At 63.6% G+C, this 115,343-nt stretch carries 109 protein-coding genes and 1 pseudogene (2 of these 110 cut by a window edge); 67 read left to right on the top strand and 43 right to left on the bottom strand.

Annotation, left to right across the window (positions count from 1 at the left end):
* On the bottom strand, positions 1–1,236 hold the 5' portion of the coding sequence (locus tag H290_RS28660; RefSeq protein ID WP_020107656.1) for a class I SAM-dependent methyltransferase. Its footprint begins 387 nt before the window's first position; 1,236 of the gene's 1,623 nt are visible here — the first part of the coding sequence; the start codon lies at positions 1,234–1,236; the stop codon falls past the left edge of the window.
* Between the two features lie 303 nt (positions 1,237–1,539).
* Between H290_RS28660 and H290_RS0115105 the strand changes: the two genes are divergently transcribed.
* The 6 genes from H290_RS0115105 (at position 1,540) to H290_RS0115080 (ending at position 6,008) form a co-directional block, all read left to right on the top strand.
* Positions 1,540–1,842, top strand: a complete 303-nt coding sequence (locus H290_RS0115105; protein WP_020107655.1) for an urease subunit gamma — start codon at positions 1,540–1,542, stop codon at positions 1,840–1,842.
* 8 nt (positions 1,843–1,850) lie between these two features.
* Positions 1,851–2,180, top strand: a complete 330-nt coding sequence (locus H290_RS0115100) for an urease subunit beta (RefSeq protein ID WP_020107654.1) — start codon at positions 1,851–1,853, stop codon at positions 2,178–2,180.
* Complete coding sequence (locus H290_RS0115095) at positions 2,180–3,901, top strand: urease subunit alpha (protein WP_020107653.1); 1,722 nt, start codon at positions 2,180–2,182, stop codon at positions 3,899–3,901. The genes H290_RS0115100 and H290_RS0115095 overlap by 1 nt, the downstream gene beginning before the upstream one ends.
* Positions 3,901–4,563 (top strand): urease accessory protein UreF, encoded by a 663-nt coding sequence (locus tag H290_RS0115090; protein ID WP_051122059.1) that lies wholly within the window; start codon positions 3,901–3,903, stop codon positions 4,561–4,563. Before H290_RS0115095 ends, H290_RS0115090 begins: the two co-directional genes overlap by 1 nt.
* Positions 4,564–4,624: 61 nt before the next feature.
* A complete protein-coding gene (gene ureG, locus H290_RS0115085) occupies positions 4,625–5,302 on the top strand; it encodes an urease accessory protein UreG (RefSeq protein ID WP_020107651.1) in 678 nt (225 codons plus the stop codon).
* A gap of 7 nt (positions 5,303–5,309) precedes the next feature.
* Complete coding sequence (locus H290_RS0115080) at positions 5,310–6,008, top strand: urease accessory protein UreD (protein WP_020107650.1); 699 nt, start codon at positions 5,310–5,312, stop codon at positions 6,006–6,008.
* Between the two features lies 1 nt (position 6,009).
* On the opposite strand, the gene H290_RS0115075 is transcribed toward H290_RS0115080, so the two are convergent.
* Together H290_RS0115075 and H290_RS0115070 are read right to left on the bottom strand one after the other, a co-directional pair.
* On the bottom strand, positions 6,010–7,518 hold the full coding sequence (locus H290_RS0115075; protein ID WP_020107649.1) for an FAD-dependent oxidoreductase: 1,509 nt from the start codon (positions 7,516–7,518) through the stop codon (positions 6,010–6,012).
* 133 nt (positions 7,519–7,651) lie between these two features.
* Positions 7,652–8,329 carry a GNAT family N-acetyltransferase gene (locus H290_RS0115070; RefSeq protein WP_020107648.1) on the bottom strand — a complete coding sequence of 226 codons (678 nt, stop codon included), beginning with the start codon at positions 8,327–8,329 and terminating at the stop codon, positions 7,652–7,654.
* A gap of 119 nt (positions 8,330–8,448) precedes the next feature.
* Here H290_RS0115070 and H290_RS0115065 point away from each other — a divergent pair, with 119 nt between their 5' ends.
* The 9 genes from H290_RS0115065 to recD all read left to right on the top strand — a co-directional run bounded on the left by H290_RS0115065 (position 8,449) and on the right by recD (position 22,100).
* On the top strand, positions 8,449–9,708 hold the full coding sequence (locus tag H290_RS0115065) for an NAD(P)/FAD-dependent oxidoreductase (protein ID WP_036519089.1): 1,260 nt from the start codon (positions 8,449–8,451) through the stop codon (positions 9,706–9,708).
* A complete protein-coding gene (locus H290_RS0115060; protein ID WP_020107646.1) occupies positions 9,705–10,496 on the top strand; it encodes a DUF1365 domain-containing protein in 792 nt (263 codons plus the stop codon). Before H290_RS0115065 ends, H290_RS0115060 begins: the two co-directional genes overlap by 4 nt.
* The gene (locus tag H290_RS0115055) at positions 10,496–11,758 is read left to right on the top strand and encodes a cyclopropane-fatty-acyl-phospholipid synthase family protein (RefSeq protein ID WP_020107645.1); all 1,263 of its coding nucleotides are present in this window, start codon (positions 10,496–10,498) and stop codon (positions 11,756–11,758) included. The genes H290_RS0115060 and H290_RS0115055 overlap by 1 nt, the downstream gene beginning before the upstream one ends.
* Positions 11,759–11,763: 5 nt before the next feature.
* Positions 11,764–12,510 (top strand): SDR family oxidoreductase, encoded by a 747-nt coding sequence (locus H290_RS0115050; protein WP_036519158.1) that lies wholly within the window; start codon positions 11,764–11,766, stop codon positions 12,508–12,510.
* 99 nt (positions 12,511–12,609) lie between these two features.
* Positions 12,610–13,122, top strand: a complete 513-nt coding sequence (locus H290_RS0115045; protein WP_020107643.1) for a pyridoxamine 5'-phosphate oxidase family protein — start codon at positions 12,610–12,612, stop codon at positions 13,120–13,122.
* A gap of 18 nt (positions 13,123–13,140) precedes the next feature.
* Positions 13,141–13,578 (top strand): thioesterase family protein, encoded by a 438-nt coding sequence (locus H290_RS0115040; protein ID WP_020107642.1) that lies wholly within the window; start codon positions 13,141–13,143, stop codon positions 13,576–13,578.
* A 90-nt stretch (positions 13,579–13,668) separates the two neighbouring features.
* Positions 13,669–16,956 (top strand): exodeoxyribonuclease V subunit gamma, encoded by a 3,288-nt coding sequence (gene recC, locus H290_RS0115035; RefSeq protein WP_020107641.1) that lies wholly within the window; start codon positions 13,669–13,671, stop codon positions 16,954–16,956.
* Between the two features lie 3 nt (positions 16,957–16,959).
* Entirely contained in the window at positions 16,960–20,262 is a 3,303-nt protein-coding gene (locus H290_RS0115030) for a UvrD-helicase domain-containing protein (protein ID WP_020107640.1), read from the top strand.
* Positions 20,259–22,100, top strand: a complete 1,842-nt coding sequence (recD, locus tag H290_RS0115025; protein ID WP_020107639.1) for an exodeoxyribonuclease V subunit alpha — start codon at positions 20,259–20,261, stop codon at positions 22,098–22,100. The genes H290_RS0115030 and recD overlap by 4 nt, the downstream gene beginning before the upstream one ends.
* Here the strand turns inward: recD and H290_RS0115020 are convergent.
* On the bottom strand, positions 22,080–22,874 hold the full coding sequence (locus H290_RS0115020) for a PIG-L family deacetylase (protein ID WP_020107638.1): 795 nt from the start codon (positions 22,872–22,874) through the stop codon (positions 22,080–22,082). The genes recD and H290_RS0115020 overlap by 21 nt on opposite strands.
* Positions 22,875–22,996: 122 nt before the next feature.
* Here H290_RS0115020 and H290_RS0115015 point away from each other — a divergent pair, with 122 nt between their 5' ends.
* The 4 genes from H290_RS0115015 to H290_RS0115000 all read left to right on the top strand — a co-directional run bounded on the left by H290_RS0115015 (position 22,997) and on the right by H290_RS0115000 (position 25,694).
* The gene (locus tag H290_RS0115015; protein ID WP_020107637.1) at positions 22,997–23,254 is read left to right on the top strand and encodes a lipopolysaccharide assembly protein LapA domain-containing protein; all 258 of its coding nucleotides are present in this window, start codon (positions 22,997–22,999) and stop codon (positions 23,252–23,254) included.
* 69 nt (positions 23,255–23,323) lie between these two features.
* Positions 23,324–23,917, top strand: coding sequence for a sulfite oxidase-like oxidoreductase (locus H290_RS0115010; protein WP_020107636.1), 594 nt, complete (start codon positions 23,324–23,326; stop codon positions 23,915–23,917).
* Complete coding sequence (locus H290_RS0115005; protein ID WP_028463222.1) at positions 23,914–24,624, top strand: ferredoxin reductase; 711 nt, start codon at positions 23,914–23,916, stop codon at positions 24,622–24,624. The genes H290_RS0115010 and H290_RS0115005 overlap by 4 nt, the downstream gene beginning before the upstream one ends.
* Positions 24,621–25,694, top strand: a complete 1,074-nt coding sequence (locus H290_RS0115000; protein ID WP_020107634.1) for a low specificity L-threonine aldolase — start codon at positions 24,621–24,623, stop codon at positions 25,692–25,694. Before H290_RS0115005 ends, H290_RS0115000 begins: the two co-directional genes overlap by 4 nt.
* 7 nt (positions 25,695–25,701) lie before the next feature.
* On the opposite strand, the gene H290_RS0114995 is transcribed toward H290_RS0115000, so the two are convergent.
* The 4 genes from H290_RS0114995 to H290_RS0114980 are packed head-to-tail and all read right to left on the bottom strand — an operon-like array spanning position 25,702 to position 28,997.
* Complete coding sequence (locus tag H290_RS0114995) at positions 25,702–27,051, bottom strand: TIGR01777 family oxidoreductase (protein ID WP_020107633.1); 1,350 nt, start codon at positions 27,049–27,051, stop codon at positions 25,702–25,704.
* A 30-nt stretch (positions 27,052–27,081) separates the two neighbouring features.
* Positions 27,082–27,675 carry a TIGR03086 family metal-binding protein gene (locus tag H290_RS0114990; RefSeq protein ID WP_020107632.1) on the bottom strand — a complete coding sequence of 198 codons (594 nt, stop codon included), beginning with the start codon at positions 27,673–27,675 and terminating at the stop codon, positions 27,082–27,084.
* Complete coding sequence (locus H290_RS0114985; RefSeq protein WP_028463221.1) at positions 27,672–28,427, bottom strand: class I SAM-dependent methyltransferase; 756 nt, start codon at positions 28,425–28,427, stop codon at positions 27,672–27,674. Before H290_RS0114985 ends, H290_RS0114990 begins: the two co-directional genes overlap by 4 nt.
* Before the next feature lie 51 nt (positions 28,428–28,478).
* A complete protein-coding gene (locus H290_RS0114980) occupies positions 28,479–28,997 on the bottom strand; it encodes a VOC family protein (protein ID WP_020107630.1) in 519 nt (172 codons plus the stop codon).
* Between the two features lie 26 nt (positions 28,998–29,023).
* Between H290_RS0114980 and H290_RS28655 the strand changes: the two genes are divergently transcribed.
* Complete coding sequence (locus tag H290_RS28655) at positions 29,024–29,860, top strand: AraC family transcriptional regulator (RefSeq protein ID WP_020107629.1); 837 nt, start codon at positions 29,024–29,026, stop codon at positions 29,858–29,860.
* Between the two features lie 28 nt (positions 29,861–29,888).
* Here H290_RS28655 and H290_RS0114970 read toward each other — a convergent pair whose 3' ends face one another.
* Positions 29,889–30,269, bottom strand: coding sequence for a hypothetical protein (locus H290_RS0114970; RefSeq protein ID WP_020107628.1), 381 nt, complete (start codon positions 30,267–30,269; stop codon positions 29,889–29,891).
* A 156-nt stretch (positions 30,270–30,425) separates the two neighbouring features.
* On the opposite strand from H290_RS0114970, the gene H290_RS0114965 reads away from it, so the two are divergent.
* Together H290_RS0114965 and H290_RS28650 are read left to right on the top strand one after the other, a co-directional pair.
* Complete coding sequence (locus H290_RS0114965) at positions 30,426–32,087, top strand: FAD-binding dehydrogenase (protein WP_028463220.1); 1,662 nt, start codon at positions 30,426–30,428, stop codon at positions 32,085–32,087.
* A 93-nt stretch (positions 32,088–32,180) separates the two neighbouring features.
* Entirely contained in the window at positions 32,181–33,851 is a 1,671-nt protein-coding gene (locus H290_RS28650) for an HNH endonuclease signature motif containing protein (RefSeq protein ID WP_231373706.1), read from the top strand.
* Between the two features lie 197 nt (positions 33,852–34,048).
* On the opposite strand, the gene H290_RS0114955 is transcribed toward H290_RS28650, so the two are convergent.
* Entirely contained in the window at positions 34,049–34,228 is a 180-nt protein-coding gene (locus tag H290_RS0114955) for a hypothetical protein (protein ID WP_020107625.1), read from the bottom strand.
* Between the two features lie 157 nt (positions 34,229–34,385).
* Here H290_RS0114955 and H290_RS0114950 point away from each other — a divergent pair, with 157 nt between their 5' ends.
* The 4 genes from H290_RS0114950 to H290_RS0114935 are packed head-to-tail and all read left to right on the top strand — an operon-like array spanning position 34,386 to position 38,000.
* Complete coding sequence (locus H290_RS0114950; protein ID WP_028463219.1) at positions 34,386–34,844, top strand: cupin domain-containing protein; 459 nt, start codon at positions 34,386–34,388, stop codon at positions 34,842–34,844.
* 44 nt (positions 34,845–34,888) lie between these two features.
* A complete protein-coding gene (locus tag H290_RS0114945) occupies positions 34,889–35,710 on the top strand; it encodes an SDR family oxidoreductase (RefSeq protein WP_020107623.1) in 822 nt (273 codons plus the stop codon).
* Between the two features lie 38 nt (positions 35,711–35,748).
* Positions 35,749–36,972 (top strand): acyl-CoA dehydrogenase family protein, encoded by a 1,224-nt coding sequence (locus tag H290_RS0114940; protein ID WP_020107622.1) that lies wholly within the window; start codon positions 35,749–35,751, stop codon positions 36,970–36,972.
* Positions 36,969–38,000 carry a phosphotransferase family protein gene (locus H290_RS0114935; RefSeq protein WP_020107621.1) on the top strand — a complete coding sequence of 344 codons (1,032 nt, stop codon included), beginning with the start codon at positions 36,969–36,971 and terminating at the stop codon, positions 37,998–38,000. Before H290_RS0114940 ends, H290_RS0114935 begins: the two co-directional genes overlap by 4 nt.
* A 22-nt stretch (positions 38,001–38,022) precedes the next feature.
* Here the strand turns inward: H290_RS0114935 and H290_RS0114930 are convergent, their stop codons facing one another.
* The gene (locus H290_RS0114930) at positions 38,023–38,697 is read right to left on the bottom strand and encodes a winged helix-turn-helix transcriptional regulator (RefSeq protein ID WP_020107620.1); all 675 of its coding nucleotides are present in this window, start codon (positions 38,695–38,697) and stop codon (positions 38,023–38,025) included.
* A gap of 171 nt (positions 38,698–38,868) precedes the next feature.
* Between H290_RS0114930 and H290_RS0114925 the strand changes: the two genes are divergently transcribed.
* The gene (locus H290_RS0114925) at positions 38,869–39,690 is read left to right on the top strand and encodes a class I SAM-dependent methyltransferase (RefSeq protein WP_020107619.1); all 822 of its coding nucleotides are present in this window, start codon (positions 38,869–38,871) and stop codon (positions 39,688–39,690) included.
* A 122-nt stretch (positions 39,691–39,812) separates the two neighbouring features.
* Entirely contained in the window at positions 39,813–43,253 is a 3,441-nt protein-coding gene (locus H290_RS0114920) for a serine/threonine-protein kinase (protein WP_020107618.1), read from the top strand.
* Positions 43,254–43,280: 27 nt separating this feature from the next.
* Here the strand turns inward: H290_RS0114920 and H290_RS0114915 are convergent, their stop codons facing one another.
* Positions 43,281–43,880, bottom strand: coding sequence for a QsdR family transcriptional regulator (locus H290_RS0114915; RefSeq protein ID WP_020107617.1), 600 nt, complete (start codon positions 43,878–43,880; stop codon positions 43,281–43,283).
* A 63-nt stretch (positions 43,881–43,943) separates the two neighbouring features.
* Between H290_RS0114915 and H290_RS0114910 the strand changes: the two genes are divergently transcribed.
* Both H290_RS0114910 and H290_RS0114905 read left to right on the top strand, forming a co-directional pair.
* A complete protein-coding gene (locus tag H290_RS0114910; RefSeq protein WP_020107616.1) occupies positions 43,944–45,176 on the top strand; it encodes an acyl-CoA dehydrogenase family protein in 1,233 nt (410 codons plus the stop codon).
* On the top strand, positions 45,176–46,324 hold the full coding sequence (locus H290_RS0114905; protein WP_020107615.1) for an acyl-CoA dehydrogenase family protein: 1,149 nt from the start codon (positions 45,176–45,178) through the stop codon (positions 46,322–46,324). Before H290_RS0114910 ends, H290_RS0114905 begins: the two co-directional genes overlap by 1 nt.
* A gap of 13 nt (positions 46,325–46,337) precedes the next feature.
* Here the strand turns inward: H290_RS0114905 and H290_RS0114900 are convergent, their stop codons facing one another.
* Complete coding sequence (locus H290_RS0114900; RefSeq protein WP_028463218.1) at positions 46,338–46,622, bottom strand: 4a-hydroxytetrahydrobiopterin dehydratase; 285 nt, start codon at positions 46,620–46,622, stop codon at positions 46,338–46,340.
* 87 nt (positions 46,623–46,709) lie between these two features.
* On the opposite strand from H290_RS0114900, the gene H290_RS0114895 reads away from it, so the two are divergent.
* The 5 genes from H290_RS0114895 to H290_RS0114875 all read left to right on the top strand — a co-directional run bounded on the left by H290_RS0114895 (position 46,710) and on the right by H290_RS0114875 (position 54,098).
* Positions 46,710–47,234: a hypothetical protein gene (locus H290_RS0114895; protein ID WP_020107613.1), complete on the top strand. Its 525-nt coding sequence runs from the start codon at positions 46,710–46,712 to the stop codon at positions 47,232–47,234.
* A 134-nt stretch (positions 47,235–47,368) separates the two neighbouring features.
* Entirely contained in the window at positions 47,369–48,976 is a 1,608-nt protein-coding gene (locus tag H290_RS0114890) for an MFS transporter (RefSeq protein ID WP_020107612.1), read from the top strand.
* A gap of 321 nt (positions 48,977–49,297) precedes the next feature.
* Positions 49,298–50,212 (top strand): alpha/beta fold hydrolase, encoded by a 915-nt coding sequence (locus H290_RS0114885; protein WP_020107611.1) that lies wholly within the window; start codon positions 49,298–49,300, stop codon positions 50,210–50,212.
* Positions 50,213–50,391: 179 nt separating this feature from the next.
* Positions 50,392–52,125: an ABC transporter ATP-binding protein gene (locus H290_RS0114880; protein ID WP_020107610.1), complete on the top strand. Its 1,734-nt coding sequence runs from the start codon at positions 50,392–50,394 to the stop codon at positions 52,123–52,125.
* Positions 52,122–54,098: an ABC transporter ATP-binding protein gene (locus H290_RS0114875; RefSeq protein WP_020107609.1), complete on the top strand. Its 1,977-nt coding sequence runs from the start codon at positions 52,122–52,124 to the stop codon at positions 54,096–54,098. The genes H290_RS0114880 and H290_RS0114875 overlap by 4 nt, the downstream gene beginning before the upstream one ends.
* A 19-nt stretch (positions 54,099–54,117) precedes the next feature.
* On the opposite strand, the gene H290_RS0114870 is transcribed toward H290_RS0114875, so the two are convergent.
* The 3 genes from H290_RS0114870 to H290_RS0114860 form a co-directional block, all read right to left on the bottom strand.
* Positions 54,118–54,552 (bottom strand): VOC family protein, encoded by a 435-nt coding sequence (locus H290_RS0114870; RefSeq protein ID WP_020107608.1) that lies wholly within the window; start codon positions 54,550–54,552, stop codon positions 54,118–54,120.
* Positions 54,553–54,633: 81 nt separating this feature from the next.
* The gene (locus tag H290_RS0114865; RefSeq protein WP_020107607.1) at positions 54,634–55,035 is read right to left on the bottom strand and encodes a nuclear transport factor 2 family protein; all 402 of its coding nucleotides are present in this window, start codon (positions 55,033–55,035) and stop codon (positions 54,634–54,636) included.
* 114 nt (positions 55,036–55,149) lie between these two features.
* Entirely contained in the window at positions 55,150–56,175 is a 1,026-nt protein-coding gene (locus H290_RS0114860; protein WP_020107606.1) for an LLM class flavin-dependent oxidoreductase, read from the bottom strand.
* 183 nt (positions 56,176–56,358) lie between these two features.
* Between H290_RS0114860 and H290_RS0114855 the strand changes: the two genes are divergently transcribed.
* From H290_RS0114855 to H290_RS0114840, 4 genes are all read left to right on the top strand, one after another.
* Entirely contained in the window at positions 56,359–57,477 is a 1,119-nt protein-coding gene (locus tag H290_RS0114855) for a phosphotransferase family protein (protein WP_036519080.1), read from the top strand.
* Positions 57,474–58,589 (top strand): hypothetical protein, encoded by a 1,116-nt coding sequence (locus H290_RS0114850; protein WP_020107604.1) that lies wholly within the window; start codon positions 57,474–57,476, stop codon positions 58,587–58,589. Before H290_RS0114855 ends, H290_RS0114850 begins: the two co-directional genes overlap by 4 nt.
* Positions 58,590–58,663: 74 nt before the next feature.
* Positions 58,664–59,143 (top strand): nitroreductase family deazaflavin-dependent oxidoreductase, encoded by a 480-nt coding sequence (locus tag H290_RS0114845; RefSeq protein WP_036519144.1) that lies wholly within the window; start codon positions 58,664–58,666, stop codon positions 59,141–59,143.
* 21 nt (positions 59,144–59,164) lie between these two features.
* Positions 59,165–60,013: a hypothetical protein gene (locus tag H290_RS0114840; RefSeq protein WP_020107602.1), complete on the top strand. Its 849-nt coding sequence runs from the start codon at positions 59,165–59,167 to the stop codon at positions 60,011–60,013.
* A 69-nt stretch (positions 60,014–60,082) separates the two neighbouring features.
* Here the strand turns inward: H290_RS0114840 and H290_RS0114835 are convergent, their stop codons facing one another.
* The gene (locus H290_RS0114835; RefSeq protein ID WP_020107601.1) at positions 60,083–60,472 is read right to left on the bottom strand and encodes a DUF732 domain-containing protein; all 390 of its coding nucleotides are present in this window, start codon (positions 60,470–60,472) and stop codon (positions 60,083–60,085) included.
* A gap of 43 nt (positions 60,473–60,515) precedes the next feature.
* Positions 60,516–61,913, bottom strand: coding sequence for a hypothetical protein (locus H290_RS0114830; RefSeq protein ID WP_020107600.1), 1,398 nt, complete (start codon positions 61,911–61,913; stop codon positions 60,516–60,518).
* A gap of 168 nt (positions 61,914–62,081) precedes the next feature.
* Here H290_RS0114830 and H290_RS0114825 point away from each other — a divergent pair, with 168 nt between their 5' ends.
* Positions 62,082–62,513: a DUF309 domain-containing protein gene (locus H290_RS0114825; RefSeq protein WP_028463215.1), complete on the top strand. Its 432-nt coding sequence runs from the start codon at positions 62,082–62,084 to the stop codon at positions 62,511–62,513.
* Positions 62,514–62,549: 36 nt separating this feature from the next.
* On the opposite strand, the gene H290_RS0114820 is transcribed toward H290_RS0114825, so the two are convergent.
* Positions 62,550–64,091, bottom strand: a complete 1,542-nt coding sequence (locus H290_RS0114820; RefSeq protein WP_020107598.1) for an NAD(P)/FAD-dependent oxidoreductase — start codon at positions 64,089–64,091, stop codon at positions 62,550–62,552.
* A gap of 60 nt (positions 64,092–64,151) precedes the next feature.
* Between H290_RS0114820 and H290_RS0114815 the strand changes: the two genes are divergently transcribed.
* Positions 64,152–65,201 (top strand): AraC family transcriptional regulator, encoded by a 1,050-nt coding sequence (locus H290_RS0114815; protein ID WP_020107597.1) that lies wholly within the window; start codon positions 64,152–64,154, stop codon positions 65,199–65,201.
* On the opposite strand, the gene H290_RS0114810 is transcribed toward H290_RS0114815, so the two are convergent.
* Positions 65,161–65,976, bottom strand: a complete 816-nt coding sequence (locus H290_RS0114810) for a HugZ family protein (protein ID WP_020107596.1) — start codon at positions 65,974–65,976, stop codon at positions 65,161–65,163. The genes H290_RS0114815 and H290_RS0114810 overlap by 41 nt on opposite strands.
* A 68-nt stretch (positions 65,977–66,044) precedes the next feature.
* Between H290_RS0114810 and H290_RS0114805 the strand changes: the two genes are divergently transcribed.
* On the top strand, positions 66,045–66,743 hold the full coding sequence (locus H290_RS0114805; RefSeq protein ID WP_051122055.1) for a glyoxalase/bleomycin resistance/dioxygenase family protein: 699 nt from the start codon (positions 66,045–66,047) through the stop codon (positions 66,741–66,743).
* A gap of 86 nt (positions 66,744–66,829) precedes the next feature.
* Here H290_RS0114805 and H290_RS0114800 read toward each other — a convergent pair whose 3' ends face one another.
* Together H290_RS0114800 and H290_RS0114795 are read right to left on the bottom strand one after the other, a co-directional pair.
* On the bottom strand, positions 66,830–67,975 hold the full coding sequence (locus H290_RS0114800) for a thiolase family protein (RefSeq protein ID WP_020107594.1): 1,146 nt from the start codon (positions 67,973–67,975) through the stop codon (positions 66,830–66,832).
* 15 nt (positions 67,976–67,990) lie between these two features.
* Complete coding sequence (locus H290_RS0114795) at positions 67,991–68,422, bottom strand: Zn-ribbon domain-containing OB-fold protein (protein ID WP_028463213.1); 432 nt, start codon at positions 68,420–68,422, stop codon at positions 67,991–67,993.
* A 279-nt stretch (positions 68,423–68,701) separates the two neighbouring features.
* Here H290_RS0114795 and H290_RS0114790 point away from each other — a divergent pair, with 279 nt between their 5' ends.
* Entirely contained in the window at positions 68,702–69,601 is a 900-nt protein-coding gene (locus H290_RS0114790) for a tyrosine-protein phosphatase (protein WP_028463212.1), read from the top strand.
* 62 nt (positions 69,602–69,663) lie between these two features.
* On the opposite strand, the gene H290_RS0114785 is transcribed toward H290_RS0114790, so the two are convergent.
* Together H290_RS0114785 and H290_RS0114780 are read right to left on the bottom strand one after the other, a co-directional pair.
* On the bottom strand, positions 69,664–71,667 hold the full coding sequence (locus H290_RS0114785) for an SDR family oxidoreductase (RefSeq protein WP_020107591.1): 2,004 nt from the start codon (positions 71,665–71,667) through the stop codon (positions 69,664–69,666).
* An 86-nt stretch (positions 71,668–71,753) separates the two neighbouring features.
* Positions 71,754–72,737, bottom strand: a complete 984-nt coding sequence (locus H290_RS0114780; protein ID WP_020107590.1) for an ABC transporter substrate-binding protein — start codon at positions 72,735–72,737, stop codon at positions 71,754–71,756.
* 146 nt (positions 72,738–72,883) lie between these two features.
* Between H290_RS0114780 and H290_RS0114775 the strand changes: the two genes are divergently transcribed.
* The 3 genes from H290_RS0114775 (at position 72,884) to H290_RS0114760 (ending at position 76,032) form a co-directional block, all read left to right on the top strand.
* A complete protein-coding gene (locus H290_RS0114775; protein ID WP_028463211.1) occupies positions 72,884–73,765 on the top strand; it encodes a DUF1295 domain-containing protein in 882 nt (293 codons plus the stop codon).
* Positions 73,762–74,877, top strand: coding sequence for an FAD-dependent oxidoreductase (locus H290_RS0114770; protein WP_028463210.1), 1,116 nt, complete (start codon positions 73,762–73,764; stop codon positions 74,875–74,877). The genes H290_RS0114775 and H290_RS0114770 overlap by 4 nt, the downstream gene beginning before the upstream one ends.
* A gap of 492 nt (positions 74,878–75,369) precedes the next feature.
* Positions 75,370–76,032: a nitroreductase family protein gene (locus H290_RS0114760; RefSeq protein WP_020107587.1), complete on the top strand. Its 663-nt coding sequence runs from the start codon at positions 75,370–75,372 to the stop codon at positions 76,030–76,032.
* Between the two features lie 9 nt (positions 76,033–76,041).
* Here H290_RS0114760 and H290_RS0114755 read toward each other — a convergent pair whose 3' ends face one another.
* The 4 genes from H290_RS0114755 to H290_RS0114740 form a co-directional block, all read right to left on the bottom strand.
* On the bottom strand, positions 76,042–77,232 hold the full coding sequence (locus H290_RS0114755) for a metallophosphoesterase (protein WP_020107586.1): 1,191 nt from the start codon (positions 77,230–77,232) through the stop codon (positions 76,042–76,044).
* Positions 77,233–77,366: 134 nt separating this feature from the next.
* On the bottom strand, positions 77,367–78,638 hold the full coding sequence (locus H290_RS0114750; protein ID WP_028463209.1) for an amidohydrolase family protein: 1,272 nt from the start codon (positions 78,636–78,638) through the stop codon (positions 77,367–77,369).
* Positions 78,639–78,785: 147 nt separating this feature from the next.
* The gene (locus tag H290_RS0114745) at positions 78,786–79,604 is read right to left on the bottom strand and encodes a mycofactocin-coupled SDR family oxidoreductase (protein WP_020107584.1); all 819 of its coding nucleotides are present in this window, start codon (positions 79,602–79,604) and stop codon (positions 78,786–78,788) included.
* Between the two features lie 102 nt (positions 79,605–79,706).
* Positions 79,707–80,387: a TetR/AcrR family transcriptional regulator gene (locus H290_RS0114740; RefSeq protein ID WP_231373705.1), complete on the bottom strand. Its 681-nt coding sequence runs from the start codon at positions 80,385–80,387 to the stop codon at positions 79,707–79,709.
* A gap of 145 nt (positions 80,388–80,532) precedes the next feature.
* On the opposite strand from H290_RS0114740, the gene H290_RS0114735 reads away from it, so the two are divergent.
* Positions 80,533–81,756 carry an oxygenase MpaB family protein gene (locus tag H290_RS0114735; protein ID WP_020107582.1) on the top strand — a complete coding sequence of 408 codons (1,224 nt, stop codon included), beginning with the start codon at positions 80,533–80,535 and terminating at the stop codon, positions 81,754–81,756.
* Positions 81,757–81,850: 94 nt separating this feature from the next.
* Complete coding sequence (locus tag H290_RS0114730; RefSeq protein ID WP_020107581.1) at positions 81,851–82,288, top strand: VOC family protein; 438 nt, start codon at positions 81,851–81,853, stop codon at positions 82,286–82,288.
* An 11-nt stretch (positions 82,289–82,299) separates the two neighbouring features.
* On the opposite strand, the gene H290_RS0114725 is transcribed toward H290_RS0114730, so the two are convergent.
* The 6 genes and pseudogenes from H290_RS0114725 to H290_RS0114700 form a co-directional block, all read right to left on the bottom strand.
* A complete protein-coding gene (locus H290_RS0114725; RefSeq protein ID WP_020107580.1) occupies positions 82,300–82,986 on the bottom strand; it encodes a (2Fe-2S)-binding protein in 687 nt (228 codons plus the stop codon).
* 98 nt (positions 82,987–83,084) lie between these two features.
* The gene (katG, locus tag H290_RS28645; protein WP_020107579.1) at positions 83,085–85,271 is read right to left on the bottom strand and encodes a catalase/peroxidase HPI; all 2,187 of its coding nucleotides are present in this window, start codon (positions 85,269–85,271) and stop codon (positions 83,085–83,087) included.
* Positions 85,261–85,754 (bottom strand): annotated as a pseudogene (locus tag H290_RS0114715) (Fur family transcriptional regulator). The gene katG and the pseudogene H290_RS0114715 overlap by 11 nt, the downstream one beginning before the upstream one ends.
* Positions 85,755–85,860: 106 nt before the next feature.
* On the bottom strand, positions 85,861–86,139 hold the full coding sequence (locus H290_RS0114710) for a hypothetical protein (protein ID WP_028463207.1): 279 nt from the start codon (positions 86,137–86,139) through the stop codon (positions 85,861–85,863).
* A 29-nt stretch (positions 86,140–86,168) separates the two neighbouring features.
* Complete coding sequence (locus tag H290_RS0114705) at positions 86,169–86,672, bottom strand: flavodoxin domain-containing protein (RefSeq protein ID WP_020107576.1); 504 nt, start codon at positions 86,670–86,672, stop codon at positions 86,169–86,171.
* A gap of 103 nt (positions 86,673–86,775) precedes the next feature.
* Positions 86,776–87,492, bottom strand: coding sequence for a haloacid dehalogenase type II (locus H290_RS0114700; protein WP_020107575.1), 717 nt, complete (start codon positions 87,490–87,492; stop codon positions 86,776–86,778).
* A gap of 112 nt (positions 87,493–87,604) precedes the next feature.
* On the opposite strand from H290_RS0114700, the gene H290_RS0114695 reads away from it, so the two are divergent.
* Genes H290_RS0114695 through H290_RS0114685 form a run of 3 tightly spaced genes read left to right on the top strand, consistent with a single transcriptional unit; the run spans position 87,605 to position 89,583 of the window.
* Positions 87,605–88,006 carry a hypothetical protein gene (locus tag H290_RS0114695; RefSeq protein ID WP_020107574.1) on the top strand — a complete coding sequence of 134 codons (402 nt, stop codon included), beginning with the start codon at positions 87,605–87,607 and terminating at the stop codon, positions 88,004–88,006.
* A gap of 36 nt (positions 88,007–88,042) precedes the next feature.
* A complete protein-coding gene (locus H290_RS0114690; RefSeq protein WP_028463206.1) occupies positions 88,043–89,248 on the top strand; it encodes a S9 family peptidase in 1,206 nt (401 codons plus the stop codon).
* A gap of 41 nt (positions 89,249–89,289) precedes the next feature.
* A complete protein-coding gene (locus H290_RS0114685; protein ID WP_020107572.1) occupies positions 89,290–89,583 on the top strand; it encodes a putative quinol monooxygenase in 294 nt (97 codons plus the stop codon).
* On the opposite strand, the gene H290_RS0114680 is transcribed toward H290_RS0114685, so the two are convergent.
* The 3 genes from H290_RS0114680 to H290_RS0114670 all read right to left on the bottom strand — a co-directional run bounded on the left by H290_RS0114680 (position 89,573) and on the right by H290_RS0114670 (position 93,797).
* Positions 89,573–91,237 (bottom strand): M4 family metallopeptidase, encoded by a 1,665-nt coding sequence (locus H290_RS0114680; RefSeq protein WP_020107571.1) that lies wholly within the window; start codon positions 91,235–91,237, stop codon positions 89,573–89,575. The two genes, H290_RS0114685 and H290_RS0114680, sit on opposite strands and share 11 nt — an antisense overlap.
* A gap of 104 nt (positions 91,238–91,341) precedes the next feature.
* A complete protein-coding gene (locus H290_RS0114675; RefSeq protein ID WP_028463205.1) occupies positions 91,342–92,430 on the bottom strand; it encodes an epoxide hydrolase family protein in 1,089 nt (362 codons plus the stop codon).
* 137 nt (positions 92,431–92,567) lie between these two features.
* Positions 92,568–93,797: a serine/threonine-protein kinase gene (locus H290_RS0114670; RefSeq protein ID WP_020107569.1), complete on the bottom strand. Its 1,230-nt coding sequence runs from the start codon at positions 93,795–93,797 to the stop codon at positions 92,568–92,570.
* Positions 93,798–93,932: 135 nt separating this feature from the next.
* Here H290_RS0114670 and H290_RS0114665 point away from each other — a divergent pair, with 135 nt between their 5' ends.
* From H290_RS0114665 to H290_RS0114650, 4 genes are all read left to right on the top strand, one after another.
* Complete coding sequence (locus tag H290_RS0114665) at positions 93,933–94,556, top strand: dihydrofolate reductase family protein (RefSeq protein WP_020107568.1); 624 nt, start codon at positions 93,933–93,935, stop codon at positions 94,554–94,556.
* A gap of 134 nt (positions 94,557–94,690) precedes the next feature.
* Positions 94,691–95,932 (top strand): low temperature requirement protein A, encoded by a 1,242-nt coding sequence (locus H290_RS0114660; RefSeq protein WP_020107567.1) that lies wholly within the window; start codon positions 94,691–94,693, stop codon positions 95,930–95,932.
* Between the two features lie 89 nt (positions 95,933–96,021).
* Complete coding sequence (locus H290_RS0114655; RefSeq protein WP_020107566.1) at positions 96,022–96,216, top strand: hypothetical protein; 195 nt, start codon at positions 96,022–96,024, stop codon at positions 96,214–96,216.
* Between the two features lie 82 nt (positions 96,217–96,298).
* Positions 96,299–96,751, top strand: a complete 453-nt coding sequence (locus H290_RS0114650) for a DoxX family membrane protein (RefSeq protein WP_020107565.1) — start codon at positions 96,299–96,301, stop codon at positions 96,749–96,751.
* A 42-nt stretch (positions 96,752–96,793) separates the two neighbouring features.
* Here the strand turns inward: H290_RS0114650 and H290_RS0114645 are convergent, their stop codons facing one another.
* Complete coding sequence (locus tag H290_RS0114645; protein ID WP_036519074.1) at positions 96,794–97,717, bottom strand: SDR family NAD(P)-dependent oxidoreductase; 924 nt, start codon at positions 97,715–97,717, stop codon at positions 96,794–96,796.
* A 136-nt stretch (positions 97,718–97,853) separates the two neighbouring features.
* Between H290_RS0114645 and H290_RS0114640 the strand changes: the two genes are divergently transcribed.
* A complete protein-coding gene (locus H290_RS0114640; protein ID WP_155976856.1) occupies positions 97,854–98,699 on the top strand; it encodes a helix-turn-helix transcriptional regulator in 846 nt (281 codons plus the stop codon).
* A gap of 177 nt (positions 98,700–98,876) precedes the next feature.
* On the top strand, positions 98,877–100,481 hold the full coding sequence (gene fadD5 / locus H290_RS0114635) for a fatty-acid--CoA ligase FadD5 (protein ID WP_020107562.1): 1,605 nt from the start codon (positions 98,877–98,879) through the stop codon (positions 100,479–100,481).
* A gap of 298 nt (positions 100,482–100,779) precedes the next feature.
* On the opposite strand, the gene H290_RS0114625 is transcribed toward fadD5, so the two are convergent.
* Positions 100,780–101,397: a TetR-like C-terminal domain-containing protein gene (locus tag H290_RS0114625; RefSeq protein WP_028463202.1), complete on the bottom strand. Its 618-nt coding sequence runs from the start codon at positions 101,395–101,397 to the stop codon at positions 100,780–100,782.
* A gap of 50 nt (positions 101,398–101,447) precedes the next feature.
* Here H290_RS0114625 and H290_RS0114620 point away from each other — a divergent pair, with 50 nt between their 5' ends.
* From H290_RS0114620 to H290_RS0114610, 3 genes are read left to right on the top strand one after another with little or no spacing between them, the layout of a single operon-like run.
* Positions 101,448–102,563 carry a hypothetical protein gene (locus H290_RS0114620; protein WP_020107559.1) on the top strand — a complete coding sequence of 372 codons (1,116 nt, stop codon included), beginning with the start codon at positions 101,448–101,450 and terminating at the stop codon, positions 102,561–102,563.
* Positions 102,564–102,575: 12 nt separating this feature from the next.
* On the top strand, positions 102,576–103,580 hold the full coding sequence (locus tag H290_RS0114615) for a TIGR03617 family F420-dependent LLM class oxidoreductase (protein WP_020107558.1): 1,005 nt from the start codon (positions 102,576–102,578) through the stop codon (positions 103,578–103,580).
* Positions 103,571–105,946 carry a PEP/pyruvate-binding domain-containing protein gene (locus tag H290_RS0114610; protein WP_020107557.1) on the top strand — a complete coding sequence of 792 codons (2,376 nt, stop codon included), beginning with the start codon at positions 103,571–103,573 and terminating at the stop codon, positions 105,944–105,946. The genes H290_RS0114615 and H290_RS0114610 overlap by 10 nt, the downstream gene beginning before the upstream one ends.
* Before the next feature lie 83 nt (positions 105,947–106,029).
* Here H290_RS0114610 and H290_RS0114605 read toward each other — a convergent pair whose 3' ends face one another.
* Complete coding sequence (locus H290_RS0114605) at positions 106,030–107,208, bottom strand: helix-turn-helix transcriptional regulator (RefSeq protein ID WP_020107556.1); 1,179 nt, start codon at positions 107,206–107,208, stop codon at positions 106,030–106,032.
* A gap of 86 nt (positions 107,209–107,294) precedes the next feature.
* Here H290_RS0114605 and H290_RS0114600 point away from each other — a divergent pair, with 86 nt between their 5' ends.
* From H290_RS0114600 to H290_RS0114590, 3 genes are all read left to right on the top strand, one after another.
* On the top strand, positions 107,295–108,299 hold the full coding sequence (locus H290_RS0114600) for a methyltransferase (RefSeq protein WP_020107555.1): 1,005 nt from the start codon (positions 107,295–107,297) through the stop codon (positions 108,297–108,299).
* 90 nt (positions 108,300–108,389) lie between these two features.
* Positions 108,390–108,551 carry a hypothetical protein gene (locus tag H290_RS31460; RefSeq protein ID WP_020107554.1) on the top strand — a complete coding sequence of 54 codons (162 nt, stop codon included), beginning with the start codon at positions 108,390–108,392 and terminating at the stop codon, positions 108,549–108,551.
* 141 nt (positions 108,552–108,692) lie between these two features.
* Entirely contained in the window at positions 108,693–109,580 is an 888-nt protein-coding gene (locus tag H290_RS0114590) for a DUF5996 family protein (RefSeq protein ID WP_020107553.1), read from the top strand.
* 124 nt (positions 109,581–109,704) lie between these two features.
* Here H290_RS0114590 and H290_RS0114585 read toward each other — a convergent pair whose 3' ends face one another.
* Both H290_RS0114585 and H290_RS0114580 read right to left on the bottom strand, forming a co-directional pair.
* Positions 109,705–110,502 (bottom strand): SDR family oxidoreductase, encoded by a 798-nt coding sequence (locus tag H290_RS0114585; protein ID WP_020107552.1) that lies wholly within the window; start codon positions 110,500–110,502, stop codon positions 109,705–109,707.
* Positions 110,499–111,413, bottom strand: a complete 915-nt coding sequence (locus H290_RS0114580; protein WP_028463201.1) for an alpha/beta hydrolase — start codon at positions 111,411–111,413, stop codon at positions 110,499–110,501. Before H290_RS0114580 ends, H290_RS0114585 begins: the two co-directional genes overlap by 4 nt.
* Positions 111,414–111,509: 96 nt before the next feature.
* Here H290_RS0114580 and H290_RS0114575 point away from each other — a divergent pair, with 96 nt between their 5' ends.
* The 4 genes from H290_RS0114575 to H290_RS0114565 all read left to right on the top strand — a co-directional run bounded on the left by H290_RS0114575 (position 111,510) and on the right by H290_RS0114565 (position 114,423).
* The gene (locus H290_RS0114575) at positions 111,510–112,061 is read left to right on the top strand and encodes a TetR/AcrR family transcriptional regulator (protein ID WP_020107550.1); all 552 of its coding nucleotides are present in this window, start codon (positions 111,510–111,512) and stop codon (positions 112,059–112,061) included.
* Between the two features lie 213 nt (positions 112,062–112,274).
* Positions 112,275–112,532: a tyrosine-type recombinase/integrase gene (locus tag H290_RS30680; protein WP_369758824.1), complete on the top strand. Its 258-nt coding sequence runs from the start codon at positions 112,275–112,277 to the stop codon at positions 112,530–112,532.
* 404 nt (positions 112,533–112,936) lie between these two features.
* Entirely contained in the window at positions 112,937–113,584 is a 648-nt protein-coding gene (locus H290_RS0114570) for a TetR/AcrR family transcriptional regulator (RefSeq protein ID WP_028463200.1), read from the top strand.
* 131 nt (positions 113,585–113,715) lie between these two features.
* Positions 113,716–114,423, top strand: a complete 708-nt coding sequence (locus tag H290_RS0114565) for a hypothetical protein (RefSeq protein WP_020107548.1) — start codon at positions 113,716–113,718, stop codon at positions 114,421–114,423.
* Positions 114,424–115,308: 885 nt separating this feature from the next.
* On the opposite strand, the gene H290_RS0114555 is transcribed toward H290_RS0114565, so the two are convergent.
* Positions 115,309–115,343, bottom strand: partial view of a DUF6319 family protein gene (locus H290_RS0114555; protein WP_020107546.1) — the 3' end only. It continues 673 nt past the right edge of the window; 35 of the gene's 708 nt are visible here — the last part of the coding sequence; its start codon lies beyond the right edge, outside the window — the gene reads right to left on this strand; the stop codon is at positions 115,309–115,311.

Below are 115,343 nucleotides of genomic sequence, written 5' to 3'. Positions count from 1 at the left end.
CAGCCCGCGAATGATCAACGCCTCCAGCAGTTCATCGATCTTCGACTCCTGGTCAACGGCGGCAACGACCCCGGTCGTGCCCAGCCTCGTCTGCACCGCATCCAGCAACTCATGCCTTGACAGCGTCCACGGCCAGCGTGCGCTGAGCGCGTCGACGGCAGCCTTGACGCCTGGATCCCTCGTGATCAGCGGTCGCCCGGTTTCACCGTATTCCTGGGCCGAGTCATCGAGTCGGGTTTCCCCGCCGGTCGGCGGCAGCCATGCAGCGAAATGTAAACGGCCGAAACGTGTTCGGTCCAGTTTGTAGCTGATCTGCGGTCCGCGTTCGCCGTGTACCAGCAGCGACTGGCGAAACGTGCGATTGACCACGAAATCGAGGTACTGCTCCACCAGTATCTGGCTGTGTCCGCATTCCTCGAGTAACGGAACAGATACCTTCTCGCCGTAGTTGACTGCAAACATGGTCTGGGGTGCGGCGTCCGCCAGGTAGGCCAGTCGATGAGGCTCGGCCCGTTTCCCGAACTCGAGGAAGTAGCACGGCGAGTTGAACGTCGCCAATTGCTCGTGTAGCACGTAGTAATCCCTGACGTGCGTGCGTTCCGCCCGGTAATCCGCCAGTGCCCTGGCCAACACACTGTCGACCGGGGCGACCTCCTCCAGAAAGTCGATCATGCCGCGCGCATAGCCCAATTTCTCCTGCGGGGTACCCCTGCCGCCCCCGCGTAGCAACATGGCGTCCCGCACGATCTCCTTCGCCTTCCATCCGGGGTAGACGTTGTAGCTGATGTACGCCACACCCTTTGGTGCCAGCAACGTGTGGAAGGCGGCCAGGATGGCCTCCTGCACGTTCTCCGGCACCCAGCTGTAGACACCGTGGCAGATGACGTAATCGAACTGACCCAGCGCGGGCAGGTCCATTGCGGCGATATCGCCCTGCAGCAACTCGAGGTTGTGCAGGCCCAGCCGTTGGATGTTGCTGCGCCCCTGCTCGATCTGAATCTGCGACAGGTCGATGCCCACTACCCGCGCGAGGGGATGGGACGCGGCGAATGGGATCAGGTTGCCTCCGGCAGCGCATCCGATCTCGAGCACGCGCGCGCTCGAGACGTCATGTGCGTCCAGCCCGAAGATATGGGCGATCGCCGCGATATGCCCTGGAGCCGTCTGCGGAAACGCATGCGATTCGTAGGGCACCTTGTCGTAGTCGGCGCGCAAGCCGTCAACCGCTTCGTCCATTGCTCTTCTCGGAGTTCGCCGATCTCGGTGTTCGCAGGGTGGCGATGATCAAGCCCTTTCCGCCGGTCGGGAGTCAAGTCTGTTCGCCCGCTGTCGCCGGGGCCAGATTATCAACCGCAGCCTTCCTCGACGGTAGTGTCGCCGATCTCGGCAACACCTACCGAAGCCAGTGCGGCGGGACGACCACACAGCGGGTCGCCGCGCCGCGTGGAAGATGCACAGTTCGACGCGCCGCCCTTTGGGCTGCGTGGCAGTATGAATCGGACCGCTACTGTCCGTCGGCTGTGCCATCGAGGAGGAACCGTGCGTCTGTCGCCGCATGAACAAGAGCGACTGATGATCTCGTACGCGGCCGAATTGGCCCGCCGGCGACAGGGCCGCGGGCTGTTGCTCAATCATCCCGAGTCGGTTGCGATCATCACCGACCACATCCTCGAAGGTGCTCGCGATGGTCGGTCGGTCGCCGAGTTGATGTCGTCGGGCCGTGAGGTCCTGACGCGGGCCGAGGTCATGGACGGTGTTCCCGAGATGCTGCATGACGTGCAGGTGGAGGCCACGTTCCCGGACGGCACCAAACTCGTGACCGTGCACAATCCGATCTCCTGACAGGACCGATGATGGCTGAGCACAAACCGATACCAGGTGAAATACTCTGCGCCCCAGGCGAGATCATCCTCAACGAGGGTGCTGACGTGATCGAGGTGGTGGTTGTCAACAGTGGCGACCGGCCAGTGCAGGTCGGCAGTCACGTGCACTTCGTCCAATCCAATGCCGCCCTCGACTTCGATCGGGACATCGCGTTCGGTCGCCGGCTGAACATCCCCGCCGGGACCGCGGTGCGCTTTGAGCCCGGACTGTCGGCAACTGTCGAACTCGTTCCGATCGCCGGTACCCGCGAGGTGTACGGGATCTCGTCGAACCCGCCAGGAAGGCTGGACGCCTGATGGCATCACTGAGTCGTGAGCGTTACGCGTCGCTGTACGGCCCTACGGTAGGTGACCGGATCCGGCTGGCCGACACCAACCTGTTGATCGAGGTCACCGAGGATCGCGCGGGTGGTCCGGGGCGTGCGGGCGAAGAAGCTGTCTTCGGCGGTGGCAAGGTCATCCGGGAGTCGATGGGGCAGGGGCGCGCGACGCGTGCCGACGGCGCACCCGACACCGTCATCACCGGTGTCGTGATCCTGGATCACTGGGGAATCATCAAGGCGGACCTCGGTATTCGTGATGGCCGGATCGTCGCCCTCGGCAAGGCCGGCAACCCCGACACGATGGACGGCGTCCATCCCGACCTCGTGATCGGTCCGTCGACCGAGATCATCGCCGGCAACGGCAAGATCGTCACCGCCGGCGGTATCGACTGCCACGTCCACTTCATCTGTCCGCAGATCATGGATGAGGCACTAGGCAATGGCATCACCACGTTGATCGGTGGTGGCACCGGACCGGCCGAGGGCAGCAAGGCGACGACTGTCACGCCGGGTGCCTGGCATCTGGCGTCGATGTTGTCGGCGACCGATCACTGGCCACTGAACATCGTCCTGCTCGGCAAGGGCAACACGGTGAGCCTCGAGTCGATGCGCGAGCAATTGCGCGCCGGCGCTTCGGGTTTCAAGCTCCACGAGGACTGGGGCAGTACCCCGGCAGCAATCGATGCCTGCTTGCGGATCGCGGACGAATCGGGTGTCCAGGTGGCGCTGCACTCCGACACCCTCAATGAAGCGGGATTTGTTGAGCAAACTCTCGAGGCGATCGCGGGGCGCGGCATCCACGCCTACCACACCGAAGGGGCCGGCGGCGGCCACGCACCGGACATCATCACGGTCGCGTCCTACCCGAATGTCCTGCCCAGTTCCACCAATCCGACCCGGCCGCACACCGTCAACACCCTCGACGAGCACCTCGACATGTTGATGGTCTGCCATCACCTGAATCCGAGTGTCCCCGAAGATCTTGCGTTCGCGGAGAGCCGGATCCGTCCGTCGACCATTGCTGCAGAGGACCTGCTCCACGACCTGGGTGCGATCTCGATGATCGGTTCCGATGCCCAGGCGATGGGCCGAATCGGCGAGGTCGTCCTGCGGACGTGGCAGACCGCGCACGTCATGAAGGCGCGGCGTGGGTCTTTGGCGGGGGACGGCGCCGCGGACAATCAGCGGGCACAGCGTTATGTGGCCAAGTACACGATCTGTCCGGCCATCGCTCATGGACTCGACGACGAGATCGGTTCGATCGAGGTCGGAAAGCTCGCCGATCTGGTTCTCTGGGAGCCGGCGTTCTTCGGGGTCCGGCCGCATGCGGTGATCAAGGGCGGCGCGATCGCGTGGGCACAGATGGGCGATGCCAACGCATCGATCCCGACGCCGCAACCGGTGCTGCCCCGGGCCATGTTCGGTGCGGCCCCCAAGGTCGCGGCGGCCACATCGTTGAGTTTTGTTGCGCCACAGGCGATCGAGGACGGACTGCCGGAGCGCCTCGGCCTGGACCGGCGCCTGGTACCGGTGAAGAATGTCCGGCACATCGGCAAGGCCGACATGCCGGGCAACAGTGCGCAACCCGACATCCGCGTAGACCCCGACACGTTCACCGTCACCATCGACGGTGAGGTCTGGGATCAGCAGCCCGCCACGTCGTTGCCGATGGCGCAGCGATACTTCATGTTCTGATGTCTGCATCCGAGAGTTATTCGGCGTCAAGGCATCTGGGGATGCTGTTGACGCTGGCCGATTCACGACTGCCGGTGGGCGGACACGTTCACTCGGGAGGCCTCGAGGAGGCGATCAGTTCGGGGTCGGTCCGCGACCTCGACGCTCTGCGTGACTTCCTCGTACGCCGGGTCAGCACGGCGGGGCTGGTGGCGGCGTCGATCACGGCAGCCGTGGTCGCCGGAACCATCGACGTTGCCGAAGCGGAGGTCGAGGCCGACGCGCGGACACCGTCGGCCGCCGCCCGGCGTGCCTCCCGGGCGCAGGGACGCGGCATGCTGCGTCTGGGCAAAAAGATTTGGCCACAGCAGGATTGGGCCGTCCATCCGGCGCGTCCTCATCTGCCGGTGGTCACCGGTTCGGTGGCGCGCGCGGCCGGATTGAACCCCCACGAGAGTGCGATGGTGCTCATCTACACAACCATGACCGGCTCCGCGACCGCCGGTCAGCGGCTGCTTGCCCTCGATCCCGGCGATGTTGCCTTGCTGGGTGTGCAGCTGACCGATCTGTGCGAGCAGACGGCCGCCGAGGCCGCGCAGGGGTTGGCCGACCTGTCTGATCCACTCCTTGATGTACTGGCTCAAAGGCATGAGTTGCGGCCGATGCCGCTGTTCGCATCATGACCACCGACCGATTCTGTGCGCCGGAACCGTTGGCACACAGCCCGAACGAAGGAGACAGCTCTTGCCACCGCATCTGATCGACGGAGCGCCGCACACCCACGATCACGCCCGGCCGAAACGGGATCGCGCTCCGGGCGAGGCGCTGCGCATCGGCATCGGCGGTCCGGTCGGTTCCGGTAAGACGGCACTGGTCGCAGCCCTGTGCCGGCAACTGCGCGACGAGTTGTCGCTGGCCGTGCTGACCAACGACATCTACACGACCGAAGACGCCGACTTCTTGCGCCGCAACGCGGTGCTGCCGGATGTGCGGATCACCGCGGTGCAGACCGGTGGTTGCCCGCACACCGCCATCCGCGACGACATCACCGCCAACCTCGACGCCATCGACGATCTCGTCGAGGCCAACCCGCCGCTGGATCTGATCCTCGTCGAATCCGGCGGTGACAACCTCACCGCGACCTTCTCGACCGGCCTGATCGATGCCCAGATCTTTGTGGTCGATGTTGCCGGTGGCGACAAGGTGCCGCGGAAGGGTGGTCCGGGTGTGACGTTCTCGGATCTGCTGGTGGTCAACAAGACCGATCTCGCGCCGATGGTCGGTGCCGATCTGCAGGTCATGCGCGATGACGCCGAGCGCGTGCGCGAAGGTCGCCCGACGGTGCTGATCTCGCTGACCGATGACCCGGCCGCGACCGATGTACTGAGGTGGGTCCGGGAGCAGTTGGCCGCGACTGTCTGAACGGTCGATGCATACCGAGGTACATCTCGAGGCCGTCAAAGGCCGGTCGCCGCGCATCCGGGCAACCGGTGGCATGGCCGCCCGTCAGACCGGCATCGACGTGTTGCATCTGATCTCGACGGCTGCGACCCCGCTCGGCGGTGACACCGTCGACATCCACGTCGACGTCGGATGCGGGTCGACGCTGACGGTGTTCAGTGTGGCCGCCACGGTCGCATTACCGAGCCGCGGGGAGCCACGATCGCAGTTGAACTGGCATATCACCGTGGCCGATGGCGCGCACCTGGTGATCGATCCGCTACCGACGATTGTCGCGGCGCACGCCGTCCATCACAGCAACACGACGGTATCGGTTGCCGGATCGGGGACGGTGCGGATCTGTGAACGGGTGCAGATCGGCCGATTCGGTGAGGACGAGGGTGCGTGGTCCGGTCGATTGAACGCCGACATCGACGGTATCGCGGCGGTTCGGCATCAGGTTCGGCTCGGCAAACAGACGCACGATCGTCTGGGCGCACACGCGGTGCTCATCAGCGAGTTTTGCTATCCGGACGACCGTGACGATCTGGTGCATCCCACCGCGGCCGCCGCTCGTTTGCGGCCGGCGGCCGGGGGGAGTCTGACCACGGTGCTCGCCGACACGATGCCCCATGCGGAGCGCGTGGCCGGCGAGCTGCGCTTTGCCGGAGAACTGACCGGCGGCTGAGTCAGCTGGCCGCCGGTTTGGCGTCTTCCTCGGTCGTCTCCGGCACCTTCTTCTCCGCCCCGACCACGTTGTCTGTTGCCTTCACCGGATCAGACAGAACGGGCTTGCTGTTGGGTGGTCCGGCGGGGTCATCACTCTTGTTCTGAAGCTTTTCGAGCTGCGCCAGGCGGTCGAGTGCGTTGCGAGCCAGGGTCTGCTGCTCGGTGATGGTCAGCTGCGACCGACCCCTGGTCATGAAGGCAAACGACCAGTCGACGATGGTGTTCAGTCGGCTGCGGAACCCGACGATGTACACCAGGTGCAGGAGTAGCCAACCCAGCCAGGCGAAGAAACCCTCGGTCTCGAGGTTCTTCTTGAAGCCGGGAACCGGGACCGACATGACGGCACTGAACTTCGAGATCGTCGCCATCGATCCCTTGTCCCAGTAATGGAACGGTTCACGCTCTTCGGGGGTCTTGCCGGCAAGTCCGGCCTTGATGGCGTCGGCTGCATATTTGCCGCCCTGAATGGCGCCCTGCGCCATCCCGGGGACGTCTTCGACCGACATCATGTCGCCGATCACGAACACGTTCGGGTTGCCCGGGATCGACAGGTCCGGCTGGACCTTGACGCGGCCCGCACGGTCCAGTTCGACACCGCTCTGCTCGGCGAGCTGCTTGCCGAGTGGGCTGGCAGCGACACCGGCCGACCACACCTTGCACTGCGATTCGATGCGTCGGGTGGTGCCGTCTTTCTCTTTGACCAGCAAACCGTCGTAGTCGAGGTCGACCACCATCGCGTTGAGCTGGATTTCCACACCCATGCGCTCGAGGCGATGGGCGGCCTTGCTGCCCAGATTGGCGCCCATCGGCGGGAGGACGGCCGGCGCGGCATCGAGCAGGATCACCCGGGATTCAGTGGGATCGATGTTCCGGAAGGCACCCTTGAGTGTCTTGTTGCTCATCTCGGAGATCTGTCCGGCCAACTCGACACCGGTCGGCCCGGCTCCGATGACGACAAACGTCAGCAAACGGCTGCGCTCTTCGTGATCGTCCGACAACTCGGCCTGTTCGAAGGCGCCCAGAATGCGACCGCGCAGTTCGAGGGCGTCATCGATGGTCTTCATACCCGGTGCGAACTGGGAGAAATGATCGTTGCCGAAGTACGACTGGTCGGCACCGGCCGCGATGATCAGGCTGTCGAAGGGTGTCTCGGTGATGCGTTCGAGCAGACGCGAGGTGACGACCTTGTTCTCGAGGTCGATCTTTTCGACATTGCCCATCAGGACCTTCGCGTTGGCCTGTTTGCGCAGGATGACGCGGGTGGCCGGGGCGATCTCACCCTCGGAGATGATGCCGGTCGCGACCTGGTAGAGCATTGGCTGGAACAGATGGTGGGTGGTCCGGGCAATCAAGGTGACGTCGACATCGGCCTTCTTCAGGTGCTGAGTCGAGAACAGGCCACCGAAGCCGGATCCGATCACCACCACCTTGTGTCGGGTCGAAACTGCAGTCTCCTTGCTCATGACCATCTCCTGTCGGTTGGCGAATTGCGGCCGGGATCTCAAGGGAGTGGTGGGATCCGCACCCTGCCTACGGTAGTGGGTGTGGAGAGATCGGTCGCGCCAAGGTGCGCCCGACGGGGCGTCAGGTCGAGGCGGCGGGTCAGGCGATCAGGTGCCTGCTGGTGCGTGCGGCCCACGCCCATGGGAAAGTGGCTGATTCCCAATCGGTTCGGAGCATCTCGTACTCGACTTCGCCGCGTTCCGATCCCGCGATCGATGTGTCGGCGCAGTCATGCAGGCGGATCAGCCGCAGGCCACAGTTCTCCATCACCCGCCGTGACGCGGTGTTGACCGCCATCGTGCCGGCGAAGAGCCTGCGAACGCTGCGATCGTCGAACGCTTGCCGGACGAGGGCGCGTGCACCTTCAGTCGCCAGACCTCGACCCCACATGCTGCGGCACAGTCGGTAGCTGAGCTCGAACTCTGATTCGGACGAATGGCGTGGTGCGCGGACGGCAAACCATCCGATGAAGCTGCTGGCCGGCTCGGGGTGACCCACCGACCGGGCTGCGACCAGGTCGAGTCGGTCGAGCGCGACCCAGAGTCCTGCGCCGTTGCGATGTGTGGCCTCGGCGACAGCTCGCGGGATCGTCCATTGCTCGATGACCTCACGCGGCGTCGGAGTTCCGCCGGTGACATACCGCATCACGGCCGGATCGCTGTCGAGTTCTACAAGCTGGTCGGCGTCGCGGTGCGACACAGGCCGCAAGACCAGGCGGTCGGTCTCGATGATCAACAAATTCCCCGTTTCGAAAGCGCGCTTGCGGGCACCATACATTCTCGATGCCGTCGGCGGTACGCATTTGCTTGCGTGTCCTGCCGCGACCGCTTGAATGCGACAGGTCGCACACACCGAGCCCCTACACTGGCATACGTGTCCGTTCAGGTGGTACTCGTTTGACGTCGGTGGCCGTGGTCGGGTCCGGTGTGTCCGGACTCACCGCCGCGTATCTGCTCCGCGGCAACCATGAGGTGACGCTGTACGAGAGCGACGATCGACTCGGCGGTCATGCCCATACTCACACCCTCGGCTCCGGGCAAGCGTCGGTTCGTGTCGACTCAGGTTTCATCGTCCACAACCAGCGCACCTATCCGCTGCTTCGAAAGCTGTTCTCGGAGTTGGGGGTTGATGTGGTTCCCGCCGAGATGAGCATGAGCATCAATGATCGGCCGTCGGGTGTTCAGTACGCCGGCGGCCGGGGATTCGCGGGGATCTTCGCCCAGAAAAAAAGGATCCTCGATCGTCGCTTCGTAGGGATGTTGTTGGAGGTCAAACGATTTCATCGGGTCGCGGCCGCCCACCTCGCCGGGGCCGATGACAGCGACCTGCGCACGTATGGGGAGTTTCTGGCGCACCACGGCTTCTCTGATTACTTCATCCGGATGTTCGCGATCCCGCTGGTGTCCTGCGTGTGGTCGACCGGGGCGTCGGCATCGCTCGATTACCCCGCGCGCTACCTGTTTGCGTTCCTCGACAACCACGGGATGCTGGCCGTCAAGGGTTCGCCGCAGTGGTACACCGTGCGTGGCGGGTCCCGGACGTATGTCGAGCGCATCGGCACACTCCTCGACGACGTGGTGACCGGCGCGCCGGTCACTCGCATCCAACGCGACGATCACGGCGTGCGGATCAGTGCCGGGGGCCACCCTGACAGGTTTTTCGACCGCGTGGTCATCGCAACACACGCCGACCAGGCACTCGGGTTGTTGGCCGACCCGTCCGCGTCCGAGAAGCAGGTTCTCGGAGCCTTTGGCTATTCGGCCAACGAGACGATTCTGCACACCGACGCTTCGCTGATGCCCACCGCAACGCAGGCGGGTGCCAGTTGGAATTACCTCACCCCGGCGGTCGGCGCCGTCGACTCACCGCCGGTGGTGACCTACTGGATGAACCGCCTGCAAAGTCTGCCCGGCCCCACCCAGTACTACGTGACACTCAACGGCCGGGATCGGATCGATCCGGACTCGATCATCGCGACCATGGCGTATACCCATCCGGTGTACACGCCGGAAGCGGTTGCCGCGCAGAAACAACTGCCGGCGTTGTGCACTGGTCAGACGGCGTATGCGGGCGCCTATCACGGCTGGGGCTTCCATGAAGACGGTTGTCGGTCGGGGGTGGCGGCCGCGGCACATTTCGGGGCGGTCTGGACATGAGCGCCGCGGCGGATCTACCACCGACCCCGGCCATTGTGCCGGGGCGGGTCCGGCATCTGCGACGGACGCCGCTGCGACACGGATTCGATCATCGCGTCTACCAATGGCTGGTCGACCTCGACGACCCGCCTCGGTTGCCCAGAATGTTGCGTCCGTTTGCCCGGTTGTACGCCAAGGATCACCTGGGAGATCCGGGTCCGACGTCCGAGATGACCGATCCGCGAGCCCAACTGCTCCGAATCAAGAGCAATGTGGAGAATTTTCTGGCGGTGCGCGATGTCGACTTCGGCACTGAAAGGCGTGTGCTGATGCTGGCCAACGCGCGGGTGCTCGGATACGTCTTCGATCCGTTGACCGTGTTCTGGTGTTATTCGGGCGAGACGCTGCGCGCGGTGGTCGCCGAGGTGCACAACACCTACGGTGAACGCACGGCGTATCTGCTCGAACCCGAATCCCGGGCCGCGACCCTGCGGACGCAGGTGCCGAAGCATTTCTATGTGTCACCGTTCAACGACGTCTCCGGCGACTACGACATCTCCGTTCGTCTCGATTCTGAGCGCGTCGGTGTGTCGATCAGTCTGCTTCGCGCGGGTACCGCGGTGTTCACCGCAAGCTTCGATGGTCGCCCGGTCGCCTACACGCCGCGTCGGCTGACCCGCACTCTGATCACCAATCCGTTCATGCCACAACGTGTTTCCGTCCTCATCGCACTGCACGGTGTCTGGTTGTGGCTGCGCCGACTCCCTGTTCGCGCCCGGCCGGCGCATACCCCACCCGAAGGAGTTTGATGTCCGACCTGGCTGAACCTGTGCAGTTGCCGGAGATGGCGGAGCCGTTCTGCCTACGCCGCCCCATACTCGGTGGTGTCTGTTTCCTGGCGAGTTTTGCCCAGTTCTTCGTGAATCAGGCCGTCCGGCGTACGCCGGTACAGGTCAGTTATCCCGACGGAACCGTCCGCGGCGGTGGCGATGCGTCGAGCCCACGGCTGGAGGTCGTCCGGCCCAAGGCCCTGCACGAACGGATGGGTCACAATCCGAAGATCGGCCTCGGTGAGGCGTACATGGCGGGTGATTGGCGGGTGGCCGACGGCAGCGATCTGGGGGAGGCGCTGACGCCGTTCGCGGCGCGCCTGACGGCGTTGGTCCCCGAACCCTGGTGGAAGCTCCGGATCTTCGTGGACACCAGGATTCCGCACCGCCACAAGAACACCCCCGAGGGTTCGCGTCGCAACATCGGCGCCCACTACGACCTGAGCAACGACCTCTTTGCCACCTTCCTCGATCCCACGATGACGTACAGCTCGGCGATGTTCGACCCGCAACGGCCCGCTGCCGGTCAGGATCTCGAGCAGGCCCAGTACCGCAAACTCGACGCAATACTCGACCAGGCCGGGGTCACGGCCGGCAGCCGGGTTCTGGAGATCGGAACCGGTTGGGGAGCGTTGGCGATCCGGGCTGCCGGCCGCGGCGCGCACGTGACCACCGTGACGCTGTCGACCGAACAGCTCGAGATGGCCCAGGATCGTGTAGATGCCGCAGGGGTGGCGGACATGGTCGACATCCGGCTGCAGGACTATCGGGCCGTGACGGGACAATTCGATGCGATCGTGTCGGTCGAGATGATCGAGGCGGTGGGTGAGGAGTTCTGGCCGACCTACTTCAGCAAGATCGATTCGCTGCTCGCGCCCGGCGGCAAGGTCGCCATCCAGGCGATCCTAATGCCGCATCAGCGAATGTTGGCCACCCGCAAGTCATTCGGATGGATTCAGAAGTACATCTTCCCGGGTGGGCTGATCCCGTCGTTCGAGGCGATCGAGAACACAGTCGCTGCGCACACCTCGCTGCGTGTCACGCAGCGCCACGATTTCGGTCAGGACTACGCCGAGACGCTCCGGCGGTGGCGGGCATCGTTCACACAACACCGGCAGGCCGTGGAGCAGTTGGGTTTCGACGAGACCTTCATGCGGATGTGGGAGTTCTACCTGGCGTATTGCGAGGCCGGTTTCGCCTCGGACTACCTCCAGGTCAGCCAGATCCAGATGCAGAGGTGACCGGCATGACATCGAATCTGGCCGGCAAACGGGTATGGGTTGTCGGAGCGTCGAGTGGCATCGGCGCCGCCACGGCCCGGACACTGGTCGAACGTGGTGCCCACGTGGCCATCTCGGCGCGCCGCGACACCGAACTCCGGGAGGTGGCCGGCTCGGCGATGACCGTTGCGGTTGCCGATGTCGCCGACCGGGCATCGGTGGACTTCGCGGCGACACAGGTGCGTGAGGCACTCGGCGGCATCGACATGGTGATCATCAACGCCGGGTTCTGGGAGCAGATGGATGCCACCGAGTGGGACCGCGACCTGTTCGAACGCCACGTACAGGTGAATCTGCTCGGGATGAACAACTGCGTCGGAGCGGTTCTTCCGCAGATGGTGGCCGACGGTGCCGGAACGATTGTCGGTGTCGCGTCGGTGGCCGGGTATCGCGGACTCGGTGGGGCAGAGGCCTACGGCGCCACCAAAGCGGCCCAGATCAACATGCTCGAGGGTATGCGTGTTGCCCTGCGCCGGAAGGGTGTTCGCGTCGTGACCGTCTGCCCGGGTTTTGTGAAGACCGGCCTGACGGAGTCCAACACCTTTCCCATGCCGTTTCTCATCGAAGCCGGCGAGGCAGCCGAATCGATCTGTCGCGGGCTCGAACGCGGTCAGATGGAGATCGTGTTCCCGGTACCGATGGCCGCGTTGATGAAAGTTGCGCGGCTACTTCCAGTGCGTTTGTGGGCACTGCTGTTCGGTCGCGCGACCTAGTCGTGCCACCTGGTCGCGTCGACCTCGATTGGTCGCCGATTATTCTTCGGCTCGGCCGCGGTCGGTATGTCCAGGGACCCGCCGACGCGAGGAGACACGATGGCCATCCGACCGACCACACGATTCGATGAGCGGTTCAGTCGTCCCGGAGCATCGCCGGCCGACTGGGAGTCGACATCGGACTTCCTGCAGCGGGCGGAGCTGTACTGGGTGACAACGGTGCGCCGCGATGGCCGTCCGCACGGAACTCCACTGGTCGGGATCTGGGCCGGCGACCGCTTCTACTTCTGCAGCGGCCCGGATGAGCAGAAATCCCACAATCTGGCAGTCAACGATCAGGTGACCGTGACGACCGGCGTGAACACCTGGCAGCGCGGGTGCGACGTGGTGATCGAGGGCGGATGTGTCCGGGTCACCGACCCGTCCGAGCTGGTGGCCATCGCCGGCGCGTTCTTCGACAAGTACGGCGAGGAATGGGCGTTCAAGCCCTCTGAAGGTGGCTTCGGGACCGGCGACGATTTCGCGTTGGTGTTTCGCGTCGAACCGCACAAGGTGCTCGCTTTCGAGAAGAATCCGCACGGGCAGACCCGCTTCGACTTCAAAAGTCGCTGACCCACTACTGTCACAACGGTGAATGACACCCCCGGGCCCACTGAAGTCTCGTTGCAACTGCGCTTCGGCGATATGGACGTCAACCGCCACGTGAACAACGTGCAGTACGCCAGGCTCTTCGAAGAAGCCCGGGTGCGTTCGGTGTCCGGTTGGGTTCGTGACGGATACGACCAGGTGGCCATCCACCTCGCCCGTCAGGAGATCGAGTTCGTGACGCCGCTGTATTACACCCCCGAGCCGGTCACCGCCCGGGTCTGGGTGAGTCGGCTCGGTGGCTCATCCTTCGACTTCGGAAGCTCGCTCGCCGACCCCGACGGAAAGATCGTCGCGCTGTGCGAGACCACTGTGGTGGCAGTGGATTCCGAAACCGGCAAGATTCTGCCGATCTCAGAGGAGATGCGGGCCTTTCTGAAATCGAAGTCCGCGGATCCGGTTCCGCTACGCCGTCGGTCCTGACGTCCGTCTCGCGGTCGACCTTCGGTGGTGTCGGGCGTTGGTGTCGGGTGTTCGTGATAGACCGGGGTTGACAACCGGAAGGGGCCCTGCGTGCTGACATTGCACCGCGCCGAACGCACCAGCACGTTGGTCGGTGCGCTCGCCGAGATCTTGATGACCGCACCATCCGACCCGTTCGCCCGCGAACTCGTCGCGGTACCGGCGCAGGGTGTCGAGCGGTGGTTGACGCAGCAGTTGTCGACCCGCCTGGGCGCCACAGTTCCGGCCGCCGGCGACGGTATCGCCGCCAACATCCATTTCCCCCATCCCGCCGCGCTGGTCGATGACGTGATGGCCAGGGCCAGTGGTGTCGCGTCGGGTCAGTTCGACAACGATCCCTGGTCGACCGGCCGGATGCTGTGGACACTGTTGTCGGTCATCGACGATGCCGTCAACGATCCGGAGTGCGCGATCCTGGCCCGGCACCTGGGGCATTCCGCCGACAAAGGCGCTCGGGGTCCCGGGTTTCGGATCGGACGTCGATACGGAACCGCGGAGCATCTGACCGCACTGTTCCGGGGGTATGGAACCCATCGACCGCAGATGATCATCGACTGGTACGGCGGCACCGACACCGATGGTGCCGGTGAGGCACTCGATCCGGATCAGCGGTGGCAGGCCCATCTCTGGCGGCTGCTGCGTGAGCGCATCGACTCGCCGAGTCCGCCGGAACGGCTCGAACAGGTCTGCGCGACGCTCGTCGAACGGGCTGATGCGGTGGACCTGCCGGAGCGGTTGTCGCTGTTCGGCGTCACCCGGCTCAGTACCGAACAGCTGCGGGTATTCGCGGCGCTGGCCACGCATCGCGACATCAATCTCTTTCTGCCGCACGCCAGCCCGGTGATGTGGCAGAAGTTGCGCTCGGGGTCTGTGCCGATCCGGCGCGGCGATGTTCTCGTGCGCGACATCGAGCATCCGCTGCTCGCATCGTTGTCCCGTGAGGTGCGTGAGCTCCAGATCAATCTGTCGGCGGTCGCCGCCGACGATGTCCACCACGTCGACGATCGCGCGGGCGGTGGCACGCATCTCGAGCGTCTGCAGGATGCATTGCGCACCGACCGGATCGCCGAACCGGGCGGGCGCGCCGACGGCAGTGTGCAGGTTCATTCCTGTCACGGTGCCGCCCGTCAGGTCGAGGTGCTGCGCGAACTCGTCCTGCGACTGTTCCAGGATGACCCGACGCTTGATCCGCGCGACGTGATCGTCATGTGTCCCGATGTCGAAACCCACGCACCGCTCATCCGGGCGGCGTTCGGCCAGGTGAGCCCCTCACATCCCGGCCACGAACTTCGCGTTCGGCTGGCCGACCGGGCCTTGCGGCAGACCAACCCGCTGCTGGATGTGATGACCGATCTGCTGTTGCTGGCCGGCGGACGCGTCAAGGCCAGTGAAGTACTCGATCTCGCGGACACACCGCCGGTGCGGACCCGATTCGGATTCGGCGATGACGACCTCGAACGTTTGCGGCAGTGGACCGCCGAATCCGGGGCCCGCTGGGGCATCAACGACACGCAGCGAAAATCATTCGGGCTCGGTGGTTTTCGTCAGAACACATTCGATGCCGGCCTCGACAGGATCCTCTTGGGTGTCGCTGCCGACGAAACCGAACTCGGCTGGCTCGACACCGCTTTGCCACTCGATGATGTCGACAGCGCCGACGTCGAACTCGCCGGCAGATTCGCCGAGTTCATCAGTCGGCTCGACACCGCGCTGACGAGTCTGCGTGGACCGCGGCCGGCAACCCAGTGGGCCGAGAACCTGGCCACCGCACTCGATCTGCTCACCGCGGTGCGTCCGGCCGACGCCTGGCAACGCGGTCAGGCATTGCGTGAACTGGCGTCGGCCACCGAACACGGCGGCGACACGACCGTGCGGCTCGCCGACGTCCGGGCCATGTTGTCGCATCGGCTGGCCGGGCGTCCGACCAGGGCCAATTTTCGGACCGGCGAACTGACGGTCTGCACGATGGTCCCGATGCGGGCGGTCCCACACCGGGTCGTCATCCTCCTCGGCCTCGACGACGAAAGCTATCCGCGTGTCGGCGGTATCAACGGCGACGACATCCTGGCCCGCAATCCCTGTGTCGGAGAACGTGATATCCGCAGCGAGGATCGTCAGCTCCTGCTCGACGCGACGATGTCGGCTATCGACAAGCTCATCGTCCTGTACACCGGTACCGACCCGGTGACCGGACTGCGCAGGCCACCGGCGGTACCGGTGGGGGAACTGCTCGACACGGCCGACGCGATGCTGGCCGATGACGGGACCGTGCTCATCGCACATCCGTTGCACGGTTTCGACCCGGTGAACTTCGCGGCGCACGCGCCATTCAGCTTCGATCGCACTGCGCTCGCCGGGGCCCGGGCCACCCAGTCGGTGCAGGTGTCCGAACCCGGATTCCTGGCGAAGCCGTTGCCCGAGGCCACCGGTGATGTGGAGTTGCGGGATCTCATCGCCTTCGTCGAACATCCGATGCGGGCCTTTTGCCGCCAACGGCTGGGAATGTACCTGCCCGGCGACGACGAAGAACTCAACGATGTACTCAGTGCGGACATCGACGGGCTGGGCAAGTGGGCCATCGGCGATCGGATGTTGCAGGCCAGGCTCAGCGGGGTCGAGGCCGACGCCCTGCGCGGCGCCGAACTGCGGCGCGGCACACTGCCACCGTTCCTATTGGGCAGCAAGGTGTTCGGCGAGATCTCCGGACTGGTGGAGTCGCTGGTCACCGTGGCGGCACCGTTGTATGAAGCCCATCCGGAGGTGATCGACGTGACCATCGATCTCGGAGATGGCCGGCGGCTGACCGGGACGGTCCCGTCCGTGCATCGCGGGACCCTGGTCCGGACCATCTACTCCAGGCTCGCCGCCAAACACCGACTGGCGTCCTGGGTCGGCGTGCTGGCGCTGGCCGCATCCGGCGCCGATGTCACCTCGTCCGTCGTGGTGGGTCGGGGGTCGTATGGCCGCGTCCGCCGTTCGACACTGACCGCTCCGCCCAATCCGGTTGCGGTGCTGCGTCAGATCGTCGATCTCCGGGATCGTGGCCTGCGGTCACCGCTTCCTTTGCCCACGGCCGCCGCTGCCGAATATGCCGATCGCCGGCATCGTGGTGACGACACCGTCCTGGCACTGGACGCCGCCGACAAGAACTTCGGGAACCAGTTCGGCGGCGACGGCCAGGACGTCTACGTCAGATATCTGCACGAAGGTGACTTCTCAACGGTGGTCGCCGAGCGGGCGGCAGCCGAAGAACGCGACTGGGATGAGCACGGATCTCGTTTCGCGGCCTCCGCGATGCGGTTGTGGACACCCCTGCTGGACTCGGAACAGGTGCGCTGAGAGATGATCCAAAGCCCCATTGCGCCGGTCACTTTTGACATCACCGGTCCGTTGCCCCGCGGCACCACGGTGCTCGAGGCCAGTGCCGGTACCGGCAAGACCTATGCGATCGTCGGCCTGGCGGCCCGGTACGTCGCTGACGGCATTCCGCTGTCCGACCTGCTGCTGGTCACCTTCAGCCGCTTCGCCACGGCCGAACTTCGCGAACGAACGAGACTGCGGCTCACCGGACTGGCCACCGCGCTCACCGACCCGGTGGCCGCGAAGAAATCGCAAGACCCACTGGCCGCGATGCTCGCAACCGGTCCGGCAGACGAGGTGGACCTTCGGCGCAGCCGGCTGGCGAATGCGGTGTCCGACTTCGACGCTGCCACCATCGCCACCACCCACACATTCTGTAGCCGCATGCTCGACGGACTCGGTGTGGCCGGGGATTTCGAGAACGACATCACCTTGGTCGAGGACGTCAGCGACCTGATCACCGAGGTCACCGATGATCTGTACCTGCACCGTTTCAGCGGAAACGGTGCCGCGCCGTTCAGTCTTGCCGACGCACACTCGTTCTGCCGGCAGGCGGTCTTCCAACGTCAGGCGAAGCTTTCGCCTGACACGGATCCCGATACCGACGAATACCAGCGGATCGATTTCGCCACGACGGTGATGGGCGAGGTCGAACGCCGCAAGCGCCAGACCAACATTCGCGACTACGACGACCTGCAGATCCTGCTGCGCGACGCGCTCGGTGATCCTGAGCACGGAGAGCGGGCATGCCGCCGGGTACGGAGCCGATTCCAGGTGGTGCTGGTCGATGAGTTCCAGGACACCGATCCGGTGCAGTGGGACATCTTTCGGCTCGCATTTCACGGCCAGACCACCCTGGTCCTGGTCGGGGATCCCAAGCAGTCGATCTATGCCTTCCGGGGGGCCGAGGTGTTCAGCTACCTCGAAGCCGTGCGAGCCGCCGACAACCATCAGGCGCTGCCCACCAACTGGCGCAGCGATGCAGACCTGGTCGAGGCGCTCGACCGGGTGTACGGCGGTGCGGCGCTGGGCAGCCCGGAGATCGTGGTCCACGACGTCGGGGCGACACACACCGAGTCGAGAGTGCCTGGGCAGACCCCGCTGCGACTGCGGTACCTGAACCGCAGAGGTCACGGACCGTTGGGCAAGAGCGGGTTCCCGGCGCTGGATCGTCTGCGACGATCGGTCGCCGACGATGTTGCCGCCGACCTCACCCGGCTCCTGAACTCGCGGACGCCGTTGCGAGGCACCGGCGATGAACGTCCGGTGGCACCGGGAGATGTCGCGGTTCTGGTCCGGAATCACAAGCACCTGACCATGATTCAGGCGGCGTTGGACGCCAGGGGAGTGCCGTCTGTGCTCGCCGGTGGTACCAGTGTCTACAGCACGCAGGGCGCGCTCGACTGGTTGTGGCTGCTGCAGGCGATGGAACAGCCGAGCCGCAGCGCACGCATCCGTCTGGCCGCACTCACCCCGCTGCTCGGATGGACTGCCACCGAACTCGATTCCGGTGCCGACGGACTGACCGCGGATATCAGCGCGCTGATCCGTGAGCTCGTCGCCGTCTACCACGAGTCGGGGTTTGCGGCCGTGTACGAACATCTCTCCGGCGTCCGCGATGTGCCCGGTCGCGTGTTGTCCGTCATCGGCGGGGAGCGTCGCCTCACCGACCTGACGCATGTGGCCCAGCTCTGCAATCGTGCTGTCGTTGAGGAAGGTCTGGGGTTGACGGCACTGGTGCGGTGGCTCCAGCAATCCATCAACGACCCCGGTGCCGGCAACCAGGGGGAGCAGAGCCGTCGCCTCGACAGCGATGCGGCGGCCGTGCAGTTGCTCACGGTGCACCGGAGCAAGGGGCTCGAGTTCCCGATCGTCTATGTGCCCTACGGCTGGGATGGGGCGCAACACCCCTCACCGGATACCTTCCTGCTCCACGACGAGTCGGGTCGGCGACTGCTCGACATCGGCGGCCAGGACGCCCCCGGCTACCGCAACCGTCGGGAGGCCTCCGCCACCGAGGACAACGGTGAAGAACTGAGACTCTTGTACGTGGCGCTGACCCGCGCGGCGTCGGCAGTTGTCCTGTGGTGGGCGCCAGGGACATCGGCGCGGTCGTCGCCGCTGCACCGATTGCTCTTCAGCCGGGACCGGACCAACCCGGATCCGCGGCCGGTGGTGCCCGACGATGCCAAGGTGGGCCAACATCTGACGGCCTGGGGTGAGTCTGCGGGCGCTCATGTGCGAGTCGAGCCGGCCGACTACGGATCGGAGGGAGACGCGCCCTGGATTCCGCAGCGGTCTGCGGCCGGCGAGCTGGCAGTCGCGCACTTCACGCGCCGGATCGACCACACCTGGCGGCGTACGTCGTATTCGGCGCTGGTGGCCGGTACCCATCATGAGCCGGCGGTGACCAGCGAGCCGGAGTCGACGGACAAGACCGATGAACAGGTCGCCGAACCTCTCGATGCGCCGGTGGCCGACGGCACTGAGGAACTCGCGTATCCCTCGCTGATGAACACGCTGCCGTTCGGTGCGGCGTTCGGAACCCTGGTCCACGAAGTGCTCGAGGTCATCGACACCGATGCCGACGATCTGGCAGCCGAAGTGGCAACGCGCTGCCGGGAGGCGGTGGCGATGTGGATGGCAGATGCCGATCCCGCGGTACTGGCGACCGCATTGTTGGCAGTCCTGCAGACACCGCTCGGCCAGGAACCGGAAACGACACTGGGGCAAATCGCCACGCGGGATCGACTCGCCGAACTCGACTTCGAGTTCCCCCTCGGTGGCGACGAGGCCACCACGCTGCGCGAGATCAGCGATCTGATGGCCACTCATCTCGCAGCCGACGACTTGCTCGCCGGTTATCCGGAACACCTTCGCGGCGTGCAGGTGCCACCGCTGCGAGGATTCCTTGTCGGCAGCATCGATGCCGTCCTGCGGCTGCCCGGCAACCGGTTCGTCATCGTCGACTACAAGACGAACCGGACCGCGCGAGGAGATCTCAGCGCGCTCGACTACACGCCGGAGCGGATGGCGCGCGAGATGATCAATTCGCACTATCCGTTGCAGGCCCTGCTCTATTCGGTTGCACTGCACCGATATCTGCGATGGCGCTTGCCCGGCTACGATCCCGAGGTCAATCTCGCCGGCGCTCAATATCACTTCGTGCGCGGCATGATCGGCCCCGACACCCCGGCCGGATGTGGTGTATTCCAATGGCATCCGCCGGCATCCCTGATCACCTCGGTCTCTGAACTGATCTCCGGAAGGACAGCGGTGCTGTGACGATCGACTTCGACGCGCGGATCGCGGTCAATGCCCATCCCACACTGGTTCCGTTCAACGCGGCCGGTGTGCTGAGTGCGGCCGATGTGCATGTGGCGCAACGGCTGGCGGCCTTGAGCAGGTCGGACGTCGAACCGGATGTCCTGCTGGCCACCGCACTTGCGGTACGGGCCGTGCGGTTGGGTTCGGTCTGTGTCGAGATCGACAGGTTGTCCGAGGTCGCCTTAGATGAGGACGAGTTCGGCGTCGACCCCGATTCACTGCCGTGGCCGGCACCGGCTGACGTCGTCGCCGCGCTCGAGGTCAGTCCGTTGGTGACGGGATCAACGTCCGGACCTCTTCGCCCACTCCATCTCGCGAAGACCCCGGAAGGTCCGTTGCTGTACCTGCGGCGGTACTTCCTGCAGGAGCAGCGGATCCGGGAGCTCCTCGACGAACGTTCGCACAGCCATCCGGAGATAAATGCCGACCGACTGCTCAACGGTCTGCGCAGGCACTTCCCCGAGGCGGGGACCGACCGGCAACGTATCGCTGCCGCCTTGGCCAGTGCCGGCTGGACCACCGTCATCGCGGGCGGACCGGGCACCGGCAAAACCCATACGGTGGCGCGGGTATTGGCCTTGATGTTCGACGAGTACGGCCCCTCGCTGCGGGTGGCACTCGCTGCGCCCACCGGACGGGCCGCGGCCCAGTTGGAGGAGTCGGTGCGGTCGCAGGCCGGCGAACTCGGTATGCCCAGCGACCTCACCGCGACCACGTTGCACCGTCTGCTCGGCTGGAAACCGGGGAGCCGCAGTCGATTTGCCCACGACGCGGACAACCGGCTGCCCCACGAGCTCGTGGTCGTCGATGAGACGTCGATGGTTTCGCTCACCATGATGGCGCGGTTGCTCGACGCCTTGCGGCCGCAGACCCGGCTGGTCCTGGTGGGTGATCCCGATCAGCTGGCCTCGGTTGACGCCGGTGCGGTCCTGGCCGATCTGGTTCACCGACCGGTCACCGAACAGATCAATCCGATGCTCAAAACCTTGATCGAATCAGATCTGCTGGACGACCACGACGATCCCGACGCCCTCGACGAGCAGGAGCGCGCGCGGCTGGCCGGCGGAGTCATCAGACTGACCAAGGTGCGCCGATTCGGCGAACAGATCAAGCAATTGGCCGCGGCGGTGCGCGATGGTGACGCCGATTCGGTCATCGGATTGCTCGCGGCCGGACACAGCCAGTTCGAATTGGTGGATCCGAGCGACCTGGCCTCGGTCCGCGACGACATCGTCACCACGGCCGAACGGATGCGACGTGCAGGTGCCGACGGTGATGCGCAGACAGCCCTCGCCGGCCTCCACACACATCGGCTGCTGTGCGCGCACCGCCAGGGCACGTCCGGTGTCGAACACTGGTCGCGGCAGGCCATGGAATGGATCGGTACGACAGCCGGTGCCGACGACTGGTATCCGGGTCAGCCGTTGCTGGTCACGGCCAACGACTACGACGCCGGTATCTTCAACGGGGACACCGGGGTAGTGGTGAGCAGCGGCGGACGGTTGATGGTCGCGTTCAGACGTGGATCCGCGGTGAAGCTGCTGCATCCCTCGCAGCTCGTGGCCGCGGTCCCGGTGTACGCGATGACCATTCACCGCAGCCAGGGGTCGCAATACGAGTCGGTATCCGTGGTCATTCCACCCGATCGCTCCGCACTACTGACGCGGGAATTGCTGTACACGGCCATCACCCGAGCGAGTGGTCATGTCCGGCTGATCGGTACCGAGGAGTCCATCCGCGCCGGAGTCGAACGAAAAGTGTTGCGAGCCAGTGGACTACGGACGTCCGTCGACTGAATGAGGCGTCCCGGAAAAATCCAGGGCATCGAGGGGATCCGCGGCCAACGGCATGCGCAGGAACCATTCGTTGCGGATCACCTGGCGCCGGACCTTCTCGGGCAGTTCCTCCAGCATCGTCAACGCGCCGCCACGGTCCATCTCGGTGCGATGAGCCTGGAGCGCTTTCCATTTGATGTCGAGCCATGTCGACACATCGATGGTGGTGTCCACCATCTCGTCGGGTACTCCCGGCAATGGTCCGGCCGGGCGGGCGGCCTTGCGAATCGCCGGCCACAGCACACTGGTGGCCGAATGCGGCATCGTGGCGAGATAGAGCAGGCGGGTGCGCCAGGGCGGTCCCGCCTCCGGATACAACTGGGGGAACGCAGCCGCGCCGATCGCGGCAACGGTCACCCGATGTGCCCGAACGTGATCGGGATGCCCGTACACGCCGAGTGGGTCATACGTTGCGATGGTGTCGGGCCGGAATCGGCGGATATGGGCGACAACCTCTCCGACCACCTGGTCGAACGGGGCATCACAGAACGCCGGTTGCCCGGGTGCCGACTCGGGGAAGGGCCGGTCCGCGTAGCCGAGCAGTAGAGGCGGATCAGCCTTCAACAGCTTCAGCGAGGCCGCGACCTCGGAACCGCGAGAGGTGCCTTCCGCCCAGGTGCACGTGATGACCGCCGTGCGTCCGCCACGTTCTGCGCAGCGGGCCAGCACCCCGCCGGTCCACAGCGCCTCGTCGTCGGGGTGCGCATGAACACAGAGCAAACTGGGATGGGGCACGTGGCCCACCCTAACCCGGCGACCATTCGAAACAGCCTCGTTGGATTTGGTAGCGGCAATTTCCGAGACTTCTTGGTTCGGAGCAGTACCTTATAGTCCGGTTTCGCGACTATTGTCAATTCATGTCGAAAAGTGCAGGCACGTCGTCGTCCAATATCTTCGCGAAACGCTCGCCGGCCACCTGGGTGGCCGTGATCCTTGCTGTGGTCGCGGTGGTCTTCATCTTTCAGAACCGCGATTCGGCAGATATCAATCTGTTGTGGGTCGAGGTCAGTTCTCCATTGTGGTTCATTCTTCTGGTTGTTTTCGTAGTCGGCTGGATCGTCGGGATCCTGACGATGCGTGGCCGGACCAAGAGGAAAGAGTCGGTGGCCAAGTAGGCGACCGGACCGGTGCACGGGTGACCCTGCGCGCTGCGGCCGGTGGCTCCGCAGCGCACACTGACAGTCATGGCAATCATCAACAAGGGGTTCGGTTCCCGGCGCCGTCAGAAGGACGAGCGGATTCCGCCGGGACAGTATCTGACGCGCGACTTCCCGGTCCTGTCGGCGGGGCCGACGCCGCTGATAGACAACGCGGAGTGGACGTTCGAGATCGATTTCCTCAGTGGGGAACGCAAGAGTTGGTCCTGGGAGGAGTTCATGTTGCTCCCGCAGGAAGACATCACTGTTGACATCCATTGCGTGACGGCGTGGTCGAAGCTGGAGACCACATGGCGAGGTGTGTCGCTCGACGTGCTCCTCGGCGACGAGGTGGATCCCGACGGATTCCTGATGGCGCAATGCCATGGCGGGTATACCACCAACGTGCCGCTGGAGGACGTGCTCGACGGGAAGGCATGGATTGCGCACACCTATGACGACGAGCCGCTGGAACCCGAACACGGTGGACCCGCTCGACTGCTGATTCCGCACCTGTATTTTTGGAAGTCGGCCAAGTGGGTCAGTGGGCTCACCGAGATGGCCGAGGATGTTCCGGGATTCTGGGAGAGCAACGGCTATCACAATCATGGTGATCCCTGGAAAGAGGAACGGTATTGGTGAATGGTTGGCGGCCGGCGACGGTTGTCGCGGCGTCCATGGAGACGCCGACCGCCCGGACCCTGCGACTGCAGGTACCCGATCGCGGTCGGGTGCTACCGGGGCAGCACATCGATATCCGTCTGACCGCCGAGGACGGCTACCAGGCCGTGCGGTCCTATTCGGTGGCAGCAGCGTTCGGTGACGATCTCGTCGAGACGACAGTGCAAGAACTCCCCGACGGCGAGGTTTCGCCGTACCTCATCGGCGACCTGGCCGTCGGTGACCAATTGGAGGTGCGCGGACCGATCGGTCGTTGGTTCATCTGGAAGTCCGCGGACCCCGCACCGGTGCAATTGATCGCCGGAGGTTCGGGTGTGGTGCCGTTGATGTCGATGATCCGGGAGCGCGAGTCGGCCGCCACGAGGGTGCCTTTTCGCCTCCTGTACTCGCTGCGCAGCCCGGAAAACGGTTACTACCGAGACGAACTCGATCGGCTGTGCTCAGCCGGAAGCCTGAGGGTCGACTATGTCCACACCCGGAGCGCGCCGGATGGCCGGCGGCCGGGACGGCTGACCCAAGACGAATTGGCGTCGTTGGTGATCCCGGTCGAGCAGAAACCCGAGTTCAGGGTGTGTGGACCCACGGCGTTTGTGGAACAGTGTGCCCGGTGGCTCCTCGATCTGGGATACCCCGCGAACACGATCAGGACTGAAAGGTTTGGCGGATGACATCCCGACCGGATCCGGCACCGCAATTACACGATCCGCGGTGGCGGGCATTTGCTTCGGACAACTACGCCGGAATGCTCCCCGAGGTGGTCGCCGCGCTGGTCGCGGCCAACGGAGGTCACCAGCCCTCCTACGGTGATGATGTATATACCGAACAGTTGAGATCCGTCGTCCGGAGCGAGTTCGGTACGCGGGCCGATGTTTTCCCGGTCTTCAACGGGACGGCCGCCAACGTGGTGAGTCTGACGGCAATGTTGCCGCGATGGGGTGCGGCAATTGTGGCCGAGTCCGCGCACGTCCACAACGACGAGGGCGGTGCCCCGGAGCGGGTGAGTGGGATCAAGCTCCTCACCGTGCCGACGGTCGACGGAAAGTTGACGCCGGATTCAATTGCGACGCAGGCCTATGGTTTTGGTGATGTGCACCGCGCACAACCGTTGGCCGTCAGCTTGACGCAGTCGACCGAGCTGGGGACGTTGTATTCGGTGGACGAGATCGCGGCCGTCTGCGAGTACTCGCACCGGCACGGGATGCTGGTTCACGTCGACGGCGCGAGACTGTGGAATGCCGCTGAAGCGCTGGGGCTTTCACTCGGCGAGTTCACCACCGCCGCGGGTGTCGACGTGGTCAGTCTCGGTGGCACCAAGATAGGCGCGTTGGGTGCGGAGGCGGTGGTGGTCATCGATCCGGATGCGGTCAGCGGCACCGATTACATCCGCAAGCTCAGCATGCAGCTTTCCAGCAAGATGCGGTTCGTCTCGGCGCAGCTGCTCGCGCTGTTCGACGGCGATACGGCGTTGCAGGCCGCGGCGAATGCCAATGCGATGGCCGCCCGGCTGCGCGGACATCTGGAGGGGACACCCGGCCTCACCATCACCCAGCCCACGCAGGCCAACGCCGTGTTCGCCGTGCTCGATCCGGCGGTGGCGGAGCGGGTTCGGGCAGTGTGGAAGTTCTACACCTGGGACGAGTCCACCGGCGAGGTCCGGTGGATGTGTTCGTTCGACACCACGGCCGAGGATGTCGACGAGTTCGCCGCTGCGATCAAAGCCGAACTCACTGCCGGCTGAGGCAGGATCACGCGTGAACGGCGCTCGGGTCACCGCCGAGTTGGTGGCGTAGCACCTCATCGACCTCTGTCATCCGGAACCGGTGGCCCACTTCTTCGAGGCGTGCGGGTGCCACTCGCTGGTTGGCGAGGGCCAGCTCCCTGGCGCCCTGCGAACCGAGGATCATTTGTGGGCCCAGACGAGGGACCGGGATGACAGCCGGCCGGTGCACGGCGCCGGCCAGCGCCGCGGTGTACTCCTTGTTGCGCACCGCGCCCGGTGCCACCGCGTTGACCGGCCCGGACAGTCGATCATCGACGATTGCGCGGTAGTAGATGTCGATGAGGTCGTCGATGCCGATCCAGGACAGCCACTGGTTTCCGTCGCCGAGGCGTCCGCCCAGTCCCAGGGTGAACAGCGGTCGCAGCAGTTTGAGAGTTCCGCCGGCTGCGGCCTGCACGACACCGGTTCGCACGTTCACGACTCGGGCTGCCTCGACCGCCGGTGCTGTGGCGTCTTCCCAGTCGGACACCACGTCGGCGAGGAAACCGTCTCCGCGCGAGGAGCTTTCATCGAGAACCGCATCACCGCGGTCATAGCCGTAGAACCCGATGGCGGACGCACAGACAAAAGTGGGTGCGGGTGTGGTGGCGCCGGCAATGCGCGCGAGTGCCTCGGTGGGTGCGATCCGGCTGCCGGCGATCTCGGATTTGTGTTCGTCATTGAATCGCCCGGCGATCGAGGCCCCCGCGAGATGCACCACGGCATCCACCCCGGCCAAGAGGTCGTCGGCGGGATCGGCGGGGTTCCAGCGTCGTTCGTCGGGTCCGTCAGGGGCGCGCCTGACCAGTGAGATGACGCGGTGGCCGCCGGTGGTCAGCAACGACCGCAACGCGGTTCCGACAAGTCCCGACGCACCGGTCATCGCGATCGTGAGCGGCCTGCCTGCCAGTGGCAGGGCCCAGGCGTGGGTGGCGAGGTCATCGGCCAATTGCCGGTGCCGATAACGAAACATCGGGCGCAGCAGCGGTTCGGGCACCGGGGTGTCGACGGTGTCGGTGACCCGGGTGGTCTGTGGGTCGACCTCGGAGAATCCATGGTGATGGGTCCACGTCATGACGGTCCGCAACGGCCACGAATCGAGTTGATCGACAAACTGATTCGGCGGGTGGAATCGGGACGGCTGGTGTTTGGCCACCCACTTCAGGCCACATCCGAACGACAGCACGGCGGTGCCGTCCTCGAGGGAGTGGGCCTCCCGCACCAACGATGGTGGTGCCCACGGCGGGGAGAGGCGTGCGAAGGCCCCTGGCCTGCTGTGCCAGGCGAACACCTCGTCGATGGGTGCGGAGACCGTGCTCGTGTACGTGATGCCCATTGGCCCAGGCTACGCATGGACACGCACCGGCTACGGCGCTTCCCAGTGCGGGTCTCGGCCCAGTAGTCCGAGCAACCGGTCCTGGAGCGGTGCGTCGTCCGGCACTTCCACGATCGGCCCGAACACAATGATGCCTGGTCCGAAAGCCTCGGGGACACGCATGATGTCGGGCATCTCCTGTGCACCCGGCCATGCGGCTTCGACTTCGGCGGGGTCGATCTCGTGCTCGAACCCGAGGGCCCGGGCAAGGTCCCAGCCGTGCACCACCATGTCGGCGCTGGCCACCCCGTCGACGTGCTCGGCGAATGTGGAAGGACCCATGGGAGTCTGCACCGTGGTCGCGGCCACCGCGGTATCGGCGAGTGCTCGCTCGATGTCGGTGCGGGCGTGGTTGAACGCGCCGAGAGGGTCCGCGTCGACGGTGGGCGCCGGTGAGAGGGACCGGTCGAGCGGGGTGAACACCGCGGCCTGCATGTCCAGGACATGCTGCAACACGTCGGCGGCGGTCCATGCGGTGCACGGCGACGGCGAGGACCAGCGATCCGGCGGCGCGGCTGCGATCACCGCGGCAAACGTTGTGGCGCGGCGGTTGTACCGGTCGGCAATGGATTCAGGACCGCTCATCGGTCGACCTCCCTGGGTCGTAGGACGTACCCGGTGTAACCATAATCGGTTCCGTGGTCGCGCCGGATGTTTATCTCCTGACCGACAAGGTCCAGGTCTGCGGCAGCGTCGGGCCGCTCCTGCTGCAGTTCGGCAATCCGCAAGGCCAACGGAATGTAGTACTCGTCCCAGTCGGTGTCGGGCAAGAGATAGGTCGCAGCGATTGTCCAGCCGAGTTCCATTGCAGCGGAGACATTCTCGCCGGTGGTACGCATCTCCGGATAGCCCGAGTTCCAGAACTCCGCAGCGCGCGGCGCGGGGGTTCGGGTGAGCCAATCGGCCTCGGTGAGCACCAGGGCGCCGCCAGGTGCCAGGAGTCGTCGCCAGGAGATGAGAGCGTTGTCGAATCCGATGATGTACGCGGCACCTTCGGCCCACACCAGGTCAAAGGAGTGGTCGGGATAATCGAGGTCTTCCATGGAGGTGTTCGAGACCGTCACCCGGTTGCGTAGGCCGGCAGCTTTGGTTTTCGACACGAGCTCGTCCAGAAACGGCTGATGGGTGTCGATGGCGGTCACCTGCGCACCGAGGCCCGCCAGGACCATGGTGGCAGGCCCGGTGCCGGCGCCGATGTCAAGAATGCGCAATGGGTTGGCCAGGTGCGAGCGGGCGTGCGGCGCCGCGAGGTGAAACAGCAGTTCCGTTGTCGCGTCGGAACCGGGGGCCTCGCGCGGCAGGCTGTCGTGCGCTGCGAAGAACAGATCTTCGATCATGACGCGGATGCTGCCACCTTGCCCGGCGACCGGCAACGCGTTTTTGGGTCGTCAGCCCTGCTGGGCTGCCCACTCGGCCACGCGCGCGGCGCTTTCCTCGTCGGAAAGGTCCTCCACCCGGGTAATCACTGACCACCGGATGCCATAGGGGTCGCGGATCGATGCGAAACGGTCGCCCGAGGCGAACGTCTGCGGCGCTTCGCGCACCGTGGCACCCCGTTCGACTGCGCGGTCGAACGTCGCGTCGATATCGGGGACATAGAGCGCGAGGGAGTAGCAGTCGGCATCGGCGTCTTGTCGGGGGATCAGGCCATACTGGGGATTGGGGTCGCCCAACTGCAGACGCCCACTACCGAAATCGAGTTCGGCATGCGCCACGATCTGTGTGCCGTCCGGCCCCGGGAACTCGGTGGATTGGGTGAGAGTGGCAGAGAACGCATCCCGGTAGAACGCGATGGCATCGCGGGCAGGGGAGACGACGATGAACGGGGTCAGGGAGGTGAAGCCATGTGGCACACCGTGATGTGTGTACTTTCCGTGAGCTGCGGTTGTGGTGTTCATGGTTTCCATTCTGAACGCCGGCGAAGGGACCGGGCTTGAAGAAACACGACAAGATGGCCGAGTCGCCCACACCGCCGCGGGGGCAATTGAGTCCCGGGCGCGGTGTGCAACTGCACCGAATACCGTTGCCGTCCGGCGAATTACTGCGTCACGTCTGGATCGCGGTATGGGATCTCGACGCGCCGATCCTGCAGCCGGTACTCGAACATCCGGGCGGCAACGTTGTGATCGAATCCGATCGGGCCGCTTTGTATTGCGTGAGCCAGGGGATCAGTGAGCAGAAGTTGCAGGGCACTGGTTGGGCTGCCGCGGTGTTGTTGCGGCCGGCAGCGATCACGGTGATTACGGGCCGGTCGATGGCTCCCGGATCTCGGTCGGGGCCGGCATTGCCGATCGGAACGCCGCTGCCTGTCCCCGGTGACGGCGACCTCGTCCGCGACGTGCGTGCGGTTATGAACGCCGAAGACCACGCGCCGCAGGACAGATACCGGGCGGTGGCGGACCTCTACGAAGAGTGGGGACGGCAGTGGTCGGTTGACGAGGAGGGCATCCTGATCAATCGGGTGGTCGATCTCGTCGAGGATGACGACGGGCCTCGCCGGGTGAGCGACCTGGCCGCCGAGGTGGCCCTGTCCACGCGGGCCCTGCAGCGTGTGACGGTGCATCGGACCGGGCTCAGCCCGAAATGGCTGATCCAGCGACGGCGTCTGCAAGATGCGGCGTTGGCGCTGCGGCGAGGCGACACAACGATCGCCGATGTGGCCGCAGAACTGGGTTACTCCGATCAAGCGCATCTGGCACGCGAGTTCAAAGCCGTCATCGGGCTCACACCCAGTGACTACCTTCGTGACTCGGTTTCCGGCGGGCGCTGATCCGTTAGTCTCCGTTAGTCTCCGTTAGTCAGGAGCGACGTCCGAGGCCAAATATGCTGCGGACCATGGATTCGACAGACGACACCGGTGCCATCGCCCTTTCCGCGATCTCGACAATGGCTTCGACCCGGCCCATGATCTTCTCCATCCGTTCGACCAGGCTGTCCATCGTGGTCACCATGGTGTCCACCCGGGCCAACGTGGTGGAGAAGTCGGTCATGGCGGTGCCGAAGCTGTCGAGTGTGGTTTCGAACCCGGTCATCGCGCGATCGAAGTCCGTCAGCGCGGATCCGAGCCCCTCGATGACTGAATCCATTTGTCCCACAGTGCGATCAGCATTGAGGGCGGCCTGCGCCAGGGTGCGGAATCTTTGTCGGTCGGAGTCGTCTCCGGTGTCCTTGGTTGCCACGGCTCCAGTATCGCCCGCTGCGCCCTGATGTGGGTCTGGATGACGCAATGGAGTCGTCTTGCCGACGTTCGACGTCGCTTTCCCTATGCTCACAGGAGACGTGGATGAACAGGGATTGCAATCTCCAGATGACGCATGGCAGGCAGGGGTGTACGGGTGTCCGAGCAGTTTGACGTGATCGTCGTTGGTGCAGGTCTGGCAGGTCTGGTTGCAGCTCACGAGTTGGTCAAGGCCGGCAAACGGGTGGCCATCCTCGATCAGGAGAACGAGCAGAACCTCGGCGGCCAGGCATTCTGGTCGCTGGGTGGATTGTTCATGGTGAACTCGCCGGAACAGCGTCACCTCGGGATCAAGGACTCACTGGAACTCGCCATGGCCGACTGGCTCGGATCGGCCGGCTTCGATCGGGACCGGGAAGACCACTGGCCTCGTCAATGGGCCGAGGCCTACGTCAACTTTGCTGCCGGTGAGAAGCGTTCGTACCTCCACGAATTGGGTCTGAAGGTGATGCCCACCGTGGGTTGGGCCGAACGTGGATCCGGGTCGGCGAGTGGGCATGGGAACTCGGTGCCGAGGTTCCACATCACCTGGGGCACAGGTCCTGAGGTGGTCCGGGTGTTCCGGGAGCCAGTCCTCGCCGGCGCGGAGAAGGGCCTGGTCACCTTCAAATATCGGCACCAGGTGGACGGGATCATCGCTGAAGGTGGGCGAGCGGTAGGTGTCCGCGGAACGGTTCTGGTCCCGTCGACCGAGTCGCGCGGGGTCTCGTCGAGCCGAGAACGCGAATCAGACTTCGAGGTTCGGGCACAAGCGGTTGTTGTCACGTCGGGTGGCATCGGCGGCAATTTCGAGCTGGTGAAGAAGAATTGGCCCGTAGATCGGTTGGGTCCGGCGCCCGAGCACATGATCACCGGCGTTCCCGCACACGTTGACGGGCGGATGTTGCAGATCACAGAGGATGCCGGTGGCAGCGTGGTCAACCGGGACCGGATGTGGCACTACACGGAAGGCATCCAGAATTGGGATCCGATCTGGCCGAACCACGCGATCCGCATCATTCCCGGTCCGTCGTCACTGTGGCTCGATGCCACCGGCAAACGATTGCCGGTGCCGAACTTTCCCGGATTCGACTCGCTCGGCACGTTGGGGACGATCACGCGAGGTGGCCATGACTTCACCTGGTTCATCCTCACCCAGGCGATCATCGAGAAGGAGTTCGCGCTATCAGGGTCGGAGCAGAATCCCGACTTCACCGACAAAGATTTCAAGCTACTTCTGCAGCGGGTGAAGAAGGGCGCGACAGGTCCGGTCGAAGCATTCAAAGAACACGGCGCCGACTTCGTGGTTCGCGATAATCTGCGCGACCTCGTTGCAGGCATGAACGAGATCACCCCCGGACCACAGTTGGACTATGACCAGGTGGCCGCCGAAGTCCACGCCCGCGACAGTCAGATCGAGAACAACTACACCAAAGATCTGCAGATCATGGCGATCCGCAATGCGCGTAACTATCTCAGCGACAAACTGATTCGGGTGGCAGCACCGCATCGCCTCGAAGATCCCAAATATGGCCCGATGATCGCTGTTCGCCTTCACCTGGTGACGCGCAAGACCCTGGGTGGTCTGGAGACCAATCTCGACTCACAGGTGATCCGTCCGGATGGCAGTGTCTTCGACGGTCTCTACGCCGCAGGTGAGGTTGCCGGTTTCGGTGGCGGCGGTGTTCACGGATACAACGCACTCGAAGGCACCTTCCTGGGCGGCTGCATCTTCTCCGGTCGCGCGGCCGGCCGCGCTCTCGCGCGAGATCTGGGCTAGCAGCAAACTCATTTCCTATTGATGTCGTACCGCTCCTATAGTCTCGAATCTATGTTCGGTATGGGGGATGAATCCGCTGGTGGGGACGCAGAAATGGGTCCTGAAGAGCTGCGTGCGAATGAGCTGCTGCACGACTCCGAGCTCGCGCGAGCGCAGCAGGGTCAACTGGAGTGGAAGCGCTACACCGTAGCGGCGGAGTTGCATGCTTTGTTGGTGGAACCGTCGGCGGGGACCGAGGCCGAGATGCGGGCGATCGATCCGTTCGCCCAGTGCGCGGCGAGACTGTCTGCCTCACAGGAGATCACGCAGCACACTGCGGAGTTGCAGATCAATCGGGCGTTGGCGTTGCGGGATCGTTTGCCGGAGGTGAATGCACGTCTGAAGGCGGGGCGGGTGGCTGCCGAGTACATTCCGGACATCGTGTCGCGGACCGAATTGATCGACGGTTCGCCGCATCGAGCGGACATTGATCAGGCGATCGCCGACGCTCTCAGCCGCCGGGGGTCGTGGTCGAAGAACCGGATGCGGGACATGGTCGACGCGATCATCTTTCGCCGCGACCCCGACCTGGTGCGGCAGGCCCGCGAGGATGCGAAGAACCGGCGTGGGGTGTGGGGCTCGCACGCCGATCACGGCATGGCCGTCCTGGAGGGACAGTCCACCGCTGAAGAGATGACGATGATCATGGCGCGGCTGGAAAAGCTGGCCACGTCGACGTGCAAGGCTGATCCGCGGCGCAAAGCTGATCGGATGGCCGATGCGTTGTTTGCGACGGTGATGGGTCGCGAGTTCGGTTGCCAGTGCCCGGACGACCCCAAACACCCGTGCACCGCCGAGATCGTCACGGTCCCAGCGGATCAGGTGATCTCCGGTGTCGACGTGAAGATCGTGCTGCACGTGATTACTGACCAGGCGACGCTCGAAGGGGCCGCTGAAAATCCGGGGTTCCTCGACGGTCATGGGGTCATCTCCGCGGCCCATGTCCGTGACATCGCTGACCGCACCGAAACAGTGGTGCGGCCGATGGGCAACAAGACTGCTCAACCAGAACCAGAATCAAAACAACCCGAGCCCGAGTCCGAGCCGACTGAACCCGAACCCGCACAACCGAACCCTGAGGAACCGGGGTCGAAGCCTGGCAAGCCGACGGTGTACATGCGGTCGCCGGAGAACCCACCGGTCGGCGACTTCCCCGAGGGCGACAGCGACACCGTTACAGCACCGTTCGTGGTTCCACTGCCGGCCACCCAACCCGGTGACGAGTATCGGCCGTCAGTGGTTCTTGACAGTTACATCCGGATCCGGGATTGCTACTGCATGTGGCCGGGCTGTGACAAGAAGGCGTGGGGCGCTGACCTCGACCACACCCACGAATACAACCACCAGAATCCGGACGCGGGTGGCTGCACGCATCCCTCAGAGATGAAGACGCTCTGCCGTTTTCACCATTTGCTGAAGACTTACAGCGACTGGCTCGACGATCAGTATCCCGATCCCCGGACCGGGCGACCGCGGCTGATCTTCACCACTCCGGAAGGCCGTAGCTACGACGGGCCCGCCTGGACGGGTGATGATCTGTTCCCGACACTTCGGCTGATCGTCTTCGACAATCAACGCGGCTCACCCGGCCGGCCACCACCTACAGCACCGGACTCTCGACAGAAATCACGTACCGTTGTCAAACATGCACGCCGCCAACAAGAACGACTACACAACCGCAGACTCCGCGAAGAACAGGAAAGGAACGACCCTCCGCCGTACTGATTCCACATCTCCTGGTCGCTTCAGTAAGCCAACCGGCTCGGTAGAGGCAGATTTCGCTCGGCCGCGCAGGAACTGCAGTGGCCAGAGCTTGGCGCTGCGATTGCGGGCGATCATCGCCGGTATCGAAAACGCCAAGGTGATGGACGCGCTCACGAGCAGGATGACGCCGGCCGCATTCCTGCCGTCGAGGTCGAGGGTCAGATAGGCGCCTTCGCAGATGCGATCGGAGCGCCGATGAGCAGTGCGCGGCGATGGGATTGGAGCCCGAGCGCCAGGCTTTCGTTGGCGCTGAGCGGTCGGATCTCGGCCAATGATGTGCCCACCGCGTTGCGGGTGAACAACCCGAGCCGGATTGACGCGTGCGATGCGGCGGTCACAGCACTACTCGGCTCTTCGAAACATGTTGGCGGACAACAGTGGATCGAATTGTATGGCGCGGCGCGCGGAGATGTTCCCTTCAAACGGACTCCGAGCTGGCATGTCCGGCATATTTGAAGTCGGGTGAACTGGGCTGTTCACGAATACCCTGTGCTGATGATCAAACACATCCGGTCGGTAACAGCAGTGGTGGCGCTTTCTTGTGCGGCGCTGACAGTTCCTGCTGTCGCGCACGGAACACCAAGCGAGGGCATCTCGGCGGTGACATACGCGGATGTGGAGATCCCCGCAGACCTTTTGCCTTTCATCCCCGAGGGCATCCACGCGGTGGCCAAGCAAATCACCATCGCGCCCGGCGGAACCACCGGGTGGCACTATCACGATGGCCCAGTTGTGGGAATCGTGCAGGCCGGTACGCTGTCTCATCCCGGACCGGATTGCAAGCCGGTGATCTTCAATACCGGAGCCTTGATCAACGAACCCGCCGGCGACAACAACGTCCATCAAGGACAAAACCTCGGCAAGGTTCCCGTCATCCTCGATGTCGTCTATCTCGAGCCTCTGGGGAAGCCGCTCTTCGAAGATGCACCGGCCCCACACTGCGCCGCCAAGTAGCCGTTTTGAGCACGGTCGACGGCGGGACCTCTAGCATCGGTTGAGTGCAGATTTCAGGGAAAGTCGCCGTTGTCACCGGAGGTGGTGCCGGAATCGGTGCCGCCCTGGCCCGGGCGTTGGCCGCGGCCGATGTCAGTGTGCTGGTCGCCGATCTCAATGCCCCGGCAGCCGGCGCGGTGGCGGCGGAGATCGTCTCAACCCATCCCGGCCGGGCGATCGCGATGGGCGGTGACGTCTCCGACCCCGAGGTCCTCGAGGCGATGATCGCCCGGGCCGATGCCGACCTCGGACCTGTCGAGATCTTCTTCGCCAACGCCGGAACCACTGCGGGGATGGGGTTGGACACCTCAGACGCATTGTGGGAGGTGGCACTCGAAGTGAATGTCATGGCCCATGTCCGGGCCGCACGAATCCTGGTGCCGCGGTGGATCGAGAACGGTGGCGGCTACTTCGTGGCCACGGCATCGGCAGCAGGCTTGTTGACCCAGATCGGTTCGGCGCCGTATTCGGTGTCCAAGCACGCGGCGGTCGGGTTCGCCGAATGGTTGTCGGTGACGTACGGCGACCAGGGCATCGCAGTCAGTTGCCTGTGCCCGATGGGCGTGGAGACCGCGTTGCTGCGGGAGGGCTTCGATACGGACATCCCCGGTGCCTCGGTGGCTGCGCGGGCGGTCACCGAATCCGGTGCGGTGCTCAGTCCGGCGGACGTGGCGCAGCAGGTGCTGGCGGCGATGGAAGACGAGAGATTCCTGATTCTGCCGCATCCCGAGGTGCTGGACTTCTACCGTAACAAGGGCTCCGACTACGACCGGTGGATTGCCGGGATGCGTCGGTTTCAACGCCACCTGGTCGCAGACGGCGACTGACCGGAGCGACGGACAACAACGAATGTAGGTATCTGGCAATGGAATTTGGGTACTCCGACCGCTGCGCCGATTACCGTGGGCGCCTGCTGGACTTCATGGACAGCCACATCTATCCGGCCGAGGAGGTCTATGCCCAGCAGATGCGTGAATCCGGTGACCCGCATTTCGATCCGCCGATCATCGAAGAACTCAAAACCGAGGCGAAAGCACGTGGGTTGTGGAACCTCTTTCATCCCGACCCCCGCTTCGGACCGGGTCTGACCAACTCCGAGTACGCACCGCTGGCCGAGATCATGGGTCACAGTGCGGTGCTGGCGCCGGAGGCCTGTAATTGCTCGGCACCGGACACCGGGAACATGGAAGTGTTCAGCCTCTTCGGCACCGATGAGCACAAAGAAAAATGGCTGGCTCCACTGTTGGATGGCACGATCCGTTCGGCGTTCGCGATGACGGAACCCGGTGTGGCCAGTTCGGATGCCACCAACATCCAGCTGAGCATGGAACCCGACGGCGACCACTGGGTCCTCAACGGCCGCAAGTGGTGGACGTCCAACGCCCTGCATCCCAACTGCAAGGTGCTCATCGTGATGGGCAAGACCGACCCTTACGCCGCCGCGCACGCGCAGCAATCGATGATGGTGGTGCCGATCGATGCACCGGGTATCACCGTCCTGCGCAATCTCCCGGTCTTCGGCTATCACGACCGCGAAGGCCACGCCGAGGTCTTGTTCGAGAACGTCCGGGTCCCCGACAAGGATGTGCTGGCAGGCGCGGGCGCCGGGTTCATGATCGGACAGGCCCGGCTCGGACCCGGCCGGATCCACCACTGCATGCGTGCCATCGGTATGGCCGAGCGTGCTCTGGAGCTCATGTGTGCCCGAGCCTCCCTGCGCGTAGCTTTCGGGAAACCCCTTGCTGCACAGTCGAATATCCAGGATTGGATTGCCGAGGCCAGGATCGAGATCGAGATGGCGCGGTTGCTCACGCTGAAGGCGGCCTGGCTGATGGACACAGTCGGCAACAAGGCGGCTCGCACCGAGATCGCCGCGATCAAGGTGGCCGCACCGAACATGGCGCTGAAGATCGTCGATCGTGCGATTCAGGTCCATGGCGGTGGCGGAGTCTCCGACGACTTCCCCCTGGCCAGCATGTACGCCCACCTGAGGGCGCTGCGTTTGGCGGATGGTCCCGACGAGGTGCACAAACGGACGATCGCGCGTCAAGAACTCGGCCGGTACAAGAAGATCGGGGCACAGGCGTGAGTGATGTGGTCGGTCTCGACACCGATGCGGTGTCCCGGTGGCTCTCCGGTCTGGACATCGGTGCCGTCGGACCATTCACTTTCGACCGCGTCGGCAACGGTCAGTCGAATCTGACGTTCCGGGTGGGGGATGCCGCCGGCTCCCGCTGGATTCTGCGCCGACCACCGTTGGGCACGCTGCTCGCATCGGCTCATGACGTGCTGCGTGAACATCGCATCATGTCGGCGCTGCACGACACCGCGGTCCCGGTTCCGGAGATGATCGCCACGACCTCTGATCCCGAGATCACCGATGCGCCGCTGGTGCTGATGGGCTTCATCGACGGGGCCGTCATCGACAATCCGGCTGCGGTGGAGGGATTGTCGCTCGACCATCGTCGCCAGGTCGGACTGAGCCTGCCCCGTACCCTCGGTACCGTCCATGCGGTGGACCTCGACGCCACCGGTTTGTCCGATCTGGCCAGTCACAAGCCGTATTCCGCGCGGTTGCTGAAGCGCTGGAGTGCGCAGTGGGACCATTCGAAGACCCGAGAAATCGCTGAAATTGCCGACGTGGCAGAGGCTTTGGCAAAGCACGCTCCGGAGCAGACCGAGTTGACGCTGGTGCACGGCGACTATCACCTGAGCAACGTCATCACCTCGCCGCACGACGGTCACGTGATCGGCGTGGTCGACTGGGAACTGTGCACCCTGGGTGAACCGCTGGCCGATCTCGGCAATCTGCTCGCCTTCTGGCCGGAGTCCGGTGATCGCGTGACCGGGCATTTCACGGTGCCCCGCGCGCCGGGTTTTCCCAAACGGGCCGAACTGATCGACGCGTACGCCGAGGCGACCGGGCGCGATGTCTCGCAGATCGGGTACTGGCACACGATGGCGCTGTGGCGGCTGGCGATCATCGCCGAGGGAATCGTCCGGCGGTTGCTGAACGATCCCCGGAACGCGTCTCGAGACGGTGGACCGACCCGGCAGGTTGTCGACGACCTCGTCGAGCTCACCGTCCTGGTGGGGAAGGAGGCGTCGATTCTGTGACGGCCTCGATCGCGACCGCCGCTCAGACCGGTCGGGGGATCCGCGACATCTGGCCCTGACCAATCCACTCCGGGACCTCATTGCGGATGTCGCGGGGGGCGGTGATCTCGACGTCACCGCTCTTCAGCGCGGAGTCCCACGACCGGTCTCCGCGCCAGACCGCGATGAGGTCCCGAAGTGGCGCGTCCACGGTGGCGTCGATGTCGTACCCGGGGTCGTAGTCACAGACATCGACGTCGCCGCCCGAGACCACCAGCCACCAGCGGGACGCCTTGACCGGAACGCCGCTCAGGTGAAAGGCCACCACCGTGCGCGCCCGGGGCCACTGATCGACGGGGACGGTGCGGCGCATGTCCCACAGCAACAGGTGGGGATCGAGGTCGGCCTCGCCGAGTTCACCAATCCAGCGCATGCCCCACGAGTTGAGTGCCTCGACCACCGTCGACAGCTCTTTGCCGCTGGCTGTAAGTGTGTATTCGGTTCTGCCGCCGTCGATTTCACGAGTGATGATTCCGGCTCGCTCAAGTGTGCGCAACCGCTTGGAAAGCAGTGCCGGCGACATCTTCGGGACGCCGCGCCGCAGTTCGTTGAAATGACTACTGCCGGCCAACAGTTCACGCACCACCAGTAGCGTCCACCGCTCGTCGAGAACCTCCATGGCCTTGGCGACGGGGCAGAACTGACCGTATCCAGACATCGGGACTCCTTGCGTTGTCCCTTGCAAGTACACACCGACTCCGTTCGACACACCAGTACAGATACAGAACCGGTTCGGGTACAGATCTGGAACTGGAACACGCGGCGACGTGGTCGCAGGATCAAGGTGTCAGAAAATCGCACCCACTACGCCACCCGAAGGAGCTCGGCGATGACAACACACATAACAACCCCCGACGCGATCAAGGTCAAGCATCGCGCACTGTGGGCGTCCGGCGACTATCCCGCCGTGCACACACAAGTGATCGCGAATCTGGGGTCGACGCTGGTCGACGCGGTCGGGATCCGCGAGCACGAGCGGGTACTGGACGTCGCCGCCGGTTCGGGGAATGCAGCGATCCCGGCTGCCGAGGCCGGCGCCGAGGTGGTCGCAAGTGACCTGACACCCGAATTGTTCACGGCCGGGCGACAACTGGCCGCCGAACGCCAGGTGGAGCTGACCTGGCAGGAGGCCGATGTCGAGGCACTTCCGTTCGAAGACAACAGTTTTGACGTGGTGATCTCCTGTGTGGGTGTGATGTTCGCTCCCCATCACCAGGCGTCCGCCGACGAGATCGTCCGGGTCTGTCGCTCCGGTGGCCGCATCGGACTGATCAACTGGACACCACAGGGGTTCATCGGCCAGATGTTCGCCACGATGAAGCCCTACGCCCCGCCGCCGCCACCCGGCGCCCAGCCACCGCCGTTGTGGGGTGACGAGGACCATGTGCGAGGGCTCTTCGGTGACCGGATCGCCGAGGTGACCGCGGTCAGGCAGACACTGAAGGTGGACCGATTCGAGACGCCGGAGGAGTTCCGGGAGTTCTTCAAGGAAACCTACGGACCCACGATCGCGGTCTACAAGGCCAATGCCGAAAACCCGGATGCGACAGCGGCTCTGGACACCGGCTTGGCAGACCTCGCCCGCACCGCCCTCAACGACGACGGTGTGATGGAGTGGGAGTACCTGCTTGTCACCGCGGTGGTGCGGTGACGGTCAACCTCACGCCGAGATGGTGCCCGGAGCTGCCTCGATCGATTCGACTGGATCTGGTGACGTCCGCGATAGGCTGGAGGTGTACCTGATGTCCGTGCTCCAGTCGATCGAGGCAGCTCATGGCCGAGAACGATCCACAGATGACCCAGCGCCATGTCGTACTCGACATAGCGGGGGAGTTGGTCGGTGCGGGCTTCGGTGACCCTGATCTGATCGGTCAGGGCGGATTCGGAGCGGTCTATCGCTGTTCTCAGCCGGGGCTGGATCGGGTCGTCGCAGTAAAGGTGCTCGCCGATCATCTGGACAAAGGCAATCTCGAGCGGTTCGTGCGCGAGCAGCGCGCGATGGGCCGACTGTCCGGGCACCCCAACATCGTGGAAATCCTCGAGGTGGGGAGCACACCGGGAGGCCATCCGTTCATCGTCATGCCGTTTCACCCCCATGACTCGCTCGATGCGCGTATTCGCAAGCAAGGGGCCCTGAACTGGCCGGAGGTACTCCGCGTCGGTGTCAAGGTGGCCGGGGCCCTGGAGACGGCACACCGCTGCGGCACGCTCCATCGTGATGTGAAACCAGGAAACATCCTGCTCACCGAGTACGGCGAGCCGCAGCTGACCGACTTCGGTATCGCCCGCATCGTCGATGGTTTCGAGACCGGCTCCGACATCGTCACCGGATCTCCGGCGTTCACCGCTCCGGAGTTGCTGACCGGTGCAGATCCGTCGGTGGCCTCGGACATCTACGGCCTCGGTTCCACTTTGTTCTGCGCGCTGACCGGTCACGCGGCCTTCGAGCGGCGCAGTGGGGAGCAGGTGGTCGCCCATTTCCTGCGGATAGCTGCCGAACCACTTCCCGACTTGAAGCAGACCGGTATCCCGGGCCCGGTGGCCCGCGCAATCGAACGAGCGATGGCCCGCGAGCCCGAAGACCGCCCGGCCTCGGCCGCCGACTACGGCGAACTGTTGCGTGAGGCCCAGCGAGAGCTGAGCGTCGGGGTGGATGAGATGGCGCTGCCGTCGGCTTACTCCGAAGATCCGGTGGCGGTGGACATCGACCGGCGGGTGCGGGCAGGGATGACGACATCGCCACCGATACCGTCGACCAAGTTTCGTCCACCGCTGCGACCACGTGCGCAGGTTGCCCGGGTGCGCCTGATGGACATCCTGCGCGCCGGTAAGTGGCGACGACTGGTTCTGATCCACGCGCCCGCGGGGTACGGGAAAACCACGGTCGCCACCCAATGGGCAGAGGAACTGTTCAACACCGGTGTTCCGGTGGCGTGGCTGACGGTCGACGACGATGACAACGATCCCGATCGATTCCTGGCCAATGTCGTGGAGTCGTTGCGGCGGGCGAAGCCGGAGATCGTGGGTGATCTCGCCGAGGTCATCGATCAGCGCGGTGCGGAGGCCGAGCAGCATGTGCTGACCTCGTTGATCAACGAGATCCACGAGCGTGGTGAGCGGATCTCGGTGATCGTCGATGACTGGCAGCGGGTCACCGACCCGAGGTCGATCGGTGTGTTGGCGTTTTTGCTCGAGCACAGCTGCCATCACCTCCAGGTCATCATCACCAGCCGCACGGGATCGGGCCTGCCGATCAGCCGGATGCGGGTCAACGACGAACTCGTCGAACTCGACATCGCCGGGTTGTGTTTCGACGCCGACGAGGCGCGGTCGTTTCTGCTGGATGTGTCCGGACTGGACCTCCGCAACGATGAGGTGACGCAGCTCTGGAATTCGACGGACGGATGGGCGGCCGCACTGCAGCTGGCGACGTTGTCACTGCGTGGGTCGAACAAACCGTCGGATCTGATCGGTCACATCTCGGGCCGGCATCATGCGATCGGTGACTTTCTCACCGAGAATGTGTTGTCCACCCTGGAACCGGAGATGGTGAACTTTCTTCTCGCGGTGTCGGTACCGGAACGAATCTGCGCGGGGTTGGCCTCTGCCTTGAGTGAGCAGCCGCGTGGACAGGCACTCCTGGAGGACGTCGAGACGCGAGATCTGTTCCTGCAGAGGCTGGATGAGGACGGGGACTGGTTCCGGTTCCATCCGTTGTTCGGTGAGTTCCTGCGCCGGCGCCTCGAACGCGATCAACCCGATTCGATTCCGTCGTTGCACCGCAAGGCATCTGACTGGTTTGCCGATCACGCGATGGTGGCCGAGGCCGTCGAGCACGCGCTTGCCGCGGGCGACACCGAGCGTGCCGTGGCGCTGGTCGAGATCGATGGCCGAACGTTGATCGAGCAATCGCACATGATGACTTTGCTCGCGATAGTGGACAAGCTGCCGCCCGCCGCAGTCGTCGTGAGTCCGCGGGTTCAGTTGTTGCTCGGCTGGGCTCACATGCTGCACCATCGTCCCGACCTCGTCGACGCGGCACTTGCACGCGTGGACGCGGCGCTCGCGCTGATGCCCGACTCCGATCGCGCGACGATCGAGATCAGGCGCGAAGCGGCCGTGATCGCCGCCTGCAACGGGGCGATCTCGGATCGCTTCGACCGGCTCGATGACTTGATCGCTGATCCGGCATCGGAACCGGACAACTTGCCGCCTTTCGTGGCCTCCGCTCTGGGGAATGTCCGGACATTCAGCGCGACATGTCGTTTCGACTTCAACGAAGCGCACCGGTGGCAACAGTGGGCGGCTCCCTACCACCAACAGAACACCGGCCCCTTCGCGGTGATCTATGGCGACGCGCTCGATGGGATCGCCTATATGGAACAGCTCGATGTAGTCCGGGCGGAGCAGTGTTTTCGTCGCGCGTTCCAGACCGCCTCGGGTAACGGGGCGTCCACACAGTCGCAGGGGTCCCGCCTGGCGAGCGCGCTGCTGGCAGAGGTTCGGTACGAACGCGGAGACGCCGAGGAGGCCGGCGCACTGCTCGACGCGAGCTTCAAACTCGGCGCAGAAGAGGGCGTCGTCGACATGATCCAGGCGCGCTACGTGATCGGTGCGCGGGTGGCGTTGCTACGCGGTGAGAAGGATGCGGCAGCGGACCTTCTCGACCAGGCGGCGGAGATCGCGGAGCGGCTCGATGTGCCACGGTTGCGCGCGTCGGTCGAGGTTGAGCAGGTCACGCAGAATCTCCCGGCCCGGCGCGCGATCCGGATGCGTGTCGACCATGCCCACCGGGTCCGATCACCGGCCGGTTTGGCCGCCGTCGTGGCGCAGCTCGACGAGGAGATCGCGATTCGGTTGTTACTCAACGAGTCCGGCGATCGCGACACGACCGAAGACCGCGCCCTGGCGTGCACGTGGGCGCAGGAATGGGTCGACAGGATAGACGGAAACCGCAGGCAGAGGGCCGCTCTGCGGGCCGACCGTCTATGCGCCACCTGCCTGTCGGTGGCAGGTCGATCCGATGAGGCCGAGCGTTATGCCGTCGCAGTACTGGCGAGATGTGCCCGAGCCGGGATGATTCGATTTCCGCTCGACGGTGGTGAGGCGTTTCGCAGTCTGGTCCTGCAGATCAAATCGGATCTGGACGAAAGTCATCTGGCGGTCGTGGCCGGCGTGCCGTTGTCTTTCCTGCAGACAGTGCTTGCGCACTGAAAAACCCCCGTGCGCTGACTGCTCTGGCTACGCAGGTGTCGAGCAGGCGCCCGCGAGCAGCAGTGCGACCATGGCCGTGGCCTGCTCAGGCGCAGGAGGTTCACCGGTGATCATGTCGCTCCAGATGAATGATTCACCGACGCGAACGATCGCATATGCCAGTGCGCGGATGTCGACCTTCGGCCCGATCTCGGGAAAAGTATTGAGTCGCACCATATTCCACTCGATGAGCCGCCCCTGGACAACGCTGTACCGTGTGCTCAGCACGCGCAGCGCATATTCGGGATCGTCGGACACGAACTGTGAAAGTGGATGATAGCTCCGCACCGCGGCGGCCATCTCTCCGTAGTTGTGCACAAACTGTTCGATCGTGGCGGGGTAGCCCTCCCGGTCCTCGACCCGGCGCAACGCTTCGGCCACGATTCGCCACACGACCTCGCCGATGATCACCTCGCGGCCAGAGAACCACCGATAGATGGTGGCCCGACCGATTCCGAGTTCGCGGGACAGCGCTTGGACGTCCACCCGCCGGCCGTCGCGAAACCAGTCGTGGGCGAGATCGATGACGTCGTCTCGGGTTGGGCGCGAGGGCGTCTTGGATCGACCGTTGACGGCTCCCTGAGACATAAGTAGATTTTGTCTCTGGTGGCTTCGGTGGTCAACCGATGCGTCGAAACGCGGGGAGTACAGATGGACTTGGATTGGTCAGAAGCCGACGCGGCTTTCCGGGACGAGGTAGTCGCCTTCCTCGATGAGAAACTCACGCCGGACCTGCGACAGGCGGGCCGGCTCATGACAAGCGTCTACTCCGAGCACGAGGCGAGCATGGAGTGGCAGCGCATCCTGCACGAGCGTGGCTGGGCGGCTCCGGCCTGGGCCGTCGAGCACGGAGGTTGTGACTGGAGTCAGACGCAGCACTACATCTTCAGTCGGGAGTCCATCCTGGCGGGCGCACCGTCGTTGTCGCCCATGGGTATTCGGATGGTGTCGCACGCCATCGCCGCGTTCGGAACCCAGGAGCAGAAAGACTTCTTCCTGCCGCGCATCCTCACCGGTGAGGTGTTCTTCTGCCAGGGCTACTCCGAGCCGGAGGCGGGTTCGGATCTGGCTTCACTGACGATGGCCGCCGTCGACGAGGGCGACGACCTGGTCTGTACCGGCAGCAAGATCTGGACAACCCATGCGGCTGAGGCGAATTGGATGTTCTGCCTGGTTCGTACCTCGAAACACGCGAAGAAGCAGCAGGGGATCACCTTCCTGCTGATCGACATGACCACCCCGGGTATCGAGGTTCGGCCGCTGGTCATGACCTCGGGAGAGCAAGTGCAGAACCAGGTCTTCTTCGATGGTGTGCGCGTACCGAAATCGAACGTCATCGGCACGATCGACGACGGGTGGACCGTTGCGAAATATCTGTTGGTCTTCGAACGTGGTGGGGCAGCGGCAGCGCCCGCGCTGCAGGTGATGGCGGAGTCGGCAGGAAAAGCGGCAGCGGGCGTACCCGGGCCGGATGGCCGTCCGCTCATCGAGGATCCGCTGTTCTCGGCCAAGCTCGCCGAGGCGAAGATCCGGACGAAGGTACTCGAAATCCTCGAATACCGAACGTTGTCGGCGATGGCTTCGGGCAAGGATCCGGGCCCGGCGTCGTCGATGCTGAAGGTTCTCGCGACCGAACTCAGTCAAAAGCTCACCGAGATCACGCTCGAGGCCGCCGGCCCGCGCGGTCGGGTGTACCAGCCACATGCTGCGCGCCCCGGTGGTCCGATTGCGGAGTTCTCCGAACCCGCGGGCGGATATGTCAGCGGCGAACAGTGGCAGGCCGTCGCGCCACTGCGTTACTTCAACGATCGGGCCGGTTCGATCTACGCCGGCAGCAACGAAATTCAGCGAAACATTCTCGCCAAAGCAGCATTGGGGCTCTGATGGACTTCAGCCTGACAAAAGAGCAGGAACTACTTCGTGACGGCCTCGGCAAGTTCCTGGCCACGCGGTATGGACTGGAGACCAGCCGTGCCGCGGTGAAGACAGGGAAGGGCTGGCAGCCGGAGATCTGGGCCGGCTTCGCCGAAGAACTCGGGATTCTCGGCGCGACCTTGCCCGAAGCGGACGGCGGGCTCGGCGGTGGGCCGGTCGAGCTCATGATCGTCACCGAAGCTCTCGGATACGCGCTGGTGGTCGAGCCGTTTGTCGACACCGTCGTGATCGGCTCCGGGTTGCTCCGGCGGGCCGGTGGTGATCGGGCCCGGCAGATCGTCGAAAACATCGTCGCCGGCACGGCGATCACCGCATTTGCCGCCACCGAGCCGACCTCGGGTTATACATACAGCGACGTCTCCACCACAGCGCGTCGTGACGGCGACGAATGGGTGATCAACGGAACCAAGACAGTGGTGAGCAGTGCGCCGCTGGCCAACCATCTCCTGATCACTGCGCGCACGGCGGGCTCGCAGCGCGACACCGACGGCATCTCGCTCTTCGTTGTCGACGTCGAACCGGAGAACGTGCCGGCCGGCATCGAAAGCCACGCGTACCGCACGATCGACGATCGTCAGGCCGCGGACCTGACGTTCACCGACCTCCGGCTCCCCGCCGATGCGCTGCTCGGTACCGAAGGGGGTGCCTGGGCCTCGATCGACAAGGCAGTCGACGAGGCAACTGCTTCCGTGGCATCAGAAGCGGTCGGTCTGATGCGAAAGGTACTGGCGGACACCGTCGAATATGCCAAGCAGCGTCAGCAGTTCGGGCAGGCGATCGGCAGCTTCCAGGCATTGCAGCACCGGATGGTCGACATGTACATAGAGGTCGAGCAGTCGATAGCCGCGGTCTACCTCGCGGTGCTCAATCTCGAGGCAGACGCCGTGGAACGATCTTTGGCCGTCTCGGCAGCCAAGGCGACGATCGGACGCTCGGCACGGTTCATCGGGCAGAACGCGGTCCAGTTGCACGGTGGCATGGGTATGACCGAAGAACTCGCGATCGGTCACTATTTCAAGCGCCTCACCGCCATTGAGTACGAGTTCGGGCCGGCCGACCAGCACATCGCCCGCTACGCAGCGCTCACCGCGCGCTGAGAAGTCCTACGCGTCAGGGGGCGAGATCGTCGATCTGGTGGGCGAGCATGGTGTCCTTCCCGGTGATCCCGCCCTCTGAATGCGTGCTCAATGTGAATGTGACAGTGCGCCAACGAATATCGATGTCCGGATGATGTTGGGCGGCTTCGGCCGCCTCGGCGACATGATCGACCAATGTGATCGCTGCCGGAAAATCTGCGCATTCGACGGTGCGCGTCAGTGAATCGCCGTTACGCGACCAAAAGGTGAGGTCGGCAAGGGCCTTGGTGATATCGGGTTCGCTCAGTAGACCAGCCATCACCTGATGCTGCCAGTCGCCCGACACTCCGGCAATACCCACGCCGAACGGCTGATGTTCGTGGACCTGTGTGGATAGCCTCTTCCTATGACCGCTGAACACTTGGAAGCCGGCAACGCCGGATCTGACCGTATCGAATCCGAGCGCGTGATCCGCGCGTCCGCAGCAGATATCTTTGCCGTCCTGACCGATCCGCAGGGCCATGTGGCGATCGATGCGTCGGGCATGTTGATGGACGCCACCGGAGAGCGGGTCACTGCCGTCGGCGACACATTTGTGGTCCACATGGACCGGGAGGCGCTGGCCGATTTTCCGTTGGGGGAGTACGACGTGACGGTCACCATCGAAACCTTCATTCCCGATGTGGAGGTCTCGTGGACGATTCTCGGTCGTCTCCGACCGCAGATCGGTCACATCTACGGATACCGTCTCGAACCGGCTGCCGATGGCGCGACGAAGGTCACCTCGTTCTACGACTGGTCCGATATCCATCCGGAATGGCGCGAGAAAGACATCTTCCCGGTCATCCATACCAATTCGTTGGCCGGCACCCTGGGGATACTCGACCGCACGGTACGTCGGGGTTATCCGCGTCAGACGCCGCGCGTCTAGATCGGGTTCGCTCCACCTCACAACCATCGGTATCGAGGGTTGGGGAACATTTGTGTCCGTCCCTTAGTTGATTACTGCATGCAACTAACTTATGGTTGTGTGGCACAATCAACTAATTGTCAGGGGAGTCACGGATGGCAGTGTCCAACGAGTTGGCCGGCGCGACGGAAAAGCACGATCCACTGGCGATGACACACCAGCAGATCCTGAAGACGATGGTCGGACTGCTCGCGGGTCTCTTCACGGCTCTGCTGAGTACCACCATCGTCGCCACAGCACTACCGACGATCATCAGTGACCTCGAGGGTTCGCAGACGGCGTACGCGTGGGTGATCACGACGGCCCTGTTGGCCAATGCGGCTTCGACCCCTATCTGGGGCAAGCTCGCAGATATCTTCAACAAGAAGGCCCTCGTCCAGTCCGCACTGGTGATCTTCGTGGCCGGTTCGATCCTGGCCGGGCTGTCCCACAATGTGCCGATTCTCTTGGCGGCCCGTGTGATTCAGGGTGTCGGCATGGGTGGCCTGACTGCGCTCGTGGTGGCCATCATCGGCAGCATCGTCGCGCCCCGTGAACGGGGCCGCTACTCGGGATACATGGGTGCGGTGATGGCCGTGTCGATGTCCGGTGGACCGATCCTCGGTGGTGTCATCGTCGACAGCCCGCTGGGATGGCGCTGGTGCTTCTTCGTGTGCGTGCCGTTGGCAATCGTCGCGCTGTTCCTGCTGCAGAAGACGCTGCACATCACGACCGATCGCAAGGAACACGTCTCGATCGACTGGTTGGGTGCCACCCTGCTCACCGCGGGGATCTCGGTCCTGCTGATCTGGGTTTCGTTCGCAGGCAAGGCTGACTACTACGGGTGGGTCTCCAAGGAATCCGCGCTGTACGTCGCCGTTGGTGTCCTGCTCCTGGCGGCCACCGCGATGGTTGAGTCCAAGGTGAAGTCGCCGATCATTCCGCTCAAGATCGTTATGGAGCGGACCACTGGTCTGGCCATCATCGCGTCGGTCGCCGTGGGTCTGGGCCTTTTCGGTTCGACGACATTCCTGGGTCAGTACTTCCAGACCGCACGGGGCTTCTCACCGACCACCGCCGGTTTGCTGTCGATTCCGCTGGTCGTGGGCATGCTCATCGCATCGGTGGGTTCGGGTCAGCTGATCAGTCGATTCGGTAAGTGGAAGCCGTTCATGGTCACCGGAGCAACCCTGCTCATCATCGGTTTCCTCCTGCTGGGAACCATCGATCACGCCACCAATTTGTGGCTGGTCGGAGCCTTCACCCTGGTCGTCGGGCTCGGCACCGGAATGTTGCTGCAGAACCTGGTGCTGGTCGTCCAGAACACCGTGAGTGTTCACAACATCGGCGCGGCCTCGAGCAACGTCGCGTTCTTCCGGACCTTTGGTGGTGCAGTCGGAGTGTCGGTACTCAGTTCGGTGCTGGCCACGCGGGTCGCCGACCTGTCGACCTCAGGTCTGTCGAAGCTGGGTATTTCGGGCCAGAGCTCGGGGGGCAGCCTCGACCTCGCAGCGATGCCCGATCCGGTGCAGCATGTCGTGCGGGCCGCCTACGGTGACGCCACCAGCACGATCTTCCTGGTCGCGGCAGCGGTATCGGTGATCGCCTTGATCGCGGTGTCGTTCCTGCCGAACCGTCCGCTGCGCACGACCATCGACATCTCTGCCGACGAGGATCCGATGCGCGAAGGCGGCACATCGCTGCGGGATCTGGTCGACGCCTGATCCGTTGCCTTCGTCCGCAGACGAGCCGGTTTTACGAAGACGAGCCACGTACACGCGGCTCGTCTTCGTATTTCTGGCTCGTTCGGTGTTCAGAGTCACGTTTGTGGCCGATCTGGATCGGGCACACCAGCTCGCGAGGGAAAGTCGACGGGCTGGCGACGGGTATTGCGCTCATACTGGTGGTGACGGTGTCAGGTGCGGGGAACTGGAGAGAACTCGGCTCACACACGCGCCGCTGTCGACAAATGTCTGGAACCGTGTGGGGCGGTGATCAGCAGTCACGCGGTGACCACAAGCGGTAACCACAATAGGGGGCGGCACATGATCGAACTCCAACAGATCGACCTGCATGGCGAGCGTATTGCGTACGTGGATGAGGGGTCGGGGGACGTCCTGCTCCTGATTCACGGGATGGCCGGTAGTTCGACGACGTGGAAAGCGGTGCTGCCGAGCCTGGCCCGCACGCACCGGGTGATCGCGCCCGACCTGCCCGGCCACGGAGAATCCGGCAAGCCGCGCGGTGATTACTCGCTGGGTGCTTTTGCGGCGACCCTGCGGGATCTGCTGCGCGAACTCGGCATCGGCAAGGTCACGGTCGTTGGCCAGTCGCTCGGTGGTGGCGTTGCCATGCAATTCACCTACCAGCACCCCGAGTACTGCGAACGGTTGGTCCTTATCGGCAGCGGCGGGCTCGGCCCCGACGTCAACTGGATGCTGCGCCTGTTGGCAGCGCCCGGAGCCGAACTCGTGATGCCGATCATCGCGCCGAAACCGGTGTTGGTCGCCGGAAACAAGATCCGGTCGTGGCTGGCCTCTGCCGGCATCCAGGCGCCGCGGGCCGACGAGACGTGGCGGTCCTATTCGTCGCTCAATGACCGCGAAGCAAGGCAGGCGTTCTTACGGACCCTGCGCTCGGTGGTCGACCATCGCGGTCAGGCCGTCAGTGCGATGAACCGCCTGTACCTGAACTCTGAGATGCCCACGCTGCTGATCTGGGGTGAAGACGACAGAATCATCCCGGTTGCACATGGGTATGCCGCGCACGAAGCCATCCCCCGTAGCCGGCTCGAGGTCTTGCCCGGCGTCGGTCATTACCCGCATGCCGAGGCCCCGGCAAAGGTCGTCGACATCCTCATTGATTTCCTGGGGGTTGAACCGGCGCAGGCCCGACCACCAGTTGCCGTCACCAACTCGGGCGGAGCCGCCCGGGACCGGCAAGAACGTCGAGCGAGGTGACCAGCGGTGACCACCACCGCCGGGTTGCAGGCCACGACATCGGACGGTGAGGTGATCTCGCCACCCTGGGCGCGGTGACGGGTCGGGTAGCGCGTCGAAAAGCGGCAGAACGGGCACGGAGAAATATCCACGTGAAAACGATTCGGCAGGCTTGCTAACGTCAATCACGTGACTGTCCAATGCTGACTCGCCTACTGCGCACATACATGGGTGCCTATCGCCCCCAGCTGATCTGTGTGGTGCTGCTGCAACTGGTGGCGACTGCCGCGATGCTGTTCCTCCCGACGCTGAACGCAGACATCATCGACAACGGGGTGTCCAAGGGCGATACGTCCTACATCCTCCACGTCGGGGGATGGATGCTGGCGGTATCGCTGGTGCAGGTGTTGGCCTCGATTTCTGCGGCGTACTTCGGTGCCCGGGCGGCGCTCGGGGCCGGCCGCGACATCAGACACGACCTCCTGCATCGGGTGGACAGCTTCTCGGCCCGGGAGGTCGGAACCTTCGGTGCGCCATCGCTGATCACGCGGACGACCAACGACGTGCAACAGGTTCAGATGGTCGGCGTGATGGCCTGTTCGATCCTGGTGACCGCGCCGATCATGTGTGTCGGTGGGATCGTGTTGGGCATCGGGGTCGGCGGAACGCTGGCCTGGGTGCTGGTGGTCGCGGTGCCGCTCCTCGGCGTGAGCATGTCGTACATCATCTTCCGGATGGTGCCGGGCTACCGGGCCATGCAAACCCGCATCGATGCCGTCAACCGGATCCTGCGTGAGCAGATCACCGGCATCCGCGTCGTCCGCGCCTTTGTCCGGGAACCGCACGAGCGGCAACGATTCTCGCGGGCCAATCATGACCTCACAGACGCCTCGCTGTACGTCGGCCGACTGATGGCGTTGATGTTCCCGGCGGTCCTGCTGATCAGCAATGTGACCATCGTGTTCATCATCTGGTTCGGCGGCCACCTGATCGAGGACGGCAGCATTGAGATCGGTGCCCTGACCGCGATGATCTCCTACGTCATGCAGATTCTGATGGCCGTCATGATGGCGTCGTTCCTGGCCATGATGGCGCCGCGGGCCGCGGTCTGTGCCGAACGCATCTACGAGGTGCTCGAGACCGAATCGTCGGTTGTTCCGCCGACGAAGCCCGTGCCGATGCGCGCCGACGCCGGCTTGGTCGAATTGCGATCGGCTCGTTTCCAATACCCGGGCGCCGACGAACCGGTCCTCCGTGACATCACCTTCACCGCACGTCCGGGGACAACCACCGCCATCGTCGGTTCGACCGGCTCGGGCAAGACCACGCTGCTGTCGCTCATGCCGCGTCTCATCGATGTCACCGACGGTGCCGTCATCGTCGGAGGGACCGATATCCGGGACCTCGACCCGGCTGTCCTGCGCGCCGAGATGGGATTGGTCCCGCAGCGGCCGTATCTGTTCTCCGGGACCATCGCGACCAACCTGCAGTACGGCAAGGCCGATGCCACCGAAGAAGAGATGTGGGAAGCGTTGACCATCGCCCAGGCAGCAGACTTCGTCCGCGAGATGCCCGATCAACTCGACACCAAGGTCGCCCAGGGCGGAACCACGGTGTCGGGTGGTCAGCGGCAGCGCCTGGCGATCGCCCGCGCGCTGATCCGCAAACCCAAGATCTATCTGTTCGACGACTCGTTCTCGGCGCTCGATCTCAGTACCGACGCCCGGCTCCGGGCGGCGCTGCGTCCGGCAACCCGCGAGGCATGCGTTCTCATCGTGGCGCAGCGGATCACCACGATCGCCGACGCCGACCAGATCGTCGTCCTTGATTGTGGTGCCGTTGTCGGCATCGGCACCCACGACGAATTGCTCGAGACCTGCCCGACCTACGCGGAGATCGCGCAGTCGCAGCTGTCTGTGGAGAGTCGGGCATGACGCGGCCAGGTGCCGCCGGCGCCGGACCGATGATGGGTGCCGTCCCGGTTGAGAAGGCCCGGTCCTTCGGTCCGTCCGTCAAGCGGCTGCTGCGCATGCTGGTCGTACGGCGGCTGGCGGTGGGTGTGATGGCATTCTTCGCGGTCACGTCGGTGATCCTGACAGCCGTCGGACCATTGCTTCTCGGCCATGCCACCGACCTCATTTTTGCCGGGGTCATCGGCGATCGCCTGCCTGCGGGCGAGTCGAAGGAACAGGCGGTGGAAAGCCTTCGGGCACAAGGGGAGAACACGTTCGCCGACATGGTGTCGTCGATGGATGTCGTCCCGGGTACGGGTATCGACTTCGGTGACGTCGCCCGCGTCCTGGCCCTGGTGCTGGTCCTGTACGTCGTGTCCGCGGCCATGAGCTGGCTGATGAGCCGGATCCTCAACGTGCTCACGCAGCACACCGTGAGTGAGTTGCGTGCCGAGGTGGAAGCGAAGATCCACCGGCTCCCGCTCCGGTACTTCGACGGCAATCAACGCGGTGACCTGCTGAGCCGGGTCACCAACGACCTCGACAACGTCTCGCAGAGCTTGCAACAGACGATCGCTCAGGTGCTGAACTCCGTTCTGACGGTGATCGCGATCCTGGTGATGATGGTCTGGATCTCGCCGCTGCTGTCACTCATCGCGATCGTCACCGTTCCCTTGGCGGTCCTGGTCACTGCGACGGTGGCCAAGAGGTCGAAACCGCATTTCATGGCGCAGTGGTCCAACACCGGCCGCCTCAACGGTCAAGTGGAAGAGGCCTTCTCGGGCCACGAATTGATCAAGGCATTCGGACGGCAGGAAGACGTCGAGAGCCGATTCGACGAGCGCAACGAGAAGTTGTACAGCGCCAGCTGGAGAGCACAGTTCATCTCCGGCATCATCATGCCCGCCATCATGTTCCTCGGAAACCTCAACTACGTGGCGGTCGCCGTGGTGGGCGGGCTGCGCGTGGCGTCTGGATCGTTGAGCCTGGGTGATGTGCAGGCATTCATCCAGTACTCGCGGCAGTTCACCCAGCCGCTGACCCAGCTCGGGTCGATGGTCAACATGATGCAGAGTGGCGTGGCGTCGGCCGAGCGCATCTTCGACATCCTCGATGCCGAGGAACAGAGCCCGGATCCGGCGATGCCGGATACACCTGAGACGAGCAAGGGACTCATCACCTTCGACGACGTCTCGTTCCGCTACGTGCCCGATCAGCCACTGATCGAGAGCCTTTCGCTGGTGGCCAAACCCGGGCACATGGTGGCGATCGTCGGTCCGACCGGAGCCGGCAAAACCACCCTGGTGAACCTGATCATGCGCTTCTATGACGTCGATTCGGGCACCATCGAACTCGACGGTGTGGACACCTCACGCATGACCCGCGACGATCTGCGGGAGCGGACCGGCATGGTGCTCCAGGATTCGTGGCTGTTCGGCGGATCCATCCGCGACAACATCGCCTACGGTGATCCCGAGGCCGACGACGCGGCAATCATGGAGGCGGCCCGCGTCAGCCATGTCGATCACTTCGTGCGGGTTCTGCCCGATGGTTACGACACCGTCATCGACGAAGAAGGCGGCGGCGTCAGTGCCGGCGAGAAGCAGCTCATCACGATCGCCCGGGCGTTCCTGGCGAAACCGACCCTGCTCATCCTCGACGAGGCCACCAGTTCGGTCGACACCCGCACCGAACTCCTGATCCAGAAGGCGATGGCCGCGCTGCGGTCCGATCGCACGAGCTTTGTCATCGCCCACCGGTTGTCGACGGTTCGTGACGCGGACACAATCCTGGTGATGGAGCAGGGCCGCATCGTCGAACAGGGCTCACACGATGAACTCATCGTCGCCCGCGGTGCCTACTACCGCCTGTACAACAGCCAATTCATCGGACCCATGGACACCGAAGAGGACGAGGCAGGCGAGATCGAGACACCGGAGTTGTCGAAGCGCTGACCGGTCTGCCGGCCGCGGGCTATGGCTGGCCGAACTCGACGTCGCCCGTGTAGCCGATCATCCACTGGATGCCGTATTTGTCGGTGCACATGCCGAAGAGCTCGGCCCACTCCACCTTGTCCGGTGCCATGGTCACCTCGCCGCTCTCGGACAGGCCCCCGAACACCTGGCGCGCCTCGTCGGCGCTGTCGACCTCGACCGACACGGCGAAGTTGGTGCCCGCGGAGATCGTGCCCATCTGCTCGGGGACATCAGATCCCATGAGCACACTGTCACCCAGGGGTAGCGCGATATGCGCGACACCGTTCTGCTGTTCTGCGGTTAGGCCCATGTCGCCGGAGTCCAAGTCACTGAAGCGGACCAGCTGCAACTCACCCCCGAACACGGACTGGTAGAAGGTGAAAACCTCTTCGGTGTTGCCGTTGAAGTTGAGGTACGGATTGACTGATCTCATCGTGTGCTCCCTCGTTGCCGCCGCCGGTCGCGCACAACATTTTACTGCGCGGCCACGACAACAGAAGGCGATCTCGCGGTGCTAATCGATGTCGATGGCAAACGAGTGGTGTTCGTGTGTCACCGTCCAGTGGCCGTTGTCTTTGCGCAACCCGACGGTGAGGCGTAGTCGTCGATCCGGATTCACGGCAAAATCCTCGGCGGTACCGCAACGCAACAACATGTGGGCGAACGCGACATCTGTGCCGGCGGAGATGTCCATGTCCACGATGTCGAACGTCCCGCCGGAGGCCTGCCACTCGAAGAACTGCGGCCATGACCGCCGGTACTCGTCGATTCCCCGGATGCCGTTGTGTGGCGGCGGGACATCGAACATCACGATGTCGGAGGAATGGTCGGCGAGAACTGTGTCCAGGTCGCCGGTCCGGACCGCTTTTGCCCAGCGGTTGATGAGGTCGCGGATTTCCCCGGTGTCATCGGACATGGTCTCGACTCCTGGCCGGCGGTCAAGACCGCCCTAGATGGTTTGATTTGTCGATGTTCTGACCATCTGGGCCCGGGGAATTCATCGGTGTGCTCGTTCGATACCGATGGACGTTCATCCAGTCGCGGGAGTCCAGCCCAGCTTGGGTCCGAGGTGCGTTGCCATGTCGGTGAGGATCTGCAGGTAGTCGGGATCGTCGAATGAGAACGGCAACGCAAAGGTTGCTTCCTGGGTGCGCTGGAATCCCGCGTGCGAGAACAGTTGGTCGGCGATCTCTTCCGAGGTGCCCACGATGTCAGGGGCGAAGAGCATCTTTCGCGGTCCCTGAGGGGACTGAGTCCGCGCGAAACGGGAGGCGGCATAGTCCCGGTACTTCCGAACCTGTTCAGGCGTCGCCGAATCGGTGGGAATGACCACCAGACCCTGTGACACACGGGCCTTTTCGGGATTCGGGTGGTGGGCCCGGTAGGCGGCGATGTGCTGCGCCTGAATTGTCGCGAAGTCCAGTGAGTCCGATCCTTCGGCGGTGACAACCGAACTGGTCAGGTAATTCAGCCCCTGCTGTCCGGCCCAGATCGCCGACGACAGCATGCCGCCGTACCAGATTCTGTCGATCAAACCGGGGGAGTGCGGTTGCACGATGCGCGAAAACTCCTCGATACCAACGGTTCCCTCAAAACTGCTGACCGGGACTCCCCGAACATTGTCCATGAGTCGGCGTACCCGATCTTTGCTGAAGTTCTCGATCGCGTGGGTCTCGGGATAGAGACTCGTTTTGAAGTCGTCGTAGCGCATCGGGGTGCCCACGGAGACACCGGGATTGAGTCGTCCACCGGAAAGGAGATCAACCGTGGCGAGGTCCTCTGCCAGTCGCAGCGGATTCTCGAGGCCGAGCGGGATGACTGCGGTGCCGAGATCGATACGGCTGGTGCGCTGGCTGGCGGCGGCCAGGACGGCAACCGGTGACGAGATCCCGAATTGGAGATGCCGGTGCCGCAGCCACACGCTGTCGTATCCCAGCTCTTCGCCCAGTTCGATGATCCGAAGGGTCGACTCGTGACCGTCGGCCGGACGCGCGGGATCGAATCGGCCGATGGTGAGGAAGCCGAGCTTGTGGAGTGGTTCGCCGGGAAGTGGCACCGTTATCGTCCTTCGAGTTGGGGTGTTGTGGTCTCAATGCCGGAAAGTGCAAAGTGCTTGTCTCGACGGGTCGTCTCTGTTTTAGTTACGTCACCAGTCGTATCGTAATCTGCGTCACACGTCAGGTGGGACGCACAAGCTTCCGAGGGGGTATCGGTGGCAGCTGACCAACCGCTTGCTGACATGAGACTGCAGCGTACGAGTAGGGATGCGGCGACACTTCCGGCCCGCCTCGCTTCCTGGTTGTCCACAGTCCTGCCCGGCGGCACAACGCCCACGGTAGCCGTGGACAGCGGGATCGACAGCAACGGGATGTCTTCGGAGACAATCGTGCTCACCGCCACCTGGGAACACAACGGTGAGACGACGTCGCGCCGGTTCGTGGCGCGGGTGACACCGGCCGACGAGGACGTACCCGTCTTTCCGCAATACCGGCTTGACCACCAATTCGAGGTCATGCGGCTGGTGCGTGAGCTGACGGAAATTCCGGTACCGCAGGTGCGCTGGATGGAACCCAGCGGCGACGTGCTCGGCACACCGTTCTTCCTGATGGACCACGTCGACGGCGTCGTGCCACCCGATGTGATGCCGTACACGTTCGGCGACAACTGGTTCCACGATGCCTCCGTTTCGGAGCAGCGAGCGGTCCAAGACGCGACCGTGGCCGTCATCGCCGAACTGCACTCGATCCCGGATGCGGTGACCACATTCGGATTTCTCGACGAGGGGAACGACGGCGATACCGCCTTGCGCCGCAACGTCAACTGGTGCCGATCGTGGTACGAGTACGCGGTCGGCGAGATCGGGCGATCGGCGTTGCTGGATCGGGCATTCGACTGGCTCGAAGAACACTGGCCCACCGATGCGGACGATGCGGAGCCGGTGCTGTTGTGGGGTGACGCGCGGTTGGGGAACACGCTATATCGCGACTTCCGGCCGGTGGCCGTGCTCGACTGGGAGATGACGGCCCTCGGGCCCCGTGAACTCGACATTGCCTGGATGATCTTTGCGCATCGCGTGTTTCAGCATATTGCCACGTCGCTGGGCCTTCCGGGGATGCCGGACACCCTGACCGAAAGCGATGTCGTCTCCACGTACACCGAGCTGACCGGGGTGGCGGTGGGCGACCTCGACTGGTTCTACACGTATGCCGCGGTCATCTGGGGGTGTGTGTTCATGCGTACGGGGGCTCGGCAGGTGCACTTCGGTGAGATCGAGATGCCGGACGAAGTGGATGGACTGTTCCATCATCGGGCACTCCTCGAACAACTCATCGGTGCGGGCAAAGGGGATGCGCAGTGATCGGACCGCTTGACGAATACCCTATTCACCAGGCGCCTCTACCCATCGGACATGTTGAATCGAGCGATCGAAACTTCTACGACCGCAGCTACTTTAATGCGCACGACCGCACCGGCGACATATTTGTGATCACCGGTGCGGGCTATTACCCGAATCTGGGCACCAAGGACGCATTTGTGTTAGTGCGTCGAGGGGATGTGCAGACCGCGGTTCATCTCGGCGATGCCATCGATTCCAACCGGCTCGATCAGCATGTCAACGGGTACCGGATCGAGGTGGTCGAGCCGTTGCGAACAGTGCGTCTGATCCTCGAGCCCACCGAGGGTATAGCCATGGACATGACCTGGCAGGGCTCGTTCGATGTCCTGCAGGAGCAACCGCATGTCATGCGAACCGGTAGTCGAATCACCCTGCAGGCACAGCGATTTGCCCAGGTCGGTACCTGGAGCGGCATGTTGTCGGTCGACGGCACCGACATCACTGTCGACCCGTCGACATGGGTGGGCACCCGTGATCGTTCGTGGGGTATCCGTCCGATAGGGGAGCCCGAACCGGCGGGACGGCCGGCCGATCCGCCATTCGAGGGCATGTGGTGGCTCTACGTGCCGATGCGTTTCGACGACTTCGCGATCATCTTGATCATTCAGGAAGACCCGACCGGGTTCCGCACCCTCAACGACTGCACGCGGGTCTGGGCCGACGGCCGGACCGAACAACTGGGCTGGCCGAAGGTGACCGTCCGTTATGCCTCCGGCACCCGGATCCCGACCGGCGCCACGATCGAATGCACTACGCCCGACGGACGTCCACTGGTGCTCGAGGTCGAGTCGCGACTCGCGGTCCCGATTCACGTCGGTGGTGGATACGGCGGTGACCCCGACTGGATTCACGGCACCTGGCATGGGGAGAAGTTCGTCGAACGGGTCAGCTACGACATCACCGACGACGCGGTTGCCGGCCGGATCATGTTCGGTGTGATCGACCACGTCGGACGAGCTGTCTGCACCGGTCCCGGAGCCGACGGTGTCGAGGGGTTCGGGCTGTTCGAACACGGTGCGCTGGGGCGTCACGACCCGTCGGGGTTCACCGATTGGCTGACGCTGGCCCCCTGATCTGCATGCTGCCCCAGCGAGCGGTGAACCGACGTTGATGCGTGGAAAAGCGCTGCAGTGGGTAGCCTGTGCCGGTGGGGATTCTGACGCCGCTGGCGGTAAAAATTGGCGCGGTCTCGTGGATGCCGAAAATGCTTCCGCTGATAGAGAAGTCGGACGTACAACTCCAGCGCCTCACCAAGGGGCGCGTGAGTGTGCTCGACATCGCGGGCCTGCCGAACATCGTCCTGCGGGTACCCGGACGGAAGACCGGAAACATCCGGTCGACACCGTTGCTCTGTGCGCTGAAGGATGACGGGTGGCTGATTGCCGGCTCGTACTTCGGCAATCCGAAGCTGCCCACCTGGGTGCTGAACCTCAGGGCCTGCGAGACCGCGCAGATCGTGCACCGTGGGAAGACGTTGAAGGTCAACTGGATTGAGATCACCGGAACCGAGCGTGATGAGGTCTGGAAGATCATGCTCGACATCTGGCCGAACTTCGCGATCTATGAGGAGCGGACCGATAGATTGATCCCCGTCTTCTTCCTGAGTAAGGTGACCGCCGACTCGTAGTCATCGGCAGGGGCGATCGCAGTGGACATCAATGAGGTGACCGACGAACTGTACGGCCTGGAGCCGGCAGATTTTGTGGAGATCCGCACAGCGCGGGCCAAAGAGGCCCGAGCCGACGGAGATCGCGCACTCGCCAACAAGATCGCGGCACTGCGACGCCCGACCACCGTCGCGTGGATGGTCAACATTCTGGCGCGCGAACGCGCCGAGGACATCAGCAATCTCCTCGAACTCGGCGAGGCGATGCGAGATGCTCAACGGCATCTGGCCGGTGACGATCTACGCGCCCTGACCACCCAGCGTCAACAGGTCGTTCGGGCGATGGCCAAACAGGCCGGTGCATTGGCCGCCGACCACGGATATCAGCCGAGCGAGACTGCGCTCCGCGAGGTCGGGCAGTCCTTGCACGCGGCACTGGCCGATCCCGAGATCGGCGAGTTGGTGCGGGCCGGGCGATTGCTCTCCGCCGTCAGCTACAGCGGGATGGGTCCGGCCGGACTCACGTTGGTCGGCGGAAGTGAACACAAGCGCACTCCCACTCGGGCGTCCCGTGAGGAGATATCGGAGGATGCGCTGATCGAGGCCCGCTCACAGCTCGTCGACGCCGAGGAAGCAGAGCGGGAGGCCGAAGCGATGGCTCGCTCAGCACACGACGACGCGAATCGGGCAACAGCAAATCTGAGCGACGCGTCCGCCCGGGTCGAAGATCTGCGGGTTCAACTCACGCAGGCAGAGCAGGAACTCCAGTTCGCTCGTCGCGCCGAGCAGGTCGCAACCGGCCAGGTGGCGACATCGGACCGGGAGTTGGAGCAGGTCCGCGCACGTGTGGAGAAGCTCCGCAAGCGGCTCGAGGCATTCGCCACCGACTGAGGGCGCAGCAGTGATCGCGGCTGCGCCCCCGTTTGCGTCGTTGGGCGGTCCAGATCTGGTGTTCGCTACTCAGTTGCCGGCGAGTTTGCCGACATTGGACGGGCAGTAGATCGGGACCGCGATGTTGATCAACGTCCGGGCCTTCGAGTCGCTGAGCCCGGTCGAGTCGGCGGTCGAGGTAACCGTGTCGTTCAGGCTCGTCCCGCCCGACAGCTCATCGCAGACCTTCTGTGCCGCGGCGATCTGCTCCTCGCGGGTCCCGAATGTCGCGTCCTGGGTTTCCAGTGTCTCGACATAGGTGTTGTCCTGGATGCTGCCGGCCGCGGTGGAGGCGTTGTCCAGCGCTCTTTCGGCGCTGGAGCGCACCGCGCTGGTGGCCTTGTCGATGTCCTCGCTGCTGCACGCCGCCGCGAACAGCAGACAGCTGACAAATGAAACCAGTGCGACAATCTTTTTCATACCGTCTCCATTCGTTGACGTGCCTGCCGGAAACGATATGCGATCAGCGGTCCTGCTCGTCCGCACCGGCCGAACTGGTGGCCGCGACTTGTCCGGACGTGTCGGGATCGGGCTCGGCCGGGGTGTATCCGATGGCCGGTCTGGCCAGCAGCTCGACCGCCAGCAATGCGAGTACCGCTATGAGAGCGGTCATCATGACCACCAGACCCGAGGGGTAATCCCAGAAGACCAGAACGATGATCGCGATCGCAATGATTCCGACACGCAGCGGCAGCCGGAACCGAGCCGCGTAGATCTCTGCCGGATGGGGGACGCGACCGCTCGCGTTGCCCCGCGCCGAGTTCATTCCCTTGCTGAATCCGCGGCGGATGGCCGCAGCCGACGCGGACGAGCCGGTGAGGTACCCGACCAGTGCGATCACTATGCCCAGGACCGCGACTGCGCGGAGGGCTGTGCGCAACGGCACGACGAGGGTGTCGATCAGTACGGCTGCCGCATCATTCGACATGACATCAGCGGGCACCGCGTCGAGATAAATCGATCGGCCGATGCTGATCGAAATGGCGAGCAGCGCCATCGCGATGGCGACACTGACGCCGAACAACGAGAACGCTCGTCGACGGGCTCCTCGGGGCGCGGCCCAGATTGCGGCGGCACCGACAAGCAAGACCAGGAACGGCAACACCGTGGCGGCCTTGTCCAATGCGGACACCGCGCGCTGCGCCTTGACCAGGTCGGGTGACCGGAAGATCACAAACGACTTGTTGATTTCCGGGATGTTCTTGGCGAAGGTGAAGCCGCGATCGGTCAGGGCTCCGCGGACGTTGTCGATGATCGGTTTCAGTTCGATGCTGACGGTGCCGTCGTTGTCGATCTTGAGTGCCTTGGCGTGATCACCGGTCAGGACAGCGACCAGATTCTCGTGGGCACGCCGGTTGGCCTCGACCCACAGCGTCTTGAACTGATCAGAGGCCAGCAACCGCTGCACGGTCGCATCGATGAACGACCGCGCCTGACCGGCGAGGACCGGTGCCAGGCCCGTCACAGCCGGCGGAACGTTGGGAGCGTTCTCGGTCAGCGCGGTCAGCGCGTCGCCGGTCACCTTTTCGATGTCGGCCTGTTTCATGATCTCGTCGGTGATCTGCGCGGCCAGCTCGTCGTGCAGCACCTTGCTCTCGGCCAGCGGCGTCACCGTTTCGACGTAGTGGTCGGTGTCGAGCACTTCCGCGCGGGCAAATCGGGCCAGTACTGCCGAGTACGTGAGCATTGCAACAAGCACCAAAAGCACTGTGGTGGCGGTCCAGCGCAGGACTCGGTGCTCTCCTCTGGCGGTGGTGCCGCCGGACTGTCCCGGTGGCGTGTCGGCGACTTGGCTGCGCAGCCAGAGAAGTTCTGCGCGCTCCGAATCGTCGAGAGGTTTTCCGACAGGGGATGGCTCCATGGTTTGGTCCTCATATCGTCGGTGGCTGCGAGACGGAACACGCGGATGAGTGGTCGTTCATCAACGCGGCCGACCATCACCGTAAACCGTTGATCGCACGCCGGTGTACGACACGATGGAAGTTCACCCCGAGAAGGTGAGGAAGATGGTGGGCGAGGTGAAGACCACATGAACGATCACCGTGACCGGGACCCAGACGGGCGTGCGCGGCAGTCGCGACCACGAGATGAACTCGGCCGACCGCTGCCCTATGGGTCCGTGGGTGTCGAGCCGGTCTCTGAAGAGCCCCTGCCGCCGGCCGAAACCATCGCCGCGGCCACCGCACTACTCGAACAGGGCCGGCCGTTCTCGGCACACGAGGTGTACGAGGTCCGGTGGAAGACGTGTCCGCAGGCCGAACGAGCATTGTGGCAGGGCCTCGCGCAGGTCTGTGTGGCGTTGACCCATCAGGCGCGCGGCAATCACCGAGGAGCGCGCAGGCTGCTCGAGCGGGCGATCCTGCAGTTGTCGGCGTATCGGGCAACAGCGGGACCGACGTACGGTCTCGACCTCGACGACGTGATCAGCGATGCGCGTGTGGAGATCCTCGGTGTGCGCTGATCCGGGATCAAGTCCAGTGGATTGTGCTGTACCGGACTACTTTTGCGCTGAGAGTGGAACCTGTTGTGGCCGTGCCACCGCTGATCGTGGTGTGCCCTCCAGCGTTTTGCTCAGATCTGCCCGCAGGGTGGTCGCGGAGTCGAGAAGGTAATTCTGGCGGACTTTCCACGGGCTGCGGTCGCCCTGGCGCGGGAAAGAATCGATCGACCGCTGGATGTAACCCGACGTCAGGTCGAGCAAGGGCTTCTCTTTGAGGGAAGGATCGCGTTTGGGGACCACTGCTGCGTAGTCGTTGCGGTCCATGAATTTCAGGACCTTGCACACCAGTCGCGACGTCAAGTCCGCTCGCAACGTCCACGAGGCATTCGTGTAGCCGATGCAGATGGCGAAGTTGGGGACTCCGGTGATCATCGCGCCCTGCCAGACGAACTGTTTCGACAGTTCGACCGGGTTGCCGTCGACCCGCAGCTCGAGACCACCGAATGCCAGAAGTTCCAGACCGGTGGCGGTGACGATCACATCGGCGGGCAACGTCCGTCCGGACTCGAGGACAATGCCTTCGGGGACAACCGAATCGATGTGGTCGGTGACGATCTCGGCGTCACCCTTCTTCATCACCCTGAAGAGGTCGGCATTGGGGATGGCGCACAGTCTCTGATCCCACGGGTCGTACGACGGGGTGAGATGCTCGGCCACCGTGGCCGCATCGCCCAGGATCTTGGTGCTCAGCTTGGTCAGTAATGCACGCGCAGCCTGTGGGCGGCGCTGGCAGAACTGATAGAAGCCGATGCCGAAGAGGATGTTCTTGGTGCGGATCAGTCGATGCGCCACGCGCGGCGGCAGGACCGACCGAAGTTTGTCGGCGATCTTGTCCCGGCTCGGAACCGCGCTGATCCAGGTGGGTGAGCGTTGCAGCATGGTTACGTGGGCAGCCGTCGGGGACATTGACGGGACAAGCGTCACCGCCGTCGCCCCGCTGCCGATGATGACCACCTGCTTGTCGGTGTAGTCGAGGTCTTCGGGCCAGAACTGCGGGTGCACAACGGTTCCGGCGAACGTGTCGAGACCGGCGATGTCGGGGGAGTAGCCCTTGTCGTAGTTGTAGTAACCCGCGCAGGAATACAGGAACCGGCAACGGAGGGTCTGCTCGGCGACGGCCCCCACGGCGTTCGTCTCGCGGGCCGTCAGTGTCCAGAGGGCGTCGGTCGTCGAGAAGTTCGCGGCAACGATCTTGGTGCGGTAGCGGATCTTGTCGTCGATGCCGAACTCGTCGGCGGTCTCCTGGATGTAGCGCAGGATCGATGGGCCGTCGGTGATGGACTTCTCGCCACGCCACGGGCGGAACTGATAGCCGAGTGTGAACATGTCGGAATCCGAGCGAACGCCCGGATAGCGGAACAGATCCCAGGTGCCGCCCATGACGTCCCGGGCTTCGAGGATTGCGTACGACAGTCCCGGGCATTCGGTCTGCAGACGGAACGCCGCACCGATTCCGGACAGCCCTGCACCCATGATCACCACGTCGAGATCGGCCTGTGGCGTGGTGCGCGCGGATTCGTCATTCACTGCGATCGACATGTATCCAGTCTCCGTACTACGTCGCTTCACTACTTGATTCTGTGCGACAACTATTTGATCATGGACGACATGTCCGTGATCCGATCGGCCGGCCTGCGAGGATTTCGGGCACTGGTTGCCGAGCTCGGCGGCGATGCGGAAGACATCGCGCGATCCGCGGGGCTACCGGCCGCTGCGCTCGACAGTGATGATCTGTTGGTCTCGGATCTTGCGATGGCCCACACCCTCGAACTCGCGGCGCAGCAGTTGACCTGTCCGGATCTGGGGTTGAGGCTCGCTGCGCGGCAGGATCTCGGGATGCTCGGGCCGCTTGCGCTGGCGATTGCGAACTCGTCGACGCTGGCCGACGCCCTCGAATGCACGTCGAGGTACCTGTTCGTACACGCCCAGTCGCTGAGCCTGGCGCTGGAGGCCGATCCGTACGAGGTGTCCGGCGTGGTGGCGTTGCGATACGGTCCCCGCGCCGGCCGGGATTCGGCGATCCAGGGCACCGACCTCGGGCTGGGTTTTCTCCATCGATCGATCGAACGACTCCTCGGTGGCAGCTACGGCCTCCGAACGGTGGAACTTCCGTATCAGCCCGAGGCATCCCTCGATCGCTACGAGGAATTCTTCGGAGTGCCGGTGCGGATCAACCGGCAATCGGCCATGCTCCGTGTCCCCAAGAGCATTGCGGTTCGGCCGCTTGCCGGGGCCGACAACAACCTCCGAATGCTGTCGCGGGCGTTTCTTGCCGAGCAGGCGTCCGAGGCCGGCGCTGCCACAGCGCCGCGGGTCCGGGCTGCAGTCCAGCAGGTGCTGGGCACCGCGCCACCCGAGATCGGTTCTGTGGCAAGGCTACTCGCCACCCATCCGCGCACGTTGCAACGCCGGCTCGCCGCCGAGGGAACGTCGTTCTCGGCGATTCTCGACTCGGTGCGTCGCGCAGAGGCGCGTCGATACCTCACGACGACCGACATGCCCATGGGTCAGCTGGCGGCCATGATCGGGCTCACCGAGCAGGCCACGTTCACCCGGTGTGCCCAGCGGTGGTGGGGGAGTACACCCACCGAGGTCCGGAAGGCCGGTGTCACGCAGGCGGGTCTGCCAGCGCCGACCTCGCCCGCTTAGCGAGTTCGACGGTGGCCATCCGCAGATCGGCGGCGGCGATGATCGGCGTGGCGTACCCGACTCGGGTGTACGCGATTCCGCGGGGTGTGACCACGCGAAGGTCGAGGCCATAGCGATCGGCGCCGGTGCACGTGGCCTCGGTGGTGTCGGGGAATCCGCCGAGTCCCTGGGCCATCTCTCTGAGTGAATCGGCGTGGTCGTTGTTGAGGTGCTCGACGGCGCGCCCGGCGCCGGGGGTCACCGGATCGGGGGTGGCGGCGAGATACGCCTCCGCCGTCGCCGAATCCATCCGCCCGTAGCCGCCCACCCATCGAACACGCTCGACTCGCAGGACCCACAGGGCAAAATCGCTGTAGTCGACGTAGTACTTCGCGGCCGGAACCGCGGCCAGGTGTGCCTCGCGTGCCGCGGCGAGTTCGTCGCCGGTCGGTCGCTCGACGTGTCCGGCGAGGGTGATCCGGGCGCTCGCGAGGGGATCGGACTGCGCGTTGGGGGCGACGATGGCGATACTGGCGCGCGGGTTGCCGGCCAGATTCCGGCCGTGCTCGGCCATGTTCGAGACGCACAGGACGGGTGCACCGGCGAGTAATCCGTAGGTGACGAACGAGGCCCAGGGGTCACCGTCGGCGGTCAGACTGGCCAGCGTTCCGGCATTCGTCGATGCCGCGATCGTCTGGGCCTCTTCGGCTGCCGAAGGTCGAGTCGAGTCGACGACCTCGGTGAGAGGTGCTGGAACAGAGGGTGCGTCACCGGGGTCGCCATGATCGAGGGTCATGGTGCGAATCCTACGTGCCCGACGACTGGCCGAATCAGGAGTTGTGCGATGGATGGTAGGAATGGTCGATGAGTTCAGGGCAGACGCGTCCCCCGGTGTCACCGGTGCTGGTTGTGGCAAGCGAAGACGTCGATGCGAGTCGTCGGGCGTACGAATTGCTTCTCGGGGTCGATGCCGGTGCGCCACTGACCGTGGACAACGCGACGATCGAATTGCGTGGCGGCACTTCAGAGAAGGCGCCGCATCGGGCATTGTTCGGCACCGAGGACTTTGCCGCGACCACCCGACTACTGCGTCGGCGCGGCCTGGCGCTCACAGAGACCTCCGCGGGACGCGCCGAGGCCGATGCCGAGCCGTCCGTCGGTGTCATCGAGGCCGGTGAGTCTGCCGTGGTGCCCGGTTCTGAACTGACGTCCGTCGACCACCTCGTGTTCAATTCCGCCGATCGCGATGGTGCGGTGGCGCTTTTTGGTGCAACACTCGGCATGGATTTTCGCCTGGAGCAATCGATTCATGACGGGATCCATCAGCTGTTCTTCCGGGCGCCGACCATGGTCGTGGAAGTGGTTGTCGGGCAGGGTGATCCGGGTTCGGTGACAACTCTGTGGGGTGTTGCGTGGAAGTCGGCCGACATCGACCGCACCCATCTTCGGCTTGTTGCCGCCGATGTTCCCGTCAGTGAGATGCGAACCGGTCGCAAAGCCGGTACTCGCGTCTTCTCGGTGCGCGACCATGCGCTGGGCCTACCGACGCTTGTCATCGACTGACCGTCCCGCACACGCTCCACAAATACAAAGACGCTCCACATACATGTGGAGCGTCTTCGTAGAGACGGAGCGTTTGCGGCAGTGGGTTACAGCGACAGGATCGACGCGGCGGCTGTTCCCGGTGCGCCGTACACCTGTGCGTAGCCGACGCGAGGGTTGCCGGGGACCTGACGGTCGCCCGCTTGTCCGCGGAGCTGCAGCACGAGCTCGTGCACCTGACGGATGCCGGAAGCACCGATCGGTTCACCGTTGGCGATCAGGCCGCCATCGGTGTTGACCGGCATCGAGCCGCCGATCTCGGTGGCGCCCTCGGCGATCAGCTTCTCCTGATCACCGTCGGCACAGAAGCCGTTTTCTGCCATGTGGATGACCTCGGCACCGGCGTCGGTGTCCTGCAGCTGCATGACGTCGACGTCTTCGGGTCCGATGCCCGCCATCTCATAGGCGGCCTTGGAGGCGTAGACGGTCGGTGACACATCTTCGTCGATCGCGGCCCACGTGGCGTGGACCTCGTAGGCACCGTAGGTCCGGGTGCGGATTGCGGTGGAGCGCAAGAACACCGGGGAGCCCGTGAAGCGATGGGCGATGTCGGCGCGGCACATGATGACTGCCGCGGCACCCTCGTCGGGCGCGCAGAACATGTAGTGCGTCAGCGGCCAGTTGAGCATCTGGGCGCCCAAGATCTCTTCTTCGCTGATCGGCTTGCGGCGGAAGGCCTTTGGATTCAGCCCACCGTTGCGGTAGTTCTTCGCCGCGACCTTGGCGAGGGTCTCGACAGAGATGCCGTGATCACGGATGTAGCGGCTGGCCTTGATGCCGAAGAACTGCGTGGTGACGAACTGGCCGTTCTCGGCGTACCAGGCGGGCAGGCCGAGCATCGCCGGATCGGCGGTGAAAGCGCCGCGCGGGTGCTTGTCGGTTCCGACCGCGATCCCGATGTCGTACTTGCCCGAGCGGATGCCGTCTGCGGTCTGCTCGATCGCGCTGGCCGAGGTGGCGCAGGCGTTGAACACGTTGGTGAACGGGATGCCGGTCAGACCGACCAGGCGGGTGACGGCGTCGGTGTTGTCGACCTCGTAGCTGCCGCCGATACCGAACTGGATGTCTTTCCACTGCGCGCCGGCGTCAGCCAGTGCGAGCTGGATGGCGTCGGCGGCCATCTCGATTGCTGACTTGGTGCCGAATCGACCAAATGGGTGCAGACCCACGCCGATGATCGCAACGTCGTTCATGTTCGGACTCCTCGCTCAGCTGTTCTCTGACACCGGCGTAAACGCCCAGGTGATGATCTCGGTGCCGTCTTCCTCGGTGTAAAACGGGATGAAGGTCAGTTCGACGTCCTTGATGGTCGCCAGCTTCTCCGGATCGGCTTCGGTGAGGCGCGCCTCGACGCGAACATCGTCACCGAGCTGGATCAGGCCGACACCAAAGGTTTCGAACGTCGCGGCGGTCTCGCCACCGGCGTAGGGAAGCTTCGGCACAAAACCCTGGGTGGTGAAGGCGATCAGGGTGCCGCGACGGGGAAGTAGAAGTTCCGACATATCAGGCCCGCTGCAGCGTGGGCAGCGGTCCTGCCGTGGCCACGTCGTCGCGCTGCAGGCATCACACCTGCTGCCGATGAGCTGCGCGTTCTCCGCAGGCCAGGTGGAAACGTCGGGCGCGAGCGCCTTCGTCGTCATGAGCCATCCTCCAAGTTCTGGTGCCCCACTCGAGTCCGGAGGGACCCGTGGCACACCATTCACAATAACCGGAAATGCCATTCTCGTCTACGAAAGGCCCGTAACCGCAGGCAACGCGGCACGGCGTGTCGCAGATCGAGGGAACTTCCCTAACTTTTCCCCCGTTCAAGGAACGCAATCGGAGAGCGGCATTCGATGTTTCTGGAATTTGTCATTTTTCCAGTTGCGGAATGTGTACGTTCCCCCAAGTACTTCCCCCGTCTAAGTAAGGAAATTCTGTTGTCTCGACATCTTTCCCGCTCCACCGGACTCGTGATCACCCTCGGAGTCGCGGGCTCACTCTTCTTCGGTTCAGCCGCCGCGGTTGCCGCCCCTCCTGTGGGCGGCCCCGGCCTGGGATCACAAGAATCACCGGTAGTAAAGCCGACGCCGGTCCTGAGCTCGGTCGACAATTTTCGGGACCTCGCCGGTCTCGACGCAGGCTATGTGGGCATCGGTAACAAGCACCTGAACCGGGGTGTGATCTATCGCTCGAATGCGTTGATTGCCAACGACTCCGATCTGGCGACTCTCGGCACACTCGGCATCACAAAGGTCTATGACCTGCGGACGGCAGGGGAGATCACCCCCGGCAAAGAAGATCGCCTGCCGGCCGGCGTAACCCGTACCTGGCTGCCGACTCTCGCAGGTGACATCGCGGGTCAGGTGAGTCAGCTGAAGACCCCTGCGGACTCGGTCGCTTTCATGGAGAACATGAATCGAACCTTCGTGACCGATGCCGAGGTGCGAAAGAGTTTCACGGCCCTGTTCAACGACATCGCGGCGACTTCGGGCGCCCAGGTTATCCACTGCACGGCGGGCAAGGACCGGACCGGGTGGGCCAGCGCCATCCTGCAGAGTCTGGTCGGCGTCTCGCCGCAAACGATCATGTCGGACTACTTGCTGACGAACCAATATTCGGCAGCGTCGATCGAACGCCAGCTCGCGGGGGTCGAGGCGGCACGCGGTCCTGAGGCACGCGCACTGTATTCGCCGCTTCTCCACGTGGAAGCGAGCTACCTGCAGGCGGGGCTGGACCAGTTGAAGGCCAGCTACGGTTCGGTGCAGAACTACCTGCTCAACGGACTCGGGCTCGATCCGCAGACGATCCGCACGCTGGTCGTCAAGCTCGTCGGCTGACCGCGGAACATCCAGGTTGCCGGGGTGGCCTCAACGGCTGCCCCGGCGTCCGGGCGGAACGTTTACCAGTGAACGCCGCCGAGTAGGCGGGCCAGCAGGAGCTGCTCGGATTCACTGCGACCCGATTCGCCCCCTCGGGCGGCAGCCGAATCGGGAAAGACCTGATAGGCCAGGTTCAGGATCCGGAACGCCAGCTTGGGGGTGACGGTGTGCGCGACCGCCCCGAGGTTCCCGATTTTGGTGTTGATCTCGTGCGGCCTGTCGACCAGGGCGGAGATGACCTTGTCTGCCGCCTGCCCCGGACTGATGGTGGGAAATCTGTCGTAAAGCTTGGTCGGCGCGATCATCGGGGTCCGCACCAGCGGCATGTGGATGCCGGTGAACGAGATTCCGTCGCCGAACAATTCCGACGAGACCACGTTGGACCAGGAATCGAGAGCGGCCTTCGATGCGACGTATGCGCTGAATCGCGGCGGGTTGGTCTGCACTCCGATGGACGAGACATTCACGATGTGGCCGCGGCCCTGTTCACGCATTTTCGGCAGCAACCCGATGACGAGCCGGATGGCACCGAAATAGTTGAGTTGCATGGTTCGTTCGAAGTCGTGGAAGCGGTCTTCCGACAACTTCAGGGACCGGCGGATGGATCGGCCGGCATTGTTGACCACAAAGTCGATCCGCTCGAAATCCAGACTCAGTTGTTTGGTGAGAGCGTCGATCGCGTCCAGATCCGACAGATCGCAACCATAGGCGTGCGCCGAACCGCCCTGGCTTTCGATGAGGTCCTTGGTGGCTTCCAATTTCTCGAGCCCGCGTGCGACGAGGATCGGGATGCCACCTGCCTTCGCGACCTTCACTGCGGTGACCAGTCCGATACCCGATGATGCTCCGGTGATCACCACGGTCTTACCTGCCAGGGCATCAACGGTGCGCCGATCGGAGGCGATCGAATTGTCGAGGAACTGCTCCCAGTAGTTCCACAGCGTTGCCGCGTACGAGTCGAGGTCGGGCACCGTGATCCCGGATCCCGCCAGCGCGCTCACGGTGCGGCCGGAGGTGTACACCGCAGGGAAAGAGACGTGGGCCAACACCTCTGGTGGGATCCCGAGTCTTCCGACGGTCTCGCGCAACGCGAGCTGGACGGCACCGTTCCGCAGGGCGGTTCCCAACAATTCGGCCGGTTGAAGTGCGCGGGGCAGTAGCCGGGTGGGGATTCGGTCGGTGACCGACCGATCGAGCGGCAGCGTGAATCGAGGCGCCTTGGCGGCAGCGGCAAAGCTGTTGACCATACGAACGGTGTTCTGTGGTTCGGGATTGACCAGGTGGAACGCTTGCCCGTCCAGGTCGGGGACGTGGGCGAGGTGATCCATCGCTCGAGCGACGTAGTCGACCGGCACGAGATTGGTATCTCCGAGGTCGACGGCGACCAGGGGAACGGCCGAGGCGAGCAGCTCACGCATCCGCTTGATCAACGGGAAGAAGTAATAGGGTCCGTCGATCTTGTCCATCTCGCCGGTCTCGGAATGTCCGACGACGATGGCCGGCCGATAGACGCGCCAGGGAATCGCCGACTCTTGGCGGACGATTCGTTCGGATTCGAACTTGGTGCGGTGGTAGGGGGACGGCAGGTCCTGGCCCTCGTCGAACATGGTCTCGTCGAAGATGCCGCGGTGGTCGCCCGATGCCGCGACCGACGAAACATGGTGGAAGCAGGAGACTTCGAGTGCGCCGGCCAACGACAGCGCGGACCGCGTGCCACCGACGTTGAGCTTTTCGTTACTCTCCGCCGACGCGGTCATGTCATAGATCGCGGCGAGGTGGAAGAAGTGGTTGATCGTGCCCCGGTGCTCATCGATCCAGGCGGCGTCGACACCCAGTTGATCTTCTTGGAGGTCACCGACCACCGGCACCACACGGTCGGTGTTCCAGAGCCGGATCTGTCTGTCGAGTTTGGTACGCGACCCGCTGCGTACCAGGACAAAGATCGTCCCGACACGGTTGTCGAGAAGTTGCCCGACAAGATGCCGTCCGATGAACCCGGTTGCGCCGGTGACGAAATAGGCCACGTGGCCAGCCTAGGTGCACAAACGCCACACGTCTCCGGGTTTCACATACGCGAATCCGGGACCTCCCCATCCGGTGGTCGGCCGGACTACTCGGCAAGCTGCGGCGCCAGGTTTGCGACCATATAGGGGATCGTCAGCACGGTCGGGACGGCCATGGCGGCGGCGACAACCTGGTCGACCCAGACGACGCCGCCGCGTTTGACGACGGAGAGGTTCATGAATGCGGCGTTCTGCCTGAGGCGGTCGTTCGAACCCTGCCAGTCGACCGCGACCACCTTGTCGAGCAAGTTCAGCAGGTCAAAATTCTCGGTCGAGATCTCACCGTAGAGATCATCGGTGATGGTGGCGGCGAGTTCTGCCGGGAATGTCATGCCCAGATCTGCCAGGATCTGACCCCGTTTGTCGGTGTCGCTGTAGATGTCCACGCCATCGCCTGTTCCGGCGGTGATCACGGCGCCCTTCTTGCCGACGATGCCGGGGTACTCGGTTTGGGCGTCAGTGAAGAACTTCTCAGTCTCATCGATAAGTTTCTTTGTCTCGGAGGGCATTCCGACGGCTTTGCCGGTCTGCATCGCGGCCGCCTGCCACGGCACCTGCCCATCGGGGTACTGCTCTTCGTGCAACACCACCGGCGCAATCTTGCTGAGGTTGTTGTATTGCTCCTCGGTCACCGCGGCGTTGACGGCGACGATGAGGTCTGGGTTTGTCGCCAGGATCTTGGGGATGTCGGCATTCAGATCGGAACTGGCTTTCGGCAGCACAACCGGAACGGTGTCGCCGATCAGTTCGTCGTTCCAGGGTTCGACAACACGCGTGGCCTCCGAACCGGTGAGCGGACTCATCGTGGTCGGCACGATGCCGAGCGCCAGAAGGGTGTCACCATCACCCGGTCCGACCGCCGCCACGCGAGTGGGTTCTTTCTCGATGGTGACCGGTCCGAAGTTCTGCTCGATGGTGACGGGCAACGCGCCATGCTCGGCAGTCATCGACGCCGACGAGTCTTTGTCCTCATCGAGTGAGGAGCATCCGGTCGCTCCGATGAGTGCGGCCACCGTTGCGATGACACGCATTGATACGGCTGATCGCCGGCTCTTCCAGTGCACTGATCCTCACCTCAAAGGCTTGGGCAGCCTGAGAATACCGCGCCTGACTGCGAAGCGGCCGAAGATGCCACTTTCGGCCGGGACGGACGCAGGCCGTGGCAGGATCGGAAACCGTGACCAGGAGCGCATCGTATGTCCGGGTTTGTGTGGCCTATGTGATCGCCCTGGTTGTGGCGGCATCGTGGCTCGGGTGGGGTCCGACGACCGATGTGCTGTGGCTCGACACGCTGATCGCCGACGTTCTGGGAACCCTGGTGATCTTCGGCTTCAGCCGTCGATACCGGAACTCGAGTTTCTATGACGCCTACTGGAGTGTGGCCCCGCCACTGATGTTGTTCTACTGGTGGTATGCCGGCGGCCTCGGGGCGGACGAGATTCAATGCTGGCTTGTTTCCGTTGTCGTGGTGGTCTGGGCGGTCCGCCTGACGGTGAACTGGGCGTGGTCATTCCCGGGCCTGCACCATGAGGACTGGCGGTACGGGATGCTCCGTGACCAGGCCGGCCGGTTTTCTTTTGTCGCCGATCTGGTTGCCATCCATCTGATTCCGACCGCTCAGGTGTTCCTCGGGATGATCCCCGTCTATGTGGCGGTGACCACCTCAGGCGACAACCTGCTGTGGCTCAGCGGGATTGCGTGCGCCCTGGGGCTGTCCGCGGTGCTCCTCGAATTGGTTGCCGACGGCCAGATGCGTCGATTTGTCAGTGATAGAAGCCCCGGTCAGACCATGGATCAAGGCCTGTGGAGCTGGTCGCGGCATCCGAACTACTTCGGAGAGTTCAGCTTTTGGTTCGCGCTCGCGCTGTTCGGAGTTGCCGCGTCGCCCGCCGATGTGTGGTGGCTGTTCGCCGGTGCGGCCACAATGCTCGCCATGTTCCTGGGTGCCAGTATCCCGATGATGGAGGAGCGGAGTCTGCAGCGTCGGCCCGGATACCAGGATGTGATCGATCGGGTGCCCCGATTTGCCCCACGGCCCCCACGCAAGGTGACCGTGTGAGCCGCAGACGAGTGGTCGTCGCCGGATTGGGTGACAGCGGTGTGCTCACCGCCATCCACCTCGCCCGGCACTGTGAGGTGGTGGGGATCTCGGTCAAGCCCGGCCTGGTCAGTGGCCAGGAACTGGGTTTGCGGATCAGTCGTCCGGATGCCTGGGCTCGTGACTATCGCGTCGACTTCGAGCGATTCCGCGGACTCGACCGGGTGCGGACCATCCACGGAACGCTGACCGGGCTCGACATCGGAGGGCAACGTGTCACCATCACCGATCCGGACGGATCGACGGCCATCGAGGACTACGACGCCCTGGTGATATCGACCGGTGTCACCAACGGATTCTGGCGGCGTCCGACGGTGCAGACCAGCGCCGACATCGACGACGAACTGCGGCAGGCACACGACATCGTCGCGCGCGCACGCTCTGTCATCGTTGTCGGGGGCGGTGCGGCAGCAGTCAGTAGCGCCGCGAATATCGCCGCCAGGTGGCCGCGCACCCGCGTCGACCTCTATTACCCCGGTGAACGTGCGCTGCCGCAACACCACCCGCGCACCTGGCGCCGTGTCGGGGACCGCCTGGACGATCTCGGGGTGAACCGGCATCCGGGGTATCGCGCGTTGTTACCCAACGGTTTTGAGTGTGACCGGATCACCGGGGGTGTGGTCCGGTGGACGACAGGTCAGATGCCGGCCGAAGCCGACGCCGTGGTGTGGGCGATCGGTCGGACGCGTCCGAACACCGACTGGTTGCCCGCCGAGATTCTCGACGGTGACGGATTCGTGCGGGTCGACAGCCGGCTGAGCGTTCCCGGCTGCCCCGGGGTGTTCGCCGTCGGTGACGTCGCCGCCACCGACCGGCTTCGCTCGTCGGCGCGCAACCGAGCCGACCGTCTGGTCGCGCACAATGTCCGGGCCCACCTCGACGGCCGTCGACTCAAGTCCTATCGGCCGAAGGACCATCGTTGGGGTTCGGTCCTCGGGCCACAGCCCGATGGTCTCGAGGTCTTCGCGCCGACGGGCTACGCGTTTCGATTCCCGGCGTGGTCCATCGACCGGGTGTTGCAACCCTGGATAGTCAGGCGCGGGATCTACCACGGAGTGCGCGACACACACTGATGGCGAAATCAGCCGACCCCGCAACATCGGTGAGGATGGTGCGGGGTCGGAAAACTGATGGTGGAGCAGCGACCTCGGTGCCCGGTCAGCGATCGATCAGGGCAATCCGGCGAGGATGAACCGAAGAATGTCCATCGCCCACACGTTCGTGTTCAAGAATGCGTCGATGGCGGCGTCGATTGGTGAATACAACTGAAAACCAGCTCCTCCCGGAATGTGACCGCAGCCCCCGGATGTTCGAGGGCTGCGGAACGACTTGTCGTTGGAGACATTACGCGACCGTAGATGATCGTGACGATCAGGTTGGGGTGATATTGCTTCCGACAGAACGTGCAGGACAGATGTCGGCTGCTTCACCGTATGAAGCATTGGTGGTGTGACCTCACGGAAGGCAACGTGAGAGAGTGTCGGAGATCAATGGTCGATTTGTCAGGGCTGTACGTCTCGCCGGGCGTGTCTGCGCGATTCGGTACGGAACGGTAGGGAGTTTGCATGGGTGAGACGACGACGGATGTCTGGGAAGCGATGTCGACCGCTCGCACGATCCGGAGATTCACCGACGAGCCGGTCGACGACGCCACGCTGGCGCGTTGCCTGCAAGCAGCCTCATGGGCGCCGTCGGGTGCCAATGCGCAGGCGTGGCGTTTTGTGGTGTTGCGTTCGCCGGAGCTGCGGGCGGTCGTGGCCAAGGCAGCCAAGCATGCGCTAGATGTGATCGAGCCGGTGTACGGGATGACGCGGCCGGCCGATGACGACAACGGTCGCCGGGCCCGGAACAACCGGGCGACGTACGAATTGCATGACCGGGCCGGGGAATTCACGTCGGTTCTCTTTGTGCAGGAGAAATTCACCACGGCCTCCGAGCTGTTGCTCGGTGGCTCGATCTTCCCGGCGATGCAGAACTTCCTGCTCGCTGCGCGGGCTCAGGGCCTCGGTGCGTGCCTGACCAGCTGGGCGTCCTACGAGGGCGAAGCGCTGTTCCGCGAGGCTGTTGGCGTACCGGCGGACTGGATCGTCGCCGGTCACGTGGTGGTGGGATGGCCGCGTGGTCATCACGGACCGGTCCGCCGAAAGCCGCTGAGCGGCATCGTGTCTCTGAACCACTGGGACGAAGATGCGGGTGCGCTTGCAGAGGGACCATATCCGGTGGGCTGACGGGCCGCGTCAGCCCGCGCGGTGCAGTTCGAGCATGGTGATCTCCGGAGGAGCGCCCACTCTGACCGGTGGTCCCCACGCGCCGGCACCGCGTGTCGTGTAGAGAACCGTGTTGCCGATCTTGTCGAGGCCCGACACCGAAGGTTGTTGCAGGCGAACAAGATAGTTGAACGGCCACATCTGGCCTCCGTGGGTGTGGCCCGAGACCTGCATGTCGATCCCGAGATCCGAGGCTTCGAATGCCTGACGCGGCTCGTGTGCCAGCAGCAACGCAAACGTGTTGGGGTCTCGACCGTCCAGGGCGGCGGGCAGGTCGGGTTCGTACGGCGCCGGAGACGAGTAGTCGTGGATTCCGACGATGTCGATGCTGTGCGCTCCTCGTTCGATCGATGCCCGCTCGTTGCGTAGTGTCCGAATGCCCAACCGATCCCACGTGTCGAGCCAGCGTCCGCCGTCGTCGGCATAGAACTCGTGGTTGCCGCTGACGCCGTACACACCCAACGGGGCCGACAGGTCCGCGAGTGGTTCGAGGTCGGAAGCGACCTGTGCGACGGTGCCGTCGATGAGGTCGCCGGCGATGAGGATCAGATCCGGCTTCTGTTCGTTCACCAGATCGACGACTCTTCGCGTGAATCCGACACCGCGAGCCGGACCGACATGCAGGTCGGACAGCAACGCGACCCGGAGTCCGTCGAACTCCGCGGGAAGGCGGGGAAGTGTCACCTGGGCGGTGACGACCTTCGGTTGAGCCGCGACGACGACGCCATAGGCCGTGGTGATCAACGCCCCGACAACAACCGCGGCGGTGGTGACCCGGACGACCATCAGACGGGTACGTCCGGTCGTCGGCCCGGCACCAGGATCTTCCGACCCGCCGGATCCAGTTGTTGATCGACGCCTGCGCAGAGCGCTGACCACCCGGGCGATCCCTGATCCGGCGGAGATCAGGAGCAGACCGAGAATCAGATAGAAGGCGACTCCCAGCCATACCCACCCGGCGTACCCGGGTGGCCGGACCCAGGAGGTGTCGAACTGGTCGCCACTCCCGATGCCGATGACGGTGAGCACCCACAGCACCACCAGGGTGCCATCGACTATCGGTCTCCACGGGTGCGGGAGAGCTGTCGCCCGGACGAGCCGACGATGAAACCAATAGGTCAACAGTGCGGTGGCAGCCGCGAAGATCAGCAGTCGTGTCATCGGCGCGGCCGGGGTGGGTGCTGGTGCCTGGTGAGCTCGTTCATGTCCAGATCAGGCTAGCGTTGCCGCAGATTCACTCCGTACACGTGTGGCCCACCGGATCAGATCCGATGGGCCACATGGTGAGGCGTTGTCTACGAGGTGTGCTCGAGCTCGTAGCGACGGCGGTATTCCTCTTTGGAGGTCACTGCGGTGTCGACGTCCGTGGCGCGTGCACGCAAAGCGCCCACGGTCGCCTGCTCACGCGAGATGTGCTTGAACGGGTCCCAGTCGAAGAACCGTGCCACGTTGCCGAAGGTGATCTTGTCGATCTCCTCGTCGGTGCAGTTCGCTTCGTCGAGTTCCTTCTTGAGCACCTCTGGCGAGTGGGGCCAGGTGGAGTCCGAGTGCGGGTAGTCGCACTCCCAGGCGATGGTGTCGATTCCGAGCCGGTCCCGATTGCTCAGTCCACTCGGTTCGGTGATGTAGCACGCCAGGAAGTTCTTGCGCCATACATCCGTTGCGGTCATACCCTTCGGCAGGAAGTCCGAGCCCAGCCATTCGGCCTGGTTGTCGAGATGGCGTTCGACACGGTCCAGCCACGGCGCAACCCAGCCGACTCCACCCTCGCTCATCGCGATCTTGAGATCCGGGAACCGCTGGAAGGCTCCGCTGAGCAGCATGTCGTTGGCTGCAATGGTCGAGATGAGTGGCGTCAGAACCATCATGTCGTCGAGGTTGAAGCCCTCGGGGCGCTTGAGCAGGCTGAAGCCGCCACCGATGTGCAGGCTCAGGACGATGTTGTGTTCCACGCACGCCTTGAACATCGGATCCCAGTATCCGGACTTGAAATCGGGATAGCCCGAGCCATAGGGGGTCTCGGGAATACTGATGGAACGGCAGCCCATCGCCGCGAGCCGATGGATCTCCTTGACCGACTCTTCGGGGTCGAAGAACGGGATGATACCGATCGGGATAAAGCGGCCGGGATGAGTGGTGGGGACCTCGCCGACCACCCAGTCGTTGAATGCCTTGCAGGCCGCGAGGGACAGCTTCTTGTCCGGCAAGCTGGCCAGGTGGGTGCCCGCGAAACCCGGGAACGTGGCGAAGAGTGTGGCCGCGAGGGTGCCGTTGGCATCCATGTCGCGCACTCGCATGCTCATGTCGTAGACGCCGGGCCGCATTTCCGCGTAGCCCGTGGGGTCCATGCCCCATTCCTTCTTCGGCCAGGAGACGACGGCGTTGAGGCCGGAGCTGCCGACCACCTGGTCCTGGAACAGCCAGGCCTGCACCTTGGGGTTGCGCGGATTGGCCGTCAGCTTCGGCGCATGTTCCATGAGACTCTTCGGAAAGTGCTTTTCAAAGATGTCGGCAGGTTCGACCACGTGATCGTCAATGCTGACCATCACCATGTCGTCAATATTCATCAGAGTCCTCTCGTACTGGGCAGCAGTGCCCCGGGGGCAGGCTTATGAGAACGATACTCTCATTCGCAGAGAACATGGATCTTTTCGGCTGAACCAAGTCCGATTTTCGATACGGATCAATCGTGGACGCAATCGCTGCAGTCGACTCTACTGTAAACCATTCGATAGTGTGATGGACTCGCCGGACTGGCAACGGCCGACGTCAGAAACCAGGTAGAGGACGGCGTTGGCCACGTCTTCGGGTTCCAGAAGGCCCGGTCGTGGACGACCTTGTGAGAACACGGATTCGGCGTCTTCCCAGGTGGGTTCGTCGAGGTCCGGGCGAATCATGCGGTACACGGATCGACTGTGGAGCATCTGCGTGTTCACCCCGGACGGGAGAACCGCGTTCACCGTGATGCCGTATTCCGCGACCTCATGCGCCACCGTCTTCACCAGTGCGACGACCCCGGCCTTGGCTGCGGCGTAATGGCCCGAGTTGACGGCTCCGGTGCCGGCGACTATCGACGAGGTGGCGACGATTCGGCCCGCCCGGCGATCGATCAGATGGGGCAGGGTTGCCCGAAATGTGTTGAAGACGCCGGTGAGGTTGATGTCGAGCATGGTCTGCCAGCGCTGTGTGGACATGGTTGCGATCGAGCCGACGGTGGCGATTCCGGCGTTGGCCACCACGATGTCGATGGGGCCGATCACGGTCATCGCCCGGTCGACAAGGTTTTGCAGTGCCGGCAGATCGCGTACGTCCGCGGTATCGGAAAGGCAACGCCGGTCGAGTGATTCGACCAGACGGACCGTTTCCCCGAGGTCGTCCGGGGTGGCCGCGGGGTAGTCGACCTCTTCCACCGGCGCGGCGATATCGCACATCACGATGTCCGCTCCCTCTCGGGCCAGGGTCACCGCATGCGCCCGCCCTTGCCCCCGTGCGGCTCCGGTGACGAAAGCGACCTTGCCTTCGAGTGCTCCCATGTCGATGTACCTTTCGCCGCCTGCGGTCAGGGTTCGGGTCGACTCAAAATCCCGATACGACCATGTAGACCGCAACGGTTTCCGGAACTCATCGCCGGCGGGTCAGCGCGGCGTGGCAGGCGGATCGAGCATCGGTACGAGAAATTGCCAGGCGAGCGCGGACAGTTCTTCGTCGCTGTCGAGGTCGACGACGTGGCTGGGGATGGCCAGAAACGACGCGGACACCCGCACCATCATCTCGGCGACCAGGTCGGTGTTCAGATTTGCCGAGACGTTGCCCACACGTTGTTCCAGGCGGAGTTGTGCGGCCAGGAACTGACGGACGGTGGCGAGCATCAGTCCGTCGTCGCCGACCATCGACCCGGCGATGAGGTTCGGTTCGGCCGACATGAGTCCGCCGATCATCGGATTGCCGCGGATCGCGCGCAGCGAGCTCACGAATCCGAGCACCACTCGGTCGGCGGCTGTTTCGGCTTGCTGGATGTCGATGAGGAATTGATCGAAGTATCGGCGGAATTCGCGGAGTATCACCTGTTCGACCAGTTCGTCCTTGGTGGCGAATCGTCGGTAGACGGTGATCCGGGACAGGCCCGCGCGGCGGGCCACGTCCTCCATCGACGACCGCTGGATCCCCATCCGGCAGAACTGTTCGTACGCCGCATCGAGCAAGCGGGTCCGGGTTCGATCGCCATTGTCCGCCTGCTCCAGCGCTTGATCGAAGGCGCGTTCGATCAAGGACTTGGGCTCAGGTGATCGGGGGCTATCGGTTGGCGCAGATGCCACAAGCCCTCCTCGTCTGGTGATCCGGTTCTCGTCATGATCATAATCCTGCTTGCACTCTTGTGATGCGCGACACACTCTGCTACGAATGATACAGAGAAACGATTGGTGTTTCATTGCAACTGAAATAGGGACGGGACAACCGAAAATGGACAAGCTGAACAGGCGCGCTGTGCTGAAGGCAGGTGGGGTTGTGGGGGCCGCCGGGGCAGTTGCGTTGGTCGCGCCCTCGACGCCGTGGACGTGGTCGCCGGCAGGTTCGGTACCCGGCGTCGGGGGCGGGGCCGATCCGCGCGGTGTGTGGGATGTGGAGGCGGATCCTGTTGTCGCGGGCCTTCTCGAACGTGGTGAGGTACCCAAAGTCAACGAGTTGTTGCGCAACTGGACAAAAAATGGTCAGCCATTGCCCCAGGGGTTGCCCACGGAGCTGCGTGACTTCATGGAGCAGGCCCGCCAACTACCGGACTGGGCTGATCAGCAAAAGCTCGCTGACGCAGTGAGATTCAACCAGAAGCGGGGCACATATCTCGGTGTCATCTATGGATTCGCCAGCGGAATGATGAGCACGGTCATCCCCCGGGAAGCCCGCGCGGTCTATTACTCCCAGGGCGGTGCGGACATGAAGGACCGCATCACCAAGACCGCCAAACTCGGCTACGACATCGGATCCCTCAACGCTTATCAACCCGACGGCGAAATGGTGGTCACGTGCGTGAAGACCCGATTGGCGCACGCGGCCGTGAGGTACTTGCTCCCCAGGTCTGCGCACTGGGTGAACTCGGCTCCGGAGGAGATCCCGATCAGCCAGGCTGACATCATGGTCACCTGGCACAGCCTGCCGACAACCGTCATGCGCAATTTCAAGCGGTGGAACGTGCCGATCGCGGCCGACGAATCCGCGGGCTTTCTGCATTCCTGGCAGTTGAGCGCCCACCTGCTCGGCGTGAGAGACGAGTACATCCCGGCCTCGTGGGCGACTGCCGAGTCGCAGGCGCAGCAGGTGCTCGACCCGATTCTCGCGCCGACTCCGGAGGGCATCAAACTCGCCGACATGCTGCTCGACCTCGGCATGAACCTGGATCTGACGCTGTTGAGCCGGCCCATTCTCGGCGCGTTGACGCGATTCATGCTCGGCGACAAGATCGGCGACTGGCTTCAAATGCCGACCGAACCGGTCTGGACGCCTCTGCTGGAAACCGCGTGGGGTCCATACGTGACCGTGCGAGAAGGCCTACTCGACCTGGGTACGCCCAAAGAGGCGTACTGGCTGATCGACGAGTTCCTCCGCCAGTTTGTCCTGTTGTACATGTCGGAGTTGAGAATGCCGATCAACATCACCATCCCGGTGGGCAATAATCCGCAGTACAAATAACTGATCGGGTCGCTATTCAGGACCGTATCTGTCCTCGTGGTGTGCAAGTCTGATTTCGGAAAGACCACTGCACACCACGTTAGGGGCGAACGTCATGACTCGCGAGTTTCAGGTGACTTTTGACTGCGGTGATCCAGGTGGGTTGGCCGCCTTCTGGGCCGATGTGCTGGATTACGAAATCCAGGGTCCACCACCGGGATTCGATTCCTGGGAGGCGGCCTTGGATGCGCTGAACATCCCACCCGAGCGACGCAACGACGCATCGGCAGTCGTCAGCACCGATGGGAGCGGGCCCCGGGTCTTCTTCCAGCGTGTCCCGGAGGGCAAGTCGGTCAAGAATCGGGTTCATCTCGACGTTCGTGCTGCCCCGGGTTTGGCCGGCGATGAACGGATGTCGGCACTGGAAGCGGAATCAGTCCGACTGGTGGCACTCGGGGCGACCCGTATCCGGCGGTTTGAACCCGATCCACCACTAGGTGGCGGGCACATCGTCATGACCGACCCCGAGGGCAATGAGTTCTGTCTCGATTGAATGAGTCGCGCTCACATTGTCCCTGTTGCCGGTGCCGCTGATGGTGCACAGGGGAATGGGCAGTCGCCGCACACGCCGCCGGCCGGTGTTCGGTAGAAGAGGCAGCAACTACGTCGACGATGGGTGTTCGGCTCCAGTGTGAGCTGAAGACGAGGATCGTTGAGCAGTGCGGTGACCCACCGTGAATTGGTGTCGCCGGTGACGCCTGCGGCGCCGAGAAGTGCGGATGTGGTGTTGCCCCAAAGTAATCCGGGCGCGACGATGTCTCGCCATGCCTCGATGCAAGGATCGATGTGGTTGTCCAGGACCTCGGTCCGCGCCGATCGGCCCATCCGTGGCTCTTCGATGTGAAGCTGCAGTGAGCCATTGACGGAGCGCCACAACAGTTCTTGGGGTCCGATACTCACACACCGTCCGTCCACCTGGCGGGTTCCGGCCGCAACGGACCACAACCGGGCCGCAAAGCCGAAGAACAGCGTGGAGGCGGCAACCCGTATCTCGTCGACGTCGAGCTGCCGAGCGACCTCCTCGACAACACGATCCCGGACCGCAGGCCGGCGGAGCGTCGCGGTGGGCTGCCAATCATCGTCGGCCACCGGTCCGGTTCCGAGTGTGAAATACATTCCTGATTCCGACAGCCGGGCGAGGAGCATCGCGGCATCCGAAGAGCTCTGACCGAATGCGTTGGTGGCTTGCATGATCCGGCTCCTCTTACGTGTCTTTGCGACTCGCTGAATCTAACACAACGACAACACCCCGCCTGCCAGTGGCAAGCGGGGTGCGATCGTCTACGAAATCAGCTCAGGTCGAACCGGTCGTTGTTCGCGACCTTGACCCACGCGGCGACGAAATCGTTGACAAACTTATCGGCCGCATCCTGCTGTGCGTAGACCTCGGAGATCGCGCGCAGCTGAGAGTGCGAACCGAACACCAGATCTGCGGCGGTCGCGGTCCACTTGGGCGCGCCGGTTTTGCGGTCGGTCCCTTGGTAGACATTCTCATCTGTCTCCGAGGTCTTCCACTCCGTGCCGATATCGAGCAGGTTGACGAAGAAGTCATTCGTCAACGTTCCCGGACGGTCGGTGAACACACCGTGCTTGGTGCCCCCGTGATTGGTGTCGAGAACACGCAGACCACCGAGGAGCACGGTCGTTTCCGGTGCGGTCAGGTCGAGCAGGTAGGCCCGTTCGAGGAGCAACTGCTCCAGTGGTGCCTTCTCTCCGGTGCGCGAGTAGTTCCGGAACCCGTCGGCCCGGGGCTCGAGCACCGCAAACGACTCGACATCGGTGTTCTCCTGGGAGGCATCTGTCCGGCCGGGGGCGAACGGCACGGTCACGGTCTGTCCGGCAGCCTGTGCCGCCTTCTCCACCGCCGCCGAGCCCGCCAGGACGATCAGATCTGCCAGCGAGATCTTCTTGCCACCCGAAGCCGAGCCGTTGAAGTCCTGCTGAATCTTTTCGAGGACCGGAAGCACCTTGGACAGTTCCGCGGGTTCGTTGATCTCCCAACCCTTTTGGGGTTCGAGGCGAATACGTGCGCCATTGGCCCCACCACGCTTGTCGGTACCGCGGAAGGTGCTCGCCGACGACCATGCCACGTTGACCAGCTGTGACACCGACAATCCCGAATCGAGGACCTTGCTCTTGAGAGATGCGACATCCTGGTCGTCGACCAACGGGTGATCGACTGCCGGAACCGGATCCTGCCAGAGCTGCGGCTCGGGAACCCAGGGACCCAGGTAGCGCGTCGCCGGGCCGAGATCACGGTGGAGCAACTTGTACCAGGCTTTTGCGAAAGCCACCTCGAGTTCTTCGGGGTGATCCAGCCACCGGCGGGTGATCGCACCGTATGCGGGGTCCTCACGCAGCGACACATCGGTGACCAGCATGGTCGGGGCGCGTCCCGGGCCACCGAACGGATCGGGGATGGTACCGGCGCCGGCGCCATCCTTTGCGGTGAACTGCCAGGCTCCGGCCGGACTCTTGGTCAGTTCCCACTCGAATCCGTACAGGTTCTGAAGGAAGCCGTTGCCCCACTGGGTAGGGGTCGCGGTCCACACCACTTCGAGGCCGCTGGTGACGGCGTCTTCGGCTTTGCCCTTGCCATAGGCGCTCTTCCAGCCCAGACCCTGCTGTTCGATCGGAGCACCCTCGGGCTCCGGGCCGACCGTCTCGGCGGTTCCGGCACCGTGCGTCTTGCCGAAGCTGTGCCCACCGATGATCAGCGCGGCGGTTTCCTCGTCGTTCATCGCCATGCGCTTGAATGTTTCGCGGATGTCGTGCGCGGCGGCAATCGGGTCCGGTTTACCTTCTGGACCTTCAGGATTCACATAGATCAGGCCCATGGTGGTGGCGCCGAACGGCTTGGCCAACTCACGCTCGCCGGAGTACCGCTTGTCGGTACCCTTCCATTCGGTTTCCTCGCCGAAGAGGATCTCTTCGGGTTCCCAGATGTCGGGGCGGCCGAATCCGAAGCCAAATGTCTTGAAACCCATTGACTCGAGCGCCGCATTGCCGGCGTACACCAGAAGGTCGGCCCACGAGATCTTGTTGCCGTACTTCTGTTTGACCGGCCAGAGCAGGCGGCGCGCCTTGTCGAGGTTGGCATTGTCGGGCCAGCTGTTCAGTGGCGCGAACCGCTGTGCGCCCTGACCGCCGCCGCCCCGGCCATCGAAAATGCGGTAAGTGCCGGCGGCGTGCCAGCTCAAACGGATGAACAGGCCACCGTAGTGCCCGTAGTCGGCGGGCCAGAAGTCTTGCGATGTCGTCATCACCGAGATGACGTCGGCCTTGAGCGCTTCGACGTCGAGCTTCGCGAACTCGGCTGCGTAATCGAAGTCTTCGCCGAGTGGGTTGGCCTTCGACGATTGGGCGTGCAGCACGGAAAGGTCGATCTGCTCGGGCCACCAGTCTTTGTTTGTCAGTGGTGCCTTCCCCTTGGGCGTAGGGGAGTCGATGACCGGATTCTCGCTTTCAGAAGCCACGGTATTCCTTTCGGACGGTAGTGAATTGGGCTGCGATCACTGGATGCGATCGGGTATTGCGGCGGGTTCGGTGCAGTTGGGACATCGACCCCAGTAGATGACCTCGGCCTCATCGAGAACGAAGCCATGGTCGTCGGAGGCTGTGAGACAAGGACGTTCGCCGGTTGCGCAATCTGCGTCGGCGATGGCACCACATATTCGGCACACGACGTGGTGGTGGTTGTCGCCCACTCGGCTCTCGTAACGGGCGACATGACCGGCGGGCTGTATCCGGCGAACCAGTTGCGCGGTGGTCAGCGCGTTCAGGACGTCGTATACAGCCTGGCGTGACACGGTGGGCAGAACTGCACGTACCACATCGAAGATGGTTTCGGTGTCGGCGTGTGGATTGCCATGGACAGCGTCCATCACCGCTATTCGCGGCCGGGTGACCCGAAGGTCTGAGCCGCGTAGCCGATCCGCGTTGTCCGGTGTGGGGGCCACGACTCCACGTTAGGCAAGTTCGCAGCCGTCAGTGTGGTGTTTTCTGGAATCAGTAAAAATAAAACGTGAACATCCGTGGTCGGAGCCAAGAATCATCGCGATTTGATCACTTGTAGATGGTCATGCGCGGCCACGGTGGCTGTTTGAATACCGCGGCTGTCCCCAATGTCGCGGCGACGAGCCCCGTGACAACCCCGATCATTGCGATTCGCCCGGAGTCGATGGCCGGTGTCCAGACGGTTTCACCGTTGGTGATGGTGTACAGCCCGACTGGGGTCGAACCACCTCGTAATGTGCGGCGCGACACCGGGATCACGGTCGTCTGGTCTTCAATCCTGACCGGCTCGCCGTACTGGAGACGGGGTCCCGCCGGGATCTGTTTCATCGGCTTGTCACCATGCTGGTTCGCGTCGGTCATCGGACAGTCCTCGCGGTCAGGTGTGTGCAGATGCTGTCGGCCCACGTCGTGATCTCGTCCACGTTGCGGTAGTCACCATCCTCGGCGTGCAGAGCCCTCATTGCGAGGCGCTCGGCGAAGTTCAGAACGGAGCGGTCGATTTTCCCGCCGAACATGTGGTGCTCGACCGCCCATGGAACGGTGGCCCACTTCGAGCTTTCGGCCTTGTCGGCAGGTGTGACCGGACCGCTGGAAAACAACCACACCGGGCGATCTTCGAGGTACATCAGTTCGCGGTCGACGAGTTTGTCGGCGCTCTTGAGCCATCGACCGAAATAGATTGCACTGCCCAGAACTACGGCGTCGTAGTCCATCACCGTGTCGACATCATTTGTGTCGAGCACCGTGACCTCGGCATCGACGCCACGCTCTTTCAGCCCGGTCGAGAGATCCGAGCCCAACTGCGTACCGATCTCGCGGGTTGCCCCGTGCTTGCTGGCAGTGGCGACGAGAATTCGCATTCTGCTCCCTGGTCGGTAGGCGGTTGCTGTCCACCTTGCCCGCCGAATGGAACGGGCGCCAGAGCAGATGTGCCCCAATCGCAGTTCTTCACCCCATTTTTACTCATCTCGGTTTACGCGCCGCGTGCGCGAAGGCTGCCATCGACGGGTACACCACCGAGTAGCTGAAGTCTCCGGAGGGCTCGGGGGTGGCACCCCACCCGGGGCGGTCGTGGCGGCGGTTGATCCACACTGAGTCGAGTCCGTGGCGTTTCGCTGGGACGTGATCATGGAACAGGCTCTGCGCCACATGGAGCAGTCGCTCTCGTGGGATGCCCATCTCATCGAGCGTGGCATCGAGCGCGTCGAAGTGGTTGGCCGCTGGTTTGTATGCGCCCACGTCCTCGGCGGTGATGATTCTGTCGAACTCGACATCAAGCCGGACGTTGCTGCCCGCGAAGCCTTCGCGGTGAACGTTGGACAGGATGATCAGCTCGTAGTCTTCGGCCAGGGAACGCAGCGCGGCGGGTGAATCCGGGAAGGCCGGCCACGACGGAACCGAATCACCCAAGCGCGCAGCCCATTGCCGGGAAACGTTCACTCCGAGGTCGTGTCCGGTGCGACGAAATGCGTTGGCCAGGATCGTCGGGTACAGAGCGGTTGGCCATTCGCGCTCGGCTTCGGCTTCATTGTCGGCGTATGCCAGTAGGAGCTGTTCGTCGGACAGGTCGAGTCCGGCCTCGGACGCCCAGGGGGCGAGCACGGCGGCGATGCCGGCCTCCCAGTCGATGAGCGTTCCGTAACAGTCGAAACTCAGGGCGTCGTAATTCGCGAAGTTCACGAGTCAGCTCCCGTTCAGGTGGTCTCTCGTCCGCCTCAGAGCATAGTTATGCACCCCGATGTAACGGCAGTGAGTGCACACTGGAGAACAACGTCCATGAGGAGTGAGATCTATGAGTGCCAACGGGCCATTCGGCTTCGATCCCGAAGATATCGACCGCATCGCGCGCGAAGCCGGTGACGGGCTCCGCGACCTGTTCGGCCAGGTGGCCAAAGGTGTGTCGAAATCGGGCGCTGAACAGCAATTCATGTCGTTCTTGAGCGAGTCCGGGTTCGGTAATTCCGGCGCCAGGGCCAAACCTTCCGCACCCACCCGCGAAACGGCGGGCGACACCGGTGACGGTGTGTGGGCGATCTACACGGTCGACGAGGATGGCTCCGCACGCATCGACCAGGTGTACTCATCGGAACTGGATGCGCTGAGGGCACACAAGGACAATCTGGACCCTCAGCGGAAGGTCCGGTTCCTGCCGTACGGCGTGTCTGTCGGTGTGCTCGACGACTCCGGTTCCTAGATCAACCCAGCTGTGCCGCGGCTAGCATGAACAAGTATGAGAAGGCGTACGGTAGCCGCGCTGGTGACTCTCGCAGGGATCTTGTTCATCGCAGGTATCGCGCCACCCGCATCGGCTGACGATGCGCCCGGGTTTGCTACGCCACGGTGGTCTGGCATTGATGCCCGCGAGACGTCGGCCCCAATCGGGTCCGAACGCGGTGCGCTGATTGCGCAGGCGCAACTCGACCCCACGCTTTCGCTACCCGAGGTGACCGACGCCCGCCGATTCCTTTATGCCACAAGCCGTTCCGCTGATGGCCCGGTCACGACCAGTAGCGCTGCCGTCTTTCTTCCCACCGGCACCGCACCCGAGGATGGCTGGCCCGTCATCGCCTGGGCTCACGGCACCACCGGACTCGGTGACGATTGCACACCGTCAGCACTGCCACGCTCCGAACGCGACGCGGCCTACCTCCAACATTGGCTGCGGCAGGGCTACGCCATCGTCGCCTCCGACTACGCGGGGCTCGGGACACCCGGCCTCATGCAATACCTCGGCCGAGAGGCGGCTGCCCGCAACATCGTGGACTCGGTGATCGCAGCACACGCTCTTGGCCTGCCGTTGGCAGAGCGGTGGGCCATCGTCGGCCAATCACAGGGTGCCGGAGCGGCGCTCAGTGCCGCGCATGTTGCGACCGCGCTGTCTGCAGGATCGGGACTCGATTACCGCGGGGTTGTTGCCACTGGCACACCCGCGTACATCAACTATCCGATTGACCTCCTCGGGCCCGACGTTCCACCGGCTACGTTGCCCGCCGGACTCAACAGCTACGTGCTGTACATACTTGCCGGGTTCCTCGACGCCCGGCCCGACATCGCCACTCGCTCTGCGTTGACTCCGCGCGCCGAGCAACTCATCGACCAGGCCAGAATTCTTTGTATCCCGGTGATGGCCGAAATCACCGAGGGCTTGGATTTGCGGACACTCTTCAGCAAGCCGCTGGCCGGGGTGCCGGGCTTGCCCGACGCCTTGAGTGACTACATGGCAATTCCGGACCGCGGTTATGACCGGCCGATCTTTCTCGGGCAAGGTCTGCTCGACCGGGATGTTCCGGCGCCGTTGTCGCTGACGTTGGCTGCCGCACTTGCCGCCAACGGACAACCGGTGACGTTGAATGTCTACCCGAAAGACCACAGCGGCACGGTGCTCACCTCTACAGTCGACTCGACGCCCTGGCTCGCTCGGTTGATGCACGGTTAGCCGAGTTCGGCCACGACACAAGACCTACACAGGAGTCCACCATGGTTATCGTCGCCGGCCACATCACCGTCGAATCCGGTCAACGTGACGCGTACCTGACCGGATGCGTGGATGTCGTTGCGCAGGCACGGAGCGCAGCGGGATGTCTCGACTTCGCCATCTCGGCAGACCTTGCCGACACCGGACGCATCAACATATTCGAACGATGGGAATCTCAGGCGTCGGTCGAAGATTTCCGGAGCAGCGGACCGAGCGACGATCAAAGAGCCGCAATACTTTCGGCGTCGGTCGCCGAATACGATGTAAGCGGGGAGCGATCGCTGTTCAGCGGATGATCCCAACGGCGTCGAATGCCCCACCGATCGCAGAGATCTTCGTGTCCCGCGGTTCCTGTTCCTCGCGACGGAACAGAGACTTGCCGGCCAATTCCACCGCACGGCGGCTGTCGCTGAAACCCGATGTCCGCGACAAGTTGTTGATGAGGGCCAGGTAGAAGAGTGCGCCGGACTCGGCCGGTGTGAACACGTGGGCCCCGCCGTCCCGGGCGGTGATCAGGTTGAATGCCGCCTTGTTGTGGATACCGCTGTTCTTGTGGACCCCGCCGTTGTCGGCGGCGGTGACGACAAAGTCATCCATGTGGGCGGGTTGCCCGCGAAGCGTCGGATCACTCAGGTCGCGCAGCGGTATCCCGGTTTCGTTCAGTTCTTCGCCCATCTCCCAGTCCCAGTTGTCGACGTTGGGCTCATGTGAATTGGCGATGATGATTCCGAATATGTCGGAGTACGACTCGTTGAGTGCACCCGACTCACCCTGATATTCAAGGCGTGCGGTATTGGAGGTCAGACCGTGGGTAATTTCATGGGCGACAACATCTTTGGCCACAGCATAGGAGCAGAGTTCTCCGTTCACGCGTCGCTGTCCGTAGACCATCTGGTTGCGGAACCAGGCGGCGTTGTGCCATTGATCGCTGTCGGGCTCGCGAACCGAGGTGCAGTTGATCGACGAGACGAAGGGGGCACCCCGGTTGTCGAGACCGTCACGGCGCAAGGTGTTGATCAGGTAATCGGCGACCTCCTGAGCGTTGGCGTGGGCGCTGACGGCTGCGGGATCCCACGGTTCGGGTGGGTTGGTGATCGGCTCGGAGCCGGGCAGGGAACCGAGTTGCGTTTCGATCCTGCCGAATTTGAAGTCGTAGGTCTTCACCCGCCGAATGGGGTCCACCAGCCTTTTGTTGCCGTTCTGGTCGCGCTCAGCCCGGATCTGCCGGTTGTGCCCCAACCCGTCGGTTGACTCCTGTTCGTCGAGCGTCCAGGAAACCGATTGCGTACGAGGTAGTTTGGCAATCAAGGCGCCAGAATTTGCGTCGACGACATAGTCGAACAATTGGGGCAAAGTGTCGCCCTGGTTGTCCTGCTTTGGGCTGCGGTGTTGTTCAACGTCTTTGGCAATGTATGCCAACCGCCACGTGGCCCCGCTGTCGCTGTTGTCGTAATAGAAGTACAGGCGGGGCGGTTCTGCGAGTGGCAGAGCATCCTGACCTGCGTCATCGGCGATCACCTCCTGGGCGCCGGCGGGCGATACCGTGGCCACCGCATCAACTCCGTCCGGGTTTCCGAGCGCGGAGTTCATCGCCAGCATGCTGTTCGTCTCGTCGAGCTCGATCGTCACCAACGATCCGTAAATCGGTATGTGCTGGCGGTATTGAGCGAACTTGACGACTGTTGTCTCCGTCAGCGGCATTGTTTCGGTACCGATTGTGCGGTACTCGGTGCCGGGACCGGCCCCATCCGCGGTGATCGTGGGGACCTCGGGACTCACGATCATTTGATCGAGATAACGTCGGGCGGCAGTTTCGGGATCCAGGTCCTCCGAGTTGACCGGAGCTGCCTCGCCGATCTTGACGACCTCGTCGTTCAGGGCCTCGAGTGTGGGCCCCTCCGTTGCGTCTTCACTGTGTAGCGCAAAGCTTGTCAGCCCGTTGTCGTACATTGCCGAGGTCTCCTGATCGAATGGATGCGGTGACTATTGGGTCATGCATCAATTATCGATCTGTATGTGCTTCCACACACGGGTAGTGCGCTACTCGAATTCTGTTACTTCGCCGAGGTCTGCTTCTCAAAGAAGCTGCGGACGTCGTCGACGAACAGTTCGGGCACCTCCATTGCAGCGAAATGACCGCCGCGCTCGAACTCCGACCAGTGATCGATGTCGTACAGCCGCTCGGCGAGTGGTCGCACCGACTGCGTTATGTCGTGCGCGAAGACTGCTACGCCAACCGGCACCGGGCACGGACCCACGTTCCGCACAGCGTCGTGGTGCAGTCGCGCCGCTGATGCGGCGGTGGCGGTGAGCCAGTACAGCGAAATGTCGGTGAGCAATCTTTCGTCACTGATGGACGAGCTCGGGTCTGTCCACTGGGCGAATCGCTCGGCGATCCAGGCGAGCTGGCCCACCGGAGAATCGGTGAGCGCGTATCCGATGGTCTGCGGAGTAAGGGCCTGCAGAGCCTGGAAGGGCGGTCGATTCGCCATCAGGCTCTTGATCTTCTCCAGTCTGGCTCTGTCGGATGCGGATAAATCGAAGTCCGCCTCGGGATCTGGCGGGGTCGGCAGATAATTGACATGTACGCCGACAAGCTGATCGGGAGCCGCTGTACCGAGCGCGATCGAGATACCCGAGCCGAAGTCGCCGCCCTGCGCGCCATAGTGCTCGTACCCGAGACGTCGCATCAGCTCGGCCCAGGCATGCGCGATCCGGACGATGCCCCAGCCGCGTTCGTGGGTTGGGCCGGAGAACCCATAGCCGGGGATGGATGGGATCACCAGATGGAAGTCTCGTGAGAGCGGCTCGATAACGTCGAGAAATTCCAGGAACGAACCAGGCCATCCGTGGGTCAGTATCAGGGCGAGTGCATCCGGTCGTTCGGATCGGACATGTACGAAATGGATGTTCTGGCCGTCGATCTCGGTTGTGAAGTGCGGCAGCTCGTTGAGTTTGGCTTCATGGTCGCGCCATTTGTAGGTGGTCAGCCAACAGTCGGCGAGTTCTTTGAGCCGGGCCATCGGAAAACCGTAGTCGGTCCCGGCGTCGGTGACCTCGTTCGGCCATCTGGTGCGGACGAGTCGATCGTTGAGGTCGTCGAGGTCGGCCTCGGGGACATTGATGCGGAAAGGCTTGATCATCGCCATACTCCAGAGATCTGAGCGACCAACAAACGTTGGTCGAACCAACGGTTACAGTTCGACGATACCATAACGTTGGTCAGACCAACGATATGATCGTGTGCCCGATCTGCTCGCATCCGCAGCGGCATCAAGAATCATTTGTCACCGTTGTTGCCGTTCCCTTTGTCCGGCTTCTTCTCTTTCTCCTTGTCTTTGTTCGAGTTGCCGTTGCCCGGTGTGGCGGTTGGTAGGGGAGCAACTGGTGGGGGAGCAGCCTCGGTGGTGATGGTCGGTGAGGTCTGTTCAGCCGGGGTTATCGGCGAAGACGTCGAGGCGCGCGTGTCGCTCGGCGTCGTGGCCGGAGCGTCCGTGTCGTCCGAATTCAGTGCCACTCCAAGAACACCCGCGGCGACCGCAACAATCGCAGCGGCGATTATCGCGAGAATCAGGACTGGACGCCGCCGTTTCCGAGGTGAAGGCTGGGGGCCGACGGTTGCGGCGGGTACCGGCGAGGTGAAGGCACGTGTCGCAACGGGCGCGGCCGGGGCCACTGGGGGCATCGCCACGGGCGGCAATGTCGCAGGGTCGACGAGAGCACGCCGCATCACGTCGGCATCCGGGAAGCGGGCCCTGGGATCAGGCGACATGGCCCGCTCGACGACCTCGATGAGACCGGGATCGGCAGTGGTCTGCAGAGTTCCGAGCGGCGGCGCCTCTTGGTTCAAGATGGCCCGCGCCACCGACAGGATGTTGTCGCCGCCGAACGGGCGATAGCCGGCGATCGCTTCGTACCCCACAATGCCCACCGCGTAGAGATCGTCGGTGACCACAGCTGGTTTTCCGTTTATCCGGTCAGGACTCAGGTAGGCGACCGTTCCGAGAACCTCGCCGGTTGCGGTCTGATTGGATTCGGCGGTTTTGGCGATTCCGAAGTCGGTGACCTTCACGGTCCCGGCCGTCGTGAAAAGCACGTTCCCAGGCTTGATGTCGCGATGGAGGACCCCGGCGGCATGTGCGGCGGCAAGCGCTGCCAGTACATCGGCCATCACTGCCCGGACCCGGCCCGGCGGTAGCGGTCCTTCGGCTATCTCATCGGCCAGGGTCCGTCCAGGTAGGCGTTCCATCACGATGAACGGAATGTCGGCATCCTCGCCGGTGTCATACACGGCCACCACATTCGGATGGTTGACGGTCGCTGCGGTACGGGCTTCGCTTTCGAAGCGCAGCCTGATATCAGCTGAGGCTGCGAGGTCGGGCCGCAGCACCTTTACCGCTATCGGACGTCCGAGCCGGGCATCCCATCCGTCATAGACATCGCCCATTCCGCCGTGACCCAACAGTCCGCGCAACTGATAGCGACCGGCGAGGGTTTCGGGAACGGGCATGTTGTCACGCTAGCGTGAACGGCTTCGAGCGCGCGACCACGACGGCTGTGCATCGGAAGTGGAAACAGCGATGATTTCGCCCGCGTCACCGGGTCTACCTTTTGACCGAGACAACCTACGCATCGGGAGCTGACCATGGGACTCATCCACATCGAGATGTTCGCAACCCTCGACCTCGTCGGACAGGCGCCTGGCGGCCCTGAGGAAGATCCAGAGGGTTTCTCGTTCGGCGGCTGGCAGGCACCGCTGATAGACGAGACCACCGGTGCGCAAATACTTGCCGCGTACGAGGGCACGGATGCCCTACTGCTGGGCCGGCGAACCTACGACATCTTTGCCGCCTACTGGCCGCACCAGGAGGGTGGCCAGGACAACGAGATCGCCACGCTCTTCAACAAGGTCCCGAAATACGTTGCCTCCCGCGGAAATCCCGACCTCCCGTGGGCCGGGTCCACACAACTCGGTCCGGATCTTTCCGCTGCGGTGCGCGAAATCCGTGACCGGCACGAGAACGTGAAGGTGGTCGGGAGCCTGAACTTCGTGCAGACCCTCCTACGCGAGAAACTCTTCGACCGCCTCGACCTCTGGGTGCACCCCATCGTGCTGGGTGTCGGAAAGAAGGTCTTCGACGATGGTGCAGTGCCCACCAACCTCACGCTCGTCGAACCGCCGATAGCCGTTCCGAACGGCACCGTGTATCTGCGTTACGGGCTAGCCGAGGGCACGCCCGAGACGGGGGATATGACCGCAGATCGCTGAGCGCGACGCCTGAAACACCTGAGGCGAGATTTTCGTTTGTGACAGTCCGGTTCTGGGTACTGACCCGACATGCCACTGGGTCGCCCTGGCTCAGCGCACGCCCGTCAGGGCCGACGGTGAGGACAACTGACGACATGGGTGATCGCGCGGCAGGGCATTTGGGCGATCATCCTGACGACACCGGCGATACCGCCGGAGCCGGCAACCGCGCCCCGCTCCTCGAGCCGCCGCGGTTGCGGACGCAAGACGATCGCGGAGCCACGCGGCTCGAGCTCTTTTTCGACCTCGCGTACGTCTTGGTCATCCATCAGCTTGCGCTCGCCCTGAACAAGGACCTCGGTTGGCACGGTGTCGCTGTCTTCACCGGACTATTCGTGGTCACGTGGTGGTCATGGGTGACCACCACGCTGTACGCAAACCGCTTCGACACCAACGACATCCTGTATCGCGTGCTCAAATTGGCGGCCACTTTCGCAGTCGCGGTGATGGCCGCCAGTGCATCCACCGCAATCGGCGGCGACGGAACCGTGGCGTTCGGTGTGGGTTACATCGCCACCAGAGTGATCCTGGCCGGACTGTATCTACGCGCGTGGCGGCACATCATCGACGCGCGAGTCACGATCAATCTGTATTTCGCAGCGACGGTCATCAGCATCGCGATCTGGACGATCGCACTGCTCACGCCCTCACCGATCACCTACATCCTGTGGGGGATCGGAATCGCGATAGAGGCGATGGCGCCGTTCGCGGCCACCCACTGGGGACCCGACTTGCCTTTGCACCTCGAGCACCTACCGGAACGTTTCGGCCTCTTCGTGATCCTGGTTCTCGGCGAGTCCATCTCGGCCATCGTGCTCGGGATGCAGGACACCCATTGGGATTGGTCGTCAACGTTGGTGGCCGCAGTGGGATTCACCATCGCCGCATCGGTGTGGTGGATGTACTTCGACATCGGTGGTGCCGAAGCCAAGACAGAGATACAGGAGGACGACAGCGCGGTCGGTAGTGGGCGCGCCGACGGCTACATCTACGGGCACTTGCCACTGGTATTGGGCGCCGCGCTACTCGGCGTGGGCATCGAGCAGTACGTCCTTCATCCAGTGGGTGAACTTTCTGCCGCCGGACGCTGGATCCTCTGCGGCGGTTTGGCGCTGTTCGTCACCGGCGTATGCGCCGTCCTCGGCTGGAGCTCCGGAAACTGGAAGACGACCATTCCGTGGCCGGCTTTGGCGATTCCCGTGGTCCTCGTCGTGGGACTCATCGACAGCGCACTTCCGTACGCCTCGGCGATCGTCCTGGCCGTCGGTTCGGTCCTCGTGGTGGTCACCGGAATCGTCCGTCGGCGTCGGAGTCCCGTAGAGACGACCGAGACCTGACCACTGCTGATGTGTAGCCCGGCGAGCAGAGGGTATCCGAGAAACAACCTGGCAATGGCCAAGGAGAACATGGATGCGAAAGAGGAGACATGGCGGAATATCGGGTGCTCAACCCTGACGAGGAAGTAATCGACGAAGTCGAGTTCAACAATGCCGAAGACGCCTACGAATGGTTCAAGAATCGTGAGGTCCCGTCCGGGCAGCTGGGTTTCCGCATGGAGGTCAACGTGGATGGCGACTGGCGATTCTTCGACCAAACCGACGGAACCAAGTCTCGCGGCTGATCAGGCATCGAGCTGCACGCGAGCGGCCGCCTATGCTGAGGGCTCGGAGCAAGGTCCTTTCATGACTCGCGAAATGAGATGAATGACCGACAAAGGAAATACCGTGACTCGGCTGACCGAGAGGTCGCCTGCCGGTGAATCCAAGCCCCGCGCCATCGCCCGCGTCGCGCTCGGATCGATGTTGGTATTTGCCGGTGTCAGTCATTTGACGTTCGCACGTCAAGACTTTCAGGCGCAGGTTCCGGATTTCGTTCCACTGAGCCCGGACGTCACAGTGGTGGCCTCCGGTGTCGTGGAAATCTTGCTCGGGACGGCAACCATCGCGCTGAAGAGTCGGCGAGCGGCGGTCGGAATCATCCTGGCTGCGTTCTTCGTCGCCGTCTTCCCGGGCAACATCGCGCAGTACGTCCACCACCGTGATGCCTTTGGTCTCGACACCGACCAAGCGCGAGCAACCCGGCTGATCTTCCAGCCTGTGCTGATCGCATGGGCGCTCTGGTCGACCGGTGCCTGGAGCGCACTACGCAAGCGATGAGGTTGAGGACATCGCCCCGGTACAGCCGCGGAATGGGCCGGATCAGCATCTGAGGTCGGTCATGAGCTGTTCGGCGTAGTCCCACAGTTCGTTTTCGCGCGCCCGGTCAAACGATTCGTCCGACGACCGGACCACTCGACCACGGTCGATGTAATCACCTGAAGTGGCGACCACGCTTCCGAGAGCGACGTCGGCGAGGTGACGCGCCGCAGCGCTCTTGGTGGCGGCGATCGGTGTCAGGGTCAACGCCGGCATCACTCGGCTGACGACAAACTGCTCGAACCGGCTCGCGTCGCGCGCCAGGCCGGTACCCGGAACGAATCCGGGGTTATAGGACACGATCTGCACGCTGTCCGGCAACTGGCGCGCGAAAGCGTGGACCAGGTAGATGACCGCCAATTTGCTTGTGGAATAAGCGGTTCGGCCGGCCACAGCTGACCCTGGATCTGGGAATGCACCGGGTGCCGCCAGCGTGGCGGGATGTCTCCATGCCGGCGCCGGAACCAATCCGAGGTTGTGTCGCAAATCCCCGAAGTGGGTGTCGCTCGAGGTCACGGTGATGCGTGCGCCGTCCTGAAGGCTGTCGGTGAGGCTTCGGATCAGGACGTGGTTGGCCAGGACATTCACCGCAAACGTCTCCTCGTAGCCGTCGGCCGTCGTCGTGAGTGCGCTGGTGAACTGGATCCCGGCGTTCGCGATGATTCCGGCCAGCGGTGGCAGGTCGCCGGAGCCGAGCAGGGCTGTCACGCGGTCGGCGGATGCATATACCTCGGCCGGCGACGAGAGGTCGGTGGTGATGACGGTGACAGTGCCACCACGGCTTCGTAGTTCGGCGGCAACGTCGTCGGCCCCGCCGCGGGCGAGTAGAACCAGATGGATGTCGGGACGCCGGGACACGACGTTCGCGGCGGCCAGCCGGCCGATCCCGCGGGTGGCGCCGGTCATCACCAAAGTCCGGATGGGCATCAAAGGAACTCGCTTTCGGCGGTTGCGTCTTGTCTGTTGAAGTGTCATCCGATGAGATCGGGTCGGCCAGATCACCGGCGGACATAGGGACTGGCAGTACCAGGCTTGATGCGGCGCGTTGTCGCACAATGGACCGGTGACAACATCACGAGTGGATGCGGGGGAGCTGATCCGCCGGTGGCGTGATCGACTCGATCCGGCCGACGCCGGCATCACTGTGAGTACGCGACGTCGTGTTCCGGGTGTGCGCCGTGAGGAACTCGCGCAACTCGCCGGAGTGTCGGTTGACTACCTGATCCGGCTCGAACAGGGACGGGCCACCCGACCGACCGGTGCGGTGATCGGCTCGTTGGCGAGGGCATTGCGGTTGAGCCGGGCTGAGCGTGATCACCTGTTCCGGGCCGCCGGGTTGCTGCCGCCGGGGGATCGCCTCATCGACGATCACATCTCACCTGGGGTGGCGCGGATCCTGAGCCGGCTGGGTGATCAACCTCTCGCGGTGTATGCCGCCGATTGGCAGCTCATCCGGTGGACGAACTCGTGGGCGGCCTTGCTCGGCGATCCGACCGCGGTATCGGCGTCCGATCGCAACCTTGTCCGCGTCGTATTCACTTGTGACATCGGGCAATACGTCCGGTCGGAGAGGGATGCGCACCACTTGGAGTCGGCGTTGGTGTCCGACCTGCGCGAGGCCGCGGCCAGATACCCGTCGGACCCGCGGGTGCGTGGCCTGATCGACGAGATGAACGCGCATCACCCACGATTCGCCGAACTGTGGCAGCGCGCCGCTGTCGGTGTTCATGCCGCTGATCGCAAGACCATCAGTCACCCGACGGTCGGCGACATCACTCTGGACTGCGACGTCCTGATGATTCCGGGTTCGGATCTGAAGCTCGTCCTGTATTCCGCCACACCCGGCAGTCGAGACTACGAACTCCTCGAATTCCTACGCGTGGTCGAACCGGTGACGAGCCGGGACTGATCGCATCCAGGTTCCGACCTGAAATGTGCCGCATAGCGAGACACTGAGATACAGAACGTAATTCACGTTCCAGCCAGAATCGTCGGCGCTCAATCGTCTCGACCTCTACAGTGATGTAAAGCACAGTAGTGGGCCGGGGGATCGCACGCCCCGCCCGACGAACCAGGGGATGCGCCAATGACAGTCGCTGCAGAGTCGACCGGCAACCTTCACGGTGAACCGATGCGTTCCGGTCGCAATACCTGGAACAACCAGGTACGACGACACGCCCTGATGGCACCAGACCAGATTGCTGTGAAGTACCTCGATGCCGCAACCACCTGGCGTGAACTCGACGACCGGTCGCACCGGTTCGCCGCGGCTTTGCAACGCCGTGGCGTCCAATTCGGCGATCGCATCCTGATCGCATTACTCAATCGCACCGAATACGTCGAGGCGGTGCTCGGGGCGAATCTGATTGGTGCGATCCCGGTACCGGTCAACATTCGCATGAGCCCGGCGGAGGTCGGCTACCTGGTCGAGGACAGTGGCGCCACGATCATTCTCACCGAGAAACTATTGGCGCCGTTGGCAGACGCGGTGCGGGCGTCCACCGGAGCCATCGACACCACCATCGTCGTTGACGCCGGCGACAGTGGCGATCACCTCGACTACGAAGCGCTCCTCGCGGAGGATCCTGCGGATCTGGCTGAGGTCGACATCCCCGAAGACACCGTCGCACTCATCATGTACACCTCGGGAACCACTGGAAAACCCAAGGGCGCCATGTTGACCCACCTCAACTTGCAATCCCAGGCAATGACCACGATCAATGCGTCCGATGGCCAACCGGGCGACATAGCCTCAGTGGTGCCCCCCATCTTTCACATCGCCGGCATTGCCGCTTTCGCGCCGGTCTTCTATCGCGGCATCCAGGCGGTCATCCATCCGCTCGGCGCATTTGATCCTGATGCCATGCTCGACACCTTGGAGCGTGAAGGCGTTACATCGGTCTTCATGGTGCCGGCCCAGTGGCAGGCAGTCTGTGCGGCGCAGCGAGCCAAACCCCGTGATCTCAAGCTGCGGACGATCAGTTGGGGAGCGGCCCCAGCCCCCGATACCGTGCTCCGCGCCATGAATGAGTTGTTCCCGGACGCACTCAACATGACTGCGTTCGGACAGACCGAGATGTCGCCGGTGACAACCCTTCTCGAAGGTCAAGACGCCATCCGGAAGATCGGCTCGATCGGCAAAGTGGTGCCGGCGGTGACAGCTCGCATCGTCGATCCGCTGATGGATGACGTCAAACCCGGCGAAGTGGGCGAGATTGTCTATCGCGGGCCCAATTTGATGAAGGGCTACTGGCAGAATCCGCAGGCTACCGCAGAGGCGTTCCGGGGTGGGTGGTTCCACTCCGGAGATCTGGTCCGGCAAGACGACGAGGGTTTCCTCTATGTCGTCGACCGCGCCAAGGACATGATCATTTCCGGTGGCGAAAACATCTACTGCGCCGAAGTCGAGAACGTGCTCTACAGCCATCCCGCCATCGCCGAAGCCGCGATCATCGGTCGGGCACACCCGAAGTGGGGTGAAGTGCCGGTGGCAGTCGTGGTCCTGGCCGACAGTGCTGACTCGCTCACCCTCGACGAACTCGGACCTCACCTCAACGAGAACTTGGCGCGCTTCAAACACCCCAAGGACCTCGTAGTCGTCGACGAACTACCACGCAATCCCGGCGGCAAGGTCGTCAAGCACAAGCTCCGCGCAGCGTACGGCAGCAAGGACGCCGGATTGGCTCACTGATTCCACCGAGTATCAAGATGAGTGCAGCCGTGATGTGTCAGCGTCGAGTTCGTCTGCGATCTTCGCGAGGCCGACCCGACCATCTCAGTCGACATCGACAAGGCGCACCACCACGGCGGCCGACCTCACTCAGCAGAGGGTAGAGCCGTTCCGTAACTGGACCGATGGAGGCATCGAATACCTGCGATCCAAGTTCGCGATCATGACCGAGTTCATCAGCCGGGCAGCAGAACTCAACAACCACGTTGTAGTGGAACTCGTGTAACTCGGGGCTACGAGTCCGAAGAGTTGATCGAGCTCAGGCGCCGTCAAGCGAGTTCTCGGAGGGCCGGCGGCCAGTGATCAACTCGGTCATCTCGTTCACCCAGGTGTCGTCGAGGGCGGCGTCCTGGCGAATGAGGATGCGGAAAATTGCGGTGCCCGCGACCACCTCGACGAGCATGGGCAATTGGTCATCGTCGCGGCGCTCCTGACCGAAACGAGATTCGAAAGCGGTCAGATTCCCGGCCAATCGGGCGATCATCATGTTGTGCAGTTCGGGGTCGGCAACGGTGTCGGCGATCAGACCCGGCAATGCCAATCGCACCTCAGGTCTGTCGAACATCACCCGGATTGTCTCGACCAGAGCCCGGATCTCGTTGCGGATGTCGCCCGAATGGTCCGGTGTGGGAATCGATTCGCCGAACAACACTGCCTCGTGGACAAGTTGCGCCTTGCCCGACCATCGCCGGTAGATGGCAGCCGTGGTGGTCTCGGCGCGCGCGGCGATGGCCGACAACGACAACGCGGAATAGCCCGTCTCGAGAATCAATTCTCGGGTGGCGGCAATGATCGCGGCATCGATCCTGCCGTCGCGTGGCCGCCCCGGCGCCGCCTGCACAGACCTCTTGCCATCCTTCGGCCTTTCTGCTGTCATGACTTCATCCTAGTTCCAATATAGTTTGCATCGTATTTGAGGGAGTGCTTGTGAACTTGAGCCCGCTCGACGAGTATCCGATTCATCAGGCGCCTGTGCCGTTGACCTGGCCGGCCACGTCCGATCGAAACTTCTACGACCGGTCGTACTTCAACGTGCTCGACCGGGACGGCCGCTTCATGGCGCTCACCGGAATCGGGTACTACCCGCGCCTCGGCATCAAAGACGCCTACTTCGTCGTCCGTCGCGGAGACATGCAGACCGCGCTACACCTGAGCGACGCGATCGACGACGACCGCCTTCATCAGAACGTCAACGGCTACCGTCTCGAAGTCATCGAACCACTGCAGGAGATGCACCTGACACTGGCGCAGACCGAGGGAATTTCCGCAGACCTCACTTGGCGCGGGCTGTTTCCTGCGGCTCTGGAGAAGCCGCACGAGATGCTCACCGAGCGGCGAGTGACGTTGCAGGCGTGCCGCTTCGCCCAGGTCGGCTCATGGGAGGGATGGATTGATGTCGACGGCGAACGGCTGGAGGTCAGTCATGACACCAGCGTGGCGAGCCGCGACCGATCGTGGGGGATACGACCTGTCGGTGAGGCCGAGCCGGCCGGTCGGCCAGACGCTTCGTTTCGCGGAATGTGGTGGCTCTACCTGCCCTTGGCCTTCGACGACTACCAACTGTTCCTGATCCTGCAAGAGGATTCCGATGGCCACCGTAGCCTCTACGACTGCACACGCCGCTGGAGAGACGGCCGCGTCGAACAACTCGACGGAGTGCGCGCGACCATCGACTACAAGACCGGAACCAGGATTCCGCAGGGCGCCCATGTCGAGTTCATGAACCGCGCAGGGGACCGAATCCAACTCGATGTCGAATCGAAGTTGTTCGCGCCTATCGCTTTCGGGTCGGGGTACGGAGGCGACTCCTCGTGGGCACACGGCAGCTGGAAGGGCGGTCCGTTCGCCGAACGCGTCAGCTTCGACCTCACGGACCCGGAGGTGATGGCCCGAGCGCCGTTCAGTCTCATCGACCACGTCGGCAAAGCTGTGTGCACTGAAGCCGACGGGACGATCCGCGAGGGTGCGGGTTTGTTCGAGCACGGCGTGATCGGCCCGCACCACCCGTCGGGCTTCTCCGACTGGACAGACGTAGCGGACTAGGCGCGACTTCTAGTGAAAATCGTGACAGCGCTGTTCGGACCCACTGATGCGGTGGAACGCGCACAAGTGCTCAAGGAAGCCGGTGCATCCGGCGTGTTCACCTTCGAAGGGCCGTTCGACGTGTTCACGCCTCTGGTGCTGGCATCGTCGGTCAAGGATCTAGACGTGATGTCGAACGTCGCGATCGCGTTCCCCCGCAATCCGATTCAACTTGCCCATCAAGCCAACGACCTGCAACTGCTGAGCGAGGGGCGCTTCATCCTGGGTCTGGGCACGCAGGTGCGCGCGCAGATCGAGAATCGCTACGGGGCGCAGTTCGATCGTCCGGTCGCGCGGATGAAGGAGATGGTGGGGGCGTTGCGAGCGATCTTTGCGACGTGGAATGAGGGGCAGCGGCTGGACTTTCGCGGTGAGTACTACCGGCATACCTTGATGACGCCGACCTTCGTGCCGGGGCCTAACCCATTCGGTCCGCCGCCGATCTATCTCGGAGCGCTCGGGCCTCGGCTGACCAAAGCCACCGCAGAAGTGGCCGACGGTCTGTTGGTGATGCCTTTCGGATCGAAGCGGTTCCTTCACGAGACGACGCTGCCGGCCGTTCGCGACGGGCTGTCTGCTGCCGGCCGCAGCGAGGACGATTTCGAAGTGGTGCCTGAGATCATCGTGTCGGTAGGTACCGGACGAGACGACGACCACGCCTCGACTCGGATGCTGCTGGCGTTCTATGGCTCAACCCCGGCATACCGGCCGGTGCTGGACGCCCACGGCTGGGGCGATTTGCAGCCGGAACTCAACGCGATGTCCAAGCAGGGCCGCTGGCGGGAGATGGCCTCGTTGATCGACGACGACATACTGCACACCATCGCCGCCTGTGGTACCCCGGCCGAGGTGGCCACGCACATCCGTGACCGCGTAGACGGTGTGTCGGACCGGATCTGCCTGTATCAACCGGGCCCCATCGAGGTCGATGCGCTCGCCGAAATCGTCGACGCGTTGGGAGGATCATCATGTCGCTGACAGCAATCGAATTCGACCAGGTCACCGACGACCGTTACGGCGGCAAAGCGGCCGGACTCGCGCAGTTGCGCCGCCTCGGACTTCCGGTGCCGGTGGGATTCGTCATCGCTGATGCTGCCGAGCGGGTCACCATCGATGATGTGGGGGAATGGTTCTCCCGAATGGCCGCAGTCGGCGCGACCCCGGTGGCCGTCCGGTCCTCGGCAGTCGGGGAAGACGGTGACGACCAGTCATTCGCCGGGCAATACGACACCGTGCTGGGTGTGGACTCCGTCGATGACTTCGCCGCGGCCGTGCAGACGTGCGCCGCCTCCGTGCATTCGCGACGAGCCTCGGCGTACAGCGGGCAACCCAGCGCCACCATGCATCTGGTGGTGCAGCAGATGGTGGACGCGCGCGCCGCCGGCGTGGTGTTCACCGCGGATCCGGCAACCGGCCGGCGCGACCTCACGGTGATCGACGCCATCGCCGGTCTCGGTGAAGCGCTGGTCGATGGTACGGCGTCCTCGGACCACATCGTCCTGGATTCCCGCGGCAACCCCGGCGTTCGCGATGTCGGCGAGGTGCCGGTCTTGTCGTCGGACGAGATCGCCGAGATCAGGTCCGGCGCCCTGCGCGCAGCACAACATTGGGACAGACCAATGGATCTGGAGTGGGCGATCGACCAATCCGGCAAACTGTGGTGGCTGCAGGCTCGACCGATCACCACTCTGCCCGGTGATCTCAGCGAGATGGATTCGCCTCTGGCGGGTGCAGACCACGTGTACACCCGCTGCAACATCGGTGAGATGATGCCGGGGGCATTCTGCCCGTTGACCGCATCGGTCTCCGGCTTTGCCATCGACTACGCGATGCAGATGACGCAGGTGGTGGCGCGGGCACAACAAAGCTACGAGAAGCCGTGGCTACAGGTCGGATACTTTCAGGGCCACATGTTCCTGAACCTGACCGAGGGGACAGGTCTGAGCTCTGGACTCCTGGGCAATTCGTTGGAGCAGTTCTCTACCTCGATCTGCGGTCGGGTGGTCGACGAATTGGAGCCGAAACCACCAAAACCGTTTGTTAGCAAGCTGATCAACACGGTTCGGCTCACCACGTACGCGTTGTCCGCCGGCCCCGCGATTCGGCGCCTACAGGATCAGATTGCCGAGTTTCACATCCCGACCAGCGACGACCCGCGACTCGTGTTGCGCCAGTTGAACTCTGGTGTGCAGCAGTACTGCGATGTCACTCTGACACATGTGCGGTCATCATCGCGCGCGGCGGTTGCGGCCAACATTCTGGAAAGCGTCCTGATGGGGCGGGCAGTCAAGGAAGGACGTGGCGAGGACGAGGGTCGAACCGAAGCAACCCGGCTCATGGCCGGCGCCTCCGATGTCGAGAGCGCGCTTATGCTCGAGGAGCTCGACTCGGTGGTGAACACCATCGCCGCCGACGGCGCGGCCGCCGAGCAGTTCTTGGCGGGGGAACCGGATGTCGCGGTCAACGAGCTGCGGGCCACGCGTAGCGCCAGCGGTATGGCGTTGGAGGAGTTCTTGACTCGTCACGGGCACCGCGGCTACCGCGAGCTGTGTATGCGTGACCCATCCTGGGCCGAGGATCCGGAAGGGCTGGGTGCCATGATGCAGGTGATGGTGCGCTCGGCGCTCGATCCAGCTGATCGGGGACCGGCAAAGACCCACGTTGAAGCGCCCAGATCTTCCACCATCAGATTCCTCGCCCGGTTGGCGCAAGGCGGTGCACGTGGGCGCGAGGAGACGAAATCGAAGATGGCGCTGATGGCGCATGCGCTCAAGCTGGGCTACCGCCACCTCGGGGAGGTGCTGGTCAAGGTCGGACGACTGCCGGACTCAGATCTGGTGTTCTTCTTTGACCGTGCGGAACTGAACCACGTCGTTGGTTCGGAAGACGTCGCCGGTCTTGTGCAGAGGGCGCTGAAGCGTCGGGAAGCGCTGGCGTTCCAGAACTCTCTCGAGTTCGACGACGTGTCTGTCGGGCGACCGACCCCACTGATCGCCCGGCCTCAGCGCGGTGTCACGGACGATGAGATCATCGGCCGACCCGCAAGTCGCGGAACCGTGGAAGGTGTTGTGCGCGTGGCGAAATCGATCGTCGATGCGCGCGATCTGCAGCGGGGAGAGATCCTCGTGACTCCGGTCACCGACGTAGGGTGGACGCCGTACTTCACCGTCATCGCGGCGCTGGTCACGGATATCGGCAGCTCGGTATCCCACGGCGCTGTGGTGGCGCGCGAATACGGTTTGCCCTGCGTTGTCAACACCTTGGTGGCCACCCAGTCGCTCAAGACCGGCGACCGGGTACGCGTGGATGGAGACCGAGGCGTGGTCACCCGTCTCGACGAGTGATGGGGAAGCGTGCATCCGGTGCCCGATGTCGAATACGCCCGGATCTGGCGACGACGGTGCGATTGACTTGATCTTGGGACCGTCTATTTTCGCCGGGATGCCTCAGGTGGAGAGGGCTTCGCGACGTCGTGCGAATTAGCATCCTCGTGAAGTGCCAGCCAACCGGCCGGCGATTCGGGGGACTGCTCCCACAACGGCACGTAGTGCTCCAGGAAGATCTGTCCGACGAGCTCGCCTCGGGAGCGTACCCCGGTCTTGGCGAAGATCGATTTGAGGTGGTCCTGCACCGTGTACGTCGTCACGTCCAACGCCTGTGCCATCGCTCGAGTGGGGCGGCCCTGCATGCAGAGCCAGGTCACTTGCCGTTCGCGTTCGGTGAGCCCGTAGGCGAGAGCGACGATCGGGGCGACCTCGGTGGGACGAGCCGATTGGATGACAACGGCTGTGCGTCCGGACACTCCGCCAGACAGTGGTGTCCCGTACAGCAACAACCACCGCCCGTCCCCGGTGCGGACTCGAGAGCGGGCGACCAGGCCCAGCGGATCCTCGCCGGGGCCTAGCGTTCGGGCCCGGGCGGCGACGGCCTGCACCGCCTTTGACTCACCGGGTGTGGCCGGTGGCGGGATCTCGATCATCTGCTCGATCCAGCGTTCGGCTGCGGGCGAGATCGACTCGGGTTCGCCCTTCGCGTCAAAGATCACGATCCCCGGTCCGATGTCGGCGCCGGGGTCGGGCAGCAGCGTGTCGACAAGTATGGTGCGCCGGATGGCGACGGCGATCGGGGGGCAGAGGGTGGCGAGCAGCGCCATTTCGTCTTCGGTGAACCAGCGATCGTCCTCCTCGCGCAGGAAACCGACGGCGCCCCAATAGGTGCCGTCCGCGACGAAGGAGGCGCGAAGTTCGTCGCCCGTCCCGTATCCCTCGCGCGATCGGTGCCGGGCACTGCGGTTGAGGTCGCCGTGAGTCGAGACGCTCGCCGCGCCGACCTGTTTGCCGCTGCGTGCGAGGAACCACCAGCGGTCGACGTCGTCGATCACGTACTCGTGCTCGGCCAGCCACGAGCCCGAGCAGGCGATGTTCTTGTTCACGCTGCCGGTGAACAGCACCGTGCCCGGATCGACTGTGTGCCAGCAGGTTCGGGTGAAGGGGATCGCCGTGCAGAGGACATCGGTGAGGTCGGCGATCAGGGTCATCCAGTCAGATCCGCGGCCGGCGACCTGGATGACCTTGTCCTGCGTCCGTCGTTCGAGATCCAGCCTCACAGTCGAATTGTAGGCGCGATCGCGCACCCGGACGCTCCCAGATATCTGGGATGGCCGCAGTCCGTCGACCACTCGACACTGGGGACATGACCACAACACAGAACGTCCAGGCGGGGCCGGAGCAGATCCTGAAGATCGCATCCGGCTTCATGGCCGCCAAGCACCTCTTCGCGGCGAACGAACTCGGCCTGTTCGAGGCCCTGGCCGATTCACCTGCCGACATCGGCGCGCTGGCGGCGCGAACGGGCTTGACCGTGCGCACCGCCCGGATATCCGCCGACGCCATGGTCGCGCTCGAAGTGCTCGAACGAGACGGCGACACCTACCGCAACGGCCCGGCCGCGGCCACGTTCCTGAGCGGTCGCACGCCTGCCGACCTGCGTCCGTTCCTACGGTTCTGGGACAAGATCAGCTACCGGACGTGGACGACGCTTGCCGAGGCTCTCGGCACCGGGCGGCCGCCGAAAGAGATCTTCGAACTGGACGACGAGCACCAGGCAATCGCCTCAGCGGGTATCGAGGCGGTGCTCGCCGGCCCTGCCGCCGCACTCCCGAACGTGGTCGACCTCAGCACCGCTCGGCGACTGCTCGACATCGGCGGCGGCACCGGTTCCTGGTCCATCGCCGCTGTCCGGGCCTGCCCAACTCTGCAGGCGACCGTCCTCGACCTACCGGTCGTCGCCGAGATCGCCCGAGGACGGGTAGCCGACGCGGGGTTGAACGATCGCATCAAGGTCGTCGTCGGCGATGCGACGAGCGAAGACCTCCCGAGCGGCCATGACGTCGTTCTGGTCGCGAACCTCATCCACTACTGGTCGCCCGCTGAGAACCTCGCGTTCCTGGCACGCGTGCGCCGTGCGGTCGCCCCTGGTGCCCGACTGGTCCTGGCCGACTTTTGGACGGACCCGACCCACACCAGTCCGGTGCACGCGGCGCTGATGGCCGGCGAGTTCGCGGTCCATATGAACAACGGTGACGTCTACAGCGTCGACGAAGTCCGCGAGTGGCTCGGCGCCACAGACTGGCGCTTCGCCGAGCACCTCACACTGGCCGGACCGCAGAGCCTAATCCTCGCGACGGCTGACCAATGAGCAAACTGCTATATGGAGTAAGACTGGACAGGGCGGGGCGCCGCGCATCTGGTTGGGTTGATCGCGACCGTATTCGGGTATGAGACTTCTATGACCGACAAGAAGACCGACCCACACACCGAAGACGCCGGCACCGGACCGGAGGGCGCGAACTCCGATGTGCAGTCCGATCCAGCCGAAGGGGAGTCGTCCGGCGACTGGTCCGGCGAAGGTGGCGCAACCCAGGACGGTCCCGCCACAGACACCGACTGACTGTGAGCACGTAGCCCCACATCGTGGCCTGGTCAACGACCCGCGTGTTCAAGTGGCGACGTCGCCGAGCCACCAACCCCGCTGAGTCGGTGGACATCTGATCCTTGGCGCGCGTTGAGTGACGTGGGGGATCATGGGCTCATGGAAACCAGACACGACGCTTGGCCTGCACTACCGTTGGATTCGTGGATCGACACCCGGGACACACTTCAGCTGTGGACTCAGATCGTCGGCAAGACGCGCATGGCCATCGGTCCGGAGATCAACCACTGGTGGGGAGTTCCGCTGTACGTGGACGCACGAGGACTCACCACGTCCCTGATGATCGCCGGAAACCGCGGCCTCGAGATTCGCTTTGACTTCCTGGGGCACGAGCTACTGATCCTCGTCACCGACGGCAGCACCCGTCGGATGAAGCTTGAACCGCGGACCGTTGCCGACTTCTACACCGAGTACACCGGCCACCTCACTGAGCTCGGATTTGATATCGCGATGGTCGGAACGCCCGTCGAACTGCCCGATGCGACCCCATTCGCCGAGGACACCACACATGCCTCGTACGACGCGGACGCCGTATCACGCTTCTGGCGGTCGCTCGTCACAGCGCATGGTGTCTTTTCAAAGTTCCGAGGTGAGTACCGAGGAAAATCGTCGCCCGTTCATTTCTTCTGGGGCGCATTCGATCTGGCTGTCACCCGGTTCTCGGGAAGGTCTGCACCCCAGCATCCCGGTGGTGTTCCGAACTGCCCCGACTGGGTCATGCACGAGGCCTACAGCGACGAGGTCTCAAGCGCAGGCTATTGGCCCGGTGGCGCCGAGGAAGGCGTCTTCTACGCGTACGCCTACCCCCATCCCGACGGGTACGACACACATCCGGCGGTCGAAGCCCCTGCTCACTGGGACACCGCGCTTGGGGAGTATGTGCTGCCCTATCACCTCGTGCGACAAGCAGCGGATCCAGACGGCATGGTTCTGAAGTTCCTCGCACAAACCCACCGCGCGGCGGTGGAGACGGCGGGCTGGAACTAAACGGTTCCTCCGGCCGGTGGGCTGGACCACCGCAGGGGAATCGTGTTCACGGTGCTCCGCTTGCGTCGGCCGCGGCCGGTGCCGCCGGCTGTTAATCGCGCACGACGTGCCGGGTGAGTTGTCTCTATTTGAACGGGTTGAGTGTGCGCCCGAGGTAGTAACCGATTCGTCCGGGGATGGGGCGCATGGCTGCTGCGGAGATCTTGTTGACGGCTCCGGGGATGCAGACGGGTTTTCCTGCGGTGACCGCAGCCCAGCCTTCGCGGACGACGGCTTCGGGTTGCTGCCACATGAAGGCTGGTAGCCGGTCTGCGGCGTCGCGCGTGCCCATGACGTCGTGAAATTCGCTGTGTGTGAAGCCTGGGCAGAGTGCTGTTACGTGAATTCCGTGGGGTTTGAGTTCCATGTCGAGCGACTGGGACATGTTCAGGACGTAGGTTTTGATGCCGGTGTACAGCAGGCCTTCTCCCGGAGGGGACACTGCTGCGAGGGACGACAGGTTGACGATGCGTCCCCAGCGCCGAGTTTTCATGTCGGGGATCACACGGTGGGTCAGCTCGGTCACCGCGGTCACCATGAGTTGGAGTTCGGCGGCAACCGATTCCCAGGGTGTGTCGGAAAACTTCGTACTGGAGGACAATCCTGCGTTGTTGACGAGAACGTCGACGGGCATGGCCAATTCACGTGCGCGGTCGACGATCGCGGCGGGAGCAGCAGGGTCGCTGAGGTCGGCTGCGATGATCTCTGCGCGTACCCCGTGGTGCCGGTGCAGTTCGGTTGCGAGTGCATCGAGCCGGTCGGCTCGTCGCGCAACCAGGATGAGGTCGTGGTTCTGTTCGGCGAGGTGTCGGGCGAATGCGGTGCCGATTCCCGCGGAAGCGCCCGTCACGAGGGCTGTGCGGCGGAGCGTGTTCGTGGTCATCGCGCCTCTCCTACGTGGCGGTCGAGGAATTCGATCTGGTCGCCGACGATGGTGTCGAAGTACGGATCGAGGTAGGGCTCGAAGTGGCCGATGTCGTAGGTGTGGACTTCACCTTTCGGGATGCGGCGTGCCACTGCCTGAGCTTTGTCGATCGGTGTGACGTCGTCTTTCGCGGCGAGTTGGACGAGAACCGGGGCGCTGATGTCGCGCGCATAACGCCCGGGGGAGTACACCGGTACACGTAGTGCGATACGGGCGGCGACGTCGTTCTCGGCGAGTAGTTCCTCGCGCATCTCTCCCATACGTTCGACTTGCTCGTACGCGCCGGGTGAGGTCATCATCGCGATGTCGCCGGGTCGCCCGACCGCAGTCATTCGATACGGCGAGCGTCCGGTCCATGCTCGGAATTGATCACGCACCCCGGCAAGGATCAGTCGTGCCACCAAAGTCGGGGCTTGGGAGAACGCCGATGCGGGGCCGCTCACATGCGGAACCTGGACGATCGCGGCGGCCAGGTCGTGGTCGTGGGCCGCTAGTTTCAAGACGTGGCCGCCGCCGAAGGACGATCCCCACGCCACCACTCGGCGCGTGTCGATGCCGTCGAGGCTGCGAACGTATGCGATTGCGGCATCCCAGTCGTCTTGCTGTTTGCCGATGTCGAGAATGCGACGCGGCGAGCCCTCGCTTGCACCCCAATGTCGATAGTCGAAGACGAATGCTGCGTATCCGGCCTGGGCGAACCTCGCAGCGTAAGCGTCGAGTCGCAATTCGCGGAACGCAGCGAAACCGTGGGCGAGCACGACGATCGGAGGGTTCACGACGCCGTCCGGTCGGTAGAGCCAGGCGGCGCACTCGACCTCGCCCGAGTTGAATGTGACATCGGACCGAACATATCCGAGTTGATGCGTCATCTGGACCTCCACCGGGTATCTTGAATGGTGTTCAACAAGCTAACAGCATCTTGATTGTCATTCAAGATGCAATTCGCGTGGAGGTGAGTTCTTCTTTTGGCGCGGAACAAGAAGCCGCAACCTGCCGGCGAGAAGCGAGAGGAGATCGTCGCCGCTGCGCGGGCACTGTTCCTCGAGGGCGGATACGACTCGACGTCGATGAACAAGTTGGCCAAGGAAGCCGGGGTGGCCGCCAATACGATCTATTGGTATTTCGGGGACAAGGACGACGTACTTGTCGCGGTCGTCTCGGCGGTCATGGCCGATGTCTGGCCGATGTATCAGGCGGTTGCGGGTGAGCCGATTGCGACTCGGGTTCTGTGGATCGTGCGGCGGTTGACCGAGATGAGCGGATTGGTGACGACGGTCCATGCGCGTGTGCCGCATTCACCTGCAGTGGCGGAGTGGCACAACAATTTTCATCTTCTCACCGGCAGTTTGTTTCGTGCTGAGCTGGAAACGGCCGGCGTCCCTGTGGAGACCGTTGATGCCGAGGTGTCGATTGCCGTCTTCACCGTCGAGGGTCTGTTGATGCACACACGGGACGAGACCGAGCAGCGCTCGATTTGCGAGACGTTGGCCTCTCGCTGGCCGTCGACCACGAGTTAGGCCGCTGCTGATGGCTCCATCTCTGTTCGTTCGGGGAGCATGCGTTCGACGCCGCAGCCTCCGCAGCTTGCTACCAGCACTTCCAAGCCTTTACTTGACATAATGTTTCTTATCGGCGCGTGAGTAGGGCGAGTTCAAATAGATGAAAGTACTCCGCCCTGCGAGATTCCATCGCCTTCAAGGTAACGCTTCAGCACCGCAGATCGATCGACGTTGCTCTGGCCATCTGAACGTGCCGACGCGGCCGGCATCCGAAACTTTGACCGTTCGTTTCAACGCGTTCGCCAATCGGCAGGTTTGCCTCCAGAGCTGACGATGCACGCCCTGCGGCATTCCTACGTCACCCACCTCATCGAGGCCGGCTATGACCCATTGTTCGTACAACAACAAGTCGGCCACAGCTACTCCTCGACGACCGCCTCTACACAGCGGTCTCAGCGGACTTCAAACAGAAGACAGTGCAGCAAATGATTGTGCGTCGAATCGTCACAGGTGACGAAAACCAATAGGGAGACGCACCGCCGGCCCCTGGGGTACCGAGTCATACAACTCTCATCATCTGTCAAGGTGAGGCAGTGTCGCCGACAGGCCCTGGACCTGTTGCGTCGGCCTTGCGCCTTTGCGGCACCCGCCGTTGTCAGGGCCTCCTGCCGCGACCCTCATGTGACAATGGCTGTTCAAGAGCGTACTTCACGACGCTATCGAGCCACCACCCACAGCGACTCGCCTCGATGCGAACGGCGTCGATCGAATGTCATTTCCCAATTGGCCTCGGAACCGTGACCGCCGGTGCAATCATACAACTCTACGAATATTGTTCGATAGATGATTGGTGGTCGCGCACGAGCGCAGACCCGGAGAACAGGAGCCGATTCATGCCGCGAGGGTGGCAAGGTAACCCGCCGAAGAACGACGACGAAGCGCGTGCACGCATCATCGACGCCGCCATGGCGTGCATAGCTCGAAAAGGCCCGGTCAAAACGAGCATTTCAGATATTGCCGCCGAGGTGGGGGTGACCAGGCAGACCGTCTACCGCCACTTTTCCAGCCTGGATGACATTTGGATCGCCGTGTCTAACGTAGCGTCTGACGCCTTCATTGACCTGCTCATCGTTCACGTTGGGAGCCTGTCCGATCCGGCCGACATCATCGTCGAGTCTCTCGCTTACGTGGTGGAGCAGCTCGCTACCGAACCGTTCGCCGGCGTCCTCATTTCCACAGGACGGTCCGAAACCCTCGCGGTGAGCATGGCCTCACAACTGGCAATCGATGTCACGGTCGGCGCCCTGCGAAGTTTCGCCATCGATTGGGATGCACTCGGGTACAGCGACGTCGATCTCGACGAGTTTGCCGAGTTCGTCCTGCCCATCTTGCATTCGCTGATCGTCACCCCGAGCAAGCAACGCACTGCCCGTCAATTGCGGATGTTCCTGCGCCGCTGGGTCGGTCCGTCCATCGACCCGCCCCCCTCTTCCCTACCCCCCACTATCCGCAGGCCGCGCAGACAGGACGAACACCAGTGACCGCTACCTTCACAGAGCACGATTTGTCGCTTCCGGTGACCGGTCGACGAAAGCGAATACTGTTATGGGGCGGGCTATTTGCCGCCCTCAATCTGCTCGCGTGGTGGGGTATCGGGTTCGATGTTTTACCGGTGCAGCCCACGTCCGATCTGATCGCACTTTTCGTCATCCTCCCCACACTGTTTCTGCCGTTCGTGGCTCTGCTGGACAACCCCGGCGAAAACCGAAGCCGGCTGCAAAAAGGCGCCGAACTCGTCTTCTTGTTCCTGTTCATGTCCGTCATGATCGAGTGCACGTGGGAAATCTCGTGGGTGATCATGAACTTCACCGGCACCATCCACAACGCCACCAGCACCGACCACTGGCTATGGCTGTGGTGGATGTACGGGAGAGCAGACACCCGCTATCTCACCAACGACGCGGCCTCGATGGCCATCGAGATCTGCGCCGCGTCCTCAGGACCCATTGGCCTGCTGGGATGCTACCTCCTCAAAACCGGCAGGCGCATCCCCGGAAACTGGATAGCGATCCTCTACGTGTGGGCGATGTGCTTTTCCAACCTCATCTTCATCGCTCACGCCTGGTACCGCGGCTTCGAAGACATCCAAGGCGGATGGTTCGGATTCTGGATCGTGTTCATCGCCTGGAACATCCCCTGGTTGATAGCTCCACCGTTCTTCGTAATACCCTCAGCAGCACGCGAACTCAAATACCTCTACCAGCGACAACTCGTCGACACGCTCAACAAAGACGGCGCCGACATCTTCATCGAACACGTCCCAGCCCCGTCGTCTCCGGCCCATGCGGTGCGCGATACCGCAACGCGCTCGACCGCGTGAGAACACCGGCCGTGACCGGGGCCGGTTCAGCATGAGGGCCTACTCGTCTCACTGCAACACGTCTCGCTACCAGTTGAGAAGGTGGTCTCTCAGCACCTCGTCTTGCAGACATCGTTGCGGGCTGACGCGCTTCACTCCCAACGACCGCCTCTAGACGGGTCGGATAACTCGCATCGCACGCCGACCGCGGATCCGAAGTATTGACCGTTCGTTTCAATGCGCCGGCAATCTGCGGGTCTGCCGTCTGAGCTGTCGATGCACGCCTTTGACCACAGCTTCCTCGACGGCTCTCGAACAGAAAGGCATTGCAGCACAACGTGATTGCCCTTCGAATCGTCACATGTGACGAAAACCAAGGGTGTGGCTACATGAGTGAACAACGTCGTATCTGCTAGAGATATCGGATCCAGGCCCCGGTCACGAGGCCTATCCCGATGTAGCTCCCCTGGCCGCAATCCACGCCCGTGAAGCCGGTCTGGTCTGCCGGCCCGCTGGTGCGGTGGTAGAAAATTCGCACACCGGCAGACTCGCCGGTATTGCGCCCGAGGCCAAGGCAGTCGAGCTCTATGACGTACCGACTCCCGGGTGGACAGTTGGCGGACACGCCATGTCGGTAGTCGTAGATCGAACATCCCGCGGGTGCCGCACTCGCTTGTCCTGCCGTGGCCACACCCGCACCGGCCATGAGCGCGAGCGCGAATGCTCCAGCCGCGATCCTTCTACCGTTTTCCATCCCGCTGCCTATCAGTGGTTTGTCGTGTGACGTGGTAATCGGCGTCTGGCGTTCGCGTGTTACCCGTGATGTCCGTGGGCAATCAAGGTCAGTTATCGTCACAGTGACGCAAAATGGGAAGGCGAGTCCACCTGCTTCGGACTCGCTATCAGTTAGTCAGGGTCCTGTACGTCGAGATGTGCCAGCA

Origin of the sequence: Nocardia sp. 348MFTsu5.1 (assembly GCF_000383535.1) — a bacterium.
Taxonomy (GTDB): Bacteria; Actinomycetota; Actinomycetes; order Mycobacteriales; family Mycobacteriaceae; genus Williamsia; species Williamsia faeni.
This window is presented reverse-complemented; position numbering and strand designations above follow the sequence as displayed.

What these genes read in the sequence shown, in the direction of transcription:
- H290_RS0115100 (WP_020107654.1), top strand. Translation starts at nt 1,851, where the DNA reads ATGATGGCTGAGCACAAACCGATACCAGGTGAAATACTCTGCGCCCCA.
- H290_RS0115095 (WP_020107653.1), top strand. Translation starts at nt 2,180, where the DNA reads ATGGCATCACTGAGTCGTGAGCGTTACGCGTCGCTGTACGGCCCTACG.
- H290_RS0115090 (WP_051122059.1), top strand. Translation starts at nt 3,901, where the DNA reads ATGTCTGCATCCGAGAGTTATTCGGCGTCAAGGCATCTGGGGATGCTG.
- H290_RS0115080 (WP_020107650.1), top strand. Translation starts at nt 5,310, where the DNA reads ATGCATACCGAGGTACATCTCGAGGCCGTCAAAGGCCGGTCGCCGCGC.
- H290_RS0115075 (WP_020107649.1), bottom strand. Translation starts at nt 7,518, where the DNA reads ATGGTCATGAGCAAGGAGACTGCAGTTTCGACCCGACACAAGGTGGTG.
- H290_RS0115070 (WP_020107648.1), bottom strand. Translation starts at nt 8,329, where the DNA reads ATGTATGGTGCCCGCAAGCGCGCTTTCGAAACGGGGAATTTGTTGATC.
- H290_RS0115060 (WP_020107646.1), top strand. Translation starts at nt 9,705, where the DNA reads ATGAGCGCCGCGGCGGATCTACCACCGACCCCGGCCATTGTGCCGGGG.
- H290_RS0115055 (WP_020107645.1), top strand. Translation starts at nt 10,496, where the DNA reads ATGTCCGACCTGGCTGAACCTGTGCAGTTGCCGGAGATGGCGGAGCCG.
- H290_RS0115050 (WP_036519158.1), top strand. Translation starts at nt 11,764, where the DNA reads ATGACATCGAATCTGGCCGGCAAACGGGTATGGGTTGTCGGAGCGTCG.
- H290_RS0115045 (WP_020107643.1), top strand. Translation starts at nt 12,610, where the DNA reads ATGGCCATCCGACCGACCACACGATTCGATGAGCGGTTCAGTCGTCCC.
- H290_RS0115030 (WP_020107640.1), top strand. Translation starts at nt 16,960, where the DNA reads ATGATCCAAAGCCCCATTGCGCCGGTCACTTTTGACATCACCGGTCCG.
- H290_RS0115015 (WP_020107637.1), top strand. Translation starts at nt 22,997, where the DNA reads ATGTCGAAAAGTGCAGGCACGTCGTCGTCCAATATCTTCGCGAAACGC.
- H290_RS0115010 (WP_020107636.1), top strand. Translation starts at nt 23,324, where the DNA reads ATGGCAATCATCAACAAGGGGTTCGGTTCCCGGCGCCGTCAGAAGGAC.
- H290_RS0115000 (WP_020107634.1), top strand. Translation starts at nt 24,621, where the DNA reads ATGACATCCCGACCGGATCCGGCACCGCAATTACACGATCCGCGGTGG.
- H290_RS0114995 (WP_020107633.1), bottom strand. Translation starts at nt 27,051, where the DNA reads ATGGGCATCACGTACACGAGCACGGTCTCCGCACCCATCGACGAGGTG.
- H290_RS0114990 (WP_020107632.1), bottom strand. Translation starts at nt 27,675, where the DNA reads ATGAGCGGTCCTGAATCCATTGCCGACCGGTACAACCGCCGCGCCACA.
- H290_RS0114985 (WP_028463221.1), bottom strand. Translation starts at nt 28,427, where the DNA reads ATGATCGAAGATCTGTTCTTCGCAGCGCACGACAGCCTGCCGCGCGAG.
- H290_RS0114980 (WP_020107630.1), bottom strand. Translation starts at nt 28,997, where the DNA reads ATGGAAACCATGAACACCACAACCGCAGCTCACGGAAAGTACACACAT.
- H290_RS28650 (WP_231373706.1), top strand. Translation starts at nt 32,181, where the DNA reads ATGGGTCCTGAAGAGCTGCGTGCGAATGAGCTGCTGCACGACTCCGAG.
- H290_RS0114950 (WP_028463219.1), top strand. Translation starts at nt 34,386, where the DNA reads ATGATCAAACACATCCGGTCGGTAACAGCAGTGGTGGCGCTTTCTTGT.
- H290_RS0114940 (WP_020107622.1), top strand. Translation starts at nt 35,749, where the DNA reads ATGGAATTTGGGTACTCCGACCGCTGCGCCGATTACCGTGGGCGCCTG.
- H290_RS0114930 (WP_020107620.1), bottom strand. Translation starts at nt 38,697, where the DNA reads ATGTCTGGATACGGTCAGTTCTGCCCCGTCGCCAAGGCCATGGAGGTT.
- H290_RS0114925 (WP_020107619.1), top strand. Translation starts at nt 38,869, where the DNA reads ATGACAACACACATAACAACCCCCGACGCGATCAAGGTCAAGCATCGC.
- H290_RS0114920 (WP_020107618.1), top strand. Translation starts at nt 39,813, where the DNA reads ATGGCCGAGAACGATCCACAGATGACCCAGCGCCATGTCGTACTCGAC.
- H290_RS0114915 (WP_020107617.1), bottom strand. Translation starts at nt 43,880, where the DNA reads ATGTCTCAGGGAGCCGTCAACGGTCGATCCAAGACGCCCTCGCGCCCA.
- H290_RS0114910 (WP_020107616.1), top strand. Translation starts at nt 43,944, where the DNA reads ATGGACTTGGATTGGTCAGAAGCCGACGCGGCTTTCCGGGACGAGGTA.
- H290_RS0114905 (WP_020107615.1), top strand. Translation starts at nt 45,176, where the DNA reads ATGGACTTCAGCCTGACAAAAGAGCAGGAACTACTTCGTGACGGCCTC.
- H290_RS0114900 (WP_028463218.1), bottom strand. Translation starts at nt 46,622, where the DNA reads ATGGCTGGTCTACTGAGCGAACCCGATATCACCAAGGCCCTTGCCGAC.
- H290_RS0114895 (WP_020107613.1), top strand. Translation starts at nt 46,710, where the DNA reads ATGACCGCTGAACACTTGGAAGCCGGCAACGCCGGATCTGACCGTATC.
- H290_RS0114890 (WP_020107612.1), top strand. Translation starts at nt 47,369, where the DNA reads ATGGCAGTGTCCAACGAGTTGGCCGGCGCGACGGAAAAGCACGATCCA.
- H290_RS0114885 (WP_020107611.1), top strand. Translation starts at nt 49,298, where the DNA reads ATGATCGAACTCCAACAGATCGACCTGCATGGCGAGCGTATTGCGTAC.
- H290_RS0114880 (WP_020107610.1), top strand. Translation starts at nt 50,392, where the DNA reads ATGCTGACTCGCCTACTGCGCACATACATGGGTGCCTATCGCCCCCAG.
- H290_RS0114875 (WP_020107609.1), top strand. Translation starts at nt 52,122, where the DNA reads ATGACGCGGCCAGGTGCCGCCGGCGCCGGACCGATGATGGGTGCCGTC.
- H290_RS0114870 (WP_020107608.1), bottom strand. Translation starts at nt 54,552, where the DNA reads ATGAGATCAGTCAATCCGTACCTCAACTTCAACGGCAACACCGAAGAG.
- H290_RS0114865 (WP_020107607.1), bottom strand. Translation starts at nt 55,035, where the DNA reads ATGTCCGATGACACCGGGGAAATCCGCGACCTCATCAACCGCTGGGCA.
- H290_RS0114855 (WP_036519080.1), top strand. Translation starts at nt 56,359, where the DNA reads ATGAGACTGCAGCGTACGAGTAGGGATGCGGCGACACTTCCGGCCCGC.
- H290_RS0114835 (WP_020107601.1), bottom strand. Translation starts at nt 60,472, where the DNA reads ATGAAAAAGATTGTCGCACTGGTTTCATTTGTCAGCTGTCTGCTGTTC.
- H290_RS0114830 (WP_020107600.1), bottom strand. Translation starts at nt 61,913, where the DNA reads ATGGAGCCATCCCCTGTCGGAAAACCTCTCGACGATTCGGAGCGCGCA.
- H290_RS0114825 (WP_028463215.1), top strand. Translation starts at nt 62,082, where the DNA reads ATGAACGATCACCGTGACCGGGACCCAGACGGGCGTGCGCGGCAGTCG.
- H290_RS0114820 (WP_020107598.1), bottom strand. Translation starts at nt 64,091, where the DNA reads ATGTCGATCGCAGTGAATGACGAATCCGCGCGCACCACGCCACAGGCC.
- H290_RS0114815 (WP_020107597.1), top strand. Translation starts at nt 64,152, where the DNA reads ATGGACGACATGTCCGTGATCCGATCGGCCGGCCTGCGAGGATTTCGG.
- H290_RS0114810 (WP_020107596.1), bottom strand. Translation starts at nt 65,976, where the DNA reads ATGACCCTCGATCATGGCGACCCCGGTGACGCACCCTCTGTTCCAGCA.
- H290_RS0114805 (WP_051122055.1), top strand. Translation starts at nt 66,045, where the DNA reads ATGAGTTCAGGGCAGACGCGTCCCCCGGTGTCACCGGTGCTGGTTGTG.
- H290_RS0114800 (WP_020107594.1), bottom strand. Translation starts at nt 67,975, where the DNA reads ATGAACGACGTTGCGATCATCGGCGTGGGTCTGCACCCATTTGGTCGA.
- H290_RS0114795 (WP_028463213.1), bottom strand. Translation starts at nt 68,422, where the DNA reads ATGACGACGAAGGCGCTCGCGCCCGACGTTTCCACCTGGCCTGCGGAG.
- H290_RS0114780 (WP_020107590.1), bottom strand. Translation starts at nt 72,737, where the DNA reads ATGCGTGTCATCGCAACGGTGGCCGCACTCATCGGAGCGACCGGATGC.
- H290_RS0114760 (WP_020107587.1), top strand. Translation starts at nt 75,370, where the DNA reads ATGGGTGAGACGACGACGGATGTCTGGGAAGCGATGTCGACCGCTCGC.
- H290_RS0114755 (WP_020107586.1), bottom strand. Translation starts at nt 77,232, where the DNA reads ATGACACGACTGCTGATCTTCGCGGCTGCCACCGCACTGTTGACCTAT.
- H290_RS0114750 (WP_028463209.1), bottom strand. Translation starts at nt 78,638, where the DNA reads ATGAATATTGACGACATGGTGATGGTCAGCATTGACGATCACGTGGTC.
- H290_RS0114745 (WP_020107584.1), bottom strand. Translation starts at nt 79,604, where the DNA reads ATGGGAGCACTCGAAGGCAAGGTCGCTTTCGTCACCGGAGCCGCACGG.
- H290_RS0114735 (WP_020107582.1), top strand. Translation starts at nt 80,533, where the DNA reads ATGGACAAGCTGAACAGGCGCGCTGTGCTGAAGGCAGGTGGGGTTGTG.
- H290_RS0114730 (WP_020107581.1), top strand. Translation starts at nt 81,851, where the DNA reads ATGACTCGCGAGTTTCAGGTGACTTTTGACTGCGGTGATCCAGGTGGG.
- H290_RS0114725 (WP_020107580.1), bottom strand. Translation starts at nt 82,986, where the DNA reads ATGCAAGCCACCAACGCATTCGGTCAGAGCTCTTCGGATGCCGCGATG.
- H290_RS0114710 (WP_028463207.1), bottom strand. Translation starts at nt 86,139, where the DNA reads ATGAAACAGATCCCGGCGGGACCCCGTCTCCAGTACGGCGAGCCGGTC.
- H290_RS0114705 (WP_020107576.1), bottom strand. Translation starts at nt 86,672, where the DNA reads ATGCGAATTCTCGTCGCCACTGCCAGCAAGCACGGGGCAACCCGCGAG.
- H290_RS0114695 (WP_020107574.1), top strand. Translation starts at nt 87,605, where the DNA reads ATGAGTGCCAACGGGCCATTCGGCTTCGATCCCGAAGATATCGACCGC.
- H290_RS0114690 (WP_028463206.1), top strand. Translation starts at nt 88,043, where the DNA reads ATGAGAAGGCGTACGGTAGCCGCGCTGGTGACTCTCGCAGGGATCTTG.
- H290_RS0114685 (WP_020107572.1), top strand. Translation starts at nt 89,290, where the DNA reads ATGGTTATCGTCGCCGGCCACATCACCGTCGAATCCGGTCAACGTGAC.
- H290_RS0114680 (WP_020107571.1), bottom strand. Translation starts at nt 91,237, where the DNA reads ATGTACGACAACGGGCTGACAAGCTTTGCGCTACACAGTGAAGACGCA.
- H290_RS0114675 (WP_028463205.1), bottom strand. Translation starts at nt 92,430, where the DNA reads ATGATCAAGCCTTTCCGCATCAATGTCCCCGAGGCCGACCTCGACGAC.
- H290_RS0114670 (WP_020107569.1), bottom strand. Translation starts at nt 93,797, where the DNA reads ATGCCCGTTCCCGAAACCCTCGCCGGTCGCTATCAGTTGCGCGGACTG.
- H290_RS0114665 (WP_020107568.1), top strand. Translation starts at nt 93,933, where the DNA reads ATGGGACTCATCCACATCGAGATGTTCGCAACCCTCGACCTCGTCGGA.
- H290_RS0114660 (WP_020107567.1), top strand. Translation starts at nt 94,691, where the DNA reads ATGGGTGATCGCGCGGCAGGGCATTTGGGCGATCATCCTGACGACACC.
- H290_RS0114655 (WP_020107566.1), top strand. Translation starts at nt 96,022, where the DNA reads ATGGCGGAATATCGGGTGCTCAACCCTGACGAGGAAGTAATCGACGAA.
- H290_RS0114650 (WP_020107565.1), top strand. Translation starts at nt 96,299, where the DNA reads ATGACCGACAAAGGAAATACCGTGACTCGGCTGACCGAGAGGTCGCCT.
- H290_RS0114645 (WP_036519074.1), bottom strand. Translation starts at nt 97,717, where the DNA reads ATGCCCATCCGGACTTTGGTGATGACCGGCGCCACCCGCGGGATCGGC.
- fadD5 (WP_020107562.1), top strand. Translation starts at nt 98,877, where the DNA reads ATGACAGTCGCTGCAGAGTCGACCGGCAACCTTCACGGTGAACCGATG.
- H290_RS0114625 (WP_028463202.1), bottom strand. Translation starts at nt 101,397, where the DNA reads ATGACAGCAGAAAGGCCGAAGGATGGCAAGAGGTCTGTGCAGGCGGCG.
- H290_RS0114610 (WP_020107557.1), top strand. Translation starts at nt 103,571, where the DNA reads ATGTCGCTGACAGCAATCGAATTCGACCAGGTCACCGACGACCGTTAC.
- H290_RS0114600 (WP_020107555.1), top strand. Translation starts at nt 107,295, where the DNA reads ATGACCACAACACAGAACGTCCAGGCGGGGCCGGAGCAGATCCTGAAG.
- H290_RS31460 (WP_020107554.1), top strand. Translation starts at nt 108,390, where the DNA reads ATGACCGACAAGAAGACCGACCCACACACCGAAGACGCCGGCACCGGA.
- H290_RS0114590 (WP_020107553.1), top strand. Translation starts at nt 108,693, where the DNA reads ATGGAAACCAGACACGACGCTTGGCCTGCACTACCGTTGGATTCGTGG.
- H290_RS0114585 (WP_020107552.1), bottom strand. Translation starts at nt 110,502, where the DNA reads ATGACCACGAACACGCTCCGCCGCACAGCCCTCGTGACGGGCGCTTCC.
- H290_RS0114580 (WP_028463201.1), bottom strand. Translation starts at nt 111,413, where the DNA reads ATGACGCATCAACTCGGATATGTTCGGTCCGATGTCACATTCAACTCG.
- H290_RS0114570 (WP_028463200.1), top strand. Translation starts at nt 112,937, where the DNA reads ATGCCGCGAGGGTGGCAAGGTAACCCGCCGAAGAACGACGACGAAGCG.